Here is a 115343-nt window from a genome sequence, read left to right as displayed (position 1 = left end):
ACGCCAATCCGCTGGTGGAACATGCCGGATTCCTCAACCTCAAGGGCAACCTCTTCGACTCGGCGCTGATGAAGACCAGCGTCATCTCGCCGGACTTCCGCGAGCGCTTCCTCAGTAACCCGGACGACCCCGAGGCCTTCGAGGGCCGGGTGGCGGTGTTCGATGGCTCGGAGGATTACCATGCGCGCATCGATGACCCGAGCCTGGGCATCGACGAGCACACCATCCTGGTGATGCGCGGGGCCGGCCCGGTGGGCCATCCCGGCGGCGCCGAGGTGGTAAACATGCAGCCCCCGGAGGCGCTGATCCGCCGCGGCATCGAATCGCTGCCCTGCCTGGGGGACGGTCGCCAGTCGGGCACCTCGGGGTCGCCGTCGATCCTCAACGCCTCGCCGGAGGCGGCGACCGGGGGTGGCCTGGCCCTGCTGGAGAGCGGCGACCGGCTGCGCATCGACCTGCGCCAGGGAGAGGTGCGGCTGCTGATCGACGAGGCCGAGCTCGCGGCGCGGCGGCAGCGGCTGGAGGCACAGGGGGGGTATCGCTACCCCGAGCACCAGACACCCTGGCAGGAGATCCAGCGCTCGATGGTGGAGCCGCTGGACCGCGGCATGACCCTGGCGCCGGCCACCAAGTACCGCGACGTGGCGCGCCGCAGTCCGCCTCGCGACAATCACTGAACGAGGCGGTGCCGATCGAGCACCGCACCGGGAGCCTTACCCATGCCGCATCCAGTCGTTGTGCCCGCGGGGCCCCGGACGGGCAGCCTGCGCATCGTCCACCTCGGGCTCGGGGCCTTTCACCGCGCCCACCAGGCGGTCTATCTGGAGCGTTACCGCCAACGCAGCGGCGATACCTCCTGGGGGATCTGCAGCGCCAATCTGCGCTCGAGCATCGCCCTGGTGGATGGCCTGCGTGAGGCGGGCCACCGCTATCACGTGGCCCAGTTCACCGACAGCGAGACCGTCACCCTGCGCGAGATCGGGGTGATCGAGGAGGCCCTGTTCACCGGAAAGGACAGGCTCACCGGTCGCGACGGCCAGGGGCGGTGGGGTCGCGACCTCGAGGCCCTGCTGGCGCGGCTGGCCGCCCCCGAGACACGAATCGTCACCCTCACCGTCACCGAGAAGGGCTACTTCCTCAACCCGGCCAGCGGCATGCTGCTCGCCGACGACCCCATGATCGCCGCCGACATCGCCGCCCCCGAGGCGCCGCGCACCGCGCCGGGGATCCTGGTGGCGGCGTTGGCGCGACGACGCGCCCGGGGGATTGCGCCCTTCACGGTGCTCTCCTGTGACAACATGCCGGACAACGGCCGGTGCGCCCGCCATGCCGTGGTCCAGCTCGCCGAGCGCCAGGACGCCACCCTGGCGGGCTGGATCGAGCGCGAGGGGGCCTTCCCCAGCAGCATGGTCGACGGCATCGTGCCGGCCATGACCGAGGCCGATTTCGCCAGGCTCTCGGCGCTGGGGATCGATGACCCCAACGCCGTGGTGGCCGAGGCCTACCTCCAGTGGGTGGTGGAGGATGATTTCCCCCTGGGGCGGCCGGACTGGACGGCCGACGGCGTGGTGATGGTCGCCGACGTCGCCCCCTTCGAAGCCATGAAGCTGCGCCTGCTCAACGCCAGCCACTCGCTGCTGGCCTACCTGGGGGCTCCCGAGGGCATCGAGACCGTCTACGAGGCGGTGAGCCGGGACGATCTGAGGACCCTGCTGCGCCACTACATGCTGGAGGAGGCGGCGCCGACCCTGGTCATGCCCGAGGGCACCGACCTTGAGACCTACGCCGAATCGCTGCTGGCACGCTTCGCCAACGACAGCCTGCGGCACCGCCTGCACCAGATCGCCATGGACGGCAGCCAGAAGCTGCCACAGCGCTGGCTGATCGGTACCTCGGCACGCCGAGAGAAAGGCTGGGGATCGCCTTGTATTGCCCTGGGCCTGGCGGGCTGGATCCGCTATACCGCCGGTCGGGACACCCGCGGCAACACCTACGTGGTGGACGATCCCCTGGCGGCGCGGTTTGCCGACCTGCATGCCCGTCACGGGCAGGCGCCCGAGGCGCTGGTCAGTGCCTTCCTGGCCATGGACGATGTCGTCCCGTCGGCGCTGGCGGCGGATGCCGACTTCGCCGAGGCGGTGCTCGCCGCCTACCGCCGACTAACTGAGCAGGGGCTCGACGCAGCGCTCGCCCACCTGACGTAGGGGCCAGGCGCCGCTCCGCCAGTCTGGCGAGCGTTCCTGTCGGTCAGCGTGCCAGCCAGCCGCCGTCCACCGCCAGCGCATGACCGTTGACGTAGGCGGCGGCGTCGGAGCAGAGGAAGATCGCCGCGCCGGCCAGGTCCTCGGGGGTCCCCCAGCGCCCGGCGGGGATCCGCGCCAGGATCTCGGCGCTGCGGTCGGGGTCCTCGCGCAGCGCCTGGGTATTGTCGGTGGCCATGTACCCGGGGGCGATGGCGTTGACGGTGATGCCGTGGGCCGCCCACTCGTTGGCCAGCAGCCGGGTCAGGCCCAGCAGGCCGCTCTTGCTGGCGGTGTAGGAGGGCACGCGGATCCCGCCCTGGAAGGAGAGCACCGAGGCGACGTTGACGATGCGGCCAGGCGCCCGGCGCGCCACCAGGTGGCGGGCCACCGCCTGGGCCAGGAAGAAGGCCGCCTTGAGGTTGACGTCCATCACCGCGTCCCAGTCCGCCTCGCTGAACTCCAGGGCGGGGGCGCGGCGGATGGTGCCGGCGTTGTTGATCAGGATATCGATCCGCCCGGCCTGGCTCAGCGCCTGGTCGACGATCTTCGACGGGGCGTCGCGGCCCAGTTCCGCCGCAATGCCGGTATAGCGACGCCCCAGGGCCTCGATGCGCCCACGGGTCTCGTCGGCGTCGCGGCGGGTGACGCCGACGATGTCGGCGCCGGCCTCGGCCAGCGCGACGGCCAGCCCCTGGCCGAGCCCCTTGTTGCAGCCGGTGACCATGGCCACCCGGCCGGCCAGCGAGAAGCGGTTCATGACGCCCTCCAGGCGGACTCATTGACCAGGCTGATCGGACGCTCGCCGTTGAGTGCCAGGATGAGGTTGTCCACGGCGCGCTGGGCCATGGCGGTGCGTGTCTCGTGGGTGGCCGAGCCGATGTGGGGCAGGGCCACCACGTTGGTCATGTGGGGCAGCGGCGATTCCGGCGACAGCGGCTCCTGCTCGAAGACATCCAGTCCGGCGGCGCGGATGCGCCCCATCTCCAATGCCTCGATGAGCGCCGCCTCGTGGACCACCTTGCCGCGGGCAATGTTGACGAAGATGGCCGAGGGCTTCATCAGGGCAAACTCGCGCTCGCCGATCAGGTGCTCGGTCTCGACGGTGAGGGGGACGGTGACGCAGACGAAGTCCGACTCGGCGAGCAGCGCGTCCAGCTCGCGGTGCTCGGCGCCCAGCTCCGCTTCCAGCGCCGGCTTGGACGAGGCGTTGGAATAGAGCACGCGCATGCCGAAGCCCAGCGCACCGCGACGGGCGATGGCGGCACCGATGCGGCCGAAGCCGATCATGCCGAGGGTCTTGCCGTGGACGTCGCTGCCGAAGTGCTCGGGGCCCACGCCGGCCTGCCAGTCGCCGCGCTTGACCCACTCGGCCAGCTCCACGGCGCGCCTTGCCGCGGCCATTACCAGCAGGAAACCGGTATCGGCGGTGGTCTCGGTGAGCACATCCGGGGTGTTGCAGAGCAGGATGCCGCGTCGGGTCAGCTCGTCGACCGGGTAGTTGTCGTAGCCCACCGAGATGGTGGCGATGGTCTCGAGCTCGGGTGCCGCGTCCAGCAGCTCGGGGGTGACGGTCAGGCTGGCGCCGATCAGGCCGTGGGCGCCCGGGAGCGCGGCGCGGAAGTCGGGGTCATCGGCGGATGCCAGGTCACTGAAGGTCTGGACCTCGAAATGCTCGGCGAGCTGTGCCAGCTGGGTGTCGTTCAGTCGGCCATAGGCCAGGACGCGCTTCTTCATGGGACAGGCTCCTTGGTTGTCGTGTTCGGGTCATTCGGTTTCCAGGGCGGTGAGGCGCTCTCGGCTCGGCAGCCCCTCCATGTCGCCCACCACCTGTACGGCCAGCGAGCCGATCAGGTTGCCGCGGCGAACGGCCTCCCGGGGGGAGCGGCCATCGAGCAGGGCGCTGATCACGCCCACGGCGAAGGCGTCTCCGGCCCCCACGGTATCCACCACCTCGGCGACCGGCACGCCCGGCAGGGTGAAGCTCTGTTCCTGGCCGCCCAGGCGGCCGCGGTAGTAGCTTCCCTCGCGGCCCAGCTTGATGATCACGGCCTGGGCGCCGCGCTCGAGGTAGAAGTCGGCGATCGCCTCGGGGCTGTCGCGCCCGGTGAGCAGGCGCCCCTCGGCGAGGCCCGGCAGCACCCAGTCGGCCTCGGCGGCCAGTGCGTTGAGGGTGGTGCGCATGTCGGCCTCGCTCGACCACAGGCTGGGCCGCAGGTTGGGGTCGAAGGAGACGCTGGCCCCCTTGGCGCGGGCTTGGTCTACCAGGAGACGGGACACTTCACGGGCGCTGGGGGAGAGCGCGGGAGGGATGCCGGTGGCATGCAGGTGGCGTAAGGCCCGGAAGTCGACGCCGTCGGCATCCCCGGGGGCCAGGCAACTGGCGGCACTGCCGCGGCGGAAGTAGGTGACGCGGGGGTCGGCACCGCCCTCGGCACGCTCCTTGAAGAGCAGGCCGGTGGGGTGGTCGGGGTCCACCCGCAGGTGGCGACAGTCCAGCCCCTCGGCCTCCAGCGTGCGGCGGATGAAGGTGCCGAAGCCGTCGTTGCCCACCCGGCTCAGCCAGCCGACATGGAAGCCCAGCCGGGCCAGGCCGATCGCGACGTTGGTGTCGGCGCCGGCGATGCGGCGCTGGAAGCGCTCCACATCGGCCAGCTCCCCGGGACTTTCGGCGACGAACATCGCCATGGCTTCGCCGAAGGCGAGGATCTCGGGGCTGGGCGTCTGGGGCTGCGTCATGCGGTGCCTCGTGTCAGCGGAAGTGTTGTCGTGTGGTTGCCGCTGGCCTGCCTCAGGCCGGACGGCGGGTGGAGCCTCTGGCGATCAGGGTCGGTGCGTGGCGCCGTGCTGCGGCCTCTGGGGCGTCATCATCGTAGCCAAGGCGCTGCACTTCGCCAATCTGGACGGATGACGCAGAGGGGCGCAATGGAGCTGCGAGACCATGCTTGGGCTTCGGGGCCAGGCTCATGCTTCAATGGTCGGCCGAGTCAAGGATCACGAGCGAGAGCCAGCCGATGGAGTGGAGAGAACCGAGCCGTGCTGTCGCGCCGCCGAATGCCGGCGAGATGGCCGTGGCGTGGATGGCGGCGGCGCCGCTGCTCCTCCCCATGGGGTACTGGCTGGCACCGGTGGCGGTGCTGCTCGCCGCCGGCCTGGCCTGGCGCGATCGTCCTTCCCGCCTGGCCTGGGCCGGTCCGCCGGCCGTCACCATGGCCGTATTGCTGGCCTTTGCCGGGGCGGAGATGGCAGCGGGCCTCTGGCACCATAGTGCCTGGCAGGACGGGGTGACCGCGGCGATGCCGCTGGTGCTGGCGGCGGGGTTGGCCGCCACCCTGGGGCCAGCGGTGCGGCATTTGAGGCCACGGCTGTCATGGTGGTGGAGTGGCCTCGCCCTGGGCGGGATTGGCAACGGGCTCTGGGCGCTATGGCAGGCGGTCATCGACGGGACGAGCCGTGCCAATGGCTATCACGAGGTGAATGCGATCCTGTTCGGCAACCTGGCGCTGTTGACCGGGCTGTTCTGCCTGGCAGGGCTGGGTTGGGCCTGGCAGCAGGCCAATCGTCGACAGTGGCTGCTGGTGATGCTGCTTGGCGCGGCGGGGGGACTCCTGGCCTCGGCGCTATCGGGCACTCGCGGCGGTTGGCTGGCCCTGCCGCTGGCGACGCTGGTCTTCTATCGCGCCTACCTGCGTCGCTGGCCCCGGCGACGGCGATGGCTGGTGGTCGGCGGGGTGGCACTGCTGCTGGCTGGCTTCTACCTGACGCCCCAGAGCGGGGTGCAGTATCGGATCGGTGTGGCGATGGACGAGGCGGTGAACTACCTGGCAGGCGAGCCTCACGGCTCAGTCGGGGCACGGCTGGAGATGTACCGAGGGGCGCTTGTGCTGATTGCCGACAGGCCCTGGATGGGCCATGGCCACGATGGGTATGCCAGTGCCATGAGCGAACTGGTGGCGCAGGGGCGGGTGGCATCGGGCATGGACCGCTACTGGCACGCTCACAATGACCTGCTGGACGCCTGGGTGCGCCGTGGCCTGCCGGCAATGCTCAGCCTGCTGGCGCTCTACCTGTTGCCGATCTGGTATTTCGCGCCCCGCCTCGTTTCCCGGGATCCCGCGATGCGCAGCCTGGCCGTTGCCGGCCTGCTGCTGCCGGTGACCTTCATCGACTTCGGGCTGAGCTATGCCTTCCTTGCCTATCAGATCGGGATTGTCGTGTATGGCGGCTGGCTGGGTGTGCTGGTGGGCTTGTGGGACGGACAGGACAGGGTCACAACGGCGCCATGAGCGCGGCATGCTGCCGAACCACCTCCAGCATGGCCTTAGCCGCTGCGGACGGTGGCCTCTGGTTCCCGAGCGATGTAACACCTTATCGCACTCCCTAACTCAATAGCGGTGTCTGCTCCAGTCGGGCATGCTCGCGAATCTCGTTCAGCATCGCCTTGGCGGCCGCCGAGAGTGGGGTGCGCGTGGGGGTGATGATGCCTAGCTGGCGCGGCACTCTGGGTGATATCAGTGGACGCCAGCCCAGGCCTTCCTTCGAGATCTGCAGGAAGCTCAGCGAGGGCAGGGCGGAGACCCCCAGGCCAGCCGCGACCATGCGCCCGACCGTGCCGATCTGGCTGACCTCGCAGAACAGGTTCATTTCGCGGTCCAGGTCCCCGAGAACCCGCTCGATGGCCTGACGTGTGCTCGACATCCTGTCGAGATCGATGATCGGGTAGGCCAGGAGTTCGTTCCAGCTCACTTCCTGCTGGTTCAGCAGCGGATGCCCGGCAGGGCAGACTGCCACAAAGTGATCCTCGATCAATGGCTCGAAATGCATGGCCTCGCGGTTGCGTGGTTGAACGGAGAGCCCGATGTCGGCGCGTCCCTCGCTGACCAGTTCGTCGATCTGGCTGGCCAGCAGGTCATGCACGCTGATTTCCAGGTTCGGGTACTGCCGTTTGAAGTCGGCCAGCACCGTGGGCAGGAACCCGGCCGCCAGGGTCGGCAGGGCCGCGATCGATACCCGGCCGGCCTGCTTGCTGAAGAGCCGGGCGACATCGTCCAGAGCAGAGTCCCAGTCGCTGACCAGGCGCCGTGCCACCGGAAGGAAGCGCTTGCCTTCCGGGGTCAACTGAATCCCCTTGCGGGAACGATTGAACAGCGTTCCCCCCACCGCGCCTTCCAGCTTCTTGATCGAGAGGCTCAAGGCCGGTTGTGACAGGTGCAGGTTCTCCGAGGCCTCGATAAAGCTCCCGGTGGCGGCGATCTCGATGAAGGCCTTGAGCTGCCTGATGGAAATTGACATAAGAAAAACAAAACCAAGCTTCGATTATTTAAATTTGAAAAATACAGTGCCTGGCGCTCATAGTAAATCGCATACAAGAACAACAGGATCACGCCATGTCACTCGGGCTCAGCCATGACAGCCCCCTTGCCATCGTCGGCTGCGGTACCATCGGCGCGAGCTGGGCGGCCTACTTCCTGTCTCGCGGTCTTCCGGTCGTTGTCTATCACCATGGCGACCAGCCGGAAGGGGACGTGCTGGAACGGATTGCTGCTCACTTCCCCAGTCTTGGCAGCCCAGTTCGCGAGCCACGTATCTGTCACGATCTCGGGGAAGCGGTGGCGGATTCTCCCCTGATTCTCGAGTGTGCTCCCGAAAACGTCACGCTCAAGCGCCAGTTGATCGCGGAGATTCAGGCCTACGCCGGCTCCGGGGCCATCATTGCCAGCAACACCTCGTCCCTGACCCATTCCGACCTCACTCTGGGCGTCGCCAGTCCGGATCGCGTGGTGATTGCGCATCCCTACAATCCCCCCCATCTCGTACCCCTTGTCGAGATCTTTGGCGTCGACGATTCGATATGCGATGCCGTCAAGACCTTCTACGCCAGCCAGGGCAAGTCGCCGGTCGTGCTCAACAAGGAGATGGTGGGCCACCTGGCCAACCGGCTGAGTTCAGCCCTGTGGCGCGAGGCGCTCTATCTGTTGCAGGAGGGGGTAGCCAGCGTCGAGGACATCGATCGGGCCATCACCGACGGGCCGGGACTGCGGTGGGCGATCAATGGCCCCTTCCTGACTTATCACCTCGGTGGCGGCAGCGGGGGCATCCGGCAATACCTGGCCAATCTCGGCGAGAGCCAGGTCTATCGCTGGAACTCCCTGGGCACCCCCAAGGTGGATGACGCCCTGATGGCGCGCATCATCGAGGGTGTCGAGTCCGCCTACGGCGACGACAGCATCGACGAGCACTTTCGGCGACGCGATCGCCAGTTGACGTCGCTACTCAAGATTCGACCCCCCGTCGACTAGACAAGGACAGCACCGTCATGCGGTGAGAAGGACCTGCTGCCCCCGAGGCAGTGCGACTCCCCCTTGCCTGCGGAAGGCCAGGGTTACCACAAGCACAATCAGGAGAGACCCCATGAAGCCGACAGCCACTCGTACTTCGCGACTGCTCAAAGGGTCGGGCCTTGCCGGCCTGACCGCCCTTGCCCTTACCGTAGGTGCCACGGCTCAGGCACAGCCCTCCAACCTCAGCCTGCTGAGCGGATCGCCCGGTGGCACCTGGTATCCGATCACTGCGGGCATTGCGGAAATCTTCGGCAGCGAGGGGACACGCACCAACGCCGAGGTCGGGGCTGGCCTGGCCAACGTCTCGCGCGTGAGTGCCGGCCAGGCCGAACTTGGCGTGACCACCTCCACGGTGCCGCCGGTGGCTCAGGCCGGCCAGGCGCCCTTCAACGAGCCGATCACCAACGTGCGGGCCCTGGCGGCCCTGTTCCCGAGCTACCAGCACGTCGGGGTTACCCGAGACTCCGGTATCGAGTCGGTGGAGGAACTGGTCGGGGTCAGCGTCAACTGCATGGCGCTGGGCAACTCTACCCAGGCCGCATTCGTGGACCGTCTCGAGGCCGCCGGCATCAGCGAAGAGGATCTCGACTGCGCCCGCGGCAGCCACAACTTTGCCTCCGATGCCATCAAGGATGGCAACCTCGAGGGCTTCACCCTGCTCTCAGGCTACCCCAATGGCACCTTCACCGAACTCTTCCACACCGTCGACATGAAGCTGCTGCCGCTCTCCGAGGAGGAGTTTGAACGGATCAGCGACATCAACCCGGGTTATGCCTATTCCTCCATCCCGGCCGGGAGCTATCCGGGCCAGGAGGTCGATATTCCCACCGTGACCTCGGATCTGATCCTGTTCTCCCATGAGGACATGCCGGAGGAGGATGCCTACTGGATCGTCAAGACCATGCTCGACAACCTTGAGCGCATCCAGGGAGTGCATGCGGCCATGGCGCCGTTGAGCGGCGAGTACATGGCGAACATCGCCGGCATCGAGCTACACCCGGGGGCCGTGCGCGCCTATGAGGAAGCCGGCGTCGAGATCAACAACACCTTCTGATCACGTCTCGCCAACAGCCAGGGCAAGCCCATGAGGTCGAGCCAATGACACTTTCCCACGACACGTTCCGGACGGGTTTGAAGCACACGGTCACGGCGCTTGCCGTCGCCATGTCCTTCTACCACATCATGACGGCCTTCTTCGGGACGCCCATCTCCGAAGTGCATTTGCCCGTACACCTCGGGTTTGCCCTGGTGATCATCTTCTGGACCTATCGCAAACCTGCCGCAGGGTCCCTCGGGGCCCTGCTCATCCTGCGAGACCTGGGCCTGACTGCCATGGCGGTCGGCGGTTGTGCTTTTCTCGCCCTGAATTCTGCCGAGCTGCAGCAGCGGATGCTCTATTTCGATCCGCTTACCACGCCGCAGCTGCTGTTCGGTGCCATGCTGGTATTTACCGTGCTTGAGGCGGCCCGCCGGGTGGTCGGCTGGCCCCTGGTGATCCTGGGCGCGACGGCCATCGCCTATGCGCTGTGGGGCAATTACCTGCCGTCCGTGCTGTGGCATCGCGGTTACAGCTTCGAATCGATCATCGAGTCCACCTACCTGACCCAGGATGGCCTCTGGACGACGCCGTTGAGGGTCACGGCCACTTATGTATTCCTGTTCGTGCTTTTCGGTGCCTTCCTGGTCTCATCTGGCGCCGGTACCTTCTTCACCGACCTGGCGCGCAGTCTGACCGGTCGTTTTACCGGCGGTGCGGCCAAGACCGCCGTGGTCTCCAGCGCCCTGATGGGGTCTCTGTCGGGAAGCTCGGCCGGCAACGTCGTGGTCACCGGTTCCTTCACCATCCCGACCATGAAGCGTGCCGGCTTTCCGCCACGTTTCGCCGCAGGGGTGGAGGCTGTCTCCTCGTCGGGCGGGCAGTTCATGCCCCCGGTGATGGGCTCCGCCGCCTTCATCATGGCCGAATTCATCGGCATGCCCTACATCGAGATCGCCCAGGCGGCCATCATCCCGGCGCTGCTTTACTTCATCTCGGTCATCGCCATGGTGCACTTCGAGGCACGGCGCCTCGAGCTCTCTCCCGAGGTCGCGGATGTCCGCGCTTTCGAGGTGCTCAAGCAGCGCGGCTACCTGCTGCTGCCAGTGATCGTGATGCTTGGCGTTCTCTCCAGTGGTTATACGCCCACGCTGGCGGCGCTCTATGCGCTCGGCTCCCTGGTCCTGGCTCAGGTGGTGTTCGAGCGGGAGTCTCGCACGCTGCTGGTCGAGAATTGCCTCAAGGCCATGAATGATGCGCCGCGCATCATCGGCCAGATCACCATCGCCAGCGCCGTGGGGGGCATCATCGTCGGGGTCGTGACCCAGACCGGGCTCGGGTTGCGGATGAGTTCCATCGTGCTGAGCATTTCACAGGGCAGCCTGCCCTTGCTGCTGGTCCTGACCATGCTGTGTGGGGTGATTCTGGGGATGGGCATGCCCACCCCGGCGGCCTACATCATCCTCGCCGTGTTGCTGGCCCCGGGGCTCGTCGAGTTTGGCGTACCCATCCTGGCGGCGCACCTGTTCGTCATGTATTGCGCCGGGGTGTCGGCGATCACGCCACCGGTGGCGCTGGCCTCCTATGCCGCCGCCGCCATTGCCGACTCCGACCCGTGGCGCACCAGCCTGACCGCCCTCAAGCTCGGACTGGCCAGCTTCATCGTGCCCTACATGTTCGTCTTCGCGCCGTCGATCCTGGGGCTCGGTTCTGGCCTGCAGATGACGATCAACTCGCTGGCGGCAGGCGTCGGCGTCATTGCACTGGCCGCCTCGCTGATCGGCTGGCTCTGGATTCGCATGAACCTTTACCTGAGGGGTCTGCTGTTCGCGGCTGCGCTGATGCTGATCATGCCCGGGATGCTGGTTGACCTGGCAGGCGGTGTGCTGATTGTCGTGATCGCGACCTACTGCTTCGTCGCGGGCCGCCAGCAGGGCAGGAGAGAGCCCATTCGCCCCCCCGTGAAACAAGACCTGTAACCACGCTGGAGACACGACATGCAGTCAAGGATCGAGTTGCCCTCGGCACACGACATGGACCCGCAGCAGCACGCTATCTACCAATCGGTGCTCAAGACCCGGGGCAATGCCGATGGCCCCTTCCTGGCCTGGCTACACAGCCCAGGGCTTGCGGGGCCCGCTCAGCAGCTGGGCGCTTTCTGCCGCTATGACACGCAGCTCTCACTGGTCGAGAGTGAGCTCCTGATCCTCTGCGTTGCCGCGCATTTTCACTGTGACGGTGAGCAGCAGATCCATGAGCCCATTGCGATTGAGGCGGGCCTGCCGGAGGCAACGGTGGCAACCCTTCGCGAGGGCGGCTGGGCGCGCCTCGAGACCCCGAGGCTGGAACTGCTTCAGACCCTTGCGCGCCAGTTGCTGGACGAACGCCGCATCGACGACGACACCTTCAATGCCGCCCGGCAGGCGCTTGGCACCCAGGCCCTGGTCGAGGTGGTGGGCATCATCGGCTACTACTCGCTGGTGGCCATGACGCTCAACGCCTTCGAGATGCGTGTGGCGGCGCCGGGACCGGCGTGATGCCGGGGAACAGGGAACTTCCGCTCCCATGGTCCAGCGCCCTGTCACTTATGACACCGTTGACGTCTCCTTGGCCCCTTAATTGCATGATTACATCAGAGCGTCTTCCAACACTCCCTCGATTTCCTGAGTTTCGGCAGAGCGTTGCGTAGCCTCGGGCAAATTATCGGGATGGACAGGCCGTAAGGTAGGGATGGCTCAACCTGAACCCTGATTGCAACACAATAACGGCCGGACATCGCCGCGGGCGTGCCGGCCATGACAAGGGAGCGACTGACAATGCATAAACTCAACCGGATCGCGATTTCCGTGGGCCTGGCCATGGGTCTCGCCTCCGCTTCGGCAGTGGCCGAGGCGGCCGATCGCAGCTGGCGCATGGCCACGCCCTGGAGCGGCGGCCCCTGGCTGGAGCGGGATGCCCAGCTCTACGCCGACCGCGTCAACCAGCTGACTGGTGGCAGCATCGAGATCGAGGTGTTCCCCGGAGGCACCCTGGGCGGCGCGCTGCGGGTGACCAACACCGTCAAGGCCGGCGTGGCCCAGATCAGCCACAACTACATCAACTACGACTACGGCACCGACCCCACCGCCGCGCTGCTGGCCGGCCACTCCAGTGGCTTGACGCCGGAGGAGTTCATGCTGTGGATGTACGAGGGCGGCGGCGTGGAGCTCTACGAGGAGTTCCGTCGGGATGTCTTCGACGTGGTGGCCTTCCCCTGTGCCATCCTCGGCACCGAGATCTTCCTGCACTCCAACAAGAAGGTAGAGACGCTGGAGGACTTTCAGGGCCTGCGGCTGCGCACTTCCGGTGCATGGGCGGAGCTGGCGTCCCGTCTCGGGGCATCCACCGTGGTGATGGCCGGCGGCGATATCTACAGCGCGCTGGAGCGGGGCGTGATCGACGCCGCCGAGTGGGGCAGCCCGGAGATGAATCGCCCGACCGGCTTCCAGGAAGTGGCCCAGTACGTGATCATCCCCGGGGTGCATCAGTCCGGCGGTTTCCTTGAGTGCCAGGTCAACGAGGACACCTGGAACGAGCTCTCCGAGGAGGAGCAGGAGATTCTGCGCCTGGCCGGCAAGCTGACAGTGTTCGAGACCTGGCTGGCCAGCTCGTTCGCCGACCTGGACGCCTATCAGGAACTGGTCGACGGCCCCAACGAGATCGTCCATCTGGACCAGTCGTTCATCGACACCATCTATGAAGAGACCGAGAAGTGGGAAGATGAGTACGCCGCGGACAACGAGTGGTTCGCTCGCGTGCTCGAGTCCCAGCGCGGCTTCAAGGATGCGATGAGCCGCTGGCCGGAATATCGCCTGCCGATGGGCGGCATCGAGCGCTGATCGCAAGCCTCGTGGGCGCGTAGGCGGATCACCCGCCGCCTGCGTCCGCTGTCGCCTTCCCTGGCCCCGACGCCGCCTCATCAGGGCCCGTCGGGGTCTTGCCGTTTCCAGGCAATCGGAACCTGAACCATGAATGTCCTGATCAAGAGTATTGAATCCCTGACCCGTTTTGCCGGGGGGATCGGCGCCGTGCTGATCTTCCCTCTGATCGGTGCCCTGGTCACCGAGGTCTTCAGTCGCTATGTGATCGGCCGTCCCACCCTGTGGGCGTTCGAGATCAGCTACATGGTGATGGGCGCCATCTTCATGCTGGGCATGGCCAATGCGCTGCGCGTGGGCCAGCACGTCAGCGTGGACCTGGTGAGCCTGCAACTCGGCCCGCGGCCCAACGCCCTGGTGCGTGTGGTCGGCTACCTGCTGTTCCTGCCGGTGCTGGTATGGCTGGTGTGGGAGCTGTCGAAGTATGCCCTGGAGGCCTTCCAGGTGCAGGAGCGCTCCGGCCGCTCGGCGTGGAACCCGGTGGTCTGGCCCATCTTCACGGTGTGGTTCGTGGGCTTCGGGCTGCTGGCCCTTCAGGTGGTCGCGGAGCTGATCAAGTCGCTGGCGGTGCTGTTGGGCCGCCAACTGGACGAGGAGGGCGAGGCATGAGCAGCTTCCTGGCCCTGCTGATGTTCCCGGCGCTGATGGCCTTCATCATCGCCGGTTTCCCCATCGCCTTCTCGATGATCGTGGTGGCGACCCTGTTCGGGATGATCCAGTTCGGCGATGTCGCCGCCTATCAGCTGCTCACCAAGATCGAGGACACTGCCTCCAACTCGATCCTCGCTGCGGTGCCGCTGTTCATCTTCATGGGCGCGATGCTCGAGCGCTCGGGGATCGCCGAGCGGCTGTTCGGCGCCATCCATCTCTGGACCCGGCGGCTGCCCGGTGGCCTCGGTGTGGGCGCCATCATCATGGGTACCCTGTTTGCCGCCTCCAGCGGCGTGGTGGGCGCCACCGAGGCCGTGATCGGCATGCTGGCGATCCCGGTGATGCTCAAGCACCACTACAGCAAGAGCCTGATGTCCGGCACCATCTGTGCCAGCGGCTCACTGGGGACCGCGATCCCGCCCTCCATCACCGTGGTGGTGCTGGGGCCGGTGGCCGGGGTGTCGGTGGGTGCGCTGTTCAGCGGCCTGCTGATCCCGGGCTTCCTGATGGCGGTGATGTTCCTCATCTATATCATCGGCGTCTCCTACCTGAAGCCGGAGATGGCCCCCAGGGTGGTGGAGACCGAGGACGAGGTCGACTGGCCGGAGCGGATGCGCATCACCCTGGTGGCGCTGCTGCCGACCATGGCGCTGATCTTCACCGTGCTGGGCACCATCCTGATGGGGCTGGCCACGCCGACCGAGGCGGCGGCCTGCGGGGCGCTGGGCTCGATACTGCTGGCCCTGGCCTACCGCAACCTCAATCGCGAGGTGCTGTGGCATGCGGCGATCAAGACCATGAACATCTCGGCCATGATCCTGCTGATCGTGCTGGGGGGCAGCATGTTTGCCGGTGTCTTTTTCGCCTCCGGGGGCATGGCTACGGTGCAGTCGCTGCTGATGGATACGGGTCTAAGCCCGTGGATGATTCTGGGGCTGATCCTGCTGATCGCCTTCATCGCCGGCTTCGTGCTCGACCTGATCTCGGTGGTGCTGATCATCGTGCCGGTGGCGATGCCGATTGTGCGGATGCTGGGCTTCGACGAGATATGGTTCTGCGTCGCCTTCCTGGTGGTGCTGCAGACCAGCTACCTGACGCCGCCCCTGGCACCGGCGATCTTCTACCTGCGGGCCATCACGCCGCTGGAGGTGACGCTGAAGCACATGTACCGCGGGGTGATTCCCTTCATCGCCTGTCAGCTGGTGGTACTGGCCCTGGTGCTGGCCTTCCCCTGGATCGCCACCTGGCTGCCCGACGTGATGAGCGGCCCTTCCTGGCGCTGAGCCGGGCTCTCCACCCACTCCTGCTCCTCCTGAACGCGCCGCGGCCCTTGCCGCGGCGCCTTGCCTTATATAGTTGAAAGGACCCTGAACGAAAGTCGTCCGGTAGCCAGCGCGGGAGCTCCTTTCGTGGTTCACACGCCATGCTACACTCGCCAAAAAACCAGAACTCGAATGACAACTACGCAGAGGACTTCCGCCATGCTGCCCGCCAATCACGTGCGCCGGCTGCTCGTCTCCCTTGTGTGTCTCCCCCTCTGGCCCGCCGGGGTGGCCCTGGCCAGCCCCGACGTGGTGGTGTTCCAGCAGGGTGAGCAGGAGAGTCGGGTCGAGGTCGCGGCGCTGCGCGAGCGTGCCGACGTGCACTTCACCTTCTTCGATCCCTACCTGGCGGAAGAGGTCGACATCACCGGCCTGGTGTTCCGCGACCTGCTGGTGGAGCAGTTCGGCGAGGTGCCCGCGCGCCTGGCCTTCACCGCCTGGGATGACTACGAGGTGACGCTGGGCGGCTGGGACGACCCCAACTGGATCCTGGTGACCCATCATGACGGGGAGCCCCTGGGCCTGCGCGAACGTGGCCCCGTGCGCCTGGTGGAGCGCGACTATGGCAATCGCGATCCCGCCAACCTGCGCAACTTCAACGACTGGGTCTGGATGATACGCGGGATCGAGGCATCGCGGTGAGATGGCACCGCGTCAGGCGACGCTATATCGGCTGGCTGTCGCTGAGCCTGATGAGCTTCACGGCCCTGATGCTGCTGATCACCTACGAGACGCGCTGGGTTCACCCCGAGATCCACGCCTACTTCAGCCAGTCGGGCAACCTGACCGGCCAGCAGCTGGCGACTCGCTCCAGGCGCTACCTGGAGGAGAGCCTGGGTATCCTGCTCGAGGAGGGCGATAGCGAAGCTGTCGCCCAGCGGGCCCGGTTCCAGATCGAACTGGGCTACAGCCTGTTCGACATCGGCGTCTACCGTAACGAGTATGCCTGTACCGTGCCGAGCCTGCAGCGCCTGGACGGGCTCCATGACACCCTGAGCCGCGGTATCGTGCCGTCGCCGGCTTTGCTCAGCCAGGATCTGCTGGCCCCCATCCGCTGCCTGACCGAGATCGAGATGGATCAGCTCGATCGCCGCGCCCGGGTGACCAATCAGTTCGTGGAGGAAACCCGCCGTCACCAGACCCAGGTACTCATGGGCAGCCTGGCCATCTACCTGCTGGGGCTGGGGTTCTGGGGCATGCACGAGCGCAGGCGCCGCCAGGCGGACCGGGCGACCCGCGAGAGCCTGCGCTGGATGGCCCAGGCGCTTCGCGACCCCCTCACCGGCATCGGCAATCGCACGGCGCTGCACGACGACATCGATGCCCAGGCCGGCCGTTCCCTGGGCCTGATCCTGATCGATATCGACTACTTCAAGCCCTACAACGACGCCCTGGGCCATCCGGACGGTGACCGCCTGCTGCGTGAGCTGGTCGCGCTGATTGCCAAGGCGCTGGGCGGCGAGGCGCGGCTCTATCGCATGGGCGGTGACGAGTTTGCCGTTCTGCTCCCCTGTGACAGCGCCGGCACCCTCGAGCGGTCGTGTGCGTTGGTAGTGGATCAGGTGCGCCGGGCAGCGCTGTCCCATCCTGACCATCCGGCAGGACCCCACGTGACGCTGAGCGTGGGAGGGGTCCAGTTCATTGCCGCGTGTGAGGCCTTCACCGAGGCCTATGCCGCGGCGGACCAGGCGCTCTACTGGGTCAAGGCCCAGGGACGCGATGGCTGGCAGACGGGAAGGGTGATGCCCATGGATCGGGTGGACAGCCCCTGACTGCATGGCCCGCCTGCCCGTCGCTGTGGCGTCGAAGCCAACGAGGCGGATGTTTCCGGCCCGTGTCCTGCAGGCCCGTCCGGTGCTCCTGATGAGGTTCCCGGCCGCTGATCAAGCGGCCGAGAAGATCTCATGTTGCACTGCACAAAAATGGCTGCTACCATGCAGTGCATAGAGCGGGATCTCCCGTTACATGGCACCAAGAACCCTGGAGGTTCTCATCATGACCCAGACATTCGCTTTCGATACCAAGCAGTTCGACACCGCCCAGTTCGAGTCCATGTTCTTCGCTCCGGCCCGCGCCTTTGCCGCGCTGTCCGTCGATTTCACCGAGAAGCTGGTCAGTGCCCAGCTCGACGCCACCAAGGCCTATGCTGACGTCAACCTGGCGCAGCTGCGTCGCCTGGTAGAGGTCAAGGACGTCGAGGGCTTCAAGAGCTACCTGGATGGGCAGCAGGAGGTCGCCAAGGAGCTGACCGAGCGCCTGAAGGGCGATGCCGACAAGGTCGTGGCCCTGCAGCAGGACTTCGTCGAGCAGAGCCAGAAGCTGACCGAGGGTAGCGTCAAGCAGGCCCAGGAGAGCGTCCAGAAGGCCACCGAGACCGCCACCAAGGCCGTCAAGGAAGCCGCTCCCAAGGCAGCAGCCAAGTAAGACTTCCACCCGGCCCTCGGGCCGGGTTCTGGAAGGATCCCAGCAGGCCGCCGATCATCGATCGGCGGCCTGCTGCTGTCTGGGTCACCGCGGGCGGAGTGGGGGTGGCCCTTGCCTGCGGCAGTGACGCCTGACGTTCTTCCCGAAGTGACGGATCAGACCTCGGCACCGGGGAGTCGAGCGACCGGTCGGCTCCAGATGGTCAGGAAGCGTTCGGTGGCTCGAGTCCGCTGCGATTGAGGCTTGCGGGTGCTACGGGGCAGGGGCTGGTCCCAGATGGTGGGGATGCGCTCGTGGGTCATGGTGCTCTCTCCTGAATGGTGCCTATATGGAAAATATTTCCATTGATTCTGGAGCCACTATGTCTTAGACCAAGGTCGCAGTCAAGATCTGGTGGAATATTATTCCATATCCTCTCCCTCGACCGTTGCTGCTATATGAGTCATCTTTGAATGAATCAGACACCATAGCCGGCTGACGAGCAGGGAGAACACGATGGTCGAGGCGCTGACGGTTTCCGAGGTCTACCGGGCCTGCCCGGAGGAGGCGCTGGGTTTCGAGGTCACCAGCGAGCTGGAGTCGCTGGACCTGCTCAGCGGTCACGCCCGAGCCAGGGAGGCGCTGGCGTTCGGGACCTCGATCCGCAGCGATGGCTTCAACCTCTTCGTGCTGGGCCAGCCCGGCCATGGCAAGCACAGCCTGGTGGGGCGCTACCTGGTCGATCGTTCACGCAACGAGTCGCCGCCTCCTGACTGGTGCTACCTCTACAATTTCGAGGACCCCTCGGTGCCGCTCTACCTGCAGCTGCCGCCGGGAACGGGCCGCCAGCTGCGGCGCGACATCGAGGGGCTGGTCGAGGAGCTGCGCGGGGCGATCCCGGCGGTGTTCGAGAGCGACGAGTACCAGAACCGCCTCCAGGAGCTGAAGCAGGCGATGGGGGAGCGCCAGCGCGACGCCATCGAGGCGGTGCGACGCGAGGCGCGCGAGCAGGGCATCCTGCTGCTGTCGACTCCCAACGGCTTCACCTTCGCGCCGGCCGACGATGACAAGATGATGTCGCCGGACGACTACGAGAAGCTGCCCAAGGAGGAGCGCGACCGCATCGAGCACACGGTGGAGATCCTGCAGCGCAAGCTGACCCAGGCGATCCGCCGCATGCCGCGCCTGGCCAAGGAACTGCGCGAGCAGATCAACCAGCTCAACGAGGAGGTGATGCAGTCGGCGATCGGCTCTCCCCTGGGCGAGCTCGAGGAGCGCTATGCGGAGGAGGAGGGGGTAATCGCCCATGTGGCGGCGATCCGCGAGGCGATCCTGCAGCACGTGGACGCCTTCCTCTCCGACGAGCCCGAGATCCCCCCGGAGGCGGTGTTCAGCCGCTTCCACCTCAACCTGCTGGTGGACAACGCCGACACCGAGGGGGCGCCGGTGATCTACCAGGATCTGCCGGGCCACCAGCACCTGGTGGGACGCATCGAGCACCACGTGCACAACGGCACCCTGCTGACCGACTTCTCGCTGATTCGCGCCGGGGCCCTGCACCGCGCCAACGGCGGCTACCTGGTGCTGGACGTGCGCGGGGTGCTGACCCAGCCCGGCGCCTGGGAGACCCTCAAGCGCATCCTGCGCGCCGGCGAGATCCGCACCGAGTCGCTGGAACAGGCCTATGGGCTGATCAGCACCGTGAGCCTGGAGCCCCAGCCGATTCCGCTGGACGTCAAGATCGTGCTGCTCGGCGAGCGGCTGCTCTACTACCTGCTCTGCGAGCACGACCCGGAGTTCCTGGAGCTGTTCAAGGTGATGGTCGACCTCGAAGACGAGCTGCCACGCAACGAGGAGAGCCTGGCACTCTACGCCCGGATGGTCGCCACCCTGGCCCGGGAAGCGGCGCTTCGCCCGCTGGATCGCAGCGGGGTCGCGGCGACCATCGAGCGGGCCAGCCGCCTCGCCGACGACCAGCAGCGCCTCACCGCCCGCCATCGGGACCTCAGCGATCTGCTGCTGGAGGCCGATCACTGGGCCGGCCAGGAGGACACGGCGGTGATCACCCGGGCACACGTGGAGAAGGCGGTACAGCAGCAGCTGTGGCGCGCCGGGCGTATCCGTGAGCGAAGCCATGAGCACATAACCCGGGGCACGGTGATGATCGCCACCGAGGGCAGTGTGGTGGGGCAGGTCAACGGACTCTCCGTGCTTGCGCTGGGCGACTACGCCTTCGGCCAGCCGACCCGCATCACCGCCACGGCCCGTCCAGGCAGCGGCCAGGTGGTGGATATCGAGCGCGAGGCGAAACTGGGCGGTCGCATCCACTCCAAGGCGGTGATGATCCTGTCGCGTTACCTGGCCGGGCGCTACTCCCGCGAACGGCCGATGTCGATCTCGGCGAGCTTGGCCTTCGAGCAGTCCTATGGCGGCATCGAGGGCGACAGCGCCTCGGTGGCCGAGGTCTGCGCGCTGGTGTCGGCCATCGCGCGGGTGGGCCTCGACCAGCGCTTCGCGGTGACCGGCTCGATCAACCAGCACGGGGAAGTGCAGGCGGTGGGCGGGGTCAACGAGAAGGTCGAGGGCTTCTTCGATGTCTGCCGCGTGCGCGGCGAACTCGCCGGGCAGGCGGTGATCCTGCCCGCCGCCAACGTGGAGCACCTGATGCTCAAGGGCGAGGTGCGCGAGGCGATGGCGGCGGGCCACTTCCACCTCTATGGCATCCGCCACGTGGACGAGGCGCTGGCCCTCTTGACCGGCCAGGTACCCGGCGAACCCGACGAGGCCGGGAACTTCCCCGCCGAGAGCCTCAACGGGCGGGTCCAGGCGCGGCTCGAGGCCTTCCGTGACGCCGTGAAGGCCGCTCGTGGCAGCAACGACGAGGAGGTGGGCGAGGGCGATCGGGCCGAGTCCGCGGGGGAGGGAAATGATGACCGATGAGGAACGGGTCACTGATGGGCCGGCCAGCGGCGCTTCTGCGGACCAGGACGAGACCCGGGTGCTGGCGCTGCTGGACGCCTCCCGCCAGAGCCTTGCGGCTCTTTCCGCCGCCGTGGCCCTGGCCGATGACGTGCGTGCCGAACTGGTGGCCCTGTTCGTGGAGGACCTGGATCTGATCCACTGTGCGGCCTTCCCGTTCTCCCGCGAGGTGGGGGCCAGTACCGGCCTTTCGCGCCCCTTGAGCCGGGCAGACCTGGAGGCCAGCCTGGCCCGTCAGGTGCAACGCGTGACCCAGGCGGTGGAGGCCGCGGTGGCCGGGCGGGAGCTGCGCCATCGGCTGCAGGTGAGCCGGGGTCAAGTGGTCAGCGAGGCGCTCGCCCAGGCCGGGCCGGGGGACGTGCTGGTGCTGGGCAAGGCGGGACTCTCGGCCCGCTGGGGCGCACGGCTGGGATCCACCAGTCACCGCCTGATCCTCGAGGCACCCTGCACGGTGATCATCTGGGATGAGCGGCATCCGCCGTCGCCCGGCCCGCTGCGCTACTTCCGTGGCCAGGCGCCGCGCCTGCCCTGGGGCGAGAGCCTGGAGGAGGTCGCCCACGACGCTCCGCTGTTCCGCGGACGTGAGGAACTGGCCCCGATGGGGGCCGAACAGCTCGAGCGATTCCTGGCCCGGTCACGCAGCGGGGCGCTGCTGGTCAGCCGCGAGAGGCTCTCTCGGCTGATCGACCAGGAACCGGATGTGCTGGCGAGGATCCCCATCCCGGTGATCGTGGTGCCGTAGGATTCGCGGGCCATGACTACCCCGTGTGCCCCTTCCGCTGTGGCACAATAGCCGGCCGGCACTGCATTGGAAGGACTCGCCCGATGGCGTATGTACTGGTAATGGGCGGCCTGGCCCTGTCCGTCAGCTTTACCCTGGGTTGGATCCTGGTGCGCAGCGGACGCTGGGCCTGGCAGCGGGTGGCTGGCGGTTCGGGAACTCGCAAGCCCAGGCCCCGGGCGCGCAAGGCGCCCGCGCGGCAGGCCTCCCCCCGCTCGCGTCCGACCGCCGCAGCCCGCAAACCCAAGGCGGCGATGCCGCCCCGTGAGCCCTGGCGGTTGACCCGGGGCCTGGCGTCCCTTGGCGGGACCCGGCCGCTGACCCTGTTGGCACTGCTGCTCTACGGCTTCACGCGCCTGGCCGAGTTCGGGATGACCCAGCGGCCCCAGGCGGCACCGGCCGCCTACCATACCCTGGTGACCGGCCTGGGCTGGGCCTGTGCCGTGCTGCTGGCCCTGGCGGTGCTGCATCTGCTGGCGGTGTGGCGCTGTCGACGTCACTGAGTCCTCGAAGCGTTTTCCCTTCTGCAGCCTTCCTGTTCGTCCTGACTCACGGGACACCATGACCAAGCCCACCCTCGGTGGGCTTGGTCATTTCTCATCCCGGGGATGAGCATTCCTCATCTCTCGCCCTGCCTCCATCCCATTATCTTGCGCCGTTCGAATATGGCGCAGGTGCTCCCGGGCATGTCACCAAAATGAGAATGTGACTGTTCTGTAAGTATGTAAGCTCAATGTGTCAGTCAGCAGAACATGATCACAGTTCTCTGTGACAGCGTCATGAATTCTCGCGAGAGCCATCGGCAATGATCGTCTCGCAAGGATGCACTCGACGCAGGGACATGTCACTGCTGGCTGTCGCCGTTTCAAGACAGAGAAAAAATCAAAGAATCATCGGGGCCTCGGAAATATGCCAAGACATTCCGGGGCGGTAGCGTGTCAAAGGGTCAACGGGGGAGACGCCACATGGACTCTCAGGCGGAAGTAAAAAATCATCAAGCCATGGCGAGTGACGGCGCCGAAAACCCGATAAGTGCGGTGCGAATCAGTATGCTCGTGCTGTTGCTGATGACACTCTCCCTGATGGGGGGATGTGCCTTGGCTCCCGGGGGGCATATCAATGAAAAGAACCTCGATGAATCGCTGGATTCCCGCGTGGATGTGATGGAAATCACGCCGGAACTGGTGAGCCGCTATCGGGTGATGGGTTCGGCCTCTCAACCCTTGCCCGGCACGTTGCGCCAGGACATGCAGAGTTATGAGTATCGCGTGGGACCTGGCGACGTGCTGAGCGTGATCGTCTATGACCATCCGGAGTTGACGATTCCCGCGGGTGGAGAGCGAGGCGCTGCCGAGACGGGTAACCGTGTGCGCCCCGACGGTACCATGTTCTACCCCTATGTGGGGCGAGTCCGAGTAGCCGGCATGAACCTCGAGGAGGTCCGTAGTCTGCTGACCCGACGGCTTTCCGAGGTCATTACCGACCCCCAGGTGGAGGTCGGCATGGCCGCCTTCCGGTCGCAGAAGATCTACGTCAGCGGGGCTGTGGAGAGTCCGGGCACCCTGCCGATCACCATCGTGCCGATGACCGTGCTTGACGCGATCAGCGAAGCGGGAGGCGCCCGCGCCAATGCCGACTGGCACAACGTCTTGCTGACACGTGATGGTCGTGAGGAACGGCTGTCGCTCTACGCCATGTTGCGTCAGGGCGATATGACCCAGAATCGCCTGCTGCGTGATGGTGATCTGCTGCATGTGCCGACTTCCGAGAACCAGAATGTGGTGGTGCTGGGGCAGGTCATCAAGCCCGGGGCCATTGCCCTGGGTAACGAGCGCCTGACCCTGACCGATGCCCTGGCGCGGGCAGGTGGGGTGAACGAAAGCCGTGCCCAGCCCTCCGGCATCTTCGTGGTTCGCGGCAATGCACCGGACAGCGACACCCTTGCCACGGTATATCAGCTGGATATCAGCGATGCGACTCGCCTGATGCTGGGTACGCGCTTCCCTCTCCAGCCCCAGGATGTCGTCTATGTGACGTCGGCACCGCTGGCCCGCTGGAACAACGTGATCTCGCTGTTGATCCCGTCGGTCACGCTGCCGGGTGACGTTGCAAGGTCGGTCGATAATGTCGGGGATCTATAACAAGAGATCATGGCCATGACAGTCTTTCCGAGTCACCACGGGTTGTCGAGTGAACCCCCTCGTGATACCCCGGATATCAGCCTCGTCAAGCTGGTCTCCACCCTGCTGGAACACAAGTGGAAAATCCTCTTCATCGGGGCTCTTTTTCTGCTGGGGGGCTATTTCTACGCCAGTTCCCAGACGAGGATCTATCAGTCGGATACCCTGATACAGATCGAAGGACGGAAGAGCACGCTGGGGCTTCTCGAAACCCTGGCGGTGGGAGAGCAGGCGGGAAATCCCACGACTGCCGAGCTTGAGATTCTGCAGTCCCGCATGGTGATGGGAGAGACCGTGGATCGCCTCGACCTCGCCATCCAGATCGAGCCGCGGCGTATGCCGATGGTCGGGGATTTCCTGGTCAATCACGGCTTTACCCGAGAGCAGGTGGATCGGCTGACGCCGGGCTTGCTGGGGAGTTGGCTGGGGAGGATAGGCGGCTGGGAGCAAGACGAGGGCGGCCCTTTCGTGTGGGCGGGTGAATCCCTGCGGGTGTCACGCTTCGACGTGCCGCCTCATGCCGAGGGCAGAACCCATGTGCTGAGGGTGGCCGATGAAGGCCAATATAGCCTGACCCGAGACGGTGCTACCTTGCTGGCCGGACGGGTGGGGGAGACGGTTCAGGACGAGGCGTCCGGTTACCGTCTCTTCGTCAGTCAGCTGGAAGCCCATGCCGGGGCGGAGTTCGAGATGCGTCGCGTCTCGCACCTGGATGCCATCGCCCAGTTGCAACGTCGCCTGACGATCGAACCCCGCGGGAAGGATTCCGGGGTCTATCAGGTGATGCTGAGCGGTCAGGACCGTGAGCAGATTGTCCGGGTGCTCGACACCATCACCGGCGTGTTCCTGTCCCAGAACGTGCAGCGTCAGTCCGAGGAGGCCGAGAAGCAGCTGGCGTTCCTTGAGGAGCAGATTCCACAGGTGAACGTGGAGCTGACAGGTGCCGAGAATGCCTTGAATGACTATCGCGCCCAGCGCGATTCGGTCGACCTGACCTTCGAGACACAGAATCTGCTGGGTAGCCTGGTCGCCGTGGATAACCAGCTCTCGGAACTGGCGCTTGCCGAGGCGGAACTGGCCGAGCGCTTCCGTCCGACGCACCCGAACTATCAGGCACTGTTGCGCAAACGCTCGCAGCTGCAGGCCGAGAAGCTCCAGCTCGAGGCCAGTGTCAACGACCTGCCGGAGACCCAGCAAGAGGTGCTTCGCCTGACCCGTGACACCCAGGTGAACCAGCAGATCTACGTGCAACTGCTCAACAAGCGGCAGGAGATGCGATTGGTCAAGGCGGGTACGGTCGGTAACGTGCGGATACTCGATACTGCCGTGCTGCAGCGTGGCAGCATCGCACCCCGAGTCGGCTTGCTCACGGCTGGCAGCGCATTGCTGGGGATGCTGCTCGCCATCGTCGGGGTGATGCTCAGGCTGGCCTTCAGCCGTGCCGTCGAGACGCCCGAGCAGCTGGAGGCAATCGGCTTGCCGGTCTATGCGATCGTGCCGGTCTCTTCGGGTCAGAACAAGCTGTCCCACTATCTGAGGCGTCGACGCAAGGATGGGGTCCATGTGTTCCGAGGACTGCTGGCCATCACCGACCCCGAGGAGCCAACGGTGGAGGCCCTGCGTGGCCTGCGCACCAGCCTCTACTTTGCCATGCTTGAATCCAGTGACAACCGCTTGATGATCACCGGGTCGAGCCCCGAGGCCGGCAAGAGCTTCATCGCGGCCAACCTGGCCGTGGTTTGCGCCCAGGCCGGCCAACGGGTGCTGCTGGTCGACGCCGACATGCGCAAGGGACACCTGCACCACGCCTTTCATCAGGCCGGCAAGGGCGGGCTGTCAGAACTGCTAACGTCCCGCCTTGGCATCGACGAGGCCGTCCGCGCCAGCGGTATCGAACACCTGGACTTCATCTCCCGGGGCATTGTGCCCCCCAACCCCTCTGAGCTGCTCATGCAGAAGCCCTTCCATGACCTGCTTGACTGGGCTGCTCAGCACTACGACCTGGTGATACTGGATACACCGCCCGTGATGGCGGTAACCGATGCGGCGATCGTCGGCAAGCATGCCGGCTCCTGCCTGATGGTCGCCCGCTACGGCCTCAATTCTCCCAAGGAGCTCGAAATCACCAAGCGCCGCCTGGAACACGCGGGGGTGAGAGTGAAGGGGGCAGTGCTCAACGCGGTGGCCTATTCCACCAACCGACAGTACGGCTACTACAACGTCTACGCCTACCGGTAGCCTCTGTTGCCCCATCAGGTAATGGCGTTCATTCCAGTCAGGGAGGAAAGGCCACATGCTCGCGTATCTCTGGGCGCTTGGCATCATCCTGTCCCAGTTCTACCTGTTGCCCAGCGGCCTGCCTCAGCCGGCACACCTGCTGTTTGCTCTCAACTTCCTGCTGTTGGGCTACTTCTATTCGTTGACGCTTACCTTCAGGAGTCATGAGGAGAGGCTCACCGCGCTCTTTCTGCTGGCCTTCTGCGCCTATGCGGTTATCGCCAACCTGGTCTGGGTGCTGGTGGAGCAGAATCCCGCCTTCATCAAGGCATCCATCTACTGGGTCTATGGATGCCTGATGTACCTGTTCCTGCTGCCGTCACTGAGGGATGAACGAGTCAGAAGGGCAGTTGTTACCGCCTGTGCTCTCAGCATCGTGGCACTGTTCCTCTTCTGGGCCACGGGATTGGGGCGCTACGAGGTCGGGACTCGTTATCAGGGGTACTTCAACGACCCCAACCAGATGGCGTTCTATGTCATCTGCGTGTTCTCAGCCTTCTTCTATCTGCTGCGAGGCAAGGGCAGCGGGCAACTGCTGTTCGTGATCGGCGTGCTCAGCGTGGTGCTGGTGTTCGTCACCCAGTCCCGCTCGGCATTGCTGGGCATCGGCTTCTCCCTGCTGGCGGCCTATCTTCGCTTCATCGACACCATGGCTGTGGGGTCCGGCAGCAGGGACCGGATACTCGCCACCCTCATCGGGATCATGGCGGTCCCGCTATTCCTCTACCTGTTGTTCAGCCTGGAGACCGCCGATATCGCCATCTCACGGTTCTCCGGTACCGATGTCGGCAGCCAGGCCGAGATCAGGGGCTACACAAGGCTCCTGGAATTTCCCGGTTATCTCTTCCTCGGCGCCGGCCAGGGGCTGGATCTGCGCTTCGGAACCCGACACGAGATTCACTCGACCTGGGTGGCGGTGCTCTTCTACTACGGGATAGCGGGGTTTGCGATCTTCATGGCGTTCATCGCCAGGATATTCCTGCGCCTGGACCTGCCCGGAAAGATCGCCTTCCTGGGCCCCGTGTTCTATGGCCTCTCGACCTACGGCGCCAGGACGCCCATCTTCTGGGTCTTCCTGGCGGCAGCCGCTGTAGCCGTCCGTGAAATCCGTACGGCGCCCTCAATGACCCCTGCCAGGGAGCTCTCACTATGAAAATCGATGGTCATCGACACTGCCGTGTTCTCCGACCTTGTGTCGGGAGGGACGTGATGGAGACGTTGCTGGCCGAGAGCCACCGGGTGGATGCCCCGCGGGTCCTTCACGTGGGGGGGCTCCCGGCCCCTCAAGGGCGTTGCACCTCATGATCGGCAGACGGTGGCTTGGCGCAGCGTTGGGCGTTGTCCTGGCGGCCTTCATGGTAACGGCCGCCCCGAGCGTACCGTTCGTCCTGACGGCCCGGGTGGAGACGACGCCGGTGGAGAGCCCCGGTGATGCCGCCGATGACAGTGCCATCTGGTTCAACAGAGTGTCGCCGGGTGAGAGTCGTGTGCTGGCCACGGACAAGCTGCGCGGCCTCGAGGTGTACGACCTGCATGGTCGGAATGTGCAGTCTCTACCCCTGGGACGGCTCAATAACGTTGATCTGCGCCAGGATGTGCCGATGCGCGGAGGCTACATGGACCTGGCCGTGGCCACGCATCGCGATGAACTGGGGCTGGCAGTATTCGAGATCCAGGACAGTGGCCTGGTGAGGTTTCTGGGCCTGGCCAGGACGGGGCTCGAGGAGATCTACGGGGTCTGCCTCTATCGGTACGGCGAGCAGCTGCATGTCTTCAGCAATGGCAAGGATGGGCGCTATATGCAGCATCGGCTGGAGGTTTCCGACTCGGGCCCTGAAGTCACGTTGCTGCGCGAGTTCCGCCTGGATAGCCAGCCCGAGGGCTGCGTGGTGGATGACCCCTCCGGCCGGCTCTTCATGGGTGAGGAGTCGGTCGGCGTCTGGGTGATGGCGGCATCGCCGGATGCGGCGCTGGATAGGGAACTGGTGATTCGTGCCGAGGCGCCACTGGCGGCCGACATCGAGGGACTCGCCCTGCATGGCAGTGAGTTCCTGCTGGTCTCGAGCCAGGGCAACCACCGGTTCGCGGTGTTGGAGGCCACTCCCCCCTATCGCCTGCGCGGCATCTTCCGGATCGACCATGATTCCGCTGCCGGAATTGGTCACGTGCGTGATACCGACGGTGTCGAGGTCAGCGCACATGACTTCGGTCCCGGATTCCGGCAGGGACTGGTGGTGGTTCAGGACGGTGACAATGCTCCCCGGAACCAGAACTTCAAGTACCTGGCCTGGGCGCAGATCGCCGAGGTCCTTGGCCTCGACGACGCGATCGGACAAGCAAGGAGAAGGTGACATGACCTGGCTAGACGCCTTGATGACGATGCCTCGACATCGCAAGCGCCACATGCTGCAGATCATCGACGCGCTGACCGTGGCGACCAGTCTCAATCTGGCGGTCATGCTGCACCGTGACACCGCCCTGGCTCTTGGGGACGGTCGTCTGTGGGGCCTGACAGTCCTGGTGGTTCTCGCCACCCTGCTGTGCTTTCACTGGTTGGGAGTCTACCGGCTGGTGCTGCGCTACATGAATCACACTGCCGTCCTCGGCCTGGGGGCAGGGGCGCTGACGTCGTCGCTGGTGCTGCTGCTGCTAGACAAGGCGCTGGGGAGCTTGCTCTCCGCATCGGTGGCGGTGATCCATGGGCTGGTGCTGCTGGTGGCGGTGGGTGCTGTGCGCTATGTACTGCGTGAGCTCTATCTGGTCAGTCAGCGTCGTCAGCGGCGCCCGGTGCTGATCTACGGCGCGGGGGCTGCCGGTTGTGAGCTGGTGTCAGCCCTGCGTCATGGGGGCGAGTACGAACCAGTGGCGTTCATCGACGACTGGCGTGGGCTCGAGGGCACCCTGGTCGACGGGCTGCGCGTTCATCGGCCCTCGGACCTTCAAGCTCTGGTGGACGAACATCATGCAGCGATGGTCCTGCTGGCGATCCCCAGCGTAACACGTAGCCGCCGGCGTGAGATCCTTCAGCGCCTCTCCAGCCTCTCCATCCCGGTGCAGACGATTCCCGGCAGTGCGGATGTCATTGCCGGCCATGCCAGTGTCAGCGAGATTCGGGATGTTGCGGTGGAGGATCTGCTTGGGCGGGAGCCGGTCCCCCAGTTTCCGGACCTCATGGATGCCAATATCCGCGGCAAGTCGGTGATGGTGACCGGTGCCGGTGGGTCCATCGGCAGCGAACTGTGTCGACAGATCATCGATCAGCAGCCCGCCCGTCTGTTGCTGGTCGACAACTGCGAGTTCGCGCTCTTCACCATCGAACAGGAGCTCCAGGCACATCCCGGCGTCGGCAAGTCAGGCGTCGAGATCAAGCCACTGCTGGCATCCATCCAGCGGCGCGGTGCCCTTGAATCGATCTTCGAAGGCTTCGAGGTCCATACCGTCTACCACGCCGCTGCCTACAAGCATGTGCCGATGGTGGAGTACAACTTGATCGAGGGGATTCGCAACAATGTGTTCGGCACCCTGAATCTGGCACGGGCAGCCATGAAGGCGGGGGTCGAGACCTTCGTGATGGTGTCCACCGACAAGGCGGTACGCCCGACGAACGCCATGGGGGCCTCCAAGCGCCTGACCGAGCTGATCTGTCAAGCCTTTGCCCATGCGGGGTCCGGGACCCGCTTTTGCATGGTGCGTTTCGGCAACGTGCTGGGCTCCAGCGGGTCCGTGATTCCGACCTTTCGTGAGCAGATCGAGCGCGGAGGGCCAGTGAAGGTGACCCATCCCGAGATCACCCGCTTCTTCATGACGATTCCCGAGGCGGCGCAACTGGTGATCCAGGCAGGCGCCATGGGTCGAGGAGGCGAGGTCTTCGTACTCGACATGGGGGAGCCTGTTCGCATCCAGGATCTGGCAGTCAACATGATCCGGCTCTCCGGCCTGGAGGTGAAGGACAGCGAGCACCCGGATGGAGACATCGAGATCATCCATACCGGGCTGAGGCCGGGCGAGAAGCTTTTCGAGGAGTTGCTGATCGGTGAGGCGGTGTCCGGGACCCGGCACGACCGGATCATGACCTCGCGTGAACCCTTCTGGGAGTGGCCACGGCTCGAAGCCTACCTCCACGAACTCGAGCGGGCGCTGGGAGCATTCGATCACCTGGAAACACGACGCCTGCTGCAATCGGCACCCCTGGCCTACTGTCCCGACGAGGGCATGGCTGATCTGGTGTGGCAGGCCCGAAACAACCACTTGCCGGCGAGGACCGGGACAGCCTCGGTCGGAGTGGAGACGGTGAATCTGTCGAGTCCAGTCGGACTCCCTTCATCCAAGCCTGTGTGACCGAAGTGGAATGGTGAAGCCATGTTGAAGGATCTACGAGAATTCTATGCGCTGCTGAGCAGAGCCCAGCGTCGTCGGCTGCTCCAACTACAGGGTCTCATCATCATCATGTCGCTAGCCGAGATCGCGAGCGTTATCTCGATAGGGCCCTTCATGGCCGTGGTGGGAGACATGCAGCGACTCGAGGGTGAGGGGCGAATGGCGTGGGTGTACCAGGCCAGTGGCCTGCAGAGCCCCGAGGCGTTCCTGACCCTGCTGGGCAGCCTGGTGCTGCTTGTTCTATTGCTGGCGGCGATGTTCTCCATGTACACCACCTGGCGGCTGGCGCTCTACAGCGCCAGTGTCGGCGCGGAACTGTCGAGTCGCCTCTACCGTTACTATCTTCACCAGCCCTGGCTGTTTCACTCCGGACAGAGTTCCAGTCGCTTGATCAGCAAGGCGTCCCAGGAGGTGCAGCGAACCACGAACAAGATCATCGGCCCGAGCCTGCAGCTCAATGCCAAGCTGGTGATGGTCTGCATCATGACCGTGGCGATCTTCCTCTATCAGCCCGGGGTGGCCTTGGCAGGCTTCCTGATCTTCGCCGTGGCCTACCTGCTGCTCTACAAGACGGTTCGTCGTTTTCTGGTGGCCAATGGCCGGCGGGTCTCTCGCGCCCAGGCCAAGCGCATCAAGCTGATGACCGAAGGCTTCGGTGGGATCAAGGACCTGCTGCTGCTGCATCGGCAGGGCACCTTCGTCTCTCGCTTCGAAAGGGCCAGTAATCGGGTTGCCCGCGGTCAGGGGGTCACCCAAGGGCTCAGCGAGGCCCCCCGGTATGCCATCGAACTGGTGGCCTTTACGTCGATCATCCTGCTGGTGCTCTACCTGCTGAACCTCTACGAGGGGAATCTCGGGGCTATCCTGCCCGCGCTGTCGATCTATGCCCTCGCCGGATTCAAGATGTTACCGGCCTTCCAGAAGATCTACTCATCCGTATCGGAGATCCGAGGCAACCTGGCGTCCTACTACAGTATTCGCGATGACCTGATAGCGAGTCGCGAGGTACCGAACCAGGCGGGGAGCGGATCGGAGAGCGAGATGGCGCCCCTGGTCCCTGAGCAAGCCATCGACCTGCAGGACGTGACATTTGCGTATCCGGGAAAGAAAGACAGGGCATTGAACGGTTTGACATTGACCATTCCGGTCAACCGGATGGTGGGTCTGGTTGGAGCGTCCGGAAGCGGCAAGAGCACCGCCGTGGATTTGCTGCTTGGCCTGATCCAGCCGGACCAGGGCAGCGTGCTGATCGATGGAGTGCCCCTCACGGCTGTAAATCTTCGCCGTTGGCAGGCGAGCCTGGGTCTGGTGCCACAGCAGATATTCCTTGCTGACACCAGCATCCTCGAGAATGTGGCCTTCGGTGTTGCGCCGGACCAGATCGACGTAGCCAAGGCCCTGGAGGCCCTGAGGATGGCGCAGCTCGATGAACTGATCGACAAGCTGCCCGAGGGCGTAAATACCTGGGTCGGTGAGCGTGGCGTGCAACTCTCCGGTGGACAGCGGCAACGGATCGGAATAGCCAGAGCCCTGTATCAGGAGGCGAGGGTGCTGGTGCTGGATGAGGCCACCAGTGCACTCGACGGAATCACCGAACGCCGCGTGATGGAGGACATCCAGGCCCTGGCGGGCAACATGACCATCGTACTGATTGCCCACCGCCTGACCACCGTCAAGGGCTGCGACATGATCTACATCCTCGAGTCCGGGCAGGTGGCCGACAGTGGCACCTATGATGACCTGATAGCACGCAACACCACCTTCAAGATGATGGCCAACCTGTGACTCCTGCTCAGCGCGATCGAACCGAGGGCCTCTTGACATGAAAAAGAATGAAGCGCCGGCCCCTGGTAACATTCCCTTCTTTTCCGTGATCATCCCCGTCCACAACAAGGCCGAATATCTGGAGAAGTCGCTGGCCTGCGTGTATGCCCAGACCTTCAGGAGCTTCGAGGTCATTGCGGTAGATGACTGCTCCACCGACGGTTCCCTGGAGCTACTACAGCGCCATGAGGGCGAAGGAAAGCTGAGCCTTTACCAGCGAAACATTCCGGGCCCGGGAGGGTATGCGGCCAGAAATCTCGGTGTCAGCAAGGCGCGTGCCGAGTGGGTTGTCTTCTTCGATGCCGATGACAGCATGCATGACAACCACCTGTCGATCCTTCATGCCGCCATCGCTGAGAATGAAGGTCTAGATTTCTTCTGCAATAACTACGTGATGAAAGTGGGTGATAAGGACGTCGGCAAGAACAAGGGAATTCGGTCAGGCCGATACAATAAACTTGATGGGTTGACGTTCTTTGCCCATAACGATTTTATCCATATGAATTCAGCCTGCACTCGGAAGGGATTTTTTGACAGACTGGGTGGGTTTCCCGAAGGGAGGTACAAGCGTGGGGGGGATGTGTACTTCTGGGTTAAGTTGTTGGCAAGAGTAGATGAATTCTATTATTGCGATGTAATCACCTCCGAATGGCATCTGGATAACAGCCACGTTACCAAAAACCCTGCTAACTTGACAGTGCATCCACTGGCTGACTTTATCGAAGTGGAAAATCCTGAACTTGACAGAGAATGCGATCTGCAGTTGAGGCGAATCATCAATAGAAAGATAATTGCGTGGGCAACCGAAAAAAAACTTCAAGGAAGACGGTGTTACCAGGATTTTCCTCATGTCAGTCTGAAAGGGCTGGGGTATGAAAATGTGATAAGAATGCTTGTGCTGTCCATGCCGTTCGGTGTCTATCAGGCAGTTATTGATATGAAGCGCTCATGGAGAGCATGATGGCGACGTGTGAAGTTTTGTCAAAATGAATGCTAAAGGCTACGACCATTGCCGGTACGCTCAGATATCTGAAGATATTGTTAAGCATTCAGGAAAAGCCTGCCTCTTCAGGTGGTTCATATGAACGTCATTAGAATACTCAAGCGTGTCACTATTGATGTTGTCTGGATGCCCGTCGCATTGTTGACTCTGCTTGTCCCTCGAAATAGGAGGCTGTGGGCATTTGGGAGCTCAAGCGGCAAGAAGTATGCTGACCACTCCCGTATGCTTTTCGAAGGCCTGCATGATAACAGGATTGATGCGGATATTCGTGTTGTGTGGAGCACGAAGTCCGATGAAATATTTCATGAATTGACGAGTCGTGGCTACCCGGTGTTAAAGTCCAATACCTTCCGTGGCTTTATGACAACATTGCGTGCTGGCGTCTGTGTCTATACTCATTACGCTAACGATCATAACCGAATTGCGGCATTCGGTGCCTACAAGATTCAGTTATGGCATGGCATACCGTTGAAGCGTTTCAAGGCAGTATCCGGGCTACTCGAACAAGGCAGAGCCGGCAGGTACTACAGGAATCTTCACAACCGGATGCTTGATTTACAGAAGATCATGTTCCCTTGGGCCAATCCGACGTGGGATTTGCTGGTATTTCAAAGCGAAGTCGACCGCGACCGAACCGGTATGGCGTTCGATGGAACTTACCGCCGCGGCATCGTTGCGGGATCGGTCAGGATTGAAAACTTGAGGAAGCAATTCGCTTCGCCTGATTGCAAACCGGATGAGGGTGATGCCAGAAAAATTCTCTACGCGCCAACGCACAGGGCGCTTGGTCGAGAGTCACTATTCGAAAAGGTACCCGTTCCGGATGGAAATGCTCTACACGCTTCGCTTCGCAGGATGGGTGCAACAATGGAAGTAAGGCTACATCCGTTCCAAGAACGGGAGCCTGTTCCAGAGGCATTGGATTGTGGGCCAGTTCGTCTTGTCGATAATGGACAATGTGATGATATCTACAATGACCTTCATACTTTTGATATCCTGATAACCGACTACTCAAGTATTTTTATCGATGTTCTCCCGCTGGGGATGCCGGTTATATTTCTTGCGCCGGACTATCTGGAATATTCGAAAGATGACCAAGGTTTTTTCAGCGATAAGTATTCCGTTCCGGGGCCTGTTGCTACCACATGGGAAGAGGCTCTGTATTATTGCAATGACATCTTGATAGGAGCTCATGATCATTGGGTGGAATGCCGACGAGATGCCGCTAAATTTTACTTTGATGGCAGTGATGAATCAGAGTCGGCCATGAAAAGAATCGTTGATGTGGCAAAGCGCGATCTAAGCATAAGTTAGATGTTGATGGGTCTTTGCTCGGTTTCATTTTTTCCTGGTAATGCCACCGCCCGTTTGTCCTTATGGAATCGTTGTTCGTAGCCCACTGCGTGCTTGAAATGTCAGCAGCCCATATTGGGGATGTCGAGAAGTACCTTGGTTCGGAGGATTCGAGCTATGTCAAAGAAATCAGGAATTACTGCCATAGTAGTCAAGAAGCTACTTGCCAGCCTTGGGTACAATGTAACGCCACTAAGTTCAACAAAGCCCACTGCCCTGCTTTCCTTCGATGGAAACCCGAGAGCTTTGAGGTACTTGAAAAAGAGTGGGGAGTTCCTGATCACAGGTAAGGTAGAGGATGGGCGATCACTGTTTGTTTTTCCACTTGATGACAAGAACAGGCATCCCTTCATAAGGGCTGTCCAGTCGGCGCTAGATGTTTCGTTGATCGGTGGGGATGAAAGGGAGGCGATCCGGAGAAGGCTCATGAGTTTCTATACCCTTTATCAGCCAGCTTCCGCTGCGGAGGTGCTCGGCGCTGAGGCCGAGGAAATACCCATGCTCGGTGATCAGCCACCTTGGGTCGTGATAAAGCCTTGGGAAGACATGACAGTTAAAGAACGCATAGAGAAGATTATTAAAACAGAGCGGGAAGATAACAGTCAGGTATCAACTGCTGAGATGAGTGTTGAGCATGGATGCAACTTCTGTGGGCCCGTTTCAGGGGAAAAGCTAAGTGTCGAAGCTGAAAGGCTGTACAAGATCATGAGGTCAGTCATCAAGAATGGCTTCATGAGGCATGACTTTAAAGATGGCGATATTCGCGCAGACATCCTTGTACAGACCTCCGGCAACTGGAAGTGGCTCGTCAAGTCAGGGCAGCATCGAGTGGCAGTCTTGAGTGCCCTAGGGTATCGAGATTTCCCCATCAGGGTTGAGAGCATCGTATGCCGAGATGAAGTGGACTTCTGGCCGCAGGTGCTGGCCGGCAACTACTCCAGGGAGATGGCATTGCGCGTGTTTGATAATATATTTAGTGGTGTCGGAGTGCATGAACGATATTGGGCTGGAATTCTTGCTGAGGCCGCTTGACCTTGATCTTCATGTGATTGCTGGCAGAATAAAGGGATGGGTAGAAGATGAAAATCAAGAGAGCTATCAGGCGCCGGATTTCGATTGCTCTGGGTCGCCCCCAGACACAGCGTAGGTTTATTGATTCCGCCCTTGGAGTTAGCGGGTTTCTTGAAGTGCTGAAGGCAGAAGATATCGATTATGCGGTACTTCGCTGGTTCGAGGAATTGCCCTATGTGGCGCCAGGTGAAGATATCGACATTCTGGTGGCAGATGAAGACGTAGAACGATTGACGTTCTACACAAAATTCATCGGCAAGAAAAACGATACCCCTTGTGATATCTATAGTGTCAGTGGGCTGCCAGGCACCAGTTCAAGGAATATGCCTTATTACCCCGTGCCAGTTGCCAGAAAGATTTTGAAAAACGCCATCTGGGTGAATGGGACCGTCAGGGCTCCTTCCTGTAATGACCATTTCCTGTCGATGTGCTATCACGCCGTCTACCACAAGGGTTATGCTTCAGCGATTCCCTCGGAGGATGTTGATCGGAACAGGAACGTTGTTGTTTCCTGCGATCATGATTACATGGGCAAGATTAAGTCTTTGTACGAGTCTTCAAATTTAAAGTTGACTGGTTTTAGCATCACGCTTGAAGCGCTGGACAGACTGTTAGGGGAGGCTGGCTGGAAGCCGGCTTACGACACGCTGCAGAAAATGTCAGTAAAAAACCAGTGGATTCATGATGCACTCTTATCAAATTTGGTTGATATTGAAGAACCCTTGAGGGGGTTAACGATCTTTCTGGTAAGAGAAGAGGGCATGTCTTATCTGGAGACTATCAAGGAAACCCTCTTTGAGGAAGGCTTTGACCATGTACTGGAAGGAAGCATACCCGCCGACAATGTTAGCTTGGTGGCATCGGGAATTCGTGGGGGAAACTGGGGAAGGGGGCCCTGGCCAAAAAGTGGCGGGCTGCCTGGCTATTATTTCGTGGTCTATGATGCCAAGCCAATCACCCCCTCTGCCGCAGCAGAAAAAGAACATCCAGGTCTTGTCAATGAAAGAATATCGATGGCCAAGATCAAGATCAGGGACTTCTACAACCATCAGGTGTGTCCACAGGAGCGGTGCAATATTATACACTCTGCTGACAATGCCGCGCAGGCCCTTGATTACCTCAAGCTCATAGATCCTTCAAATGTGGATTTTGTTCAAGAAGTTGCTAAAAATAAGCATGCTACTTTTGCCACGCACTTCAATGTGATCAAGGATCTCAGCAATCATGCACGACGGGCCAAGGTTGAATTGATTGAATATAATGGGAAAAAGGCCATATGCAAGACCTTCAAGGAGGGGCGGGAAGAGTTCCTCAATAGAGAGGTAAATGCACGTGAAGTAGGAGCAGGCCTGGATGAAGTGTCTGAGATGCTGGAGGTTGGTGATAATTATATTGTCATCGACTTTTATGACAGATCTATCGATGACATATCCTGTGTCAGACCCCTCTTTCACAGTAATGCCTACTTGCCTATGTGGGCAATTGAAAAAATGAAGAATATCATTCTTTACTACCGGGAGCGTGGTTACGAGTGCGTGGATTTCAGTCCAAAAAATATACTTTTTGATTCAAGGATGGGGCTGAAAGTTATTGATTTTGAGTTTCTGCAGAAAGGGGATGCTCCTTCGGACAGCCTGGTGGGAAACTTCGCCTGGTACTCCGCGCCTGATAGTTTTCAAGGCGATCTCCCCAAGTTGAAAGACAACAGTTCTCTGTATCGACGGCGCTGGTTTCGATACACCGGGCTTCCCTTGTTCTTCTGTGTCCACAATTTCCCGAAATCAGTTCTGCACCTTGTCAGGGGGGTTACTTTTGTCTGCTTCTCTGTCAATAACGCCCGGAGAAAGGCTGTTTCACTGCCCCAGAAGCGTCATTACATCATTTGATATTGATTCATGACCCTTCGGAGGCGGCAGGAATAAGTCTCGTTGTATCTTTGGCGAATGATTTATCTAATCCCAATTCTCACTTCCTGTGTCGTTTTTACAGCGGCATGTTGGTCTGGCTGTTCGGGAGAACTCAAGATGACAAGAGTCGTTATCACCTACGGCACCTTTGACATGTTCCATATCGGGCATCTCAACCTACTTCGCCGTATTTCCATGCTAGGGGATCGCCTGATCGTGGCGGTGTCCACGGATGAATTCAATGCAGGAAAAGGGAAGCGTACGCTTATACCATTCGAACAACGAGCAGAAATTGTTCGTAATATTCGCCATGTGGATGAAGTCATACCAGAAGTCTCCTGGGAGCAGAAGGTTGAAGACGTGAAGCGACATGAGGTTTCTGTGTTCGCGATGGGGGATGACTGGGCGGGGAAGTTTGATTTTCTTTCTACCCATTGTGAGGTTGTTTATCTACCGAGGACCGAGGGAGTCTCTACGACCGAACTGAAACGCTCGCTTAGTCGTTTCTGCAGCGTTTCCCGGGAAGATATTCTTCGCGCTTTTGATGTTATAGAGCAGTTGCGCAAGGATTTTGGCTAGGCAGTTGCTCATGCTTCTGATTTAGTCTCACTCATCCATCATCATGCTTTCGATCCGTAATATAACATGAGAATGGCGGCAAGGCATTAACTGATAAAGTCAACCTGTATCGCCAAGTCTCCTGTGGCGGTTTTTCTGTCAATGGGTGTGTAAGTTTCTTGTGCTTATCTGACAGGGTTCTTGCCGGATTATATGGTTGGGTGATGCACTCCTGTTGCTTGCCATTATTCTTACTTGAAATGAGTGAAATATTCATGAAGGCAGTTATTTGTGACTTTGATGGAACACTGTTGAAAAAGCATTCGTTCCCGATGTGGGTTTTTTACATTGTGAGGTGTAGTTTTAAAAAGGGGGATATTCCTGTTTTCTTTAGATTCTCGTCCGCTTTGGCCCTCAGGTGGGCAGGAGTAATTTCTTCCTCCCAGTTCAAGACTTTTCTTATGCGGAAAAGCTACCCGGTAGAGTATGACACCCTGTTTGTCGAAAGCCTCAAGGTTCATGTCAATCCATTGGTAGTTGAGAGAATAAGCGAGATTGATGGATATCATGTGCTTTCATCGGCCTCACCACTTTCCTATTTGGAGCATGTGGCTGAGGCGTTCAATGTCAAATTCGACAAGGTTCTGGGTAGTTATGTTTGTGGCGGTGTGCTCTTTGAGAACTATGCAGAGAACAAGGTGTTGGCGCTTCATGAAGTAATTGATTTTGCAGATGATGTTGTCTTGTTTACCGATCATCATATGGATCTGCCGCTGATGAAGATATCGGATGAGGTGTTTCTGGTGAATCCCAGCAAAAAAACTCTTCGAAAAGCTGACTTTGAAGGTGTGAGGTACAGGGTGATAGAAGGTTGAGCTGCGCGCTGTTCAGTGATGTATTTAATTGATAATGAGTCCGACATTTAAAATTTAGTACGCTTATTTATTTGCGTGATTTTCGATATCTCCATTCTCGGCCCAGGAGAACTGTCTCAAGGGAAAGCTAACCGTGCTCTATTTGCGTGTATCCAAACGTTGGTGACCATCATGGCAGAACCTTTACGGTTGCTTGCTGCTGTCCGTCAGTTTCCCATCAGGGCGCTGGCAAAGATTGGAGTTGGAGTCTATCGAAGCCATGACCTTCGAGGGCTGCCGATCACTGTTCTGGAGTTGCTGGAGCGGTATCGCAAGCGCCCCAGTGTCGTGGAGTGTCCGCTTGCTCATTGTCGATGGTTTGGCCCCACCGGCCTTGCCTATGGCCCCGGGTCACTGCACCCCTATGTCCAGAGCCTCCTGCAGCATCTGCGTGGTGAATGCGACAGCTACCAGGAGACATGTCTTGCGCATTACTGGCGCTCATGGACACCGGTAACCCTGGCCCAATCCCTAGGCATCGATCCCGAGTCGGCTCATCCATTGCTCAACGCCTGCCCTCCACTAAGTGATTTCATGCCATGGGGCGGCAAATTGCACTTCGAGGCCCTGAGGTGTGCTGCAGAGTCCCATGTATCAGGTCCACTGGCACAGAAAAAGATCCCGGTATCCCGCGAGATCTCAGTAAGACAGGTGGGGCCCAAGCCCGACTGGTTCGGGGAGCTCAGGATTCATCATCTAGTTACTCTCCATCAGCAGATTGCCTCGGAAGGGTATCGTCAGCGTGCTTCCGCCTGCCTCCCATATATCCGTCAGCATCTTGTCGTCGATTGCATGGTGCGTGACGACGATGTCAGGTTTCTAGTGGCCAATGGCCAGCATCGCGCCTCCGTGCTGTCTGCGATGGGGCAGGAGTTAGTGCCGGTGTTGCTCAATGTCTCCCACAAGAGAGGGCCATCGGTCATACGCCGAAGCGAGTCCTCGAATTGGCCGCTGGTTCGAATGGGGCTCATCGCGGAGTCGGATGCGCTCGATATCTTCGACAGGGTTTTCGATGGCCGGCAGCCAAATGGTTTTCCGGTGCTGATGCGCGCTGGAAAGGTCTGATCCTGGCCTCAGCGTTCCTTATGGCTGACTTGCCAGCCGGTTCTACGCACCACAAGCCGCTTTATCTCTTCCGGCGGTGTGTCTATCCCCTTTGCCACTTTGTGCGTGCCCGCTCCACTCGCGTGCCCAGGGGGTCACCGGCCGATGTGCAACATGTCTTCGTTATCCTGACGTGATGGGAGTAGCTGTATGTCGATTCTCGTGACAGGCGGTGCCGGTTACATCGGCTCACACATGGTGCTCGCTCTGCTCGAGCATCGCCATGAGGTAGTGGTACTGGACAACCTGAGCAATGGATCGACCGTATCACTCGACCGGATCACCGCGTTGACCGGCAGGGAAGTGGCTTTTATCGAGGGTGATGTACGCGACCGTGGTCTGCTGGATTGGCTGCTCCGCCATCATCAGGTCTCCGATGTGCTGCATTTTGCCGGTCTCAAGGCGGTCGGTGAGAGCATCGAGCAGCCCATGCGCTACTTCGACAATAACGTCGCAGGGGCAGTGACGCTCTGTCTGGCCATGGAGGCCGCTGGTCTCCGGCGTCTTATCTTCAGTTCCTCGGCAACCGTCTATGGTGACACCGACGCCGTTCCCTACCACGAGGAGTTGCCCACCGGCGTGCCGACCAATCCTTATGGGCGTTCCAAGCTGATGGTGGAGGATATGCTCAGGGATCTGTCTGCGGCTGACACTCGATGGTCGATCGCGTTGCTGCGTTACTTCAATCCTGTCGGGGCGCACCCCAGTGGATGTATTGGTGAGGACCCGTTGGGTATTCCCAACAATCTTGTCCCCTTCATTACTCAGGTCGCCGTCGGCCGCCGTGATGCCCTGTCGGTGTTCGGCAATGACTATCCGACCCCTGACGGCACCGGGATCAGGGATTACATCCATGTGATGGATCTGGTCGAGGGGCACCTGGCGGCGATGCAGGCCATTGCCAATCGCCACGGTGTATCGGTATGGAACCTCGGCACCGGGAGAGGATACTCGGTGCTGGACATGATCCAGGCCTTCGAAAAAGCTGTCGGCCGTCCGATTCCCTACCGGGTCGCCCCGCGGCGGGCCGGAGATCTGGCGCAGTGCTGGGCCGATGCCGCAAAGGCCCGTCGCGAGCTGGGCTGGAGTGCCAGGCGAGATCTGGCGGCAATGACGGCGGATGCCTGGCGATGGCAGGCAAACAACCCGAAAGGGTATGCCTGCTGATCCGGCCAGGCTGACCTTGCCGCAAGTCAACTACCGCAACCTCCTGTGTCTGTCTGGCGTTGCCAGCCCATCGTCTCGAGAGTCAAAACGCCATGAATTACCTTGCGCGCCTGTTAAGGCAACTGGGCTGGTTACCGTTGTGTCTGCTTGGCTTTGTCAGCTCCCGTGACGACAGGCTCTGGGTGTTCGGTGCCTGGCTTGGTAGACAGTACGCGGACAATACACGCTATCTCTATCGTCATGTGCGTGACCATGAACCGGACATTCGTGCGGTCTGGCTGAGTCACAGCCCTGAGGTGGTGGCAAAGGTCCGCGACGAAGGGGGCGAGGCCGCCCTGGCCTATTCGCTGGCGGGTATCAGGATCTCGTTGCGAGCGCGACTCTTTCTGGTCACTCATACCTCGGAGGACGTCAACGCCCACGCCTCCGTGGGGGGCGCCCTGATCAACCTGACCCATGGTACTCCCCTGAAGCGGGTCGGGAGGGATGCCAGATCCAGCCGTCTTGGCATTCTGACGCCGCTGTTCGACCGGTATCTGCGTCATCTGCTGCCGGGCAAGCGGGGACCGGAGCGGGTTCTGGTGGCGTCGGGTGTCGGGCGCCAGCGCATGACATCGGCCTACGGTCTTCCGTCCGAGCGTGTCCCGGTAATCGGCTACCCTCGTTGGGCCGCTTTCCATACCGATACCGCTTCGCTCCTGCGTCGCGAGGGTATCGAGCCGCGCCATTACAAGGGGATCGTGCTGTATGCACCAACGCTCAGGCAACAGGGCAGGGGCGGGTTGGATGTGGCACAGGGCGATCGGCTCGAGGCGCTTCTGCCCTGGCTCGAGCAGGAGCAGTTGATCCTTCTTGTGAGAGGGCATGTTGACTTGACGATGACGGGGGTCGAGGCGCTGGCCGGGCGCAACTCGCGGGTAGTGGAGGCTTCATCAGACCGCTTTCCCGACGTCAATGAACTGATGCCCGAGGTCGATGTGCTGATCACCGACTACTCGAGTCTGATGTTCGACTACGCCTGCTTCAAGCGCCCGATCATCCTGATGGCGCCGGACCTGGACGACTATCTCCACCGCGATGTCGGTATCTATGGTGACTATCTCGAGGACGCTCCTGGACCGGTGATCAGTGACTGGTCACAGGTGCCCGCTGCCTGGTTGGAAATTACCGAAGGGCAGCATGATCAGCGACTGGCTCGCTTCACTGCTCGCCATGCCGCCATGAATGACGGCCGGGAGTGTGAGAGGGTCGTTACCTACCTGCGCGATCATTATCAAGATAAAAAAAAGTGAGCCTTTCGGAGTGGGTTTTTCACTCCATGGTTAAAGGGATTGATCATGAAAGTTGTTCTTATTGGAACGAATTCCTCTTCCATTTTCGGTTTCAGAAAACTTCTCCTGCAATCCCTGGTTGAAGTGGGCCATGACGTTAGAATACTCACGGCGGACTTGAGCCCTGAGATCAAGAGGCGTGCAAAAGAGGAGCTCAATGTCGAGGCAGAGGAATACCTGCTTGCCAGAAGGGGGATGAACCCACTGCTGGATTTGAAGAATGCCTGGAAGCTATATCGACGTTTGAAAAATCTCGATCCGGACTTTGTTTTTTGTTACTTCTCCAAGCCTGTTATCTGGGGAGCGTTAGCCGCCAGGTTGGCAGGTGTCAAGCGTCGATACGGCATGCTGGAAGGCCTGGGTTATTACTTTACAGCCCACCCCAGAAGCGATAGTTGGAAAAAGATCCTGATCCGCGGCACTCAAGTTTCCCTGTTCCATCTTTCCCTCCCTCTTCTAAAAGGGCTTGTTGTGCTAAACCCGGACGACAAGAGGGATCTGGTCGAAAGATATCGGATTCGTGTTGACAATGTAATGGTGCTGGGGGGCATTGGGCTTGACCTTCACGAGTACCCCTACTCCATTCCAAAAAAGGATAGGGTTCGTTTTATTTTTGTCGGTCGACTGTTGGAAGAGAAAGGGATCAACGAATATCTTCAGGCGGCTGAAGCTATCAAGAAGCGTCATCCCGAGGCGGAGTTTGTCATTCTTGGGAAGCCGGATCCCGGCAATCCCGGATCGGTGGATCTAGCGTACCTGGATCGCCTGGTGGAAACCGGCGTAATCATCTATCCCGGCGTCGTATCCAATGTTGCTGACTGGCTTGAAGAGAGCAGTGTGTTTGTCTTGCCCTCCTACAGGGAGGGCGTGCCACGCAGTACCCAGGAGGCGATGGCCGTTGGGCGGCCCATCATCACGACGGATGTCCCGGGCTGCCGCGAGACCATTCGCGATGGCGAGAATGGCTTCAAGGTTCCGCCCCATGATGCCACTGCCGTTGCAGAGGCGATGGAGCGTTTCATTGCTCAACCTGACTTGATTTTCAGCATGGGCTGTCGCTCTAGACAACTGGCTGAGGAACAGTTCGATGCTGATGAAATTAATCGAAGACTGATTGACTTCCTGAAACTTTAATCTATTCGGGGCTACTCCAGCCGACTTGGGTGAATCATCTGTTTGATCTGGAATGTTCCGACCCTTGGTTTTAAGTCCGTAATGCCACCTGCCGGCACGAAAAACCTTAGCGATAGTGCAATTCAGGAGTAAGCGAGATGCCTGTGAGGCCGATGGTAACCCCGTATACACCAGTTACCGGCCCTGTGCTCCGATACCTTCCACGGCTTCAGTCGATACCCCTTAAGCCAGACAGAGTGTGCAAGTAATAAGTAATAATTAAATAGTAACAAGTAGCAGGGAAAGAATACCTCTCATCTCCCATAGGGTGTGACATGCAAAATGAAGCCGAACCCACCGTGCTGTTGACCCAGGGCTGGTGCCGAAGCAGTTATTCGGCGCTGCGAGGTCTGGCGCAGAACGGTGTCAGGGTAGTGGTCTCCGATACCTCACGGATCGGCATGTGCCAGGCCTCGAGACTGGCCCACGCGCGGGGGCGCTATGCCTCTCCCTACGCCGACCCCGAGGGGTTCGTCACCGATGTGACCGGCCTCTGCGAGCGTCACGGCATCGGCCTGATCCTGCCGGGGCACGAGGAGGGAGAGCTGCTGGTGGCCGCCCGCGAGGCCGGGCGGCTGCCGCCGGGCGTGGCGCTGCCCATGGTGGATGCGGCCACCCTGGCGCTGGTCAACGACAAGGACCGCATGAGCCGCCTGGCGCGGGAGTGGGGGGTGGCGGTGGCCACCATCGTCGACTATTCGAACCCGGCGGAGGCCGGCCGGGTGAGCGATCCGGCCCGCGAGTACGTGGCGCGGGCGAGGCGCGGCAACAGTTCCAAGGGGGTGCGCTTTTCCAAAGGCGGCGAGGCCCTCGCGCAGACCCTGGCCGAGATGATGGCAGCGTTCGACCTCGACCCCGCCCGACCGCCCATCGTCCAGGAGCGGGTGGAGGGCGATGGCTGGGGTGTCTCCTGCCTCTACTGGCATGGCGAGCGCATTGCCTCCTTCACCCATCGCCGGCTGCAGGAGAAGGTTGCCACCGGGGGGACCAGCACCCTGCGGGTCAGCGCCGCCCACCCGGCCATGGAGGCAGATGCCCATCGCCTGCTGGGCGGGCTCAAGTGGCACGGGCTGGCGATGCTCGAGTTCAAGCACGACCCGGCGACCGGGCGCCATGCCTTCATCGAGGTCAATCCTCGGCTGTGGGGCTCCATCGACCTCTCGCTCAGCGCGGGGGTCAACTTCCCCTGGCTGCTCTACCTGGCCCAGACCCGCGGCCCGGCCGTCGCCCGGGCCCACTTCCGTCCCGCCCGCCAGGGCGTGGTGGCGCGCTGGCTGCTGGGCGACGTGATCCGCCGCCTGGACCTGGCCCGGCGCGGCCGTCTCGGGTCGGCCCTGAGGCTGGCCGATGGCGCGCGTGCCGACAGCTTCGATGACGCCAAGTGGGATGATCCCCTGGTGCTGTTCGGCGAGGGGCTCTACTACCTGGCCAAGGGGCTTCGGACCCACAGCATGAACCCGCTGGAAGCGGGAATGGTACGCTGACATGGCTCTCCTCGATTACCACCTGCATGACCTGCTGTCCCCCTGGCACGGCCTCGGGCCGAGCCCTCCCCAGCGTCTGGTGAAGCGGCTCTTTGACATCGCGCTGGCGCTTGCCCTGCTGGTGCCGCTGCTGCCGGTGATCCTGCTTACGGCCCTGGCCGCTCGCCTGGATACCGGCGCCTCAGGTTTCTTCCTGCAGCAGCGCATCGGGCGGGGAGGTCAACCGTTCCGGGTCGCCAAGATCCGCACCATGCGTCCGGTCCCCGGCACGACGGTGACCACACTGGGAGACCCTCGTATCACCCGGCTCGGCGGCTGGCTGCGCCGCTCCAAGCTCGATGAGCTGCCGCAACTGTTCAACGTCCTGGCCGGACAGATGAGCTTCGTGGGCCCGCGCCCCGATGTGCCGGGCTTTGCCGATGCCCTGGGTGAGGAGGGGCGGGTGATCCTCTCCGTCAGGCCGGGGATTACCGGCCCCGCCACCCTGAAGTACCGCGACGAGGAGTCCCTGCTGGCCGGGGTGGAGGACCCCGAGCGCTTCAACCGCGAGGTCGTCTTCCCCGACAAGGTCAGGCTCAACCGAGACTACGTGCTGCACTGGTCCTTCACCCGGGACCTGGTCTATCTGTGGCGTACCGCGTTTCCCCGCCCCGGTTCCGGGGCGGAGGAGCGCTGAGTCGCCGTGATCGTTGCAGGCGCCCTGGGCGCCGGGAGGAATCGATGGAAGGCTGGCCACGTCATGAACCCGATGAGCTTGAGGCGGTGAACCGCGTGCTGCGCTCGGGGCGTGTCAACTACTGGAACGGCGAGGAGGGGCGCGCCTTCGAGCAGGAGTTTGCCGACTTCCACGGCATGCCCCATGCCATTGCCGTGGCCAACGGCACCCTGGCGCTGGAGCTGGCGCTGCGGGCCCTTCAGGTGGGCGAGGGCGACGAGGTAGTGGTGACGCCGCGCAGCTTCATGGCGTCCGTCTCCTGCGTGGTGGCCTGCGGAGGGCGCCCGGTGTTCGCCGACGTCGACCCGGACTCAGGCAACCTCACCGCCGAGAGCGTCGCGGCGGTGCTGACGCCGCGCACCCGGGCGGTGGTCGCCGTGCACCTGGCGGGGTGGCCCTGCGACCTTGATGCGCTGCGAGCGCTGTGCGACCGCCATGGGCTCTTCCTCATCGAAGACTGTGCCCAGGCCCATGGCGCTCGATGGAACGGCAAACGGGTCGGCAGCGTCGGCGATGCGGCGGCCTTCTCGTTCTGTACCGACAAGATCATCTCCACCGGAGGCGAGGGCGGCATGCTGTTGCTGAAGGAGGCGGCGGCCTGGTCGCGCGCCTGGAGCTACAAGGACCACGGCAAGTCCTGGCAGGCGGTGCATGCCGATCATCCACCGGGCTTTCGATGGCTCCACGGCAGCTTCGGCAGCAACTGGCGCCTGACCGAGATGCAGGCGGCCATCGGGCGTTGCCAGCTGGGCAAGCTGGACGCCTGGTTGGCTCGGCGGCGCGAGAATGCCGGGCTGCTCGCCGATCGGCTCGCGGGGCTTGCGGGGCTCCGGGTGCCGGTGCCGCCACCTCCGGCCGTGCCGGCCTGCTACAAGTTCTACGCGTTCGTTCGGCCGGAGGTGCTTCGGAAGGGCTGGAGCCGCGATACGATCGTCGACCGGATCACTGCGCGTGGGGGGGAGTGCCTGCACGGCGGCTGCAGCGAGATCTATCGGGAGCAGGCCTTCGATGGCACGGACTTCCGTCCCCCCGAGCGGTTGCCGGTGGCCAGGCGTCTGGGCGAGACCAGCCTGATGTTCCTGGTCGATCACACGCGAACGCGGGAACAGGTCGATGCCCTGGCCGAGAGGGTGCGGGAGGTCATGGAAGACGCGGTGCCGGGAAGCAACGAATATCTTGCGATGTCCCATCGACCGGATCCGAGATGGCATCGGCCATGACGCCACGCTGAGGGTGCCAACAGCCGGAATCCATGACGACGCCGCGGACCCCGCGGCGTCGCGCGTTCCGGGGGCAGGCGAACCCCGCTTCCCGCTGCCTGTCCTACCCTGCAGGATGACCAAAGGAGTTCGATGTGCTCGCAAGTATCCAGCGATTCTTCCAACAGGCCCTGGCCGAGCCCGAGGCCCAGCGTGACGACACCCCCACCCTGGAGCTCGCCGCGGCCGCGCTGCTTTGCGAGGTGATGCGTGCCGACTACCGGGTCGATCCCGCCCAGCTCGCGGCCCTGCGCGAGCTGCTCATGACGCACCTCCATCTGGAGGCCGAGGCCGTGGCGTCGCTGATGACCATGGCCCGCGACGAGGTGGAGAGCTCCGTGGACCACTACCAGTTCGTCAGCCTGATCAAGCAGCACTATGACTACGGCAGGCGCGTCGAGCTGGTGAAGATGATGTGGGTGCTGGCACTGGCCGACGGAGAGCACCATCACCTCGAGGAGCATCGCATTCGCCAGCTGGCCGACCTGTTGCACGTGAGCCATGCCGACTTCATCCGAGCCAAGCTGAGTGTCCAGGAACAGGGGGGCTGACGCGGCATAGTTGAGTAAATTGATACGTGTGGGACAGTAAAGTGTGATTTTCCAGACGTGCCTGGCGGGTCCATGCTGAGGGAAACGGGCCGAGTGGGGATCCCGTATCGAGACTGTCAGAGGAGGCGAGGAGATGCTGGAAACGCGGCCGCTGTACCCGGACGAGCCGGCCACCGAGGTCGGGCTGGAGCAGGAGGCGCCGACCTCCGTCGCTCTCAACCGTCACTACTGGATGCCGTTCAGTGCCAACCGTGACTTCCACGCCAACCCGCGCGTGATCACTGGCGCCGACGGGCGCTACTTCATCGATGATCACGGGCGAAGGCTGTTCGACTCCCTGTCGGGGCTCTGGACCTGCGGTGCCGGCCACAATCGGGTCGAGATTCAGCAGGCCGTGTCGCGTCAGCTGGGACAGCTCGACTACGCGCCGGGCTTTCAGGTGTCTCATCCGCTGGCCTTCCAGCTGGCGGAGAAGGTGGCCAGCCTGACGCCGGCGGGGCTCGACCATGTGTTCTTCACCGATTCCGGCTCTGAGTCGGCCGATACCGCCGTGAAGATGGCCAAGGCCTACTGGCGGCTGAAGGGGCGCCCCGAGAAGACCCGCATGATCGGCCGTGCCAAGGGGTATCACGGCGTCAACATCGGCGGCACCAGCTTGGGGGGGATCGGCGGCAACCGCAAGCACTACGGCCAGCTGATGGACGTCACCCACCTGCCCCACACCCTGCAGCCGCACCTGGCCTTCACCCGGGGGCAGGCCGAGACCGGCGCCGAACTGGCCGATGCGCTGCTCGAGCAGATCGCCCTGCATGACGCCTCCAACATCGCCGCGGTGATCGTCGAGCCGATGTCGGGCTCCGCCGGGGTGATCGTGCCGCCAAAGGGCTACCTGGAGCGCCTGCGGGCCATCTGCGACGCCCATGACATCCTGTTGATCTTCGATGAGGTGATCACGGCCTTCGGGCGCAGCGGGGCGCGCACCGGGGCCGAGGCCTTCGGGGTGACGCCGGACCTGATGACCGTGGCCAAGCAGCTGACCAACGGGGCGGTGCCCATGGGGGCGGTGATCGCCTCCGGCGAGATCTTCGATACCTTCATGCATGCCGGCGGCCCGCAGCATGCCATCGAGTTTCCTCACGGCTATACCTACAGCGCCCATCCGGTGGCCTGCGCCGCCGCCCTGGCGGCCCTGGATCTGTTCGAGCAGGAGGACTTCCCGGGGCAGGTGCGGGCCATCGCCCCGGCCTTCGAGGCCCGGCTCCATGCGCTGAAGGGGTGCTCCCACGTGGTGGATATCCGCAACTATGGCCTGGCCGGCGCGATCCAGCTGGCGCCCCGCGACGGGGATCCCACCGTGCGCCCCCGCGATGCCCACCTGGCCCTGTGGGAAGCGGGTTTCTACGTGCGCTATGGCGGCGACACCCTGCAGTTCGGTCCGCCCTTCGGCACCACCGAGGCGGAACTGGAGCGCCTGTTCGATGCCGTGGCCGGCACCCTGGACAGATTGACGTGAGTCCATCGGCAGCCCATCGAGGGCTGCTAGACTATGACCATTGCAGGCCCCGCTCCCGCGGGGCCTGCGCGTTTTCACCTGCAGGGAGTGGCCGAGATGTCGCGCGAGATCATCGTTCTGGGGGCCGGCATGGTCGGCGTGTCGGTGGCCTGGCACCTGGCCAGGCGGGGGCAGCACGTGACCCTGGTCGACCGGCGTGAGCCCGGTCGCGAGACCTCGTTCGGCAATGCCGGCATCATCCAGCGCGAGGCGGTTCGGCCCTACGCCTTTCCCCGCGACCTGGCCACGCTGATGCGGGTACTGCCCAATCGCCAGGTGGACATCCGCTACCGTCCCGGCGGCATGGTCAGCGCCGCGGGTCCACTGCTCAGGTACTGGCAGAACTCCTCGCCGAGTCGCTATGCGCGCATCGTGCCGGAATATGCCTCGCTGATTGCGCTCTCCCTCGACGCCCACGCACCGATGATCGAGGCGGCCGGCGCCGAGTCGCTGATCCGCAAGCAGGGTTGGCTGGAGGCCTATCGCACCGCCGGTGGCCTGGCCGAGCGCTGCCGCGAGGCCGAAGCGAACGCCGAGCGCTTCGGCGTCGAGTACCGCGTGCTGGATCCTGCCGCCCTGGCCGCCATGGAGCCGGACCTCGCCGAGGAGCTGGCCGGCGCCATCCACTGGACCCAGCCGTGGACGGCCGACGATCCCGGCGGTCTGGTGCAAGCCTATGCCCAGGCCTTCCAGGCCGAAGGGGGGCATGTCATGCAGGCGGAGGTCCAGGCGGTGGCACGGGTGGGGGCCGGCTGGCGGGTGACCACCACGGAGGGCGCCCTGGAGGGGGAACAGGTGGTGATGGCCATGGGGCCCTGGTCGGAGAACTGGCTGGGCAAGCTGGGCATCGCGGTGCCGCTGTTCGTCAAGCGCGGCTACCACATGCACTATGCGGTCGTGGGCGAGGCCCGACTGAACCACTGGGTGATGGACGCTGAGGTAGGCTACCTGCTGGCCCCGATGCGGGCGGGGATCCGCCTCACCACCGGCGCCGAGCTGGAGCGCCTCGAAGCGCCTGCCCACCATCGCCAGCTGGCGGCCGCCGAGGCGGTGGCACGCCGGCTGTTCCCGCTGGGGGAACGCCGCGATCCCGAGCCCTGGAAGGGGGCGCGCCCCTGCACGTCGGACATGAAGCCGGTCATCGGGCCGGCGCCCGATCAGCCGGGGCTGTGGCTGGCCTTCGGCCACGGCCACCAGGGCTTCACCCTGGGGCCGGCCACCGGGCGGCTGCTCAGTCAGATGATGGCCGGCGAGACGCTGGAGGTGGACATGACGCCCTTCCGCGCCAACCGCTTTTGAACGTTTGGCCCGCCGTCAGCGGCGGGCCCGGCGACGCTTGAGCTGGTGGAGGGCCAGCTTGGCCAGCAGCGTGATGACGAACATCAGCCACCCGGCGGTCGCCAGGATGTTGAACAGCAGGACCTTCTGCTCGCCGCTGAGCGGAGTGAACAGGACCTCGACGACCACGCCGATCAGGAAGGCCAGCGTCAGCGGCAGGGCCAGGATGTGCATCCACATCTCGGTACGTCGCTTGCGCACATGGTAGCGGCGCAGCAGTACCCGGATCGGGCGATGCACGAAGCTCACCAGCACCAGGGTGCCGAGCAGCAGCAGGGCGGTCATGGTGGGCTCGACGCTGCCGATCCGGGCGGAGACGCTGATCGACCAGAACACCACCAGCCACATCAGCCCCGCCAGGCTGGCTACCAGATCGGCATAGCGGCGCACCTTCGGCATGGTCTCTCCCTCGGTTGGTCTGCCGGCATGATACGGGAATTCAGCGCCGGGTGAAGAGCTTGCGCACCCAGTACCAGCGATTGATCAGCAGGGCGGCGAAGATCAGCCCGCATCCCGCCAGCTGCAGCACGGTCATGGTCTCACCATACCAGGCGGCGGCCAGCAGGGCCGTCCAGACCGCCTCGAGCATCAGGATCACGGCGGCGTGGCTGGGCGTGGTGAGCCCCTGGGCGTGCACCTGCAGGAAGAAGCGCAGGGTGCTGGCCAGCAGGACGCTGGCGGCCAGCCAGCCGAGGGTGATCCCGTCGACGCGCGATGGCCAGGGCTCCACGGCCAGCGACGCCAGGCCCAGGACGAGGCCCACCGTGACCAGCTGCAGCACCGTCAGGGGCAGGGCCGGCAGCCGACGCACCACGCGCGAGTTGGTGTTGATCAGCAGCGAGAAGAGCACCGCCGAGCCGGCGATCAGCCACTGGCCCGGCTCGATGCGAAAGCCGGCGTTGAGCGAGAGCAGGCCGAAGCCGATCAGGGCCACGGGAAGCGCGATCCAGGTGGTGCGCGGCGGCCGGTCACCGAACAGCAGCCTCGCCATCACCGGCACCAGCAGGATGCCGAGGCTGTTGATGAAGGCGCTCTCGCCGAGGTGGTGTGAGTGGTAGAGGCCCAGGATCCACAGCGTCAGCGCCCCGCTGAACAGCACGCCGACGCCGGCCCCGGCCAGGAGGTTGCGCCACGAAAGGCGCCTCAGGGCAGGCCCGGCGAAGGCGGCGAGGACCAGGCCGGCAAGCAGGAAACGGCTGCCGATGAACAGCAGCGGCGGCAGGCCGTTGAGCGCTTCCTTGGAGAAGATCCAGCCCGAGGCCGCCAGCAGCGTCACCAGCAGCAGGAGCAGGTCGGCGCGCAGCGGGGCGCGAACGATGGGGTCGGACATGGGGCACCGGGCGACGGGAGATGGGGACGACAATGTTAGCAGGCAAAGGGCCTGCCGTCTGCGCCGTCCGGCAGCCTTGGCCGGGGGCTTCCGGTATACTGGGCAGACGCCCGAGAACGTTCCAGCCGAGACAGGACCCGCCGTGACCTCACTGACCCTGACCCGCCCCGATGACTGGCACCTCCACCTGCGCGACGACGAGGCCCTGGCCGCCGTGGTCGGCGCCTCGGCCCGCCAGATGGGGCGCGCCATCATCATGCCCAACCTGCGGCCGCCGGTGACCACCACCGAGCAGGCGCTGGCCTACCGCCAGCGTATCCTGGCGGCGCTGCCCGAGGGCAGCGCCTTCGAGCCGCTGATGACCCTCTACCTCACCGACAACACCCCCGCCGAGGAGATCGAGCGCGCCCACGCCAGCGGCCTGGTCCACGCCGTGAAGCTCTATCCGGCCGGGGCCACCACCAACTCCGACTCCGGGGTGACCGATCTTTCGCTTTGTGACGGCGCGATCGGCGCCATGGCGCGGCTGGGTATCCCGCTGCTGGTGCATGGCGAGGTGACCAGTGCCGACATCGATATCTTCGACCGCGAGGCGGTGTTCATCGAGCGGGTCATGAAGCCGCTGCTGGAGCGGCATCCGGACCTCAAGGTGGTGTTCGAGCACATCACCACCGCCGATGCCGCCGAGTTCGTGGCCGCCGCGCCCGCCAACGTGGCGGCGACCATCACCGTTCACCACCTGCTGTTCAACCGCAACCATATGCTGGTGGGCGGCATCCGTCCCCACTACTACTGCCTGCCGATCCTCAAGCGCGAGCGGCACCGCCAGGCGCTGCTGGCCGCGGCCACCTCCGGCAGCCCGAAGTTCTTCCTCGGCACCGACAGCGCGCCCCACGCCCAGGGTGACAAGGAGAGCGCCTGCGGCTGCGCCGGAGCCTACACCGCACCGGCCGCCATCGAGCTCTATGCCACGGCGTTCGAACAGGCGGGCGCCCTGGATCGCCTGGAAGGCTTCGCCAGCCACTTCGGGGCCGACTTCTATGGCCTGCCGCGCAACGCCGACAGCGTCACCCTGGTCCGCGAGCCCTGGCAGCTGCCCAAGTCGCTGCCCTATGCCGGTGGCCAGCGCATCGTGCCGCTGATGTCCGGCGAGACCCTGGAGTGGAAGCTGGTCGAGGGCTAGGCGCTGCTGCCCTGTCAGGGCACCACTTCTTATACCGTTACCTTCACCCGGGCTGCCAGAACGAGAGACGCCATGAGTGTGTTGCCAAGTCTTTCCCACCGGCAGCAGGGGCTGCTGCTGACCGGAGGCGGGGCGCTGATCATGGCCCCGGACGCGCTGCTGATCAAGCTGGCCGACCTGCCCGATGCCGAGATCCTGATGTGGCGAGGCTACCTCTCGGCGCTGGGCTTTCTGCTGATCGCCCTGGCACGCCACGGGCGCGGGCTGCTGGCGGCCTATCGGCGCTGCGGGGGAACCGGTATCGCGGTGGCGCTGCTGTTCAGCCTGACCACCTGCGGCTTCGTGCTGGGCAACCAGTACACCCGCGCGGGTAATGTGCTGCTGATCCTGGCCAGTGCGCCGCTGATTGCCGCCGGGCTCTCCCGGCTGATTCTCAAGGAGCGCCTGCCCAGGCGAACCTGGCTGGCGATCTGGGTCTGCATGGCCGGTATCGCCATGATCGTGGTGGATGACGTGGGGGCCGGCTCCTGGGTGGGTAACGGATTCGCGCTGCTGGCGGCCACGACCCTGGCGCTGAACTTCACCCTGTGCCGGCGGCGTCCGGGCATCGACATGAGCCCGATGCTGACCTTCAACGGGGTGATCGTCGGCAGCGGGGCGCTGCTGGTGCTGGTGGCGGGTGGCGGAGGCGTGGCCATGCCTCCCGCCAGCACCCTGGCCATCGTGCTGCTGCTCTGCCTGGTCATCGTGCCCAGCGGCGTGACGCTGCTGCAGCGGGGACCGCTCTACCTGCCCGCCGCCGAGGTCGGTCTGCTGCTGCTGCTGGAGGTGGTGGTGGGGACCTTCCTGGCCTGGTGGATCATCGCCGAGCAGCCGGCGCCCCTGGCCCTGGTGGGCGGCGTGCTGGTGCTGGGGACGCTGGTCACCAAGGGGCTCTACGAGCGCCGCCTGGAGCTGCGTCGCCCGTCGCGGGGGCTGGAAGGCTCCTGACGCCTGTCAATCAGTGCCGTTGACCTGGCGCTCCAGGAAGGCGATGCCGGCCTCGATGGCGCTGCCCCGGGTCAGGAAGCTGAGGAAGTGGCCGCGCCCATGCTGCAGGTAGAGTTCGTTCTCCACGCCCCGGGCCTCGAGCTCGGCGCGAAAGTCGGTGGCATGGTCGAGCGGGACCAGGCGGTCCCAGGTGCCGTGGAACAGGAAGAAGGGCGGGGCGCCGGGGCGGACCTGCCGGGCCGGGGAGGCGAGGGCATACTGCTCGGGCACCTCGGCGCGGGTGCCGCCGAGGAACTCCACCACCAGGCGACCGTCGGGGAACTTGAACAGATCGCTGGGGAGGCCACCTGCCAGCACGGCGGCGAGGCGCGCATGGTCGCCGCCATGGGGCGCGGCCAGCTCGCCAGCGCTGCCGGACAGGGCCAGCAGGCTGACCAGGTGGGCGCCCGAGGAGAAGCCCACGCCGACGATGCGGTCGGTGTCGACCCGCCATGCCTCGGCGTTGTCATGCAGCCAGGCCATGGCCCGCTGAAGGTCGTGCAGTTGGGCGGGGAAGCGGTATTCCGGGGCGAAGCGGTGCTCGATGTTGAGGGTCACGAAGCCGCGGCTGGCCAGCTGTTCGGCGATGCCGCCCATGTCCTCCGGCCCGCGATTCTGCCATCCTCCGCCGTGGACGATCAGGGCGGCCGGCCGCAGCCCGTTGCCCCGAGTTTCCGGCAGGTTGACCTCGGCCTCGAGCGTCTCGGGCCAGTCGTTTGGGGTGTAGGCCTGGCGCGGCAGCGATCGGAAGGGCAGCGCCGGGGGCTGCTGCTCCGCGCCGATCGATCCGCTGTCGGCAGGCGCTGCCAGGTGAGTGGTGCCGCAACCCCCTGCCAGCAGGGCAATGCCCATCGCCAGGGCCAGCGCCACGCCCTTCATCCGCGGCGCACCGCCTGCCCTGGCGATGCGCTCAGGCGCGTTCGGTGAGCGTGTCGGCCGGTGCATCGGCGTTCAGCCTCGCCAGCCTGGCCACCATCGCCTCGACCATGTGGGCCGAATGGGTGGCGGCCTGGGTCAGGAACTGCTCGAAGGAGAGGTGGTTGTCGCCGCCGCCGGCGATGTCGGAAAGGGCGCGGATGACCACGAAGGGGCAGCCGTAGAGGTGGCAGGTCTGGGCGATGGCGGCGGCCTCCATCTCGGCGGCGAGCATGGTCGGGAAGCGCGTGCGGGTCTTCGACACCAGGTCGGGGCAGGCCATGAAGACGTCACCGGTGGCGATCAGCCCCTCCACCACGCGAACCTCGCCGAGGGACTCGACGCACTCGCGGGCGATCGTCACCAGGCGCGGGTCGGGCCGATAGGCCGCCGGCATGTCGGGCACCTGGCCGTGCTCGTAGCCGAAGACCACCGCATCCACGTCGTGGTGGCGCACCTCGCTGGAGACCACGATGTCGCCGATCTCCAGCCCCTCACCGAACCCGCCGGCCGACCCCGTGTTGATCACCGCCTCGGGACGGTACATGTCGAGCAGCAGGGTCGTGCCCACGGCGGCGTTCACCTTGCCGATGCCTGACTGCAGGATCACCACCTCGATGCCATGCAGCAGGCCGCTGTGGAAGGTGGAGCCCACGTGGGTGCGGGTCCTGCGCTCGTCCAGCAGGGAAGCCAGGTGCTCGACCTCCTGGGTCATGGCGCCGATGATGCCGATGCGCTTCATGCGAAGATTTCCGTCCATTCGTTGCGTTTGGCGAGGAAGCCGCGGGCAACCGCCTTGGCGCCCCTGGCGTGGTCCAGGTTGAAGCTCTCGACATTCATCGTCCTATCGCTCATGCATGACCTCGCGAATCGGTGAAGGTGGGGAAGGGCGCGCATTCTAGCGAAAACACCCGGAGACAGCCATTGCGCTGCCCCGCGCAGGACTCGCCTGACCACCCCTGACGCACTCTCGGACCCTCGGAGGGTCACCCGGTTCCCGTTATCGCTCCCCCGCATCGTGCAGGTCAGCGGCCTGCAGCGTGTTCTCGAGCAGGGTCGCCACGGTCATCGGGCCGACGCCGCCGGGGACCGGGGTGATCCAGCCGGCCCGCTCGGCGGCGGTCGCGAAGTCCACGTCACCGACCAGGCGACCATCATCCTGACGGTTGATCCCCACGTCGATGACGATGGCCCCCTCCTTGACCCACTCGCCCTTGACCAGTCCGGGCTTGCCGACCGCCACGACCAGCAGCTCGGCGCGGCGGACGTGCTCCTCGAGGTTGCGGGTAAAACGATGGCAGACGGTGGTGGTGCAGCCGGCCAGCATCAGCTCGAGCGCCATGGGGCGGCCGACGATGTTCGAGGCGCCGACCACGGTAGCGTCCAGGCCGCGCACCGCCAGGCCACTCTGCTCCAGCAGGGTCATCACGCCCTTGGGCGTGCAGGGGCGCAGCAGCGGCAGGCGCTGCGCCAGGCGGCCGAGGTTGTAGGGATGAAAGCCATCGACGTCCTTGTCCGGGCGGATCCGCTCGAGGATCGGGCGTGCATCGAGGTGGGCCGGGAGCGGCAACTGCACCAGGATGCCGTCGACGCGCGGATCGGCGTTGAGCTGATCGACCAGGGACTCCAGCTCGGCCTGGGTGGCATCGGCAGGCAGCGTGTGACGAAAGGACTCGATGCAGGCCTCGACGCAGGCGTTGTGCTTGTTGCGCACATAGACGGCAGAAGCGGGATCCTCGCCCACCAGCACCACGGCAAGTCCCGGTGCTCGGCCCCCGTTGTCGCGGCGCGCCTGCACCTGGCGGGCAACCTGCTGGCGGACTCGGGCGGCTATGGACTTGCCATCGATCAGTTGGGCGGTCATCGAGCTTCCTCTGACGGTAGGGTGGATGGCGCGGGCACGGGACGCGTCCGCGTGGCGACACTGCGGTGGGCAATTTTCGCATGCCGGGGCGCCGAAACAAAGCGCTCGGCGGGCGCCGTGGCGGCCTTCACGCTTGACCCGGGAGGAAAGTCACGTAGAATACGCAGCGCTCGACGAGGCCCCTGCGGTGGCGTCAGGGCCGCCTGATGACCGGCGGAGTGTAGCGCAGCCTGGTAGCGCGCCTGCTTTGGGAGCAGGATGTCGGGGGTTCGAATCCCTCCACTCCGACCACAACCTGTTGATTGAAGTGCGAAAAATTCGATCTAAGGGTTGCGGTCCGGCGACCTGGGACGTAGAATGCGCCCATAGCTCAACCGGATAGAGCAACGGCCTTCTAAGCCGTAGGTTGCAGGTTCGAGTCCTGCTGGGCGCGCCATCTCGCCAGAGGGGCGCCGGTCGGTAGAGCGAGTATCGAAATGGTGGATGTAGCTCAGTGGTAGAGCCCCGGATTGTGGCTCCGGTGGTCGTGGGTTCGATCCCCATCATCCACCCCATTTCGATATCCGTCAGTTGTTCAAGGCAGTGGTGGATGTAGCTCAGTGGTAGAGCCCCGGATTGTGGCTCCGGTGGTCGTGGGTTCGATCCCCATCATCCACCCCACTCCCTTGTGCCCGACACTCTTTCCTTGTCTTTCTTCTCATTTCGTCTCGTCCAGGCTGCCTTATCCGGCGAGTCGCCCTTTCCCGTGCCCGCCGTCCGCGATGCGGCCCCGGGCGGCGTCGCTCCGTCGGCATTCTTCCGGGGCAGGGCTTGTAATGTGGCGCGCCGCCCCCATCTGATGGGCATGGCGCTTGCCAGTGCCGGGCGGGATTCATAAAATCACCCCCTTGATCTTTTCCACGCATTCAACAGAACGCCCCAGTCGGTAGAGGACAATTCATGCAAGTTTCCGTCGATACGACCTCCCAGATCGAACGCCGCATCACCGTCCAGGTGCCGGCCGCCGAGGTCGACGAGGCCGTCGCCGCCCGTCTCAAGGATGCCGCCAAGAACGTTCGCATGGACGGCTTCCGCAAGGGCAGGGTGCCGATGTCGGTGATCCGTCAGCGTTATGGCCGCGACGTGCGCAATGAGGTCGTGGGCGAAGTGATGCGCGAGCGCTACGTGCGCGCCATCTCCGAGAACGAGCTGAACCCGGCCGGCTTCCCCCAGATCGAGGCGACCGTCAACGAGTCCGGCAAGGACCTCGAGTTCGTCGCGACCCTGGAGATCTACCCCGAGATCGAGCTCGCCTCCATCGAGGGCACCGAGGTCGAGCGCCCGGTGGTCGAGGTTTCCGAGTCCGATGTCGACGAGATGATCGAGACCCTGCGCAAGCAGAACGCCGACTGGGAAGAAGTCGAGCGTGCCGCCGATGATGGCGACCAGCTGACCATCGACTTCCAGGGCTTCCTGGGCGACGAGCCCTTCGAGGGCGGCAGTGCCGAAGGCCACAACCTGGTGATCGGCTCCGGCAGCTTCATCCCCGGCTTCGAGGAGCAGCTGGTTGGTGCCAAGGCCGGTGAGGAGAAGGAGATCAAGGTCACCTTCCCCGAGGACTACCAGGCCGAGCACCTGGCGGGCCAGGAAGCGACCTTCAAGGTGACCGTGCACAAGGTCAGCGGCCAGGCCCTGCCCGAGGTGGATGCCGATTTCGTGACAAAGTTTGGCGTCGAGGATGGCGATCTGGAGAAGTTCCGCGCCGAGGTCACCCGTAACATGACTCGCGAGGCGAGCCAGGCCGTCGACAACCGCGTCAAGCAGCAGGTGCTGACGGCGCTGCAGAAGGCCAACGAGATTCCCGTGCCCCAGGCGCTGATCCAGCAGGAAACCGACGGCCTGAAGCGCCAGGCGGCCCAGCAGTTCGGCCTGGGCGAGGACTTCGATGTCTCCCAGCTGCCCAACGAGCTGTTCGCCGAGCAGGCCAAGAGCCGTGTCCAGGTCGGCCTGCTGCTGGCCGAGGTGATCAAGTCGAATGAGCTCGATGCCACCGACGACGAGATCCGGGCCAAGGTCGAGGAGCTGGCCGAGCAGTATCAGGAGCCCTCCCAGGTGGTCGAGTACTACATGGGCAACGAGCAGATGAAGACCCAGGTCAAGTCCGCGATCCTCGAGGAGAAGGCCGTCGACAAGCTGCTCGAGCAGGCCAGCGTCAAGGACGTGACCATGACCTACCAGGAGGTCCTGGCGGCTGCCCAGCAGCAGGCCGAGGCCGACGAGGAAGAGAACGCCGAGGAAGAGAGCAAGGCCTGATCGGCCCCTCCCTTCGCCGAGGGCGCGCCGTGAGCCGTGCCCTTGGCGCCCCACGCTTCCATTCATCGGATGCAAGGACATCACACAGATGAGCAACGAGTTCGATATTCAGAACGCCGGCGGCCTGGTGCCGATGGTGGTCGAGCAGAGCGCCCGCGGCGAACGCGCCTACGACATCTATTCCCGCCTGCTCAAGGAGCGTGTGATCTTCCTGGTGGGGCCGGTGGAAGACTATATGGCCAATCTGGTGGTGGCGCAGCTGCTGTTCCTGGAGTCCGAGAACCCCGACAAGGATGTACACCTGTACATCAACTCGCCGGGGGGCTCGGTCACCGCCGGCATGTCGATCTACGACACCATGCAGTTCATCAAGCCCGACGTCTCCACCGTGTGCATCGGCCAGGCGGCGAGCATGGGAGCCCTGCTGCTGGCCGGCGGGGCGGCGGGCAAGCGCTTCTGCCTGCCCAATTCGCGGATGATGATCCACCAGCCGCTGGGGGGTTACCAGGGGCAGGCCTCGGACATCGAGATCCACACCCGCGAGATCCTCGGCATCCGTGACAAGCTCAACCAGATCCTGGCTCACCACACCGGCCAGGACATCGAGACCATCGCCCGGGATACCGACCGCGACAACTTCATGAACGGCAGCCAGGCCGCCGAGTATGGCCTGATCGATGCCGTGCTGGATAAGCGGCCGACATCCTGATAGCGTGATTCCTATCACGCCCTGACACCGTTCCCGGCGGCCCCGCGCCGCCGTTGTGAGCTCGGCGGTGGGTCACCCGGTCTGGCCGGGTGGCGCCATCGCCAACTTGAGAAGAGGTATGCGAATGGCCGACGGCAAAGGCAAGGACGAAGGCGGCAAGCTGCTCTACTGCTCGTTCTGTGGCAAGAACCAGAACGAGGTGCGCAAGCTGATTGCCGGCCCGTCCGTCTATATCTGCGATGAGTGTGTCGACCTCTGCAACGACATCATTCGCGAGGAGGTGCTCGATGCCGATGCCGAGAGCGACGAGGAGCGCCTGCCCGTTCCCCGCGAGATTCGTCACACCCTCGACGACTATGTGATCGGCCAGGACCGCGCCAAGATGGTGCTGTCGGTGGCGGTCTACAACCACTACAAGCGCCTGCGGTCCGAGGTGAAGAACGACGATGTCGAGCTCGGCAAGTCGAACATCCTCTTGATCGGACCGACCGGCAGCGGCAAGACCCTGCTGGCCGAGACCCTGGCGCGCCTGTTGAACGTTCCGTTCACCATCGCCGACGCGACCACCCTCACCGAGGCGGGCTACGTGGGCGAGGATGTCGAGAACATCATCCAGAAGCTGCTGCAGAAGTGCGACTACGACGTGGAGAAGGCCCAGCGCGGCATCGTCTACATCGACGAGATCGACAAGATCTCGCGCAAGTCGGACAACCCCTCGATCACCCGCGACGTGTCGGGCGAGGGCGTGCAGCAGGCGCTGCTGAAGCTGATCGAGGGCACCACTGCCTCGGTGCCGCCCCAGGGCGGCCGCAAGCACCCGCAGCAGGAGTTCCTGCAGGTCGACACCGGCAACATCCTGTTCATCGTCGGCGGTGCCTTCGCCGGCCTGGACAAGGTGATCCGTGACCGTGCCGAGAAGGGTGGCATCGGCTTCAGTGCCGAGGTGAAGAGCAAGGACGAGTCGCGCGGCGTGGGCGAGCTGCTGGCCGACGTGGAGCCCGAGGACCTGGTGAAGTTCGGCCTGATTCCCGAGTTCGTCGGGCGCCTGCCGGTCATTGCCACCCTGACCGAGCTCACCGAGGATGCGCTGATCCAGATCCTCACCGAGCCCAAGAACTCCCTGATCAAGCAGTATGCCAAGCTGTTCGAGATGGAGGGCGTCGAGCTCGAGTTTCGCGAGGATGCCCTGCGGGCCGTTGCCGGCAAGGCCATGGCCCGCAAGACCGGCGCCCGCGGGCTGCGCTCGATCCTGGAATCGGTGCTGCTCGATACCATGTACGAGATTCCCTCCCTGGAGGGGGTGAGCAAGGTGGTGATCGATGCCTCGGTGATCGCCGGCGAGAGCGAGCCGCTGCTGATCTACTCTCAGCAGCAGGAAGCGGCCCGGGTCGACGGCACCGACGGCTGAGCCAGAGCCCCGGGGCAGAGGCCCCGACGCGGGAGCGACTCCCTTGACCATGTGCCGTCCCGGATGGAGTGGCGCATGGCGGTGGAACCGCTCCCGCTTTTTTTTGGGCCCGGCCCGCCTTCGCGCTCCAGGCGCCTTGCAAAGACGCCTTGCTGCCCCCATTCCAACGATATCCATCCGTTTTTGTTGAGGAACGTCTGCGATGCAGCAGAACGCCGAACAGACCCTGAGTCTGCCCCTTTTGCCGCTGCGGGATGTGGTCGTCTACCCGCAGATGGTCATTCCGCTGTTCGTCGGCCGGGAGAAGTCGATCCAGGCCCTCGAGGCGGCCATGAGCGCCGACAAGCGGGTGCTGCTGGTCGCCCAGCGCGAGGCCAGCAAGGATGATCCGGACAGCGAGGACCTGTTTGCCATCGGCACCGTGGCCGAGATCATGCAGCTGCTGAAACTTCCCGACGGGACCGTCAAGGTGCTGATCGAGGGGGTCTCCCGCGCCGACGTGGGCGAGATTCACCAGGACGCGGAATACAGCCGCGCCGATGCCGTGCTGCGCGAGAGTGAGCCTCTCAGCGAGCGCGAGCAGGAGGCCCTGGTCCGCGTGCTGCTCAACCAGTTCGAGCAGTACGTCAAGATGTCCAAGAAGGTCCCCAACGAGGTGCTCAACTCGCTGTCGGGCATCGAGGACCCCAGCCGGCTGGTGGACACCATCTGCGCCCACCTGTCGCTGAAGATCGACGACAAGCAGCAGCTGCTGGAGATGGACCGGGTGCGCGATCGTATCGAGCACCTGATGGCGCTGATCGAGTCGGAGATCGACCTGCTCCAGGTGGAGAAGCGCATCCGCTCGCGGGTCAAGGACCAGATGGAGAAGTCCCAGCGCGAGTACTATCTCAACGAGCAGATGAAGGCCATCCAGAAGGAGATGGGCGAGCTCGAGAACGTGCCCAACGAGGCCGAGAAGTACGAGCAGGCCATCGAGGAGTCCGGGATGCCCAAGGAGGCTCGCGACAAGGCCACCCAGGAGCTCGGCAAGCTGAAGATGATGTCGCCGAACTCCGCCGAGGCCACGGTGGTGCGCTCCTACCTGGACTGGCTGGTGTCGGTGCCGTGGAAGAAGCGGACTCGGGTACGGCATGACCTGGTGCATGCCCAGAAGGTCCTCGACGAGGATCACTATGGCCTCGACGAGGTCAAGGCGCGCATCCTCGAGTACCTGGCCGTGCACAAGCGGGTCAAGAAGCTCAAGGGGCCGGTGCTCTGCCTGGTGGGGCCACCCGGTGTCGGCAAGACCTCGCTGGGACAGTCCATCGCCCGGGCGACCAACCGCAAGTACGTGCGCCTGGCACTGGGCGGCGTGCGCGACGAGTCGGAGATCCGCGGCCACCGTCGCACCTATATCGGCTCGCTGCCGGGCAAGATGATCCAGCGCATGGCCAAGGCCGGCGTCAAGAACCCGCTGTTCCTGCTCGACGAGGTCGACAAGATCGGCATGGACCACCGTGGCGATCCGGCCTCGGCGCTGCTCGAGGTGCTGGACCCAGAGCAGAACGATACCTTCAGCGACCACTACCTGGAGCTGGACTACGATCTCTCCGAGACGCTGTTCATCTGCACCGCCAACTCGATGAACATTCCCGGCCCGCTGCTCGACCGGATGGAAGTGATCCGGCTCCCCGGCTATACCGAAGACGAGAAGCTGGCCATTGCCCGGCGCTACCTGGTACCCAAGCAGCTCAAGGCCAACGGCTTCAAGGAGGAGGAGCTCGAGTTCTCCGACGAGGCGCTGCTTGAGCTGATCCGCTACTACAGCCGCGAGGCGGGGGTGCGGGAGCTGGAGCGCCAGATCGCCAAGGTATGCCGCAAGGTGCTGCGCGAGCGCCTCGAGAAGGAGGGCAAGGAGGGCGCCCAGGCGCCCCAGCTGCTGGCCGCGGCCGACATCGAGGCCTATGCCGGCGTGCGTCGCTACAGCTATGGGCTGGCCGACCAGCAGGACCAGGTGGGTCGTGTCACCGGTCTCGCCTGGACGTCGGTGGGGGGCGAGCTGCTCAACATCGAGTCGGTGGTGACCCCGGGCAAGGGGCGCATCAACAAGACCGGCTCGCTGGGCGATGTCATGAAGGAGTCAGTGAGTGCGGCCCATACCGTGGTGCGCGCCCGCGCCCTGTCGCTAGGCATCGATCCCGAGCGCTTCGAGAAGGAGGACCTGCACATCCACGTCCCGGAGGGCGCGACGCCCAAGGACGGCCCCAGCGCGGGCATCGCCATGGTGACCGCGATGGTCTCGGCCTATACTGGCCGCCCGGTGCGTTGCGACGTGGCCATGACCGGCGAGGTCAACCTGCGCGGAGAGGTGATGCCGATCGGCGGGCTGAAGGAGAAATTGCTGGCCGCACGGCGCGGTGGTATAAAGACCGTGCTGGTGCCCGAGGAAAATCGCCGTGACCTCAAGGAGGTACCGGACAACATCAAGGATGCCCTCGACATCAGGCCGGTACGCTGGATCGATGAGGTGCTGGATGTGGCGCTGGCGAAGAGAGCGGAAGAGCCCAGCGAGGAATCCCGCCCGGACGATACCACCTCCTCACCGTCGATGATCAGCACGCACTAACGATAATTTCTCCACCATGTCGGTGCCAGAAGCCCGTCATGGTGGGGGCTGGCGCCGCAGGTTGCTTGACAGTCCTTTCATCGCATTGCTATAAATTGCGCCATGCTGTGATCGCGTCTGCCGGTTGAAAAGCTGCGCCGATTAGAGCCAAATTCCGAAATAGTCAAGGGGTGAAGTGTGAACAAATCCGAGCTGATCGAAGCCATCGCTGCGTCTGCCGACATTCCCAAGGCAGCCGCTGCCCGTGCCCTGGACGCCATGGTCGACACCGTCACCGATAGCCTGAAGAAGGGCGAGAGCGTGTCGCTGGTGGGCTTCGGTACCTTCGCCGTCAAGGAGCGCGCTGCGCGCACCGGCCGCAACCCGCAGACCGGCCAGCCGATCGAGATCAGCGCTGCCAAGGTGCCGAGCTTCAAGGCCGGCAAGGCGCTCAAGGACTCCGTCAATTGAAGTGACGCGACCCGTTCGCCGATCCGACGCTTGATCTTCCTACAGGCGCATCGCCCCCGGCGGTGCGCCTGTCTTCGTTTGTCGTGCGCCATGGAGGCGGCCACTGCCATCCGCCGGTGGTCGCCAGCAGGCGCGTGACGCGTATAATGTGGCGCGTTCCCGAAATCACAGTCGCCACTTTCATCTGCCGAGGCCTGCATGCTGCAAAGTATTCGAGACCGCTCCCGGAGCTGGGGCGCCAAGATCATCGTCGGGGCCGTGGTCGTCACCATGGCGCTGTTCGGCGTCGAGTCCCTGGTGGGACTGTTCGGCGGCGGTGGTGATGACATTGCCAAGGTGAATGGCGAGCCCATCACCCGCCAGCAGCTGGAGCTCGAGGTCCAGCGCGCGATCCGCAGCGGCCAGGTGCCGCCCGAGCAGGAGCGCGCCCTGCGTGCCCAGATGCTCGACCAGCTGATCACCGACCGGCTGCTCACCCAGTATGCGGAGGAGGGCGGCCTGCATCTCTCCGAGGAGCAGCTCGACCAGATCATCGTCTCGCTGCCGGAGTTCCAGGATCAGGATGGCCGCTTCGACAGCGAGCTCTTTCGCAACCGCCTGGCCAGTGCCGGCTACACGCCGGTGGCCTTCCGCGAGGAGCTGCGCGTCGACATGAAGCGCCAGCAGCTGCAGCAGGGCCTGGCCTTCAGCGACTTCACCCTGCCCAGCGAGCAGGAGACCCTGGCGGCCCTGCAGCGCCAGGCCCGAAGCTTCCGCCACCATACGCTCGGCGCGGATGACCTCGAGGCGGAGGTCCAGGCGTCCGAGGAGGCGCTGCAGCGCTATTACGAGGCCAACGCCGACAGCTACCGTCGCCCCGAGCAGGTCCGCCTCGAGTACGTGATCATCGATCGCCAGGCCATGGCCGAGCAGGTCGAGATCGACGAGTCGGCCCTGCACGACGCCTGGCAGGAGCGGACTCGCGACGCCGATCGTCGCATCTCCCACATCATGCTGACCTTCAACGGCGAGCGCAGCCGTGATGAGGCCGTGGCCGAGCTGGAGGCCGTGCGTGGGCGTCTCGATGACGGCGAGTCCTTCGCCGAGCTGGCGGCCGAGGTGTCGGATGACGCCGTCTCGGCGGAACAGGGCGGTGACCTGGGCGTGATCAGCCCGGGCTTCTTCGGCGATGCCTTCGACGATGCCGCCTTCTCCCTGGACGAGGGGCAGGTCTCCGATATCGTCGAGACGGACAACGGCCTTCACCTGCTCCAGGTCACCAGTCTGCAGCGGGAGCCCTTCGAGGCCATGCGCGACGAGCTGCGCCGCGAACTGGCCGTGTCGCGGGTGAGCGGCGAGTTCAACGAGCGTGTTCAGCGACTGATCGACGAGAGTTTCGCCGCCGACGACCTGCAGAGCGTGGCCGATGACATCGGCCTGGAGCTGCAGACCAGCGACTGGGTCTCCCGAGACGGGGCCGACGGGGTGCTCTCGGAGCCGGGCGTGATGTCGCAAGCCTTCAGTGCCGACGTGCTGGAGGAGGGCTTCAACAGCGAGGTGATCGAGCTCGACAACGATCGGCGCATGGTGCTGCGTGTCGCCGACCATCGTGACGCCACGACCCTGCCTCTCGAGGAGGTGCGGGAGCGCGTCGAGGCCAGCGTCGAGGCCTCCCTGCGCCGGGATGCCCTGGTGGCGCTGGCGGCCGAGCGCGTCGAGGCGCTGCGTGCCGGCGAGTCGCTCGACATCGATTGGCAGCAGGCCGAGGGCGTGGCTCGCCAGCAATCCCGGGGACTCTCCAACGCCCTGGTGGAGGCGGCCTTCCGCCTGCCGGCACCCGAGGGGGAGGCGCCGGTCTATGGCCACGCAGTCGACGGTGACGAGGTGGTGCTGATCGCCCTGGAGCGCGTCGAGGAGGGCGAGGTCGACGCCCAGGTGGAGCAGTTCGTCGCCAGCATGGCCGAGCGACTGCGTGCCCAGGCCGCCATCCGGGGGCTGCTGGACGACCTGCGCGAGAAGGCCGATATCCAGCGGTGATAGCGCCTAGCGCCCGGCGCCCAGCTGCTCGGTGACGGGCGGCAGGTGTCGAGGATGAAAACGGGAAACCCCGTCGGTTCAAATCGGCGGGGTTTCTTTATTGACGCCAGTCATGGCCATGACATCATCCTGCGGCGCTCGGCCTTGGCCCTTATGTTATGGTGTAACATTCCCGGCTTTCGAGAGGACTCCCCATGCCCGCCCCCCTGGCCAATATCCCCGTCCACCTGATCACCGGCTTTCTCGGCAGCGGGAAAAGTACCCTGATCCATCGCCTGATCGAACAGAAGCCGGAGGGTGAGCGCTGGGTGGTGGTGATCAACGAGTTCGGCCAGGTGGGGATCGATCAGGCGATGTTTGCCGAACGCGAGGATCTGGTGGTCAAGGGGCTGCCGGGCGGCTGTCTCTGCTGTCAGCTGGCCTTCGTGATGCAGGCGACCCTGGTCAACCTGCTGCATCGCCATCGTCCGGACCGGCTGATCATCGAACCCTCGGGGCTGGGGCATCCCGCCGGACTCCTCGAGGTGCTGCGCGGCGAGGCCTTTGCCGGGGTGCTGTCGCTCCAGGAGATCGTTGCGGTGCTCGACCCGAGGCGGTTGGACGACCCGCGCGTATGCGAGCACGAGACCTTCCGCGACCAGCTGACCCTGGCCGATGGCGTGGCGCTGACCATGACCGACCTGGCAACGCCCGCGCAGCGGGCGGCGGCGCGGGCGTGGCTCGGTGAGCTATGGCCTGCCAAGCGCTGGGTGGCCGAGGCGCCCCATGGGGCGCTGCCGCTGGCGCGGCTGATGGTATCTGGCGAGCTCCCCCCGGGCGGGGTCGCGGGCGACAGCGATGCTCACCGGCAGCTGCGCCAGGCGGCGGCCGGCAGCGTGGTGCTGGACGACTTCGCCGTGGTGGCGCCACAGCCGGGCCGCCCAGCCCGGGAGCAGGGGGAGGCGCTCGGCCATGCCACCCTGGGGTGGCGCTGGCATCCGAGCGATACCTTCGATCTGGATCGGCTGGCCCTGGTGCTGGGCGAGCTGCCCGCCGGGCTGCGGGTCAAGGGCGTGCTGCATACCGACGCCGGCTGGAAGCTCTATAACCGCGCCGCAGGCGCCGTCAGCCTGACCGACAGCGCCTGGCGACGCGACTCGCGGCTGGAGCTGATCGGCGAGGCAGGGCGCCTCCCGGATGCCGACGCCCTGGAGGCGTCGCTGGAGGCCTGCCGGGCGACGCCATCCTCAACCGCCTAGCGGAAACTCCTGCAGTCGAGGCTCGCCATGGTCGTCGATGACGATCTCCCAGCCTCGCCCCGGCTGCCAGTCGCCCAGCACATAGCGCCTGGCGGGGACGTCACCGACGGTCAGTTCATGCACCGCGGGGCGATGGGTGTGGCCGTGAATGAGGGTCGTCACGCCGTGCTTGGCCATCACCTTCACCACTTCGTCCGGGGTCACGTCCATGATGTCCTCGGCCTTGTTGGAGTTGGCCTCCCCGGACTGCTCGCGCAGCTGCCTGGCCAGGGCGATGCGCTGGTCGATCGGCATCGACAGCACCTGCTCCTGCCAGAGCGGGTGGCGGGCCTGGGCGCGGAAGGCCTGGTAGGCCTCGTCGCGGGTGCAGAGGCTGTCGCCATGCATCAGCAGGACGGGCCTGCCGCCGAGTTCGACGAGGCTGGGATCGGGTAGCAGGGTGGCACCGGCCTGCTCGGCGAAGCGCTCTCCCAGCAGGAAGTCGCGGTTGCCGTGCATCAGGTAGAGGGCGGTGCCATCGTCTGCCAGGCGCTTCAGCGCCCGGGCGATCCGCACGGCCAGGTCGGCGTTGCCGGTGGGGTCGTGGCCCGCCAGGTCGAGCAGGTCATCGCCGATCCACGCCTCGAAGAAGTCGCCGAGGATATAGAGGGCGTCGCTGCCGCAGGCACGCTCCTCGAGCCAGCGCAGGAACCCTTCGGTGATCTCGGGGGCGCCGGGGTGCAGGTGTAGGTCGGAAATCAGCAGGGTCGTCATGGTCGGCTCTTGTGGTCTGGCGGGCATCTACGGAAGGAAAGGCAACACGCCCGCGCGAGGCGGGCGTGGGGCGGGTAGCCGCGGGACTCAGGCCTCCTTGACGTAGGCCTTCTGGATCACCACGTCCTCGGCCGGCACGTCGGCATGCATGCCGCGCCGGGTGGTGGCCACGGCCTTGATCTTCTCGACCACCTCCATGCCCTCGGCCACGCGTCCGAACACGCAGTAGCCCCAGCCCTGGATGGACTTGCCACTGTGGTTCAGGAAGTCGTTGTCCGACACGTTGATGAAGAACTGTGCCGTGGCGGAGTGCGGGTCCTGGGTGCGGGCCATGGCCAGGGTGCCGGTGGCGTTGGTCAGGCCGTTATCGGCCTCGTTCTCGATCGGGTCGCCAGTGGGCTTCTGGTTGAACTCCAGATCGAAGCCGCCGCCCTGCACCATGAAGCCGTCGATCACGCGGTGAAAGAGGGTGTTGTCGTAGAAGCCGTCGCGCACGTACTGCTCGAAGTTGGCGGCGGTCTTCGGGGCCTTCTCGTGGTCGAGCTCGACGGTGATGTCACCGAAGTTGGTCTGCAGAACGATCATCGATAAGTTCCTGTGCGGTAAAGGGGCCTTGCCTTGGCGTTGCCCATGGACGTGGCGCTATAATACCGGTTTTGCCTCGAGGCGCGAAGTGAGCGCCCGCACCTTACACCCAGAGGTCGATTCTTCCACTATGTCCACCGACACCACCAGCGCGCCGAATTTCATTCGCAACCAGATTCGCGACGAACGCGAGGCCGGTCGCACCGGCAAGATCGTGACTCGCTTCCCGCCGGAGCCCAACGGCTTCCTGCACATCGGGCATGCCAAGTCGATCTGTCTGAACTTCGGGCTGGCCGAGCAGTTCGGTGGCGACTGTCACCTGCGCTTTGACGACACCAACCCGGCCAAGGAAGAGCAGGCCTACATCGACGCCATCAAGGAAGACGTCAGCTGGCTGGGGTTCGAGTGGGCCGGTCCGGTGCGCTTCGCCTCCGACTACTTCGACCAGCTCTACGCCTGGGCCCAGCACCTGATCCGCGAGGACAAGGCCTACGTGGATGACCTCTCGCCCGACGAGATCCGCGAATATCGTGGCACCCTGACCGAGCCGGGCCGTCCGAGCCCCTATCGCGAGCGCAGCGTGGAGGAAAACCTCGACCTGCTGGAGCGCATGCGCACCGGCGAGTTCGCCGAGGGCGAGAAGGTGCTGCGGGCCAAGATCGACATGGCCTCGCCCAACATCAACCTGCGCGACCCGATCCTCTACCGGATCCGCCACGCCCACCATCACCAGACCGGCGACAGGTGGAAGATCTACCCCTCCTACGATTTCACCCACGGGCAGTCCGATGCCATCGAGGGGATCACCCACTCCATCTGTACCCTGGAGTTCGAGGACCATCGGCCGCTCTACGAGTGGTTCCTCGACAACCTGCCGGTGCCGGCCAGGCCGCGCCAGATCGAGTTCGCGCGGCTGAACATGAACTACACCCTGACCTCCAAGCGCAAGCTCAAGCTGCTGGTGGACCAGGGCATCGTCGATGGCTGGGACGACCCGCGCCTGCCGACCATTTCCGGCATGCGCCGCCGCGGCTATACCCCGGCGTCGATCCGCAAGTTCTGCGAGATGATCGGCGTGACCCGTGCCGACGGCGGCCTGGTGGACATCGCCATGCTCTACCATGCCATCCGCGCGGACCTCGAGGACAACGCACCGCGGGCCATGGCCGTGCTCAAGCCCCTCAAGGTGGTACTGACCAACGTGCCGGAAGGCCATGAGGAGACCTACGAAGTGCCTGGCCACCCGGCGCGGGACGACCTGGGCGTGCGCCAGGTGCCGTTCTCCCGGGAGATCGTCATCGACCGCGACGACTTCATGGAGGAGCCGCCCAAGAAGTTCTTCCGTCTGGCGCCGGGCAAGGAGGTGCGCCTGCGCAACAGCTACGTGATCCGCTGCGACGAGGTGATCAAGGACGACGCCGGCGAGATCACCGAACTGCACTGCTCGGTGGACTTCGACACCCTAGGCAGGAACCCGGAGGGACGCAAGGTCAAGGGCGTGATCCACTGGGTCAGCGCCGCCCACGGCGTGCCCATGGAGGTGCGGCTCTATGACAACCTCTTCCTCGAGGAGCAGCCGGACCGGGACAAGGACGCCGACTTCCTGGAGCATCTGAATCCGGAGTCGCTGGTGGTCTGCCAGGCGATCGGCGAGCCGAGCCTGGCCCAGGCCGCCCCGGAGAGCCGCTTCCAGTTCGAGCGGGTGGGGTACTTCTGCGCCGACCGTCACGCCAGCCGCGAGGGGCACCTGGTGTTCAACCGCACCGTGGGCCTCAAGGACAGCTGGGCCAAGGCCCTGAAAAAAGACGCGCAGAAGAAGGGGTGACCGTGAGCAACGCGCTGCAGATCTACAACACGCTGACCCGCCGCAAGGAAGCCTTCACGCCCATCGAGCCGGGCCGGGTGCGCATGTACGTGTGCGGCATGACGGTCTACGACTACTGCCACCTGGGCCACGCCCGGGTGATGGTGGCCTTCGACGTCATCACCCGCTATCTGCGCTACCGGGGCTATGACGTCACCTATGTGCGCAACGTCACCGACATCGACGACAAGATCCTGCGCCGCGCCGACGAGAATGGCGAGACCATCTCGTCGCTGACCGAGCGCATGATCGCGGCGATGCACGAGGACGAGGCGCGCCTCTCTGTGCTGCCGCCGGACCAGGAACCGCGGGCGACCCGCCATATCGACGACATCATCGCGATGATCGAGACGCTGATCACCAAGGGCTACGCCTACGCGGCGGACAACGGCGACGTCTACTACCGAGTGCGCAAGTTCGAGGGCTACGGCAAGCTCAACAACCGCGACCTCGACGAGATGCGCTCGGGAGCGCGGGTCGAGGTGGACGAGCACAAGGAGGATCCGCTCGACTTCGTGCTCTGGAAGGCGGCCAAGCCCGGTGAGGCGAGCTGGCCATCGCCCTGGGGCGAGGGGCGCCCCGGCTGGCATATCGAGTGCTCGGCGATGTCCAGGTGCTGCCTGGGCGACACCTTCGACATCCACGGTGGCGGGCCGGACCTGACCTTCCCCCATCACGAGAACGAGATCGCCCAGTCCGAGGCGGCCAACGGCAAGCCTTTCGTCAACACCTGGATGCACGCCGGGGCGGTGCGGGTGAACCACGAGAAGATGTCCAAGTCGCTGGGCAACTTCTTCACCATCCGCGAGGTGCTCGAGCACCACGATCCGGAGGTGGTGCGCTACCTGCTGGTGGCCAGCCACTACCGCAGCGCGATCAACTATGCGCCGGAGTCCCTGGCCGACGCCCGCAAGTCCTTGGAGCGCTTCTACAACTCTCTTGAAGGGCTTTCGCTCGAAGGGCCGGTCCTGAAGGACGTTGCGGTGAAGGCCGACGAGGTAGATGGCCGTTTCGAGGCGCGCTTTGTCGCCGCCATGGACGACGACTTCAACACCCCCGAGGCGCTCTCGGTACTCTTCGACCTGGCCCGCGAACTCAATCGGGCCAAGAAGGAGTCCCCGGAGCAGGCGCCGACCCTGGCGGCGGAGCTCAGGCGCCTGGGGGCCGTCCTGGGGCTGCTGCAGCAGGATCCGGCGACCTTCCTCAAGGCGGGTGCCTCTGAGCTGCCGCTCTCCGAGGAGGAGATCCAGGAAAGGATCGACGCGCGCGCCGCGGCCAAGAAGGCGAAGGACTTCGCCGCCGCCGACGCCATCCGCGATGAGCTCGCCGCCCTGGGGATCATCCTCAAGGACTCCCGGGAAGGCACCACCTGGGTCTTCGAGAGGCCCGAAGGCTGAGCGGCAAGCGAGAAGCGTGGCGCTCAGAGAAGTTGGATGCTCTGCCCTGCGAGGGAGCAGGGCGTCCTGCGCTTCGGTCCTTCTTGGTTGTGTGCCATGCTGCTCAATAATTTCCGTGTCCTTGCCAATCTGTGCGCTATACTGCGCAAATAATGTGTTGAATGGCCATTATTGAGCAGTATCGTTCACAGGTGGAGCCATGAGGCTGACGCTACAAATCCACTTCGGCCGGGTCTGGCAAGATGCCGCCGAGATCTCCTTGCCAGACCCGGAGCGAGGCGTGCATGGCCCGTCTCGCCTGCGTTATGCAACCGACTATGCCGTCGAGTGGATGTTCCACGACGACCGGCATGCAGCCAGCCTGGTGCTGCCTGTGGAGCTGATGCTGACACACGAGTCCCCGCGCTGGTTCGGTTTTCTGGAGGACATCATGCCGGCGGGAGCCAGCCGCCGCTTCTGGGTGGACTTTCTCGGTATCCATCACCTTTCGACCGGGCGCCAGGACGCGGAGCTTCTGGCCCGCGGGACTATCGCGCCGGTCGGTAACCTGCGCATCAAGGAGGCGGTGCCCGACAACAGCCTCAGGGATAGCCTTGGAGAGCGACGCTTTCCAGTAAGAAACGTGGTGGAGCGAGATGTCGACTTTCTGGAGTATGCCCAGCAGATGGGAGCAGCCAGCGGGGGGGCGACCGGGGCCGGTGGCGAGGCCCCCAAGTTGCTGCTCAGGCTCGCCGAAGATGAGCAGGTCTGGATCGATACCTGGCAGGAAGAGGTTCACCGCCCGGATCTGCCGATGCTGGTCAAGTTTCCCCGCGGCCGGCGTACCGACGATGACTGCGATATTCTTCGTGCCGAATATCACTACTACCAGGAACTGGCGTTTCTGGGAATCGATACCATCGAGACAGGGGCCATGAGACTGATGGAGGGAGAGCGCTATCCCTCGCTTTGGCTGCCTCGCTTCGATATGCACCATCACGACGGCGTCTGGATTCGCTACGGCCTGGAGTCCGTCTATTCACTGATGGGGGCGGCGCCCGGCACCTTCCTTCGCCACGGTGAGACGCTTCGCCGGTTAGTGGGCCTGCTGCAGGCGCAGTATCGTGTCCGTGAGCTCGGCGAACCCTTTGAAGCGTCGGCTTTCGTCATCGAATGGGTGCGGCGCGATCTGCTCAACATCGCGTTTGGCAACTCCGACAACCACGGTCGCAATACGGCGCTGCTGAAGCGCCCCGAGGGAATCTGGCTCTCACCGGTCTACGATTTCGCCCCGATGCGAGCCGATCCCGAGGGAGTGACACGAACCACCCAGTGGGGCCCGCCGCTCGAGGCTGGGGGCGAATACGACTGGTACGCCATTGCGGAATCCCTGTCGGACCTCGTGGACCCCGATCAGTTGATGGAGGCGCTGCGGCGGCTGGCCGTCGACCTCAATGGGCTGGATGAACGCCTGGCCGGGCGAGGCGTTCCCACTCGCATTCTGGATATGCCGTCCGTAGGCTTGCGCACGCTTGGCACCCGACTCAAGCGCTGGGGGCTGCTATGAAACCTCGCAATGTCGATGACCGAGAAGGGGCGCTGGTGACGCTGCTGAGGCGTTTCTATGCGGGTGAGCTTACCGATGGCCAGCTCCTGAGGGCCCTGCGTCGTGATGTGCTGGGGCTCTCCCAGACCCGCTACGCGGCGCTGGTCGGCATCAGCCGGCGTACCCTGTCGGATCTGGAGGGTGACAAGGGCAATGTCACCCTGGAGATGAAGAACCGCGTCTTCCGGCCCCTGGGGCTGGAGGTGAGTCTGCTGCCGCGCAAGCGTTCCCTGCTGGCGCAGGCCCTGGACTCCACTGAGTAAACGAAAGCTGGATTGGACTCATCCCTCCTTTCTCGATGGCCGCATCGCCTTCTTCCGCGATGACTCGGCGGTGCTGGCCGAGGCCGCCGGCGCTGTCCGTCGAGCATCATTGATTCGGAACGGGCGGCAGCGGGATCTGCCGCGGCCAGTCGTCGGCGACCAGGAACAGCCGCTGCCAGCCCATCGCCTCCTGCCACACTGCCAGCTGGATGGGAGACGCGGTGGCCTGGAAGTGCTGGGCCAGCTGGGACTCGAGCTCGCCCAGTGGCAGCAGGTGCTCCCGGCGAGGCAGGGCGAGCCAGTGGGGCTTGTGCAGCCAGGCCCCCCGGGTGCCTGGCGGCAGGCCGTCGCGGTAGTCCCGCCATGCCCCCCAGAACAGCCAGGTGCCTCGCAGGTGTGCCGGGTTCGCTTCCCGGGGCGGGGGCAGCGGCCGGTGCCAGGGCGTGAAGAGCACTCCCGGCATGGCCAGCTGCCGCCGGATCGCCAGGGGACGATCAATCCCCATGGCCTGCGGGGCCAGCAGCACCTGGATGACCTCGCGGGCCTCGGGGGTCTCGGTCAGGCGCAGCTGGCGCTGGTGGAGGTGCTCGCGCTTGCCGGCCAGGCTGTCCGCCCCGCCGGGGCCGATCCAGCGCGCCTGGGAGGTATCGTCGCCGGGCCCTTCGGTCAGGCCGAGGTAGAACTTGATTGCCACCTCCAGGTGGATGGGCTCGGGCGCGCCGACCCGCCGGTAGAGCAGGTCGAGCTCGCCGAGGGTCTGCTTGCCGCGGAGGATGCGCAGGTTGTGGGCCAGCAGCTCGGTGCCGGGGGCGGCCGCCAGCAGGAACTGCCAGAGCCGCTCGTGGTAGAGCCCCATGCGGCCCGTCAGGGTGTCGCCCACGCACGCCTCCAGCGCCTCGGGGGTGGCTTCCAGGTCATCCAGCCAGGCGGCCAGGCGGGCGTCGTCGTCAAGCCCCAGCGCCTCGCGGCTGGGGCGTCCCGGCCAGGGCATGGTGAGCAGGTCGGGCACCAGCAGCAGCCACGCCAGGTCGCGGACCAGCGGATGGTGGCAGCGGTCGAGCAGGGGTGGCGGGGCGTGAGGCATGGGTCGGGCGTCCTGTGCGTTGGCGGCGGGGTCTGCAACGACACCGTCGAATCCTTATACTCAGGGTACATTCCTGACCCTCTGGGTGGTATTCCGCCATGCGTATCCCCTTTGCTCGCCTGACCCTGGTCGCTGCCGTCTCCGTGCTGGGCCTCTCCTCCGTCCAGGCCGATGACCCGGTGGTGGTCTCCTCGAAGATCGACACCGAGGGCTCGGTGCTCGGCCAGCTGATCCTCCAGCGGCTCGAGGCCGGCGGCATCGAGGTGCAGGACCGGCTGCAGCTGGGCGGCACCAGCATCGTGCGCGAGGCCCTGCTGACCGGCGAGATCGATCTCTATCCGGAGTACACCGGCAACGGCGCCTTCTTCTTCGACATGACCGACAGCGACGTCTGGCACGATGCCGAGGCGGCCTTCGAGACGGTTCGGGAGAGGGACGCCGAGAACGACCTGGCATGGCTGACGCCGGCCTCGGCCAACAATACCTGGGCGATGAGCGTGCGCGGTGACCTGGCCCGCGAGCACGGCCTGGCGAGCCTCGAGGACCTGGCGAGCTACCTGGAGGCAGGCGGCGAGTTCAAATTCGCGGCCAGCGCCGAGTTCGTGGAGTCCGAGCAGGCGCTGCCGGCGTTCCAGGAGGCCTACGGCTTCACGCTCGGCGATGACCAGCTGCTGGTGCTCTCCGGCGGCAACACCGCCTCCACGATGCGCGCCGCGGCCCAGCAGACCAGCGGCGTCAACGCCGCCATGACCTACGGTACCGACGGCGGCCTCAATGCGCTGGACCTGGTCGTCCTGGAGGACACCCTGGGGGTGCAGCCGGTCTACCAGCCGGCGCCGGTGGTGCGCGCCGAGGTGCTCGAGGCCTATCCCGAGATCGAGTCGCTGCTGACGCCGCTGTTCCAGGCCCTGGATCTGGAGACCCTGCAGCGTCTCAATGGCGACGTGGCCGTCAACGGGCTTGACCCTCGCCAGGTCGCGGCGGACTTCCTCGACGGCCTGGACGACTGAGCCCGCCGTGCGCAGGGAAGCGCCACTCCCCAACCGCGTGCTGACCGCGCTGATGCTGGCCGCCGCCGTGGCCTGGCTGGCGCTGCCGTCGGTGAGCGTCGCCCCCAACCGCATCGTCCCCGGTACCCCGTTCCATGCCTACGAGATCGTCGGCTGGGCCGGCGCCCTGGCGGGCTGCCTGCCGTGGCTAGCCATGGTGGCCCTGGCCTGGCGACCCACGCCCACCCGGTACCGCGTCGCGCTGGGGCTCGCCGTGCTGCTGCTGGCGGCCCTGCCGGCCTGGCTGGCGGGGGCGGCCGCCCTGATGATCGACCCGACCACGCCGCAGGCGCGTCTGGGGGTCGGTGCCGCGGTGTGGCTGCTGCTGTTCCTGCTCGGCCTGGTGCTGATCGAGCTGCGCGGGCGCCTGGCCTTGCCGCGGCTTGCCGTCTGGCTGCTGCTGGCGCCGGTGGCGCTGGTCTGGTGGCTGGCCTCGTCCCACGGTCTCGAGTCGCTGGCGCTGGTACAGGAGTACCGGGGGCGCAGTGACCAGTTCACCGCGGCGGTGATCCAGCACCTGCGGCTGGTGGCCGGCGCCGTCGGCGCCAGCCTGGTGCTGGGCGCGGGCCTGGCCCTGGCCATGCGCCGCCATGCCGGCCTCGAACGGGTCGGTTTCGGAGTGCTCAACTTCCTCCAGACCATTCCCAGCCTGGCGCTGTTCGGCCTGCTGCTGGCCCCGCTCGCCTGGCTCGCCGCCAACGTGGCCTGGCTGAATGCCATGGGGGTGAGGGGGATCGGCTGGGCACCGGCTTTCCTGGCCCTGCTCGGCTACAGCCTGCTGCCCATGGTCCGCAACACCTTCGTGGCGCTGGAGGGGGTGTCGCCGCAGGTGCTGGAGTCGGCGCGGGGCATGGGCATGAGCCGCACCCAGGTGTTCCTGCAGGTGCGCCTGCCGCTGGCGCTGCCGGTAATGATCGAGGGCGTGCGCATCACCACGGTCCAGGCGATCGGCCTGACCGCGGTGGCGGCACTGATCGGTGCCGGGGGGCTCGGCACCTTCATCTTCCAGGGGCTCGGCCAGGCCGCCATGGACCTGGTGCTGCTGGGGGCCTTGCCGATCCTGGCCATGGCGCTGGTCGCCGATGGCCTGCTTGGCGCCCTGGCCCGGCGGCTGGACCCCCGGCAGTTGCCATCAGCGGGTCAGGAGGCCACGTCATGATCGAACTCATCGAGGTCACCAAGCGGTTCGGCAGCGAGACCGCCGTGGATCGACTCTCGCTGCGGGTGGAGAAAGGCGAGCTCTGCGCCCTGGTGGGGACCTCCGGCTGCGGCAAGTCCACCACCCTGCGCATGATCAACCGCTTGATCGAGCACAGCGAGGGCGAGATCCACCTGGAGGGGCGCCAGGTCCGGGAATTCGACGAACAGACGCTGCGGCGCCGCATCGGCTACGTGATCCAGAGCACCGGACTGTTTCCCCACTGGACGGTGGCGCGCAACATCGGCCTGGTGCCGCGGCTGCTCAGGTGGCCGGCGCCCCGCATCCGGGAGCGGGTCGAGGAGCTCATGGCACTGCTGGGCCTGCCGGTGGATAGCTTCGCCGACAAGTACCCGCACCAGCTCTCCGGCGGCCAGGCCCAGCGGGTCGGGGTCGCCCGGGCGCTGGCCGCCGACCCGGACATCCTGCTGATGGACGAGCCGTTCGGCGCGCTGGACCCGATCACCCGCGAGTCGCTCCAGGCCGAGCTGCGTGACCTGCAGTCACGGCTGCACAAGACCATCGTGTTCGTCACCCACGATATGGATGAGGCCCTCGGCCTGGCCGACCGGCTGGTGGTGATGAAGGCCGGGCGCATCGTCCAGCAGGGCTCGCCCCTGGAGCTCCTGCGCGACCCGGCCGACGACTTCGTGGCGTCGATGCTGGGCGGGGACGATCGCGGCCTCAAGGAGGCCGCCCTGACCCGCGTCAGCGAGCGCATGCTGCCGCTGTCTCCCCGGCTGATCGCCCGTGCTCGGGTGCCTCGGGACGCGACCCTGCACCAGGCGCTGGCGGTGATGTTCCGCGAGCATGCCGATCGCCTGACGGTGGTGGATGAGGACGACATGCCGGTGGGCGAGCTCTCGCTGCGCCGCCTGGTGGGAGCCCGCCGCGATGAGTGAGTCGACGTTTGCCCGCTGCCCCGCGGCATGGACCCTGTGGCGAGCACCGCTTATCTGGTGTGGCCTGCTGCTGGCGCTGGCCTTCGGCATGGCGGCACTGGAACCGCTGTTCCGGGCGGTCGAGCCGGGCAGCCGCCAGGTGATCTACCCCCATGCCGAGTTCCTGACCCTGCTGGGGCGTCACCTGCTGGTGGTGGGCGTGGCCGCGCTGCTGGCGGTGGTCATTGGCGTGGGGGCCGCGGTGCTGGTCACCCGGCCGGCGGGTCGCGACTTCCTGCCGCTGTTGGCCCAGGCCGCTTCCATGGGGCAGACCTTCCCGCCGGTGGCCGTGCTGGCGCTGGCGGTGCCGGTGCTGGGGTTCGGCACCTGGCCGATCATCGTGGCACTGCTGCTCTATGGCCTGCTGCCCATCGTCCGCAACACCCTGGCCGGCCTGCAGGGCATCGACCCGTCGGTGCTGGAGGCGGCGCGCGGCATGGGCATGGGCGGCGTCCCGCAACTGCTGCAGGTCGAGCTCCCCCTGGCGGCGCCAGTGATCCTGGCGGGGATCCGCACCTCGGTGACGATCAACATCGCCACCGCCGCCCTGGGGGCCACGGTGGGGGCCAGCAACCTCGGCGCGCCGATCATCTCGGGGATCGTCAACGGCAATACCGCCTATGTCCTCCAGGGCGCCGCGCTGATCGGCCTGCTGGCGCTCACCGTCGACAGCGCCTTCGAGCGCTGCCAGCGGCTGCTCGGCCGTCACGGCCGTTGACGCTTTCTGCAGCAAGATTCACTGCCATCTGCTGCCTTGGTAGCAAGGTGGGTGCGCCTGGCTGCATTTTACGTTAACGTCACCTTGGGTTGCGTTGACCCGCCAGGGGCAATCCTTCTGGCAAAGGGCGATACAAGCGACAACACTGCCCTCAAAAGGGGTAGAGGATCCTGAGATGACAACGACACAAGATATCCATGCGCCGGACTTCCTGGCCGGCGACGAGTTCTCGATACCTACCTTCCGCCTGCTTCGTCAGGACGGCACCCTCTTCGAGGGGGCCGAGGCGCCGACGCTCGAGCGCGATCAGGCGCTGAAGATCTACCGCACGATGATCGCCACCCGGGTGCTCGACGAGCGGATGATGGCCGCCCAGCGGCAAGGCCGGCTCTCCTTCTACATGCAGTGTACGGGGGAAGAGGCCGCGGTGATCGGGGCGGCGGCCGCGCTCGACGATGCCGACATGATCATGTCCCAGTACCGCGAGCAGGGCGCGCTGGTCTACCGCGGGTTCAGCTACGACGAGTTCATGAACCAGCTGTTCGGCAACGAGCTCGACTATGGCAAGGGGCGGCAGATGCCGATCCACTACGGGTCGCGCAAGCTCCACTACATGACCATCTCCTCCCCGCTGGCCACCCAGATTCCCCAGGCGGCCGGCTACGCCTACGGCCAGAAGATGGCCGGTGACGGCCACTGCACCCTGTGTTTCTTCGGCGAGGGCGCCGCCTCCGAGGGCGACTTCCACGCCGCGCTCAACATGGCGGCGGTGCACGAGGTGCCGGTGATCTTCTTCTGCCGCAACAACGGCTATGCGATCTCCACCCCCTCCATCGAGCAGTTTGCCGCCGACGGGGTGGCGCCGCGGGCCTTCGGCTACCGGATGCACGTGATCCGGGTGGATGGCAACGACATCCTGGCGGTGCTGTCGGCCACCCGCGAGGCGCGCCGGATCGCCGTGGAGCAGAACCAGCCGGTGCTGATCGAGGCGATGACCTATCGCCTCGCCGCCCACTCCTCCTCTGACGACCCCTCCGGCTATCGCTCGAAGAAGGAGGAGGAGGCCTGGCGCGAGAAGGACCCCATCCTGCGCATGCAGCACTGGCTGGTGGCGCAGGGCTGGTGGAACGACGACGAGGAGAAATCGCTACAGGAGTCGTTGCGCCGCGAGGTGCTCGAGACCATGAAGCGTGCCGAGAAGCGGCCCCCACCCCCGCTCGACAGCCTGGTGACGGATGTCTATGCCGATGTGACCCCGGCCCTGCAGCGTCAGCTGGACCGGCTGAAGACCCATATCCGCAAGCACCCGGATGCCTATCCGAAGGGGGCGCGTTCGCTGGACCCGGACGTGAGCGCTCAGGACGATGCCGCCAACGAGGGAGGGGCCTGACATGCCGACCATGAATATGCTGCAGGCGATCAACAACGCCCTGGACATCGCCATGGCGGAGGACGACAAGGTGCTCTGCTTCGGGGAGGACGTGGGTGTCTTCGGTGGCGTCTTCCGGGCCACCAGCCACCTGCAGGAGAAGTACGGCAGGGCGCGCTGCTTCAACACGCCGCTGGTCGAGCAGGGCATCATCGGCTTCGCCAACGGCCTGGCAGCCCAGGGGTCGGTGCCGGTGGCGGAGATCCAGTTCGCCGACTATATCTTTCCGGCCTTCGACCAGATCGTCAACGAGACGGCCAAGTTCCGTTTCCGCTCCGGCGACCTGTTCAACGTCGGCGGCCTGACCATCCGGGCCCCCTATGGCGGCGGGATTGCCGGCGGGCTTTACCACTCCCAGTCGCCGGAGGCCTACTTCGCGCATACCCCGGGCCTCAAGATCGTGGTGCCGCGTAACCCCTACCAGGCCAAGGGCCTGCTGCTCTCGGCGATCCGCGACCCCGACCCGGTGCTGTTCTTCGAGCCCAAGCGCCTTTACCGTGCCTCTACCGGGGAGGTGCCCGAGGAGGACTACCAGCTGCCCATCGGCGAGGCGGAGGTGATCCGCGAGGGGACCGATATCACCGTGCTCGGCTGGGGCGCGCAGATGGAGGTGATCGAGCGGGCCGTGGAGCTGGCCGAGAAGGAGGGCATCTCCTGCGAGGTGGTCGACCTGCGCTCGATCCTGCCCTGGGACGAGGACACCGTGGCCGAATCGGTGCTCAAGACCGGCCGCCTGGTGATCACCCACGAGGCGCCGCTGACCGGCGGCTTCGCCGGCGAGATTGCCGCCACCATCCAGGAACGCTGCTTCCTCTACCTGGAATCGCCCATCGCTCGGGTGACCGGCCTGGATACGCCTTTCCCGCTGACGCTGGAGAAGGAGTACCTGCCGGACCACCTCAAGATCTTCGAAGCGATCAAGGCCAGCGTGGCCTTCTGATGCCAGACAGCGCGTCGGAAGCGAGCCAGGACAGACAGGAGTAAGCAAGATGAGCGATTTCATGCTGCCCGATATCGGTGAAGGTATCGTGGAGTGCGAGGTGGTGGAGTGGCGCGTGGCCGAGGGCGACGTGATCGAGGAGGACCAGCCGGTGGTCGAGGTGATGACCGACAAGGCGCTGGTCGAGATCACCGCGCCCGAGGCGGGCCGGGTGACCCGGCTCTACGTGGAGAAGGGCGAGATCGCCAAGGTGCATGCCCCGCTGTTTGCCTACGAGGCCGAGGGGGAGGAGACCGCGAGCCCGGCAGCCGAGCCGCCCGCATCCTCGGCGCAACCGTCGGCGCCGCCCGAGCCGTCCGCCAGGCCCACCGGCGGAGGCGCCGCCGAGGGCAGGCCGGACAAGGACTTCATTCTCCCGGATATCGGCGAGGGTATCGTCGAGTGCGAGGTGGTGGAGTGGCGCGTGGCCGAGGGCGAGGTGATCGAGGAGGACCAGCCGGTGGTCGATGTCATGACCGACAAGGCACTGGTCGAGATCACCGCCCCCGAGGCCGGGGTGGTGAGCCGGCTGCACGTGGCCCAGGGCGAGATTGCCCGGGTGCATGCGCCGCTCTATGCCTATCGACCGGAAGGCGAGGCCGAGGCCGCCGAGGAGGCGCCTCGCCCGCGGCAGGAGGCCAGTGCGTCACCCGCCGAGGCCCGGCGAGCGGCGCCCACGACGGCCCCGCAACCCGTCAGTGATGGCGGGGAGCCGGGGCGTGGCCCCTACGGCCGCATTCCCGCGGCACCGGCGGTCCGCCGGCTGCTGCGCGAGCACGGCCTGGCGCTGGACGAGGTGGCCGGCTCCGGCAGGCAGGGGCGGGTGCTCAAGGAGGACGTGCTGCGTCACCTTGAGCACGGGGGTGAGACGGCCCGGTCGGCTGCGACGACCGAAACCGTGTCGCCGACGCCGGCGCCCCAGCCGGCCGAGCAGGAGGTCCGCGTGGAGCCGCTGCGTGGCGTGCGGGCGGTCATGGCGAAGCGCATGGTCGAGTCGGCCACCACCATTCCGCACTTCCAGTATGGCGAGGAGATCGACGTCACCGAGCTGCTGGCGCTGCGCGAGCGCCTGAAGCCGCTGGCGGCGGCCGAGGAGACCCGGCTTACCCTGATGCCCTTCTTCATGAAGGCCATGGCGCTGGCGGTGCGCGAGGCGCCGATCCTCAACGCGCGGCTCAACGACGAGGCCAGCGAGATCCACTACCTCGCCTCGGTCAACGTGGGCATGGCGGTGGATAGTCGTGCCGGGCTGCTCGTGCCCAACGTCAAGGGCGTGGAGCGGCTGAGCCTGCTCGGCGTGGCGGCCGAGGTCCAGCGACTCACCGACGCCGCCCGTGCCGGCAAGGTGAGCCAGGAAGACCTCAAGGGCGGCACCATCAGCATCTCCAACATCGGTGCCATGGGCGGTACCTATGCCGCACCGATCATCAATGCCCCGGAGGTGGCGATCGTGGCCATCGGCAAGACCCAGTGGCTGCCGCGCTTCGATGCCGAGGACCGGGTAGTCAAGCGGGCGATCATGACCGTCACCTGGGCCGGCGACCACCGGATCATCGACGGCGGCACCATTGCCCGCTTCTGCAACGCCTGGAAGGGCTACCTCGAGGCGCCGGAGACCATGCTGCTCCATCTGGCGTAACACCATGACCCAGGCGCCCCTGCAGCAGTTCTACATTCCGGAGGAGCAGTCGGTCTATCTGCTCAGCCACGACGATGCCCGCAAGCTCAAGGCGTGGGTGTCGCTGTGCCAGGACCAGCTGGAGCAGCTGGGCTACCGGGAGATCGAGCTGATCGGCAAGGGCGCCTACGGCTTCGTGTTCGCCGGACTGACCGCCCTGGGTGACCAGTACGTCTTCAAGTTCACCCGGGTCAACCTGCCCCAGCACCTCCAGGACCGCCTCGAGGAGGAGGCCTTCATGCTGGAGCAGGTCGATCATCCGCGGGTGCCCAGGCTGATCGCCTACCAGCGGGTGCGCCACCAGTCGATCCTGGTCATGCAGCGGGCCCCGGGGCTCAACCTCGAGGAGGTATCGCTGCGCGAGGGTCGCCTGTCACCGCGCCTGGTGATGCACATCGCCGACCAGCTGGCCGACATCCTGCGCGCGCTGCGCCGGGAGTCCGGCCCGGCGGGGCGGCCCATCGTGCACGGCGACATCAAGCCCTCCAACCTGGTCTTCGACGGAGAGACCGAGAACATCGCGCTGATCGACTGGGGCTCCTCGGTGTTCGCCCAGCTCGATGCCAACCAGCAGTTCGTGGCGGCCAACGTCATGGAGCTGATGTCAGACAACCTGCAGCAGACCAACGCCCGCCTGGGCGATGTCTACTTCATCGGCGAGGAGCAGCTCAATGGCGCGCTCTCCTCGCCGCGCTTCGACGAGCAGGGTGCCGCCGGCACCCTCTATGCGCTGGCCTCGGCGCAGTCCTGCCGCTTCGGCCATCGGGCGATTCCCGCGACCTCCCTGGGCCTGCCGGTGGAGTTCGCGCGCATGCTCGACGGCATGCTGGACCCTGACCCGCGGCTGCGCCTGAAGGCCGGCGACCACTTCATCCGCGAGATGCCGCGGCTGGCCCGGCTGGTGATGATCGACCTGCCCGAGCCACCGGCCCATGCGCTGGTGCCGGTGTGGGTGCGGCCGGCCGAGCGGGAGATCGATACCGTGGTCTACAGCTCCCGCAAGGCCTTCCTGCGCGAGGAGGGCGCCGCCGAGACCCTCAACGACGTCAACGACGTGCAGCTCGACCGCTACTACAAGAACTTCATGCAGGGTATGGGCGAGACCGAGAAGGCCTTCCTGGCCTCGGTCAGCCGCCTCGGCCGGTACCCGGTGGTGGGCGGCCTGGCGGTGCGCTGGGAGGCCGACGGGGTCTACATCGATACCTCGCTGAACCTGCACGATGCCGAGCGGCGGCCGGCCTTCATTGCCGCGGTCAACAACATGGTGCACCTGGCCCGGGCCATCTACCGCCAGGGCATCTTCAAGAGCTGCCTGTTCAACGCCCGCGACACCCTGCATCTCGAGCGTGACAGCCAGGAGCAGCCGTTCATGATCGAGCCGGGCATGCGCCTGGCCTACGAGGTCAGTGCGGTTCCGGAACTGGAGGATCGCAGCCGCCTTCACAGCTACTTCGAGGATGGCCCCGACCCGGAGGAGTTCCTGGTGCTGCCGGAGGCGATCATCACCTCGCTGGAGGCGCTCAACGAGATCCACCATACCGGCATGATCATCTTCGAGGCGCTGCCCGAGCACCTCAAGATCCACTCCTACTATCGGCTGCTCGATCCCTCGCGGGAGGCGGAGTTCCGACGCCGGCTGGAGGATATCCTCGATGCGGTCGGGCTGATCGAGGGGCTCGGGGTCTCCGGGTTCATGAAGATGCCCTACAAGGACACCCGCTTCTTTCCCCACGTTGAGCGCCAGCCGGAGCGCTTCTATCCGCGGGACCCGCGCGCGGCGCTTGCCGTGGCGGACGCGAGTGCCAGGGGGCGGGCCGATTAGCGGTTCATGGCCTGCGGCAGGTAGAGCGCAATCTCCGGGAAGAGGTGCATCAGGGCGATGGCCACCAGCATCAGCAGGAAGAAGGGCAGGGTGGCCCGGGTGATGGTCAGGATGTCCTTGCCGGTGAGGCCCTGGATCACGAACAGGTTGAAGCCCACCGGCGGGGTAATCTGTGACATCTCCACCACGATCACCAGATAGATCCCGAACCAGATCAGGTCGAATCCCGCGGCGCTGATCACCGGCATGATGATGGCCGTGACCAGGAGGATCAACGAGATCCCGTCGAGGAAGCAGCCCATCACCAGCAGCAGCAGGGTCAGCGCCACCAGCAGCATCGTCGGCGAGAGGCCCATCTCGCCGATGGCCCGGGCGAGCTGCATGGGCACCTGGGTGAACCCCATCGCCGAGGTGAGGAACGACGCCCCGGCGATGATGAAGGCGATCATGCAGGCGGTGCGGATGGCCGCGAACAGCGATTCCTGGAAGACGGCCTTGCCGAAGTGCCCGTTCAAGCGGGCAATCAGCATCGACAGCACGACACCCACCGCGGCCGCCTCGGTGGGCGAGGCCAGCCCGCCGTAGATGCTGAAGATGATCCCGCCGATCAGCGCCAGGATGGGCAGCAGCGACCAGGTCTGGCGCAGCTTCTGCGCCAGCGGCAGCGACGACTCGTCCTGGCCGGTCAGTCCGCTGCGCTTGCCCTTGAGGAGCGCCCAGGCGATCAGGTAGACCATGAACAGCGAAAGGATCAGCAGCCCGGGCCCGACGCCGGCCATGAACAGGCGGGAGATCGACTGCTCGGTGACCACGCCGTAGACGATCAGGACGATCGAGGGCGGAATCAGCAGGCCCAGGGTGGAGGCGCTGGCCAGGGTGCCGATGGCCATCTGCGGATCGTAGCCTCGCCGCTCCAGCTCCGGCAGCGTCATCTTGCCGACCGTCGCACAGGTCGCCGCCGACGAGCCGCAGACCGCGGCGAACATGCCGCTGCCGATGATGTTGGTGTGCAGCAGGCGTCCCGGCAGGCGGTTCAGCCAGGGGGACAGGCCGCGGAACATGTTGTCGGCCAGCCCCGAGCGGAACAGGATCTCGCCCATCCAGATGAACATCGGCAGCGCGGTCAGGTCCCAGCCATAGCTCGCGCCCCAGAAGTCCGAGGCGAGGATGGGGCCGGGCGATAAGGTGCTGAAGACCGCCAGGGCGACCCAGGCGGTCCCGATCAGGGCGAAGGCGATCCAGACGCCGCTGCCGAGCAGGATCGCCAGGGTGAGGATGCTGGCCAGGCTGAGGATCAGCACGGTGATGTCTCCCGTTGGGCAGGTGTCATGGCAGGTCGCTGTCGTCGCCGTCGGTGAGTTCGCGGTAGCGCTCGGGCTCCCTGGCCGCGATGCGCAGCGTCATCACCAGGGCCTCGGCCAGCGCCAGGCAGAGCAGCCCCACGCCGGTTGCCAGCACGGTCTGTGGAATCCATAGCGGGATCGACAGAAACCCGGAGGAGACGTCCCGGAACTGCAGGCTCTCGCGGGCAAGCTCGATGAGCCCATGTCCCAGCAGCAGGCTCAGGGCGAGTGCCACGATCAGGCAGGCTACCTCGAACCAGACCCGGATCCGGGAGGGCAGCCGCGAGATCAGCAGGGTGACGCGGATGTGGGCATGGTGCACGAAGGTGTAGGCAAGCCCCAGGAAGGTGGCACCGACCAGCAGGTAGGCGGCGATCTCCGACACGCCGGTGATACTCAGGCCGAGGCGTGGCATGCCGACCAGATGCAGCAGGGCATCGACGACCCGGAAGGTCACCTGCAGCGCCACCAGGGCGCAGATCGTGACCATGCAGGTCGCCGCTCCCCAGGCGCCCATGCGGTAGAGCAGCGCAAACTTGAAGGTCATGGCGGTGATTCCCGATGGCTGGCCGGCGCGGCGGCGTGGCACCGCGCCGGCCGGTGGGTCACTCCTCGAGGCCGGCGCGGTAGGTCTCGAGGAGCTCCAGGGCCGGCTCGCTGGCACGGGCCTGCCAGTCCTCGAACAGCTGGTCACCGGCGGCCTGCAGGGCGGCGGCGACCTCGTCGTTGGGGGTGGAGACGGTGACTCCGTTGTCCTGCAGGGCCTGCAGGCTGGTCTCGTTGTTGTCGCGGCTCATCTGCCAGCCGCGTGTCTCGGCGCGCTCGGCCGCTTCCAGCAGGGCCTCCTGGGTGGCCTCGTCGAGCCGGTCGAAGGCGCGCTTGTTGATGAAGACGATATTCTTGGGCAGCCACAGGTTGGCGTCGGTGTAGTGGGAGATGTAGTCCCAGGCGGTCATGGCATTGCCGGTGGCGCTGGAGGTGATCATGGCATCCACCCGTCCGGTGCTGAAGGCGGTGGGGATGTCTGACTCCTCGGTCTCGGTGGGGTTGCCGCCGAGGTTCTGCACGAAGCGCTGGGTGTTGATGTTGGGCGCTCGCACCCGCAGGCCCTCGAACTGCTCGGGATCCTCAAGGGCATCGCGGGTATAGATGCCCTGGGCGGGCCACGCCACGGCGTAGAGCGGCACCAGTCCCTCCTCGGCGAACAGCTCGGTGATCATCGGGCGTGTGGCTTCCCACAGGGCCATGGCCTCCTCGTAGCTGCCCGCCACCCCCGGCAGGGTGTCGATCTCGAAGATCGGGTCCTCGTTGGAGAGGATCGACAGGAAGACCTCGCCCGCCTCGATGGTGCCGCGCCGGACGGAAGGCTTGATCTCGCCGTGGGCGACCAGCGATCCCCCGCTGTGCACGTTGATGCGCAGGGCGCCGTCGGTGGCCTCCGCCACGTCCTCGGCAAACTGCTTGACGTTCTGGGTGTGGAAGCTGGCATCGCCGTAGGGGGTCGCCATGTTCCATTCTGCCGCCAGGGCAGTGCCGGAGACGGCGAGGCAGGAGAGAGTAACCAGCAGCGGCTTGAAGGGGCGTGGGGTCATCATCAGGACCTCCTGTGGAATGCGCGTTGAGTCATGCAGGACACTCCGAAGCCTAGCAGCTCAGCTGCCCGCAGTTGGCGAGGCGTTTGGACAATGTCTAAACGGTAGCCCGGGCGTGGAGGTGAAATGGGCCCTGCCTTCTGCCGGGCCAGCCGGGACACTTCGGGCCGCGAAGCTGTGATAGGTTTATCCCATGATCAAGGGCGGTGAACCGAAGATGGACACTATCGTTCGGAATGACCGCCCCCTCGTCGTCACTGCGGGTGCCCCATGAACATCAGGACGCTGGAAACCTTTGTGTGGATTGCCCGGCTGGGCAGCTTCCGGGCGGCTGCCCGGCGGCTCTATGCCTCACAGCCCTCGGTATCGGCGAGGATCTCCAGTCTCGAGGATGAGCTGCGCACCGAGCTGTTCGATCGGACCGGACGCAAGGCGGTCCTGACCGCCAAGGGGCGACAGCTGCTGGTCTATGCGGAGAAGATCCTGCAGCTCCACTCCGAACTGCTGGAGACGGTGGCAAGCCCCGATGCCATCCACGGCACGATCCGGCTGGGAGTCTCCGAGACCATCGCCTACACCTGGCTCCCTCGGCTGATCGAGAAGATCAGCGAGGCCTATCCGGCGGTCAACCTGGAACTCGACGTCGATATCTCTCTCAACCTTGCCGACAAGCTGGTGAGTCGAGAGATCGATATCGCCTTCCTGATCGGCGAGGTCAGCCAGCCCGACATCATCAATCGGCGCTTCTGCCGCTATCCCCTGGTCTGGGTCGCCAGCCCCGGCGTCGAGCTACCCGCGGAGCCCATCGGCCTTGCCGATCTGGCAAGAATCCCCATCATCACCTATCCGCGTCGCAGCGAGCCCTATGCCAATATCCGCTCGCTGATCAATCCCATGAATCACCCCACCCAGATTCATTCGAGTTCCTCGCTTTCCACCATCATTCGCATGACCGTCGATGGGCTCGGGGTGAGTGCACTGCCTCGGGAGATCCTGCACCGGGAGCTGGCGTCCGGGGCCCTTCGCGAGTTTCGTGTCGAGGCCTCGCTGCCCGACCTGGTCTTCAACGTGGCCTACAGTGCGGCACCCGGGGCCACGGTGCTTCGCGCGGTGGCGGAACTGTCGCTGAGTACGGTGAGTGACGACTCTCGGGAGAGTGAAAGGATCGTTTGATCAGCTTATTCGATCAAAGGTGATCCTGAATATCGATTTGATGCAATCAGATGTTCTGCCCTACCTTGAAGGGGTCGCATGGAGAGGCAGAACAATGTCCCACAACACTTTCCCCCATGCCGATCACGACCCGAGAGCCGTACGCCTCGCCGCTCGTGATGGCACCCTGGTCGGGCCCACCGCGGGTCTCGCCAAGGGCTTCGTCCAGGTCAACCTGGTGATCCTTCCCGAAGCCCAGGCCAACGGCTTCCTGCGTTTCTGCCAGTCCAACCCCAAGCCCTGTCCGCTGCTGGCGGTCAGTGAGCCAGGCGAGCGAGGCTGTGCCGCGCTGGCCGATGATCTCGATATCGCGCGGGATGTGCCCGCCTACTGCCTCTATCGTGACGGGCGGCTCGACCAGACGGTCCATGATGTCTCCGACGTCTGGCGTGATGACCTGGTGACCTTCGCGCTCGGTTGTTCCTTCACCTTTGAGCATGCCCTGATCCAGGACGGCCTGCCGGTGCGCCATATCGATGAGGGGCGCAACGTGCCGATGTACCGGACCTCCGTGCCGCTGGTGCCGGCCGGTGGCTTCGCTGGCCACCTGGTCGTCTCGATGCGCCCCTATCGGGCCAGCGATGCCATCCGCGCCATCCAGATCACCACCCGTTTCCCCCAGACCCACGGTGCCCCGGTCCACCTTGGCGATCCTGCCCTGATCGGCATCACCGATCTCCACTCGCCGGATTACGGTGATGCAGTGTCGATGGGCGATGACGAACTCCCGGTGTTCTGGGCCTGCGGCGTGACCCCGCAGCAGGTCCTGATGGACGCCGGCATAGCGTTTGCCATCACCCACAGTCCGGGCCACATGCTGATCACCGATATCCCCGACAGCCGCGTGGCCCTGTTGTAGCCCCTTCTGGAAAAACAGAGGAACTTCTGATGATTACAAGAAAACGTCTCGTCGCCTCGGTCGCTGCCGGCATGCTGGTCGGCGCGTCCCAGGTCCCGGCACAGGACCTCGATGACACCAGCTTTGCCTATGTCGGCAGCTGGAGCAGCCTGTCGCTCTACCAGAACTTCGAACGGCCGTTCTGGGAGCGTCATCTGCCGGAGGCCTCCGGCGGCCGGATCTCGACCGATGTCACGACCTTCGACCAGATGGGCCTCGGCGGCGGGGAGGTGTATCGCCTGATGGGACGGGATGTCATCGAGGTCACCTCCACGGTGGCCGACTATGCCGTCCAGGATGCACCGGAACTGGAAGGCCTGGACATGCCGATGATCGCACCGGACGTCGAGACGGCGCGGAAGGTGGCCGACGCCTACCGGCCGGTACTGGCCGACGCCTTCGCCAAGCGCTACCAGGATGCCCAGCTGCTGGCGGTGGTGCCCTATCCGTCGCAGATGGTCTTCTGCAATGCCGAGATCGACGGGCTCTCCGACCTGGCCGGCAAGAAGGTCCGGGCGAGCGGGCGTGCCACCGCCGAGTTCCTCGAGGCGCTGGGAGCCGAGGGCATCACGCTCAACTTCAGCGAGGTGCCGGGTGCCCTGCAGCGCGGCGTCATCGACTGCGCCGTGACCGGGTCGCTGTCCGGCTACAGCTCCGGCTGGTACGAGGTGTCCACCCACCTCTATCCGCTCCCCGTGGGCGGCTGGGATCATGTGGTGACCGCCATGAACGGCAAGAAGTGGGCCTCGCTCTCGCCGGAGACCCAGGAGTGGTTGATGGCCGAGATCCGGGAGAACTACGAGGAGCCGGTCTGGGAGTCCGCAGTGGAGGAGACCCGTGAGGGGATTGCCTGCCTGACGGGGGAAGGCGAGTGCACCCGCGGTGACCCCGGCGACATGGTGCTGGTGGAGGCCACCGACCAGGACTTCGTGGAGGCGAGCCGCCACCTGGAAGAGACCATCCTGCCCAACTGGGCGAATCGTGTGGACCAGGAGTGGGTGGATCGCTGGAACGAGACCATCGGTAGTGTCACCGGGCTGACCGCTGCCAAGTAAGCCTCCGACCAACCCCTGGCGACCGGGCTGCACGGCAGCCCGGCCTCGCCCTGGAGAGTCACATGTTGCAAACGGTAAATACCGCTCTCGACCGGGTGCTGAACGGTGTGCAGGTGGGGTCGCTATGGATGGCCCGAGCCGGCGGCGTGCTGATCCTTATGACGGTGGTGCTGGTGACCACCGAGGTGTTCTCGCGCCAGCTGATGGGACGCTCCGCCGTCCACGCCACCGAGCTGACCGGCTATGTCATGGCGATCAGCACCAGCTGGGCGTTTGCCTACACCCTGCTGCGCAAGGCGCATATCCGCATCGATGCCCTGTATCTCAACTTTCCCATGCGCATTCGAGGTGGCCTGGACCTGCTGGCGCTGTTGGCGATGGCGCTGTTCTGCGTGCTCGTGGTGGGGGCCGCCTTCGAGGTCGCCAAGGATTCGTTCATGGGGGGTGCCCGCGCCAACACGCCGCTGGGGACCCCGGTGTGGATCCCGCAGTTCCTGTGGGTGATGGGACTCGCCTGGTTCAGCCTTGCCGTCGGCCTGATGACACTTCGCGTGCTGCTCGGGCTGCTGGCGGGCGATGTCGAGGGCGTACAGCGGCTCGCCGGCAGCCCGACACTCGACGAGCAGATCAGCGATGAAAACCACGAGGCGACCTCATGATCCTGATAACGTTGCTGGTCCTGCTTGTCCTGCTGGTGTTGAGCATCCCGGTGGCCGCCACCCTGATCATGCTCGGCCTGTTCCTCGACGAGTTCTTTTCTCCCTTCCCGCTGTCCCGGGCCATGGGCGATGTCATCTGGTCGGCGTCGGACAGCTTCCTGCTGATCGCGATTCCGCTGTTCATTCTGCTGGGCGAGATCCTGGTGCGTACCGGGATCGCGAAGGGGACCTATCGGGCCCTGGAAAGCTGGCTCTCCTGGCTGCCGGGTGGCCTGCTGCATGCCAACATCGGCACGGCGACGCTGTTCTCGGCGACCTCGGGGTCCAGCGTGGCGACCGCGGCGACCATCGGTACCGTGGCGCTTCCCCAGGGCAAGGAGATGAAGTACGACCCCAGGCTGTTCACCGGGTCGATCGCCGCCGGCGGGACCCTGGGCATCATGATTCCCCCCTCCATCAACCTGATCGTCTACGGCTTCCTGACCGAGACGTCGATCCCCAAGCTGTTCGCCGCCGGCCTGGTGCCAGGGCTCCTGCTGGCGCTGCTGTTCATGGCCGGGACCGCGCTGCTCTGCATGTGGCGACCGAGCCTCGGAGGGCCCAGCAGCTCCCATGCCTGGTCGGAACGCATTTCGGGCCTGCGGCATCTCCTGCCGGTGCTGATCCTGTTCGGCGTCGTGGTCGGGTCGATCTACGCCGGGTGGGCGACCCCGACCGAAGCGGCCTCGCTCGGGGTGATCGGCGCGCTGCTCATCGCGCTGTTCATGGGCAAGCTCTCGCTGCGCATCATCGTCGAGGCACTGGACGGCACCATGCGGACCACGGGTATGATCATGCTGATCATCATCGCCTCCTACTTTCTCAATTTCGTGCTGGCCTCCACCGGGGTCACCCGTGAACTGACCGCCTTCCTGGAGGCCGCGGGCCTCGGGCCCTATGCCACGCTGATGCTGGTGATCGCGCTCTACATCGTGCTCGGGTTCTTCATCGAGACGCTGTCGCTGATGGTGATCACGATTCCGATCGTGGCGCCCATCGTCATCGGCATGGGGTTCGACCCGGTGTGGTTCGGCATCCTGCTGATCCTGCTCATCGAGATGGCGCTGATCACACCGCCGGTCGGGCTCAACCTCTACGTGGTCCAGGGGGTGCGCCAGGGGGGCTCGTTCAATGATGTGATGGTGGGCGCCATGCCCTATGTCGGCTTCATGTTCCTCATGGCCATCCTGTTGATCCTTTTCCCGTCGCTGGCCATGTTCCTGCCGAACATGCTGGGCTGAGGGAAACGCGATCCATCCATTCCGGGGGTGTCTCGGCGAGGCATGACGCGCCGAGCCACCCCGGATCACCATGTCACACTCAATGACAGGAACCCGCGTATGACGACATTTGAACTGGTGGACAGCGGCGAGGCCGTGGACGTCGAGGTGCAGGAACTGATCATCGCCGGCTGGGCCGGTCGCGAGCAGGCGGGGATCGACGAGCATATCGAGGAGCTCAAGGCGATCGGCGTCACCCCGCCCTCGACCACGCCGCTCTTCTATCGCGTCGCCGCCGACCAGCTGACCTCCGCCGACACCATCCAGGTGCTGGGCAAGGCCAGCAGCGGGGAGGTGGAGGTCGTCCTGATTGGCTCCCCGGCGGGGACCCTGGTAGGCATCGGCTCCGACCACACCGATCGCGAGGCAGAGGCCTGGTCGGTGGCGCACTCCAAGCAGGTCTGTGCCAAGCCGGTGGGTCGACAGGTCTGGCGGCTCGAGGACGTCATCGACCACTGGGATGAGCTGACGATGGCCTCCTGGGCCACCATCGAGGGGGACGAGGTGCTCTATCAGCAAGGGGGGGTGACCGGGCTGCTGCCCCCGGGTGAACTGCTGCAGCGCTTCGGGCTCGAGGAGACGCGACTGGCGCCCGGCCAGGTCATGCTGTGCGGCACCCTGCCGGTGATCGGCGGTGTGCGGTCCGCCGAGGCCTTTCGCGTGGTGCTCGAGGACCCGGTGCGTCACCGTGCGCTCGATCATCGCTATCGAGTGGACGTGCTGCCGGTGGTGGCGTGATCCCCCGATGCTGAGCGTGCTGCTGGCCAAGCTGCTCGCCACGGCGGCGGTGGTGGTCGGGGTCTCCCTGGCGGTGGGCAAGCTGGGGCCGCGTCTGGGCGGCATCATCGCCGGCACGCCCATCGTCCTCGGACCCGGCTACTTCTTCATGCTCCAGGAGCACTCGCCGGCCTTCATCCAGGCCGCCGCCCTCTCGACCCTGCACGCCCTGGTGGCCACGCTGCTGTTCAGCATGAGCTTCGTGGTCACCGCTGGGCGCCTGAGCGCCCTGGCCAGCCTGGCTATCGCCACCCTCTGCTGGGTCCCCGCGGCGCTGCTGTTCTCGCGGGTACACGGGGGCGTCGGAGTGGCGGTGCTGATGTACCTCGCCATGCTGCTGCTGGCCGAGGGGGTCAGGCGGGCGCTGCGCCTGGCACAGCCGGTCATCGTGGCTCGCTCCGGTTGGTTCGACCTGCTGCTGCGGGGGCTGCTGGCCGGGGTGCTGGTGAGCGTGGCAACCACCCTGGCGGTGAGGTCCGGGCCGTTGCTCTCCGGCATGCTGGTGGGGTTTCCGGTGGGTCTGTTCACCATCGGCTGGACCCTGCATGAGCGTTACGGGGCCGACGTGGCACGGGCCACGGTGAGCATGGCCCAGAAGGGCATGCTGAGCCTGGTGGCCTTCGGGGTAGTGACCGCGACCCTGGTGGGGCATGCGCCGCCGATGGTGGTGTTCCTGCTGTCGTTGCTCGCTTCCATGGCCGTCAGCGCCATGCTCTTCCTGATCAGCCAATGGCAGTTCCGGCGCGCCTGGGCGCGCAGGCGCGACGCCATCGGGCCCTGATGGACACATCATCGAGAAAACAATGACAAAGGAGCCTTGCCAATGGCCAAAGACGACGTGAATCCGTCTGATCCCGCCGCCATCACCGACTCACGCTCCGGCGGGGAGGACGAGCGCCGGATCCTGCGCCGTGACCCCGACCCGCACCTGTTTCGGCCTGTCCAGTTCCGCTCGGTCAGGGCGCGCAACCGGATCATGCTCTCCCCCATGTGCCAGTACTCGGGACGCGAGGGGCTGTCCAACGACTGGCACTTCATGCACCTGGGCGCCCGAGCGGCCGGAGGGGCCGGCTGGGTCTTCACCGAGGCCGTGCATGTCGAGCCCAGGGGCAGGATCACCCCGTATTGCCTCGGCCTCTGGAATGACGAGCAGCGCGACCGGCTGGCGCGGATAGCCGCCTTCGTCGCGTCCCAGGACGCCGTCCCGGGCATCCAGCTGGGCCATGCCGGACGCAAGGCCTCGGTGGGGCGTCCCTGGGAGGGCTCTCACCCCCTGTTGCCCGGCGAGGGCGGGTGGACGGACCTGGTCTCGGCCTCTGCGCTTCCCTATGCCAGGGGCTGGGCGACGCCCGAGGCCATGTCGGTTGACCAGATCCAGGCGTCCCTCGCCAGCCTGAAGGCCAGCGTGCGCCGCGCCCGGGAGGCGGGCTTCAAGGCCCTGGAACTGCACGGCGCCCATGGCTATCTGATCCACCAGTTCCTGTCGCCGCTGAGCAATCGGCGCGATGATGGCTATGGCGGCAGCTTCGACCATCGCATCCGCTTCCTGCTCGAATCGATCGACGCGACCCGTGAGGAGTGGCCGGAGGAGTTGCCTCTGTTCCTGCGCCTGTCGTGTACCGACTGGGTCGAGGGGGGCTGGGACCTGGAGCAGACCGTGCGACTCGCTGCACTGCTGCGAGAGCGGGGGCAGGTCGATCTGATCGACTGCTCATCGGGGGGCAACGATCCGCGCCAGGCCATCCCCATCCATCCCGGCTACCAGATACCCCTGTCCCAGGCGGTTCGAGATCGGGCCGGGATCGCCACCGGTGCCGTGGGCCTGATCCATAGCCCCGATCTCGCCGAATCGGTGGTGGCCAACGGCCAGGCCGACCTGGTGATCCTCGGTCGTGCCCTGCTGGCCGATCCGGTCTGGCCGCTGAGGGCCGCCGCCGCGCTGAAGGCGCGCAACGTGGCATGGCCGAAGCAGTACGAACGGTCCAACATCTTCTAGGGCCCCGGCATCCATTCGCCTGGCCCCAACCTGCTCGCAAGGAGATCATCCATGACAGCTATCCTGCTCAACGCCGACATGGGGGAGAGCTTTGGCCCCTGGGTGATGGGGATGGATCACGAGGTGATGCCCCACGTCGACCTGGCCAACGTTGCCTGCGGCTTCCACGCCTCGGACCCCGACGTGATCCGCATGACGGTGCGCCTGGCCCGCAAGCACGGGGTCAGGGTCGGGGCCCATCCGGCCTATCCCGACATGGTGGGCTTCGGGCGCCGCTCGCTGGCCTGCTCCTCCGAGGAGATCGAGAACCTGGTGCTCTACCAGCTGGGGGCGCTGGCGGGGCTGTGCCGGGCGGAGGGGCTCGCGGTCAGCTACGTGAAGCCCCATGGCGCGCTCTACAACGACATGGCCCGCGACCCGGAGATCCTCTCGGCGGTGATGCGGGCGATCCTGGCCTACGATCCTGCGCTGCCGCTGATGACCATGGCCACCCGGGATACCTCGGCGGTGAGCGAGCTGGCGGCCGAGCACGGCGTCACCCTGTGGTTCGAGGCCTTCGCCGACCGCGCCTACGACGGCGAGGGGCGGCTGGTGTCGCGTCGCGAGGTGGGGGCGGTCCACCACGATCCCGAGGTCATCGTCGACCAGGCGACGCGCATCGCCCGGGGGCTTCCCCTGACCGCCAGCGACGGCAGCGAGCTGGTGCTGTCCGCCGATACCCTCTGCGTGCATGGCGACAACCCCGAGTCCATCGCCGCGGTGAAGGCGATCCGCCAGGCCCTGCGCGACCTCGAGTCGGCCTCATGAGCCGGGGCGCTGCCATGAGCCTGCCACGCATCGAATCCGCCGGTCTCGACGCCTGGCTGGTGAGGCTCTTCGACCGCATCGACGAGGCCAACCTGCCCTGGCTCACCGCCCTGACCCGGCGCTGCGAGGCGGCGTTCGGCGAGGCGCTGGTGGACCTGGTGCCGTCCTACACCACGCTGCTGGTGGTCTTCGATCCGCTTCGCCTGGCCCCGCAAGCGGCGCGACACCGGCTGGCGCAGCTGCTCCAGGACCTGGCGCCGGACGAGAACGCGGCGGCGGGGGAGATCCACGAGCTGCCGACTTGGTACGACGCCAGCGTCGGCCCGGACCTGGCCCGGGTGGCGGAGCACACCGGGCTCTCCGTCGAGGCGGTGATCGACTGCCACGCCGGCACCGACTACCGCGTCTTCGCCCTGGGCTTTGCCCCCGGCTTCGCCTTCATGGGGCTGCTCGACGCGCGGCTGGAGGTGCCGCGGCTCGAGACGCCTCGCCAGCGGGTGCCGGTGAACAGCGTTGCCATCGCCGGGCGCCAGACGGCGGCCTATCCGGCGGTCACCCCCGGGGGCTGGAACCTGCTCGGGCGGACCTCGGCGCGGCTGTTCGATCGTGATCGCGACGGCTTCAGCCTGCTGCGCGTCGGGGACCGCGTGCGGTTCGTCCCGGTGGACCGGAGGACCTTCGAGTCGCAGGGGGGCGATGCCACCCCCATGGAGGCGGGTCGATGACTGTGGTCGGTAATAAATATACCGTTATCGGCTTCCGCGTGACTCGTGCCGGGCCCCTGGCGCTGCTGCAGGATGCCGGCCGCTTCGGCGTACGGCGCCTGGGCGTGACCCAGGGCGGGCCGGCGGACCTGCACGGCTGGGCCTGGGCCAACCGCCTCGCGGGCAATGCCTGGGGCACCCCGGCCCTGGAGGTCACCTTCGGTGGCCTGCGCCTGGTCGCCGAGCGCGACCTGACCGTGGCGGTGGCCGGGGCCGACCTCGGCGCGACCCTGGAGGGCGAGCCGCTGGCGCTGTGGCGCCCGGTGCGGATTCGCGAGGGCCAGACCCTCGCCTTCGCCACGCCGGTGAACGGGCTGAGGGCCTACCTGGCGGTCGCCGGGGGCTTTCGGGCCGAGCCAGTGCTGGGCAGCGTCAGCTGCGTGGTACGCGAGGGACTTGGCGGGTTCGACACCCGGGGCGGCAAGCTGGCCGAGGGCGACCGCCTCGCCGTCGGGGAGGGGAGTGGAGCGTCGGTGGCCGAACGCGGCATGCCGGAAACGGCGGAGATCGACTATCGGCAACCGGCCCGGCTGGCGCTGCTGCCGGGTGCCCAGGTGGGGGAGTTCACCGGACAGAGCCTCTACCGGGCATTCAATGCGGCCTGGCGGGTGGACGACCGTGCCGACCGCATGGGCGTTCGGCTGACCGGCCCCAGGCTGCTGTGTCGCCTCGCCTCGATGATCTCCGAGGGCATCGGCCTGGGGGCGGTGCAGGTGCCGCCGGACGGGCAGCCCATCGCGCTGCTCAATGATCGCCAGACCATCGGGGGCTACCCCCGGCTCGGCGCGCTGACACCGCTGGCCGCCTCGCGGCTCGCCCAGTGCCTGCCCAGCCAGGAGGTCCACCTGGTGGCCGCCTCCCGGGAGCACGCCCTGGCCGAGCATCGCCACTTCCTGGCGAGCGTCGGCCAGGGCTGACCCCGGACCGCTCATTCAGGAAGGGAGATCAGGCCCCCAGGCCGCTCTCGCGCAGCAGCTGGTCGATGGTGCGTTCGACGCGAGGCGGGTGGGCCCCTTCCAGCAGCAGCTGGGCCTCCAGCCCGGTCAGCCCCTCGGCCAGGCAGCGCTCGATCAGCTCCGCCTTGCCCAGGCCGGTCTGCCGGCACAGCCCCTCGAGGCGTTCCTCGAGGTCGCGGGGTAGTCTCAGTAGATGGGGCATGTCGTCGTCTCCATGGGGGCCGTCGGCAGGTGACCTGTCTCCAGAAGGTAAGGCGTCGGTCGTCGCCTGTCACTCATGGTGTCGCCGGGTCATGACAGCGGCATGACGATGGCTTGACCCTTCCGGGGCAGGCAGTAGACTGCCTGAGCCTTCTGCCCCGGGACGACCCGGCCGGCATTTCGACCCGCGGGACGACCCGCCCGGTGTGGATGTTCCCATGACCCTTGCCTGGACCTACCTCGTGATCGCCGGCCTGCTGGAGGTCGCCTGGGCGCTGGGCCTCAAGGCCTCCCAGGGCTTTACCCGCCCGCTGCCGAGCGTGCTTACCGTGCTGGCCATGGTGGCCAGCTTCTATCTCCTGGCCCAGGCGATGCGGGTGCTGGCGGTGGGGACGGCCTATGCGATCTGGGTGGGCATCGGGGCCGTGGGGACCGTGCTCCTGGGGATGCTGATCTACGGCGACAGCGCCTCGCCGCTTCGCCTGGTCAGCCTGGTACTGATCCTGGCGGGGCTGGTGGGGCTCAAGCTGGCGGGCTGATCAGGCCAGCCCCCGACGCTTCATCACCTCGGTGATGATCGGCACCGGGGTCATCAGGTGCTCGCGCATCATCTCGGTGGCCTCATCGCTCTTCCTGGCCAGGATCACCTCGACCAGCGCCGCGTGCTCCTGGCGCTTGCGCGCCAGGGCCTCCTCCGAGAAGACCGTCTCCTGCAGCCAGAGGTGGCGATAGCGCTCCACCTGGTCGAACAGGCTCTCGCGCATCTGGAGCAGGTGGGGCGAGCGGCAACCGCTGGCGATCGCCGTGTGGAAGGCCTTGTGGCGGGTGTCCCACACCTCCAGCAGCTCGTCGGGCGAGTTGACCTCCATCACCTTGGCGAGGGTATGGGCGCGGGCCAGGATCTCGGCTTCCCAGCTGTCGTCGCCGCGCTCGATGGCCAGCTTGAGCACCAGCCCCTCGATCTGGGCGCGGGCGTCGTAGAGGTCGGCGAGTTCGGCCAGCGACATCGGGGCCACCCGATAGCCGCGCTGGCTGATGGCCACCACCAGGCGCTCGGCCACCAGCTGGGACAGCGCCTCGCGAAGCGGGCCGACGCCCAGGTCGTAGCGCTCCTTGAGGCGGCTCATCAGCAGCTTCTCGCCGGGCTGGAAGGCGCCACGAATGATGTCGCGCTTGAGCCAGTGGTAGGCACTGATGCCGAGGTTCTGCTTGGGGGTGGTGTCCATGAGGTGATCATTCCCTGTGATTGACTGCCATGATAGTCGAACATCGCCACTCGTGATAATGGGGCTGTCCAGGGCGGGAATGTTGGCAATCGTCCTGAGTGGTGGATATTCTGGCGAGATTTCCCTTCCCGACTCAATCCCGGTTACGGACCAGCGAGGTGTGCCGTGTACGACTTCATCATCATCGGCGGGGGCATCCTGGGCATGTCCACCGCCATGCAGCTGGCCGAGCGCTATCCCGACCGACGGATGCTGCTGCTGGAGAAGGAGGAGGGGCCGGCTCGCCACCAGACCGGACACAACAGCGGGGTGATCCACGCCGGTGTCTACTACACCCCGGGCAGCCTGAAGGCGCGCTTCTGCCTCGAGGGCAACCGGGCGACCAAGGCCTTCTGCGAGCGGCATGCCATTCCCTACGACGAGTGCGGCAAGCTGCTGGTGGCGACCAGCGAGCTGGAGATGGAGCGCATGCGCGCGCTATGGGAGCGCACCGCCGCCAACGGGCTCGAGCGTGAGTGGCTCGAGGCCGATGCCCTGCGCGAGCGCGAGCCCGCCATCCGGGGACTGGGCGCGATCTTCGTGCCCTCCACCGGTATCGTCGACTATGCCCGGGTGACCGAGGCCATGGCGGCGGAGTTCGAGCGTCGCGGCGGCCAGCTGGCCTACGGCCACCGGGTCACCGGCCTCGAGGAGCGCCACGCTGAGGTGGTGGTGTCCACCTCGGCGGGGGAGTTCAGCTGCCGCTACCTGATCTCCTGCTCGGGCCTGATGGCCGACCGGGTGGTGAGGATGCTCGGCCGCGACCCAGGCTTCACCATCTGCCCCTTCCGCGGGGAGTACTACCGCCTGCCGGCGCAGCACAACCATATCGTCAACCACCTGATCTACCCGATACCCGACCCCGCCATGCCGTTCCTGGGCGTCCACCTCACGCGGATGATCGACGGCAGCGTGACGGTCGGGCCCAATGCGGTGCTGGCCTTCAAGCGCGAGGGCTATCGCAAGACCGACCTCTCGCTGCCCGACATGGCGCGGATGTTCACCAACCCCGGCATCCTCAGGGTGCTCGGGGCCAACCTGCGGCCGGGGCTCCGGGAGCTGCGCAATTCGCTGTTCAAGTCCGGCTACCTCGAGGAGGTTCGCAAGTACTGCCCGAGCCTGACCCTTGCGGACCTGGGGGAGTACCCGGCCGGCGTGCGGGCCCAGGCGGTATCGCGGGATGGGCGCCTCATCGACGACTTCCTGTTCGTCAACACCCGTCGCACCGTGAATGTCTGCAACGCCCCGTCGCCGGCCGCCACCTCGGCCCTGCCGATCGGCGCCCACATCGTCGACCGGGTCCAGGAGCAGGTAGAGGCCTGAAGGCGCCTCAGCGGGCGTCGATGACCTCGTGACTCCACTCGACCAGCGCCTGGGCCAAACGGTCGGCGGCGCGGCCGAAGGCCTCGACCACGGCCTCGACCGGCACTCCCTCGCTGGGTTCTCTCACCTCGAAGCGCCGGCTGGCCAGCAGGCGCCGCTGCGCCTCGTCCTCCAGCCGGGCATCCAGGCGGATCACCACCTCGGGGCGGCCCTCCACGTACTCGCTGTGGAAGGCCCGCAGGTCGCTGGCCAGGGCGACGTCCGTCTCGAGACGTCCGCTCTCGTCGAGCACGGCGGTCAGGTAGCCCGCCTGCAGGAAGGCCTCGATCACCCGGTCACGCAGCAGCGTCGGTGTCGGGTCGCTCCAGCGCGCGCCCTCATAGACGCTCATCCGGTTAGGGGTGGGCATCACCAGGATGCGCGATCCCGAGAGGAGGGCGTTGGCCTCGGGCGCCTCGACCCGCAGCGTCGCGTCGATCGCGGCGTGGCTCGAGGGCTCGGCCGGGGTGACCGGCAGCACATGGATCTGCAGGGGCGCGCGCTCCGGCAGGATCGAACATGCCGGCAGGGCAAGGAGCAGGGCAGCGATCAGGGCCGTGCGGATCATGGCGAAAACTCCTCGATCGGTTCACGGCCCAGCAGGAAGTCGGAGGGGCTCTCCTCGAGCCGCCGCGTGATGCGGCTGAGGTTGCCCAGGGTGCTGCGAAGCTCGCGCATGGCGGGGCCGAGGTCGCCGAAGCCCTGCATGCCGCGATCCAGCGCCCCCTGGTTCTGCTCGAGGAGCCGCTCGAGGCGCCGGGTGGCGCCTTCCAGGGTGGTCATCGCCTGGCCGGCGCTGTCCACGGCCTCGCGCCCCTGCTGGTCGACCAGGCTGCCGGCGCTCTCGCCCAGGCGGGTAAGGGCCTGCAGCAGGTCGCTGGCCTCGCGGCTCAGCCGCTCGACGAACCCGACGATCTCGCCGAGTTCCCCGCTGCGATCCGCCAGTTCGCCGCTGAGCCGGTCCAGGTTGGCCAGGATACTGTCGATGCGCCGGGTGTTCTCCTCGGAGAGCAGCCGGTTGGCGTTGACCAGCAGCTGGTTGAGTCCGCCCACCAGGGTCTCGCCGTCGGCCAGCAGCGAGCTGAACGGTGAGGGCTCGGCCATGATCAGCGGCGGGTGCTGCCGATCGCCTCGCAGGCGGGGGCTCTCGGGGCTGCCGCCCTGGAGCTGGATGCTCATGCTGCCGGTGATGTTGGCCAGGGCCAGGCTGGCGCGGGTGTCCTCGCGGATGGGGATGCTGTCGTCGATGCGGATCCTCGCCCTGACCAGGCGCGGGTCATCGGGGTCGAGGTGCAGGTCGGCGACGTCGCCGACCCGTATGCCGCTGAAGAGCACGGCATTGCCGGTGTCCAGGCCGCTCACCGGGCGGTCGAAGCCGACCTCGTAGAAGGTGTACTGGCGGTCGGCGTCGGCGCGGCCGAGCCATAGCGCGAAGAGCAGGGCGGCGGCGACGGCGATCACGGTGAACAGGCCGATCACCAGGTGGTGGGCTCGGGTTTCCATCAGTCAGCCTCCGAAGGGTGAGCGGCACGGTGCGCCGCCCGGCCGCGCGGGCCGTGGAAGTAGTCGCGGATCCAGGCGTCGTCGCTGGCCTCGACGACTGAGAGGCGGTCGGCCACCAGCACGCGCCGCTGGGACAGCACGGCCACCCGATCACAGGCCGTGTAGAGCGTATCGAGGTCGTGGGTGACCAGGAAGACGCTGAGGCCCATGGCATCGCGCAGCGTCATGATCAGCCGGTCGAAGTCGGCGGCGCCGATCGGGTCCAGTCCGGCGGTGGGCTCATCCAGGAACAGCACCTCGGGGTCCAGTGCCAGGGCCCGGGCCAGGGCGGCCCGCTTGATCATGCCCCCGGAGAGCTCCGCGGGCATCTTCAGCGCGGCATCGGGCGGCAGGCCCGCCAGGGCCAGCTTCAGGCGCCCCAGGGCCTCGGCATCGGCGCGTGGCAGCCTGGCATGCTCGATCAGCGGCAGGGCGACGTTCTCCTGCAGGTTGAGCGAGGAGAAGAGCGCCCCGCGCTGGAAAAGCACGCCGAAGCGGCGCTCCAGCCGCGAGCGCTGGCGGCTCGGCAGCTGCTGCAGGTCCTCGCCGAATACCTCCACGCGGCCGCCGTCGGGTCGCTTCAGCCCCACGATGCTGCGCAGCAGGACCGACTTGCCGGTGCCCGAGCCCCCCACCACGCCGAGGATCTCGCCGCGGCGGATATCCAGGTCCAGGTCCTGGTGGACCACGTGGCTGCCGAAGCGGTTGACCAGCCCGCGCACCCGGATCACGGCTTCCTCGGCGCGGCTCACCAGCCCATCTCCATGAAGAACAGCGCAGCCACGGCGTCGAGCAGGATCACCATGAAGATCGACTGCACCACGCTGGAGGTGGTGTGCTCGCCCACCGAGCGGGCGCTGCCGCTGACCTTGAAGCCCTCCAGGCAGCCGATCACCGCGATCAGGAAGGCGAACAGCGGCGCCTTGCCGATGCCCACCAGGAAGTGGTTGAGGGGGATGTCGCGCTGCAGGATGGCGATGAACTGCACCATCGGGATATCGAGCATCAGCTGGCAGACCATGGCGCCGCCCAGGATGCCGCTGAGCATGCCGACGAAGGTGAGGATCGGCAGGGTCACCATCATGGCCAGCAGGCGCGGCAGTACCAGCAGCTCGATCGGGTCGAGTCCCAGGGCGCGGATGGCATCGACCTCCTCATTGGCCTTCATGGAGCCGATCTGGGCGGTGAAGGCGCTGGCGGTGCGGCCCGCGAGCAGGATGGCGGCCAGCAGCACCCCGAACTCGCGCAGGAAGGCGAAGGCCACCAGGTTGACGGTGTAGATGGTCGCGCCGAAGTCGCGCAGCACGGTGGCACCCAGGAAGGCCACCACGGCGCCCACCAGGAAGGTGAGCAGGGCGACGATGGGCACGGCGTTGAGGCCGGTCTGGTGGATATGGGAAACCAGCGAGGTGATCCGCCACCGCCAGGGGCGCAGCAGCGAGACCGTGAGGGCGGCCAGGGTCAGGCCCATGAAGCCCAGCAGCTGTCGCTGCTGCTGCCACAGGGCATGGATGCGTTCCCCGAGCGCCACCAGCATGTCCGCCAGGGGCGCGGAGCGGCGGCGTTCGGGCGTCAGCGGCGTCTCCAGGGCGCCGGCCACGGTCTCGAGCAGGGCCTGGCGCTCGGCGGGCAGGTCGGGCGCCCAGTCACGGATCCGCTTCACTCGCTCGGCGCCGAGCAGTTCGACCAGCAGGCTGGCCCCGGCGGTGTCCAGGCCTGCTAGGTCGGAGAGGTCCAGCGTCTCGTCGGCGCTTTCGGTGACACCGCGATTGGCGCGCACCGCTGCCTTGAGTGCGGCATGGTGCTCGAGAGTCCAGTTTCCGCTGATCTGCAGCCGACCGGCCTGGACGCGGAGTCGGCCTGGCGGGATGTCGGTCGAGACCATGGCGGCGTGTCCTTCTCGAACGATGGGCTTCCCTTCCGTTTATCCGGATCGGCTTGGTTCCAGAACGCCAACAATGTCGTTGGCTATGCCCCTGAGTTTAGGCCCCAGGCTCTTAACCAGCTTGTCGTGAGTCAAGCGAAGGCTGGAGCCACCGCAGTTGAGTGCCATGACTTCAGCTCCGCCTTCCAATACCAGAGGTAGCGCGACGGCACTGACCTCAGGTTGCCAATCGCCTTCGGACAGGCAGAAACCAAACTCTCGGTACTCGGCCAGGCTCTTTTCAAGGCCGGCTTCGACCCTGGCCCAGTCACCTTGGTGGATGTCTCTGAGCTCTTCCATGATTTGCTGGCGTCGCTCGGTGGAAATGCCACAGAGCCAGGCCCGCCCGATCGCCGATGTCGCCATCGGCAGGCGCGCTCCCACTTCCAGTCGCATGATCAGAGGGCCGCCACCATGGCAGGTTTCCAGGTACATCATTGACGTACGGTCGGCGGTGCCCAGGCTGACGCTGCAGTCGGTGGCATCGGCGAGACGCTGCAGATGTGGTCGAGCGATGTCACGAATACCCATATTGGCTAGGTAGCGGTACCCCAGGGCAAGCACTCCAGCGCCGAGACGATACTTCTCGATGTCGGGGTTGCGCTGCAGATAGCCGAGCTGGGTCAGGGTATAGGTGAGCCGCGAGACCGTCGGTCGCGGGATGCCGGTGCGGTTCGAGAGGTCGGCGTTACCCAGGTACTCCTCGCCGGCACCGAAGGCGCGCAGCAGCTCAAGGCCACGGGCCAGTGCCGTCACGAAGTTGCGGTCCTTGCCGGCTTGTTCATGCTCGTCTTCATGGGGAATTGTCTGTGTCATCGTCAATCATCCAGATTCAAGCTAGGCATTCCGAAATCCAGTATCGCATACCAGACGCCCCCTGCCTGTACGTCAGCCGCTACGAAATCGTCCAGCGGGTCGCGATTCGGCGCCTCGCAAAGACACCGCCGCCCGAGGGGCGGCGGCGACTGGCCGGGGCATGGGGCCAACAGGCCCCTCAGGCGCTCAGCCATCCAGGCGCTCGATCACGCAGGCGATTCCCTGACCCACGCCGATGCACATGGTGACCAGGGCGTAACGGCCACCCGAGGCCTCCAGCTGGCGCAGGGCGGTCAGTGCCAGACGTGCCCCGGAGGCGCCCAGGGGGTGGCCGATGGCAATGGCGCCGCCGTTGATGTTCAGGCGACTGTCGTCGACGGAAAGCCCGAGTTGCTTGACGCACCCCAACACCTGCACCGCGAATGCCTCGTTGATCTCGATCACGTCCATCTGATCCAGGCTCAGCCCGGCCCGTTCCAAGGCCTTCCGGGAGGCAGGCACCGGCCCCAGGCCCATGATGCGAGGGGGCACGCCGGCCACGGCACCGGCCAGGATGCGTGCTCGTGGCCTGACGCTGGCCGCCTCGCCGGCTCGCCGGTTGCCGACGATCAGGGCGGCGGCGCCGTCGTTGAGACCCGAGGCATTGCCGGCGGTGACCACGCCGCCCTCGAACAGCGGCGACAGCCGGCCGAGCTTGTCGGCATCGGTGCCGGGTCGCGGGTGCTCATCCCGGTCGACCAGCAGCGGGGGCAGCTTGCGACCCTGGGATACCTCGATACCGAGGATCTCCCCGTCATAGAAGCCGCTGGCCTGGGCGTCGCCGTAGCGTGCCTGGGAGCGCGCCGCGAAGGCGTCGCCTTCGGCGCGCCCCAGTCCCAGGTCGTGGGCCACGTTGTCGGCGGTCTCCGGCATGCTGTGGCTGCCATAGGCCTGGGCGATCCAGGGGTTGGGGAAGCGCGAGCCGATCACGGTGTCGTAGAGCGGCTGGTTGCGGGCGAAGGGCGAATCCGCCTTGCCCAGCACATAGGGAGCACGGGACATGGACTCCACGCCGCCGGCCAGGAACAGCTGCCCCTCGCCGCTGCGGATCGCCCGGGCGGCATCCATCACCGCGGCCAGGCCGCTGCCGCAAAGGCGGTTGACGGTCTGGCCGGCCACCTCGACGGGCAGTCCGGCCAGCAGGGCGCCGTGGCGGGCCACGTTGCGCGAATCCTCGCCGGCCTGGTTGGTGCAGCCGGCCAGCACCTCCTCGTAGTCTTCGGGGGCGAAACCGTTGCGCTCGACCAGGGCCCTCAGGGTCCTGCCCAACAGGTCATCGGGGCGCACACCGGAGAGGCTGCCGCCGTGGCGGCCGAATGGCGTACGGACTCCGTCATAGATGAAGGCATCGTCCATGGGAAAGCTCCTGTCAGGTCGGTTGGGTTGTGGTCAGCGGCAGGCCGAGGGCGGCGCGTCGGCGCAGCCAGGGGCTGGGGCGGTAGCGGGGGTCGCGGGTGGCGGCGAAGAGGTTGTCGAGGATGGTGAGGATGCGCCGGCCGCCGTAGTAGTCGCCCATGGCCAGCGGGCCACGAGGATAGCCGAGCCCCAGTTCCACGGCGCGGTCGAGGGTGGTGGGCTCGGCCACGGCCTGCTGGGCGATCTCGGCGCCGACGTTGACGATGCAGGCGACGACACGCTGCAGCACGAAGCCGTTGCTGTCATGGATAGGACTGACCGGCGTGCCATCGTCGGCGAGCAGGGCCCAGGCGGCATCCCGGTAGCGGATCTCGGTGGCCGGGGTGGTCATCAGGCTGCGGCGCCGGTCGAGGCCGGCCAGCATGTCGACGGCCACGCAGCGGTGGGCCTCGAGTCCCTGGCGCAGGGCGGTCGTGGTGGCGTCCTCGCCCAGCGGGGTGAGCAGGCAGAGCGACTCGTCACCGGGCCGCTTGCTCCGGTCCAGCGGCCAGCCGGCGGCGGAGACGAGTGCCGAGAGTGCCTGGGCGGCCCCGGAGTCTTCGGGACTGACCCACACGGGCAGGGGATTGGCCTCCGGCGGAGCCGGTTCTGCTGCCACCACTGGCTGGCCATCCTCGTAGCGATAGAAGCCCTCGCCGCTCTTGCGTCCGAGCAGGCCCGCGGTGAGGCGCTGACGGGTGATCGGTGATGGGCGGAAGCGCGGCTCCTCGTAGTACTGGTGATAGATGGATTCCATCACTGCGTGGGAGACATCGAGACCGGTCAGGTCAAGCAGGCTGAAGGGCCCCATGCGAAACCCGCCCTGATCGACAAGCAGGCGATCGATGGTGGTGTGATCGGCCACCCCCTCGCCGAGCAGGCGCAGCGCCTCGGTCCCATAGGCGCGACCGGCGTGATTGACCAGGAAGCCTGGCGTATCGGTGGCGCGGGCGGTGAAGTGGCCCATGGCCTGTCCCAGCGCCTCGACGCGCTCGGCGACATCGGCCGTGGTCCGCAGGCCCGGTATGACCTCCACGATCTTCATCAGCGGCACGGGGTTGAAGAAGTGGAAGCCGATCACCCGTTGCGGCAGCCGGCAGGCGGAGGCGATGGCCGTCACCGACAGCGACGAGGTATTGGTGGCGAGAACGGCCTGGTCATCCAGAATCCCTTCCAGGCGCATGAAGAGTTCCTGCTTGGCCTCGAGGTTCTCGGCGATGGCTTCCACCACGATATCGCAGCCCGCCAGGTCTGTCAGATCGGCGGCCTCGTGCAGTCGGGCCCGGTAGCACGCCAGGTCATCCTCGCTCAGGCGGCCCTTCGTCACCCCGCGTGTCCAGACACCGGTGATGAAGTGTCTCGCCTCTTCCACCGCGCCCGTGCGGGCATCAAGGAGGCTTACCTCGAGGCCGGCCTGGGCGGCCAGCTGGGCGATGCCACGGCCCATGGCGCCGGTACCGACGAGGCCCAGGCGATGGAAGGGGAGGGACGGCGTGACTTCCGGGTGGGAGGGGGGGGACATGGTGGGTTTTTCCTCACGATTGGGTATCGGGACAGGGATTTACACAATCTCGCTTAGCAAAATCGCATTCCGTTTATTGACTCCCATCCTAGGCTATGCAAGAGTGCCTGACAATAGATGCGAACGACAATTCCACAATGCAGAATCGGTGCTCTTGACGTTGCCGACATCCTGAGACCCGCCTGCCACTCGACCTGTGAGGACACGCCATGATTCGCGATCCGGAACTCCTGAATCAGCTTCTCGATACCATTTCTCGTTTCGTGCGCGAACGACTGATTCCCAACGAGGCGCGCCTGGCCGAGGAAGATGCCGTTCCCCCCGAGTTGCTCGCGGAGATGAAGGAGATGGGGCTGTTCGGCCTGTCGATTCCCGAAGAGTACGGCGGTCTTGGCCTGACCATGGAAGAAGAGGCGCTGGTAGCCATGGAGATCGGCAAGACGTCTCCGGCGTTCCGCTCGGTCTTCGGCACCAACAACGGCATCGGCGCCCAGGGCATCCTGATCGACGGTACCCCGGAGCAGAAAGCACGCTATGTGCCGCCACTGGCCACCGGCGAGATCCTGAGTTCGTTCTGCCTCACCGAGCCCGACGTTGGTTCCGACGCTGCCAGCCTGCGCACCACGGCCGTCCGCGACGCCGATCACTACATCCTCAATGGCACAAAACGCTACATCACGAATGGCCCCGAGGCGGATCTGTTCACCGTGATGGCACGAACGAATCCTGACAACAAGGGTGCCGGTGGCATTTCGGCCTTTATTGTCGAGGGCGACACTCCCGGACTTGAGCGCGGGCCTGCCGACAACAAGATGGGGCAGAAGGGCGCCCATACCTGCGACATCATCTTCAACGACTGCCGGGTGCCGGCCGAGAACATCATTGGTGGGCGAGAGGGGCAGGGCTTCAAGACAGCGATGAAGGTGCTCGACCGCGGACGCCTGCATATCTCCGCCGTCTGTGTAGGTGTCGCCGATCGGCTGGTCGAGGAGTCGCTCCGCTATGCCATGGAGCGCCAGCAGTTCGGGACGCCGCTCTCCAGCCATCAGCTGATCCAAGCGATGCTCGCCGACAGCAAGACCGAGGCCTATGCCGGACGCACCATGGTCCTCGACGCCGCACGTCGCAAGGATGCGGGCGAGGATGTCTCGACCCTGGCCTCGTGCGCCAAGCTGTTCTGTGCCGAGATGGTCGGCCGTGTTGCCGATCGTGCGGTCCAGATCCACGGCGGGGCGGGTTACATGGCGGAGTACGCCGTCGAGCGTTTCTATCGCGATGTGCGGCTGTTCCGCATCTATGAGGGCACCACCCAGATCCAGCAGCTGGTGATCGCCCGTAATATGGTACGGGAGGCATCCTGATGGCTCTTTCCGTGACACATCGGGCTCCCGACGAGCGCATCTTCGGACGCCTGGCCAGCGAGCTGGTGGCGGAGCTCCCAGAACGCCTGAGCACCCGGGTGCTCGATAATGCCCGGCGGATTCCCGCCCGGGCGGCACTGGTCGACGGTGAGGTCCGCTGGAGCTATGCCGACCTGGGGCGCGAGATTCTCGAGGCCCGGCAGTGGCTGGCCTCGCTGGGGATCCGTCCGGGCGACCGCCTGATGACAGTCGGAGAGAACAGTCGTGCCCTGGTGGTACTGTTGCTGGCGGCCAGCGAACTCGACGCCTGGGTGGCGATCGTCAACTCGCGCCTGCCGACCCGGGAAATCGACCTGATCCGTGATAATTGTCTGCCGCGGCGCATCTTCTATACCAGCGAGGCATCCCCCGATGCGGAAGAGCACGGTCGTCGTCACGGTGCCGAGTCCCTGGTGCATCCCAGCCTGGGCGCGCTGCGGGTAGGGACGCTAGCCGACAGCGAGCCGGAACCGGTCGCGGCCAGTGGCGCCGAGCAGGTCGCGGCGATGATCTACACCTCCGGGACCACCGGCACGCCCAAGGGTGTCATGCTCACCCACCGCGGCATCCTCTATATCGCCTCGATCTCGGGTGGCATGCGCCATCTCAGCGAAGGGCAGCGCGTCTACGGGGTGTTGCCGATGTCCCATGTCTTCGGTCTCTCCTCGGTGTGCATGGGATCGCTCTACAACGGTGCCTGCCTCTATACGGTGCCGCGCTTCGATGCGGCGATGCTGCTGGACGCCCTGCAGCGGGAGCGCATCACTGTCCTGCAGGGGGTTCCGGCCATGTACGCGCGAACCCTGGAGTTTGTGCGCCGGCAGGGGCAGACCCTGAATGTACCCGCGCTGATCTATATCTCTGCAGGCGGTTCGCCACTGGATGCCGACATCAAGGGGAGAGTGGAGGCCGCATTCGGCTTGACCCTCCACAACGGCTACGGGCTGACCGAGGCCAGTCCGACCATCAGCCAGACCCGCATCGATGATCGCCATGTCAGCAATACCGTGGGGCGTGTGCTGCCGCTGCTGGAGTATCGCCTGGAGCCCTTGGGCGCGAGCGGCGATGCCGCCGATGACCGTGACGAGGTGGGCGAACTCTGGATACGCGGGCCCAACGTGATGAAGGGCTACTTCCGCCAGCCCGACGCGACGCATGCCTGCCTCACCGCCGATGGCTGGCTCAACACCGGCGACATCGCACGCGTCGACGAGAACAACCAGCTTTATATCGTCGGGCGAAGCAAGGAGCTCATCATCCGCTCCGGGTTCAACATCTACCCACCCGATGTGGAGGCGGTGATCAACGAACACCCCGACGTGACACTGTCGGCCGTGGTGGGGCGTCAGGTATCAGGCAACGAAGAAGTGGTGGCCTTTGTGCAGTGCGAGCCGGGGGCGTCCCTCGAGGAAGCGGCACTTCGGGCGTTCATTGCCGAGCGGCTGGCGCCCTACAAACGACCCTCGCAGATCGTGCTGGTGGAGAGCCTCCCCGCGACGGCCAGCGGCAAGATCCTCAAGGGGCGTCTTCGCGACATGGCACAGGGGAAGGATCCTTCATGAGCGAGTCCTTGCCATTGTCCTGGCGGATGGTGGGTTTTCAGGACCTCCTGGGAATTCGCGTCGTCGACTGGGAGCCCGATCAGGTCACGCTCGAACTGAGGGTCGAGCCACATCACCTCAACCGCAGCGGGATCGTCCACGGCGGCGTCCTCAGCACCTTGCTGGATGTGGCCTTGAGCTTTTCGGGCCTGCACTGCAAGGCACCGGATCAGCTGCGCAAGGCGATGACGCTGTCGCTCTCCACCACCTTCGTCTCACCGGCCAAGGGAGAGGCGCTGCGCGCTATCGGTCGGCTGGAGGGGGGAGGGCGCAGTACCTTCATGGCCAGCGGTAAGGTATTCGACAGCGACGGCAATCTCGTGGCGATGGGGGAAGGGGCCTTCCGTCGGCGTCGAGGAAGCGAGGCCGAGGAGGGAGCGAGCAAGTGAGCCGGGATCGCCTCAGGGCTTCCCTGCTGCTGGTCGTGACCCTGGCGACCCTGGTCGACCTGGTGTTCGCTAGCGCCCAGGCCCAGTGGCTGGCCATGGCCGCCCTAGGGGGGTATCTGGTCACCCTGCGTGGGCTCTCGACCATGGCCCTCACCCTGTTGGGTGCTGCGGTCCTGCTGAGTCTGGTCGCGCTGTGGCATCACACCGCACCACTGGTGCTGCTGCGCGAGGCGGCGGGACGCTTTGCCTTCTTCGCGACCTTTCTGGTGGCCCTGGGCCTGCTTCGGCTACCCGCCTACCGGTCGAGGCTGGTGAAGCGCTGCGGGCATGCCATGCTGCTTCAGCCGCCCAGTCGGCGCTATCCGATCCTGTCACTGGGCTCGTCGCTGTTCGGCATCATTCTCAATATCGGCGTGCTCAATCTCGTGGCCGCTATGATAGAGAAGAGCAATACCCTGGCGGCAGCGCAGGGGCGTCTTTGGGTCCAGCAGGCACGCCAGCGGCGCATGATGCTGGCGCTGCTGCGCGGCTTTGCCCTGGCGCCACTGGTGTCGCCCATGGGCATCGGCATGGCGGTGGTGCTCTCCAGCATGGAGGGCCTGCGCTGGGTCGAGCTGGCGCCCTACGCCCTGGGAGCGGCGCTGGTGCTGTTCCTGATCGGCTGGGGCGTCGATCGGGTGACCGGCCCGCGAATGCAGTCTACCAGGGAGCATGCGGTTCCCTCGCTGAGGCCCTTGGGGCATTTCTCCCTGTTACTGTTCGCGCTGGTGGCATTGATCTTCTCTCTCGCCTGGGGGTTCGGTCTGCCTTTGCCCACCGCCGTGTTGTTGGGGGCGCCCCTGGGAGCTTTCCTGTGGCTCTGCTGGCAGTTCCGCCGCCGGGGTATGGCAGGGGTGCCGACTGCCGCGGTTGCCCTGCATCGCGGGTTGCCCAGGCTGGTGTCGCCGGCGTCCAACGAAATCGTGGTGCTGGGGGCGGCAGGCTATCTGGGCTACCTCTGTGTGGGGCTGGTGGATGGATCGGCCCTGGCCGGGAGTCTCGGCTTCCTCTCATCGCTGGGGGCCGGCACGGCGGTGATCGCCATGCTGCTGGTGGCCGTGCTGGCCCAGGTTGGCATCAACCCCATTGTCAGCGTCACCTTGCTGGTCGGCATCCTGCCGACGTTGGGCATCGATGGACTGTCGCCGCCCATTCTTGCGGTCTCACTGCTGGTGGGATGGACGCTGGCGCTCATGTCATCCCCGATGACCGTCTCGATGCTGATTCTGTCCAGGTTCACTGGCGTTTCGTCGCTGCGGATCGGCTATCGCTGGAACGGACTTTTTCTCTGTCTCGCCATGCCGCTATTGGCGGCGTGGTTTCTGGTAGCACGCTTCTAAGCGTGGCAATTGCCGCTTGACTGTGGCGTGGCAGTTCAGCACCATGAAATAAATGAAATGAAATTCCGCAAGGCAAAACTGTTCGTCATAGGCCCAGTGATTTGTCATGACAGGCCGTAACGGCAAGTAGAGGAAACTCCGACATGTCCCAGAACCCCGCCTTCCACTGGCAAGACCCGCTGCTCCTCGACCAGCAGCTCACCGACGAGGAGCGCATGGTGCAGCAGAGCGCTGCCCAGTTCGCCGCCGACAAGCTCGCCCCCCGCGTGCTGGAGGCCTTCCGCCACGAGCAGACCGACCCGGCCATCTTCCGCGAGATGGGCGAGACCGGCCTGCTCGGCGCCACCATCCCCGAGGAGTATGGCGGTAGCGGCCTCAACTACGTCTGCTACGGGCTGATCGCCCGGGAGGTCGAGCGCGTCGACTCCGGCTACCGCTCCATGATGAGCGTGCAGTCCTCTCTGGTGATGGTGCCGATCAACGCGTTCGGCAACGAGGCCACCAGGCAGAAGTACCTGCCGAAGCTGGCCAGCGGTGAGTGGATCGGCTGCTTCGGCCTCACCGAGCCCAACCACGGCTCCGACCCCGGTGGCATGGTGACCCGCGCCCGCAAGGTCGAGGGCGGCTATCGCCTCACCGGCAGCAAGATGTGGATCACCAACAGCCCCATCGCCGACGTCTTCGTGGTGTGGGCCAAGGACGACGAGGGCGATATCCGCGGCTTCGTGCTGGAGAAGGGCTGGGAGGGGCTCTCCGCCCCGGCGATCCACGGCAAGGTGGGCCTGCGCGCCTCGATCACCGGCGAGATCGTCATGGATGATGTCTTCGTGCCGGAGGAGAACCTGTTCCCCGAGGTGCGCGGCCTCAAGGGGCCCTTCACCTGTCTCAACTCGGCGCGCTACGGCATCAGTTGGGGGGCACTCGGCGCCGCCGAGGACTGCTGGCACACCGCGCGCCAGTACACCCTGGACCGTCAGCAGTTCGGTCGGCCGCTGGCCGCCAACCAGCTGATCCAGAAGAAGCTGGCCGACATGCAGACCGATATCTGCCTGGCCCTGCAGGGCTGCCTGCGCCTGGGGCGTATGAAGGACGAGGGCACCGCCGCGGTGGAGATCACCTCGATCATGAAGCGCAACAGCTGCGGCAAGGCGCTGGATATCGCCCGCCTGGCCCGCGACATGCTGGGCGGCAACGGCATCAGCGACGAGTTCGGGGTGGCGCGCCACCTGGTCAACCTCGAGGTGGTGAACACCTACGAGGGCACCCACGACGTCCACGCCCTGATTCTCGGCCGCGCCCAGACCGGCATCCAGGCCTTCTGCTGAGCCCCGGCTCGGCGGATCCAACAACAACTCACGGGAGATACGCCATGAAAGTCCTCGTCGCGGTCAAGCGCGTGCTGGATTACAACGTCAAGATCCGGGTCAAGCCGGATCACTCCGACGTCGACCTCACCAACGTCAAGATGGCCCTGAACCCCTTCTGCGAGATCGCCGTGGAAGAGGCGGTGCGCCTGAAGGAAAAGGGCATCGCCACCGAGGTGGTCGTCGTGACCATCGGCCCCAAGGCCGCCCAGGAGCAGCTGCGCACCGCGCTGGCGCTGGGCGCCGACCGCGCCATTCACGTCGAGACCGATGAGCGCGTCGAGTCGCTGGGCGCCGCCAAGGCGCTGGCCAGGCTGGTGGAAGAGGAGCAGCCGGGTCTTACGATCCTCGGCAAGCAGGCCATCGACACCGACAACAACCAGACCGGCCAGATGCTCGCCGCCCTCACCGGCCTGCCCCAGGGCACCTTCGCCTCCGAGGTGGTGATCGAGAACGACAAGGCCCGGGTGACCCGCGAGGTCGACGGCGGCCTGCAGACCGTCGAGCTGACCCTGCCCGCCATCGTCACCACCGACCTGCGCCTGAACGAGCCGCGCTACGCCAAGCTGCC

Annotated in this window: 102 protein-coding genes and 4 tRNA genes (1 of these 106 running past the window's edge); 82 read left to right on the top strand and 24 right to left on the bottom strand. The window is 65.3% G+C overall.

Annotated elements, in window-relative coordinates; translation table 11 throughout:
* Together BDK63_RS09265 and BDK63_RS09260 are read left to right on the top strand one after the other, a co-directional pair.
* A protein-coding gene (locus BDK63_RS09265; RefSeq protein ID WP_183331163.1) for an IlvD/Edd family dehydratase crosses the window boundary here: on the top strand, positions 1-677 show its end. Its footprint begins 1129 nt before the window's first position; only the last 677 of its 1806 coding nucleotides appear in the window; the start codon falls outside the window, past its left edge; it ends in the stop codon at positions 675-677.
* A 42-nt stretch (positions 678-719) separates the two neighbouring features.
* On the top strand, positions 720-2204 hold the full coding sequence (locus BDK63_RS09260; RefSeq protein WP_183331161.1) for a mannitol dehydrogenase family protein: 1485 nt from the start codon (positions 720-722) through the stop codon (positions 2202-2204).
* A 43-nt stretch (positions 2205-2247) separates the two neighbouring features.
* On the opposite strand, the gene kduD is transcribed toward BDK63_RS09260, so the two are convergent.
* The 3 genes from kduD to BDK63_RS09245 are packed head-to-tail and all read right to left on the bottom strand — an operon-like array spanning position 2248 to position 4979.
* Positions 2248-3000, bottom strand: a complete 753-nt coding sequence (gene kduD, locus BDK63_RS09255; protein WP_183331159.1) for a 2-dehydro-3-deoxy-D-gluconate 5-dehydrogenase KduD — start codon at positions 2998-3000, stop codon at positions 2248-2250.
* The gene (locus BDK63_RS09250) at positions 2997-3977 is read right to left on the bottom strand and encodes a 2-hydroxyacid dehydrogenase (RefSeq protein WP_183331157.1); all 981 of its coding nucleotides are present in this window, start codon (positions 3975-3977) and stop codon (positions 2997-2999) included. The genes kduD and BDK63_RS09250 overlap by 4 nt, the downstream gene beginning before the upstream one ends.
* A 30-nt stretch (positions 3978-4007) precedes the next feature.
* Positions 4008-4979 carry a sugar kinase gene (locus BDK63_RS09245; RefSeq protein ID WP_183331155.1) on the bottom strand — a complete coding sequence of 324 codons (972 nt, stop codon included), beginning with the start codon at positions 4977-4979 and terminating at the stop codon, positions 4008-4010.
* A gap of 341 nt (positions 4980-5320) precedes the next feature.
* Between BDK63_RS09245 and BDK63_RS09240 the strand changes: the two genes are divergently transcribed.
* Entirely contained in the window at positions 5321-6526 is a 1206-nt protein-coding gene (locus tag BDK63_RS09240) for an O-antigen ligase family protein (RefSeq protein WP_246386000.1), read from the top strand.
* Between the two features lie 94 nt (positions 6527-6620).
* Here BDK63_RS09240 and BDK63_RS09235 read toward each other — a convergent pair whose 3' ends face one another.
* Positions 6621-7532 (bottom strand): LysR substrate-binding domain-containing protein, encoded by a 912-nt coding sequence (locus tag BDK63_RS09235; RefSeq protein WP_183331150.1) that lies wholly within the window; start codon positions 7530-7532, stop codon positions 6621-6623.
* Positions 7533-7627: 95 nt separating this feature from the next.
* Here BDK63_RS09235 and BDK63_RS09230 point away from each other — a divergent pair, with 95 nt between their 5' ends.
* The 35 genes from BDK63_RS09230 (at position 7628) to BDK63_RS09060 (ending at position 50769) form a co-directional block, all read left to right on the top strand.
* Positions 7628-8539: a 3-hydroxyacyl-CoA dehydrogenase NAD-binding domain-containing protein gene (locus BDK63_RS09230; protein ID WP_183331148.1), complete on the top strand. Its 912-nt coding sequence runs from the start codon at positions 7628-7630 to the stop codon at positions 8537-8539.
* A 112-nt stretch (positions 8540-8651) separates the two neighbouring features.
* Entirely contained in the window at positions 8652-9635 is a 984-nt protein-coding gene (locus tag BDK63_RS09225) for a TAXI family TRAP transporter solute-binding subunit (RefSeq protein WP_183331146.1), read from the top strand.
* Positions 9636-9679: 44 nt separating this feature from the next.
* The gene (locus BDK63_RS09220) at positions 9680-11596 is read left to right on the top strand and encodes a TRAP transporter permease (protein ID WP_183331145.1); all 1917 of its coding nucleotides are present in this window, start codon (positions 9680-9682) and stop codon (positions 11594-11596) included.
* 18 nt (positions 11597-11614) lie between these two features.
* The gene (locus BDK63_RS09215; protein ID WP_183331143.1) at positions 11615-12154 is read left to right on the top strand and encodes a carboxymuconolactone decarboxylase family protein; all 540 of its coding nucleotides are present in this window, start codon (positions 11615-11617) and stop codon (positions 12152-12154) included.
* Between the two features lie 279 nt (positions 12155-12433).
* Positions 12434-13495 carry a type 2 periplasmic-binding domain-containing protein gene (locus BDK63_RS09210; RefSeq protein WP_183331141.1) on the top strand — a complete coding sequence of 354 codons (1062 nt, stop codon included), beginning with the start codon at positions 12434-12436 and terminating at the stop codon, positions 13493-13495.
* 129 nt (positions 13496-13624) lie between these two features.
* Positions 13625-14143 carry a TRAP transporter small permease subunit gene (locus BDK63_RS09205; protein ID WP_183331139.1) on the top strand — a complete coding sequence of 173 codons (519 nt, stop codon included), beginning with the start codon at positions 13625-13627 and terminating at the stop codon, positions 14141-14143.
* Positions 14140-15468: a TRAP transporter large permease gene (locus BDK63_RS09200; protein WP_183331137.1), complete on the top strand. Its 1329-nt coding sequence runs from the start codon at positions 14140-14142 to the stop codon at positions 15466-15468. Before BDK63_RS09205 ends, BDK63_RS09200 begins: the two co-directional genes overlap by 4 nt.
* Positions 15469-15666: 198 nt before the next feature.
* Positions 15667-16149 (top strand): hypothetical protein, encoded by a 483-nt coding sequence (locus BDK63_RS18530; RefSeq protein WP_246385985.1) that lies wholly within the window; start codon positions 15667-15669, stop codon positions 16147-16149.
* Positions 16146-17279 (top strand): GGDEF domain-containing protein, encoded by a 1134-nt coding sequence (locus BDK63_RS09190; RefSeq protein WP_343065301.1) that lies wholly within the window; start codon positions 16146-16148, stop codon positions 17277-17279. Before BDK63_RS18530 ends, BDK63_RS09190 begins: the two co-directional genes overlap by 4 nt.
* Before the next feature lie 223 nt (positions 17280-17502).
* A complete protein-coding gene (locus tag BDK63_RS09185; RefSeq protein WP_183331135.1) occupies positions 17503-17931 on the top strand; it encodes a phasin family protein in 429 nt (142 codons plus the stop codon).
* 495 nt (positions 17932-18426) lie between these two features.
* Positions 18427-20850 (top strand): Lon protease family protein, encoded by a 2424-nt coding sequence (locus tag BDK63_RS09180; protein ID WP_183331133.1) that lies wholly within the window; start codon positions 18427-18429, stop codon positions 20848-20850.
* On the top strand, positions 20840-21631 hold the full coding sequence (locus BDK63_RS09175; RefSeq protein WP_183331130.1) for a universal stress protein: 792 nt from the start codon (positions 20840-20842) through the stop codon (positions 21629-21631). Before BDK63_RS09180 ends, BDK63_RS09175 begins: the two co-directional genes overlap by 11 nt.
* 83 nt (positions 21632-21714) lie before the next feature.
* Positions 21715-22173: a hypothetical protein gene (locus BDK63_RS09170; RefSeq protein ID WP_183331128.1), complete on the top strand. Its 459-nt coding sequence runs from the start codon at positions 21715-21717 to the stop codon at positions 22171-22173.
* Between the two features lie 546 nt (positions 22174-22719).
* On the top strand, positions 22720-23811 hold the full coding sequence (locus BDK63_RS09165; protein ID WP_484494475.1) for a polysaccharide export protein: 1092 nt from the start codon (positions 22720-22722) through the stop codon (positions 23809-23811).
* A 15-nt stretch (positions 23812-23826) separates the two neighbouring features.
* Positions 23827-26088, top strand: coding sequence for a polysaccharide biosynthesis tyrosine autokinase (locus BDK63_RS09160; protein ID WP_183331126.1), 2262 nt, complete (start codon positions 23827-23829; stop codon positions 26086-26088).
* 55 nt (positions 26089-26143) lie between these two features.
* Positions 26144-27280 (top strand): hypothetical protein, encoded by a 1137-nt coding sequence (locus BDK63_RS09155; RefSeq protein ID WP_183331124.1) that lies wholly within the window; start codon positions 26144-26146, stop codon positions 27278-27280.
* 202 nt (positions 27281-27482) lie between these two features.
* Positions 27483-28478 (top strand): phytase, encoded by a 996-nt coding sequence (locus BDK63_RS09150; protein ID WP_183331122.1) that lies wholly within the window; start codon positions 27483-27485, stop codon positions 28476-28478.
* A gap of 1 nt (position 28479) precedes the next feature.
* A complete protein-coding gene (locus BDK63_RS09145) occupies positions 28480-30465 on the top strand; it encodes a polysaccharide biosynthesis protein (RefSeq protein WP_183331120.1) in 1986 nt (661 codons plus the stop codon).
* A 21-nt stretch (positions 30466-30486) separates the two neighbouring features.
* Positions 30487-32289 carry an ABC transporter ATP-binding protein gene (locus BDK63_RS09140; RefSeq protein WP_183331117.1) on the top strand — a complete coding sequence of 601 codons (1803 nt, stop codon included), beginning with the start codon at positions 30487-30489 and terminating at the stop codon, positions 32287-32289.
* Between the two features lie 37 nt (positions 32290-32326).
* The gene (locus tag BDK63_RS09135; RefSeq protein ID WP_183331115.1) at positions 32327-33289 is read left to right on the top strand and encodes a glycosyltransferase family 2 protein; all 963 of its coding nucleotides are present in this window, start codon (positions 32327-32329) and stop codon (positions 33287-33289) included.
* 120 nt (positions 33290-33409) lie between these two features.
* A complete protein-coding gene (locus tag BDK63_RS09130; RefSeq protein WP_183331113.1) occupies positions 33410-34645 on the top strand; it encodes a CDP-glycerol glycerophosphotransferase family protein in 1236 nt (411 codons plus the stop codon).
* 156 nt (positions 34646-34801) lie between these two features.
* Positions 34802-35716, top strand: coding sequence for a hypothetical protein (locus tag BDK63_RS09125; RefSeq protein ID WP_183331111.1), 915 nt, complete (start codon positions 34802-34804; stop codon positions 35714-35716).
* Positions 35717-35763: 47 nt separating this feature from the next.
* Positions 35764-37641, top strand: a complete 1878-nt coding sequence (locus BDK63_RS09120) for a hypothetical protein (RefSeq protein ID WP_183331109.1) — start codon at positions 35764-35766, stop codon at positions 37639-37641.
* Between the two features lie 138 nt (positions 37642-37779).
* Positions 37780-38241 carry a glycerol-3-phosphate cytidylyltransferase gene (tagD, locus tag BDK63_RS09115; RefSeq protein ID WP_183331107.1) on the top strand — a complete coding sequence of 154 codons (462 nt, stop codon included), beginning with the start codon at positions 37780-37782 and terminating at the stop codon, positions 38239-38241.
* Positions 38242-38495: 254 nt separating this feature from the next.
* Positions 38496-39095, top strand: a complete 600-nt coding sequence (locus tag BDK63_RS09110; RefSeq protein ID WP_183331105.1) for a haloacid dehalogenase-like hydrolase — start codon at positions 38496-38498, stop codon at positions 39093-39095.
* Between the two features lie 171 nt (positions 39096-39266).
* Complete coding sequence (locus BDK63_RS09105; protein WP_183331103.1) at positions 39267-40199, top strand: hypothetical protein; 933 nt, start codon at positions 39267-39269, stop codon at positions 40197-40199.
* Between the two features lie 189 nt (positions 40200-40388).
* A complete protein-coding gene (galE, locus tag BDK63_RS09100) occupies positions 40389-41405 on the top strand; it encodes a UDP-glucose 4-epimerase GalE (protein WP_183331101.1) in 1017 nt (338 codons plus the stop codon).
* A gap of 92 nt (positions 41406-41497) precedes the next feature.
* A complete protein-coding gene (locus BDK63_RS09095) occupies positions 41498-42697 on the top strand; it encodes a CDP-glycerol glycerophosphotransferase family protein (RefSeq protein WP_183331099.1) in 1200 nt (399 codons plus the stop codon).
* Between the two features lie 45 nt (positions 42698-42742).
* Entirely contained in the window at positions 42743-43870 is a 1128-nt protein-coding gene (locus BDK63_RS09090) for a glycosyltransferase family 4 protein (protein ID WP_183331097.1), read from the top strand.
* A gap of 314 nt (positions 43871-44184) precedes the next feature.
* A complete protein-coding gene (locus BDK63_RS09085; RefSeq protein WP_183331095.1) occupies positions 44185-45393 on the top strand; it encodes a carboxylate--amine ligase in 1209 nt (402 codons plus the stop codon).
* 1 nt (position 45394) lies between these two features.
* Positions 45395-46069 (top strand): sugar transferase, encoded by a 675-nt coding sequence (locus BDK63_RS09080; protein ID WP_183331093.1) that lies wholly within the window; start codon positions 45395-45397, stop codon positions 46067-46069.
* Positions 46070-46113: 44 nt separating this feature from the next.
* On the top strand, positions 46114-47328 hold the full coding sequence (locus BDK63_RS09075) for a DegT/DnrJ/EryC1/StrS family aminotransferase (protein ID WP_183331091.1): 1215 nt from the start codon (positions 46114-46116) through the stop codon (positions 47326-47328).
* A gap of 134 nt (positions 47329-47462) precedes the next feature.
* Positions 47463-47918 carry a TerB family tellurite resistance protein gene (locus tag BDK63_RS09070; protein ID WP_183331089.1) on the top strand — a complete coding sequence of 152 codons (456 nt, stop codon included), beginning with the start codon at positions 47463-47465 and terminating at the stop codon, positions 47916-47918.
* Positions 47919-48150: 232 nt separating this feature from the next.
* Positions 48151-49431, top strand: a complete 1281-nt coding sequence (gene aptA / locus BDK63_RS09065) for an omega-aminotransferase AptA (RefSeq protein WP_246385997.1) — start codon at positions 48151-48153, stop codon at positions 49429-49431.
* A 96-nt stretch (positions 49432-49527) separates the two neighbouring features.
* The gene (locus BDK63_RS09060; protein ID WP_183331084.1) at positions 49528-50769 is read left to right on the top strand and encodes an NAD(P)/FAD-dependent oxidoreductase; all 1242 of its coding nucleotides are present in this window, start codon (positions 49528-49530) and stop codon (positions 50767-50769) included.
* 15 nt (positions 50770-50784) lie between these two features.
* On the opposite strand, the gene BDK63_RS09055 is transcribed toward BDK63_RS09060, so the two are convergent.
* Together BDK63_RS09055 and BDK63_RS09050 are read right to left on the bottom strand one after the other, a co-directional pair.
* Positions 50785-51207: a hypothetical protein gene (locus tag BDK63_RS09055; protein ID WP_183331082.1), complete on the bottom strand. Its 423-nt coding sequence runs from the start codon at positions 51205-51207 to the stop codon at positions 50785-50787.
* A 40-nt stretch (positions 51208-51247) separates the two neighbouring features.
* The gene (locus BDK63_RS09050; RefSeq protein WP_183331080.1) at positions 51248-52138 is read right to left on the bottom strand and encodes a DMT family transporter; all 891 of its coding nucleotides are present in this window, start codon (positions 52136-52138) and stop codon (positions 51248-51250) included.
* 142 nt (positions 52139-52280) lie between these two features.
* Between BDK63_RS09050 and pyrC the strand changes: the two genes are divergently transcribed.
* Positions 52281-53321: a dihydroorotase gene (pyrC, locus tag BDK63_RS09045; protein WP_183331078.1), complete on the top strand. Its 1041-nt coding sequence runs from the start codon at positions 52281-52283 to the stop codon at positions 53319-53321.
* 72 nt (positions 53322-53393) lie between these two features.
* Positions 53394-54311 carry a DMT family transporter gene (locus BDK63_RS09040; RefSeq protein WP_183331076.1) on the top strand — a complete coding sequence of 306 codons (918 nt, stop codon included), beginning with the start codon at positions 53394-53396 and terminating at the stop codon, positions 54309-54311.
* Positions 54312-54317: 6 nt separating this feature from the next.
* On the opposite strand, the gene BDK63_RS09035 is transcribed toward BDK63_RS09040, so the two are convergent.
* The 3 genes from BDK63_RS09035 to folD all read right to left on the bottom strand — a co-directional run bounded on the left by BDK63_RS09035 (position 54318) and on the right by folD (position 57129).
* The gene (locus tag BDK63_RS09035; RefSeq protein ID WP_183331075.1) at positions 54318-55229 is read right to left on the bottom strand and encodes an alpha/beta hydrolase; all 912 of its coding nucleotides are present in this window, start codon (positions 55227-55229) and stop codon (positions 54318-54320) included.
* A gap of 31 nt (positions 55230-55260) precedes the next feature.
* Positions 55261-56007, bottom strand: a complete 747-nt coding sequence (gene mtnN / locus BDK63_RS09030) for a 5'-methylthioadenosine/S-adenosylhomocysteine nucleosidase (protein ID WP_183331073.1) — start codon at positions 56005-56007, stop codon at positions 55261-55263.
* 258 nt (positions 56008-56265) lie between these two features.
* Positions 56266-57129 (bottom strand): bifunctional methylenetetrahydrofolate dehydrogenase/methenyltetrahydrofolate cyclohydrolase FolD, encoded by an 864-nt coding sequence (gene folD, locus BDK63_RS09025; protein ID WP_183331071.1) that lies wholly within the window; start codon positions 57127-57129, stop codon positions 56266-56268.
* A 214-nt stretch (positions 57130-57343) separates the two neighbouring features.
* On the opposite strand from folD, the gene BDK63_RS09020 reads away from it, so the two are divergent.
* The 11 genes from BDK63_RS09020 (at position 57344) to BDK63_RS08970 (ending at position 67850) form a co-directional block, all read left to right on the top strand.
* Positions 57344-57420 (top strand) — tRNA-Pro (locus BDK63_RS09020).
* Positions 57421-57488: 68 nt separating this feature from the next.
* A tRNA-Arg gene (locus BDK63_RS09015) sits at positions 57489-57565 on the top strand.
* A 43-nt stretch (positions 57566-57608) separates the two neighbouring features.
* A tRNA-His gene (locus BDK63_RS09010) sits at positions 57609-57683 on the top strand.
* Between the two features lie 31 nt (positions 57684-57714).
* Positions 57715-57789: transfer RNA gene (locus BDK63_RS09005), tRNA-His, on the top strand.
* Between the two features lie 279 nt (positions 57790-58068).
* Entirely contained in the window at positions 58069-59421 is a 1353-nt protein-coding gene (tig, locus tag BDK63_RS09000; protein ID WP_183331069.1) for a trigger factor, read from the top strand.
* Positions 59422-59509: 88 nt separating this feature from the next.
* Positions 59510-60130 (top strand): ATP-dependent Clp endopeptidase proteolytic subunit ClpP, encoded by a 621-nt coding sequence (gene clpP, locus BDK63_RS08995; RefSeq protein ID WP_183331067.1) that lies wholly within the window; start codon positions 59510-59512, stop codon positions 60128-60130.
* Between the two features lie 124 nt (positions 60131-60254).
* Complete coding sequence (gene clpX / locus BDK63_RS08990; RefSeq protein WP_183331064.1) at positions 60255-61538, top strand: ATP-dependent Clp protease ATP-binding subunit ClpX; 1284 nt, start codon at positions 60255-60257, stop codon at positions 61536-61538.
* 202 nt (positions 61539-61740) lie between these two features.
* On the top strand, positions 61741-64146 hold the full coding sequence (gene lon / locus BDK63_RS08985; protein WP_183331062.1) for an endopeptidase La: 2406 nt from the start codon (positions 61741-61743) through the stop codon (positions 64144-64146).
* A 177-nt stretch (positions 64147-64323) separates the two neighbouring features.
* The gene (locus tag BDK63_RS08980; protein ID WP_183331060.1) at positions 64324-64596 is read left to right on the top strand and encodes an HU family DNA-binding protein; all 273 of its coding nucleotides are present in this window, start codon (positions 64324-64326) and stop codon (positions 64594-64596) included.
* Between the two features lie 198 nt (positions 64597-64794).
* Complete coding sequence (locus BDK63_RS08975; protein ID WP_183331058.1) at positions 64795-66612, top strand: SurA N-terminal domain-containing protein; 1818 nt, start codon at positions 64795-64797, stop codon at positions 66610-66612.
* A 194-nt stretch (positions 66613-66806) separates the two neighbouring features.
* Positions 66807-67850 (top strand): CobW family GTP-binding protein, encoded by a 1044-nt coding sequence (locus tag BDK63_RS08970; protein ID WP_183331056.1) that lies wholly within the window; start codon positions 66807-66809, stop codon positions 67848-67850.
* Here the strand turns inward: BDK63_RS08970 and BDK63_RS08965 are convergent.
* Together BDK63_RS08965 and BDK63_RS08960 are read right to left on the bottom strand one after the other, a co-directional pair.
* Positions 67839-68603, bottom strand: coding sequence for a UDP-2,3-diacylglucosamine diphosphatase (locus tag BDK63_RS08965; RefSeq protein WP_183331054.1), 765 nt, complete (start codon positions 68601-68603; stop codon positions 67839-67841). The two genes, BDK63_RS08970 and BDK63_RS08965, sit on opposite strands and share 12 nt — an antisense overlap.
* A gap of 87 nt (positions 68604-68690) precedes the next feature.
* On the bottom strand, positions 68691-69188 hold the full coding sequence (locus BDK63_RS08960; protein WP_183331052.1) for a peptidylprolyl isomerase: 498 nt from the start codon (positions 69186-69188) through the stop codon (positions 68691-68693).
* A 130-nt stretch (positions 69189-69318) separates the two neighbouring features.
* On the opposite strand from BDK63_RS08960, the gene BDK63_RS08955 reads away from it, so the two are divergent.
* From BDK63_RS08955 to BDK63_RS08940, 4 genes are all read left to right on the top strand, one after another.
* The gene (locus BDK63_RS08955; protein WP_183331050.1) at positions 69319-71013 is read left to right on the top strand and encodes a glutamine--tRNA ligase/YqeY domain fusion protein; all 1695 of its coding nucleotides are present in this window, start codon (positions 69319-69321) and stop codon (positions 71011-71013) included.
* Positions 71014-71027: 14 nt separating this feature from the next.
* Positions 71028-72449: a cysteine--tRNA ligase gene (gene cysS / locus BDK63_RS08950; RefSeq protein ID WP_183331223.1), complete on the top strand. Its 1422-nt coding sequence runs from the start codon at positions 71028-71030 to the stop codon at positions 72447-72449.
* Between the two features lie 199 nt (positions 72450-72648).
* The gene (locus BDK63_RS08945; RefSeq protein WP_183331048.1) at positions 72649-73995 is read left to right on the top strand and encodes a type II toxin-antitoxin system HipA family toxin; all 1347 of its coding nucleotides are present in this window, start codon (positions 72649-72651) and stop codon (positions 73993-73995) included.
* Entirely contained in the window at positions 73992-74297 is a 306-nt protein-coding gene (locus tag BDK63_RS08940) for a helix-turn-helix domain-containing protein (protein ID WP_183331046.1), read from the top strand. Before BDK63_RS08945 ends, BDK63_RS08940 begins: the two co-directional genes overlap by 4 nt.
* A 106-nt stretch (positions 74298-74403) precedes the next feature.
* Here BDK63_RS08940 and BDK63_RS08935 read toward each other — a convergent pair whose 3' ends face one another.
* Positions 74404-75381: a DUF1853 family protein gene (locus BDK63_RS08935; RefSeq protein WP_183331044.1), complete on the bottom strand. Its 978-nt coding sequence runs from the start codon at positions 75379-75381 to the stop codon at positions 74404-74406.
* Between the two features lie 98 nt (positions 75382-75479).
* On the opposite strand from BDK63_RS08935, the gene osmF reads away from it, so the two are divergent.
* The 8 genes from osmF (at position 75480) to BDK63_RS08895 (ending at position 85195) form a co-directional block, all read left to right on the top strand.
* The gene (gene osmF / locus BDK63_RS08930) at positions 75480-76391 is read left to right on the top strand and encodes a glycine betaine ABC transporter substrate-binding protein OsmF (RefSeq protein WP_183331042.1); all 912 of its coding nucleotides are present in this window, start codon (positions 75480-75482) and stop codon (positions 76389-76391) included.
* A 7-nt stretch (positions 76392-76398) separates the two neighbouring features.
* Positions 76399-77589: an ABC transporter permease gene (locus BDK63_RS08925; RefSeq protein ID WP_425485949.1), complete on the top strand. Its 1191-nt coding sequence runs from the start codon at positions 76399-76401 to the stop codon at positions 77587-77589.
* A complete protein-coding gene (locus BDK63_RS08920) occupies positions 77586-78530 on the top strand; it encodes an ABC transporter ATP-binding protein (protein ID WP_183331040.1) in 945 nt (314 codons plus the stop codon). Before BDK63_RS08925 ends, BDK63_RS08920 begins: the two co-directional genes overlap by 4 nt.
* Positions 78523-79287 carry an ABC transporter permease gene (locus tag BDK63_RS08915; RefSeq protein WP_183331038.1) on the top strand — a complete coding sequence of 255 codons (765 nt, stop codon included), beginning with the start codon at positions 78523-78525 and terminating at the stop codon, positions 79285-79287. The genes BDK63_RS08920 and BDK63_RS08915 overlap by 8 nt, the downstream gene beginning before the upstream one ends.
* 175 nt (positions 79288-79462) lie before the next feature.
* Entirely contained in the window at positions 79463-80677 is a 1215-nt protein-coding gene (locus tag BDK63_RS08910; protein ID WP_183331036.1) for a thiamine pyrophosphate-dependent dehydrogenase E1 component subunit alpha, read from the top strand.
* Position 80678: 1 nt separating this feature from the next.
* Positions 80679-81656 (top strand): alpha-ketoacid dehydrogenase subunit beta, encoded by a 978-nt coding sequence (locus BDK63_RS08905; RefSeq protein ID WP_183331034.1) that lies wholly within the window; start codon positions 80679-80681, stop codon positions 81654-81656.
* Between the two features lie 49 nt (positions 81657-81705).
* On the top strand, positions 81706-83334 hold the full coding sequence (locus BDK63_RS08900) for a dihydrolipoyllysine-residue acetyltransferase (protein WP_183331032.1): 1629 nt from the start codon (positions 81706-81708) through the stop codon (positions 83332-83334).
* Between the two features lie 4 nt (positions 83335-83338).
* Complete coding sequence (locus BDK63_RS08895) at positions 83339-85195, top strand: protein kinase domain-containing protein (protein WP_183331030.1); 1857 nt, start codon at positions 83339-83341, stop codon at positions 85193-85195.
* Here BDK63_RS08895 and BDK63_RS08890 read toward each other — a convergent pair.
* Genes BDK63_RS08890 through BDK63_RS08880 form a run of 3 tightly spaced genes read right to left on the bottom strand, consistent with a single transcriptional unit; the run spans position 85192 to position 88130 of the window.
* Entirely contained in the window at positions 85192-86496 is a 1305-nt protein-coding gene (locus BDK63_RS08890) for a TRAP transporter large permease subunit (protein ID WP_183331029.1), read from the bottom strand. The two genes, BDK63_RS08895 and BDK63_RS08890, sit on opposite strands and share 4 nt — an antisense overlap.
* A gap of 25 nt (positions 86497-86521) precedes the next feature.
* Entirely contained in the window at positions 86522-87085 is a 564-nt protein-coding gene (locus BDK63_RS08885) for a TRAP transporter small permease (protein WP_183331028.1), read from the bottom strand.
* A gap of 58 nt (positions 87086-87143) precedes the next feature.
* A complete protein-coding gene (locus BDK63_RS08880; protein ID WP_183331218.1) occupies positions 87144-88130 on the bottom strand; it encodes a TRAP transporter substrate-binding protein in 987 nt (328 codons plus the stop codon).
* Between the two features lie 270 nt (positions 88131-88400).
* On the opposite strand from BDK63_RS08880, the gene BDK63_RS08875 reads away from it, so the two are divergent.
* From BDK63_RS08875 to BDK63_RS08825, 11 genes are all read left to right on the top strand, one after another.
* Complete coding sequence (locus tag BDK63_RS08875) at positions 88401-89303, top strand: LysR family transcriptional regulator (protein ID WP_183331027.1); 903 nt, start codon at positions 88401-88403, stop codon at positions 89301-89303.
* Between the two features lie 94 nt (positions 89304-89397).
* The gene (locus BDK63_RS08870) at positions 89398-90201 is read left to right on the top strand and encodes a putative hydro-lyase (protein ID WP_183331026.1); all 804 of its coding nucleotides are present in this window, start codon (positions 89398-89400) and stop codon (positions 90199-90201) included.
* Between the two features lie 29 nt (positions 90202-90230).
* Positions 90231-91295: a TRAP transporter substrate-binding protein gene (locus BDK63_RS08865; RefSeq protein ID WP_183331025.1), complete on the top strand. Its 1065-nt coding sequence runs from the start codon at positions 90231-90233 to the stop codon at positions 91293-91295.
* Between the two features lie 62 nt (positions 91296-91357).
* Positions 91358-91954, top strand: a complete 597-nt coding sequence (locus tag BDK63_RS08860; protein ID WP_183331024.1) for a TRAP transporter small permease subunit — start codon at positions 91358-91360, stop codon at positions 91952-91954.
* Positions 91951-93234 carry a TRAP transporter large permease gene (locus tag BDK63_RS08855; RefSeq protein ID WP_183331022.1) on the top strand — a complete coding sequence of 428 codons (1284 nt, stop codon included), beginning with the start codon at positions 91951-91953 and terminating at the stop codon, positions 93232-93234. Before BDK63_RS08860 ends, BDK63_RS08855 begins: the two co-directional genes overlap by 4 nt.
* A 99-nt stretch (positions 93235-93333) precedes the next feature.
* The gene (locus tag BDK63_RS08850) at positions 93334-94011 is read left to right on the top strand and encodes a DUF2848 domain-containing protein (protein WP_183331020.1); all 678 of its coding nucleotides are present in this window, start codon (positions 93334-93336) and stop codon (positions 94009-94011) included.
* Positions 94012-94018: 7 nt separating this feature from the next.
* Positions 94019-94831 (top strand): hypothetical protein, encoded by an 813-nt coding sequence (locus tag BDK63_RS08845; RefSeq protein WP_183331018.1) that lies wholly within the window; start codon positions 94019-94021, stop codon positions 94829-94831.
* A 42-nt stretch (positions 94832-94873) separates the two neighbouring features.
* Positions 94874-96046: an NADH:flavin oxidoreductase/NADH oxidase gene (locus BDK63_RS08840; RefSeq protein WP_183331015.1), complete on the top strand. Its 1173-nt coding sequence runs from the start codon at positions 94874-94876 to the stop codon at positions 96044-96046.
* Positions 96047-96097: 51 nt separating this feature from the next.
* Positions 96098-96853, top strand: coding sequence for a 5-oxoprolinase subunit PxpA (locus tag BDK63_RS08835; RefSeq protein ID WP_183331013.1), 756 nt, complete (start codon positions 96098-96100; stop codon positions 96851-96853).
* 14 nt (positions 96854-96867) lie between these two features.
* Positions 96868-97578 (top strand): 5-oxoprolinase subunit PxpB, encoded by a 711-nt coding sequence (gene pxpB, locus BDK63_RS08830; protein ID WP_183331012.1) that lies wholly within the window; start codon positions 96868-96870, stop codon positions 97576-97578.
* Positions 97575-98534 carry a 5-oxoprolinase subunit C family protein gene (locus BDK63_RS08825; RefSeq protein ID WP_183331009.1) on the top strand — a complete coding sequence of 320 codons (960 nt, stop codon included), beginning with the start codon at positions 97575-97577 and terminating at the stop codon, positions 98532-98534. The genes pxpB and BDK63_RS08825 overlap by 4 nt, the downstream gene beginning before the upstream one ends.
* Before the next feature lie 28 nt (positions 98535-98562).
* Here the strand turns inward: BDK63_RS08825 and BDK63_RS08820 are convergent, their stop codons facing one another.
* Complete coding sequence (locus BDK63_RS08820; RefSeq protein WP_183331007.1) at positions 98563-98775, bottom strand: ribbon-helix-helix protein, CopG family; 213 nt, start codon at positions 98773-98775, stop codon at positions 98563-98565.
* Positions 98776-98992: 217 nt separating this feature from the next.
* Here BDK63_RS08820 and sugE point away from each other — a divergent pair, with 217 nt between their 5' ends.
* Positions 98993-99313 carry a quaternary ammonium compound efflux SMR transporter SugE gene (gene sugE, locus BDK63_RS08815; protein WP_183331005.1) on the top strand — a complete coding sequence of 107 codons (321 nt, stop codon included), beginning with the start codon at positions 98993-98995 and terminating at the stop codon, positions 99311-99313.
* Here sugE and csiR read toward each other — a convergent pair whose 3' ends face one another.
* Positions 99314-100000, bottom strand: coding sequence for a DNA-binding transcriptional regulator CsiR (csiR, locus tag BDK63_RS08810; protein WP_183331004.1), 687 nt, complete (start codon positions 99998-100000; stop codon positions 99314-99316).
* Between the two features lie 165 nt (positions 100001-100165).
* Between csiR and lhgO the strand changes: the two genes are divergently transcribed.
* Entirely contained in the window at positions 100166-101362 is a 1197-nt protein-coding gene (lhgO, locus tag BDK63_RS08805; RefSeq protein ID WP_183331003.1) for an L-2-hydroxyglutarate oxidase, read from the top strand.
* A gap of 7 nt (positions 101363-101369) precedes the next feature.
* Here the strand turns inward: lhgO and BDK63_RS08800 are convergent, their stop codons facing one another.
* From BDK63_RS08800 to BDK63_RS08770, 7 genes are all read right to left on the bottom strand, one after another.
* The gene (locus BDK63_RS08800) at positions 101370-101969 is read right to left on the bottom strand and encodes an ABC-type transport auxiliary lipoprotein family protein (protein ID WP_183331002.1); all 600 of its coding nucleotides are present in this window, start codon (positions 101967-101969) and stop codon (positions 101370-101372) included.
* Positions 101966-102904: an MlaD family protein gene (locus tag BDK63_RS08795; RefSeq protein WP_183331001.1), complete on the bottom strand. Its 939-nt coding sequence runs from the start codon at positions 102902-102904 to the stop codon at positions 101966-101968. Before BDK63_RS08795 ends, BDK63_RS08800 begins: the two co-directional genes overlap by 4 nt.
* Entirely contained in the window at positions 102904-103695 is a 792-nt protein-coding gene (locus BDK63_RS08790; protein WP_183331000.1) for an ATP-binding cassette domain-containing protein, read from the bottom strand. Before BDK63_RS08790 ends, BDK63_RS08795 begins: the two co-directional genes overlap by 1 nt.
* Positions 103692-104828, bottom strand: coding sequence for an ABC transporter permease (locus BDK63_RS08785; RefSeq protein ID WP_183330999.1), 1137 nt, complete (start codon positions 104826-104828; stop codon positions 103692-103694). The genes BDK63_RS08790 and BDK63_RS08785 overlap by 4 nt, the downstream gene beginning before the upstream one ends.
* 39 nt (positions 104829-104867) lie before the next feature.
* Entirely contained in the window at positions 104868-105683 is an 816-nt protein-coding gene (locus BDK63_RS08780; protein ID WP_183330998.1) for an IclR family transcriptional regulator, read from the bottom strand.
* A gap of 186 nt (positions 105684-105869) precedes the next feature.
* Positions 105870-107078 carry a 3-oxoadipyl-CoA thiolase gene (locus BDK63_RS08775; protein ID WP_183330997.1) on the bottom strand — a complete coding sequence of 403 codons (1209 nt, stop codon included), beginning with the start codon at positions 107076-107078 and terminating at the stop codon, positions 105870-105872.
* A 13-nt stretch (positions 107079-107091) separates the two neighbouring features.
* Positions 107092-108639 carry a 3-hydroxyacyl-CoA dehydrogenase gene (locus BDK63_RS08770; RefSeq protein ID WP_183330996.1) on the bottom strand — a complete coding sequence of 516 codons (1548 nt, stop codon included), beginning with the start codon at positions 108637-108639 and terminating at the stop codon, positions 107092-107094.
* Between the two features lie 209 nt (positions 108640-108848).
* Between BDK63_RS08770 and BDK63_RS08765 the strand changes: the two genes are divergently transcribed.
* The 6 genes from BDK63_RS08765 to BDK63_RS08740 form a co-directional block, all read left to right on the top strand.
* Positions 108849-110000 (top strand): acyl-CoA dehydrogenase family protein, encoded by a 1152-nt coding sequence (locus BDK63_RS08765; RefSeq protein ID WP_183330995.1) that lies wholly within the window; start codon positions 108849-108851, stop codon positions 109998-110000.
* Positions 110000-111601 carry a class I adenylate-forming enzyme family protein gene (locus tag BDK63_RS08760; RefSeq protein WP_183330994.1) on the top strand — a complete coding sequence of 534 codons (1602 nt, stop codon included), beginning with the start codon at positions 110000-110002 and terminating at the stop codon, positions 111599-111601. The genes BDK63_RS08765 and BDK63_RS08760 overlap by 1 nt, the downstream gene beginning before the upstream one ends.
* Positions 111598-112029: a PaaI family thioesterase gene (locus BDK63_RS08755; RefSeq protein WP_183330993.1), complete on the top strand. Its 432-nt coding sequence runs from the start codon at positions 111598-111600 to the stop codon at positions 112027-112029. The genes BDK63_RS08760 and BDK63_RS08755 overlap by 4 nt, the downstream gene beginning before the upstream one ends.
* Positions 112026-113408, top strand: a complete 1383-nt coding sequence (locus BDK63_RS08750; protein WP_183330992.1) for a hypothetical protein — start codon at positions 112026-112028, stop codon at positions 113406-113408. The genes BDK63_RS08755 and BDK63_RS08750 overlap by 4 nt, the downstream gene beginning before the upstream one ends.
* 143 nt (positions 113409-113551) lie before the next feature.
* Complete coding sequence (locus BDK63_RS08745) at positions 113552-114733, top strand: acyl-CoA dehydrogenase (protein ID WP_183330991.1); 1182 nt, start codon at positions 113552-113554, stop codon at positions 114731-114733.
* Positions 114734-114777: 44 nt separating this feature from the next.
* On the top strand, positions 114778-115343 hold a 566-nt coding region (locus tag BDK63_RS08740), incomplete at its 3' end, for an electron transfer flavoprotein subunit beta/FixA family protein (protein ID WP_183330990.1).

The sequence above is a fragment of the Halomonas campaniensis genome (assembly GCF_014193375.1).
In the GTDB taxonomy this organism is placed as follows: Bacteria; Pseudomonadota; Gammaproteobacteria; order Pseudomonadales; family Halomonadaceae; genus Halomonas; species Halomonas campaniensis.
This window is presented reverse-complemented; position numbering and strand designations above follow the sequence as displayed.

Bases quoted from the DNA above. Each gene is read 5' to 3' on its own strand.
- BDK63_RS09260 (WP_183331161.1), top strand. From the start codon at position 720: ATGCCGCATCCAGTCGTTGTGCCCGCGGGGCCCCGGACGGGCAGCCTG.
- kduD (WP_183331159.1), bottom strand. From the start codon at position 3,000: ATGAACCGCTTCTCGCTGGCCGGCCGGGTGGCCATGGTCACCGGCTGC.
- BDK63_RS09250 (WP_183331157.1), bottom strand. From the start codon at position 3,977: ATGAAGAAGCGCGTCCTGGCCTATGGCCGACTGAACGACACCCAGCTG.
- BDK63_RS09245 (WP_183331155.1), bottom strand. From the start codon at position 4,979: ATGACGCAGCCCCAGACGCCCAGCCCCGAGATCCTCGCCTTCGGCGAA.
- BDK63_RS09240 (WP_246386000.1), top strand. From the start codon at position 5,321: ATGGCGGCGGCGCCGCTGCTCCTCCCCATGGGGTACTGGCTGGCACCG.
- BDK63_RS09235 (WP_183331150.1), bottom strand. From the start codon at position 7,532: ATGTCAATTTCCATCAGGCAGCTCAAGGCCTTCATCGAGATCGCCGCC.
- BDK63_RS09230 (WP_183331148.1), top strand. From the start codon at position 7,628: ATGTCACTCGGGCTCAGCCATGACAGCCCCCTTGCCATCGTCGGCTGC.
- BDK63_RS09225 (WP_183331146.1), top strand. From the start codon at position 8,652: ATGAAGCCGACAGCCACTCGTACTTCGCGACTGCTCAAAGGGTCGGGC.
- BDK63_RS09220 (WP_183331145.1), top strand. From the start codon at position 9,680: ATGACACTTTCCCACGACACGTTCCGGACGGGTTTGAAGCACACGGTC.
- BDK63_RS09215 (WP_183331143.1), top strand. From the start codon at position 11,615: ATGCAGTCAAGGATCGAGTTGCCCTCGGCACACGACATGGACCCGCAG.
- BDK63_RS09210 (WP_183331141.1), top strand. From the start codon at position 12,434: ATGCATAAACTCAACCGGATCGCGATTTCCGTGGGCCTGGCCATGGGT.
- BDK63_RS09205 (WP_183331139.1), top strand. From the start codon at position 13,625: ATGAATGTCCTGATCAAGAGTATTGAATCCCTGACCCGTTTTGCCGGG.
- BDK63_RS09200 (WP_183331137.1), top strand. From the start codon at position 14,140: ATGAGCAGCTTCCTGGCCCTGCTGATGTTCCCGGCGCTGATGGCCTTC.
- BDK63_RS18530 (WP_246385985.1), top strand. From the start codon at position 15,667: ATGCTGCCCGCCAATCACGTGCGCCGGCTGCTCGTCTCCCTTGTGTGT.
- BDK63_RS09185 (WP_183331135.1), top strand. From the start codon at position 17,503: ATGACCCAGACATTCGCTTTCGATACCAAGCAGTTCGACACCGCCCAG.
- BDK63_RS09180 (WP_183331133.1), top strand. From the start codon at position 18,427: ATGGTCGAGGCGCTGACGGTTTCCGAGGTCTACCGGGCCTGCCCGGAG.
- BDK63_RS09175 (WP_183331130.1), top strand. From the start codon at position 20,840: ATGACCGATGAGGAACGGGTCACTGATGGGCCGGCCAGCGGCGCTTCT.
- BDK63_RS09170 (WP_183331128.1), top strand. From the start codon at position 21,715: ATGGCGTATGTACTGGTAATGGGCGGCCTGGCCCTGTCCGTCAGCTTT.
- BDK63_RS09165 (WP_484494475.1), top strand. From the start codon at position 22,720: ATGCTCGTGCTGTTGCTGATGACACTCTCCCTGATGGGGGGATGTGCC.
- BDK63_RS09160 (WP_183331126.1), top strand. From the start codon at position 23,827: ATGACAGTCTTTCCGAGTCACCACGGGTTGTCGAGTGAACCCCCTCGT.
- BDK63_RS09155 (WP_183331124.1), top strand. From the start codon at position 26,144: ATGCTCGCGTATCTCTGGGCGCTTGGCATCATCCTGTCCCAGTTCTAC.
- BDK63_RS09150 (WP_183331122.1), top strand. From the start codon at position 27,483: ATGGTAACGGCCGCCCCGAGCGTACCGTTCGTCCTGACGGCCCGGGTG.
- BDK63_RS09145 (WP_183331120.1), top strand. From the start codon at position 28,480: ATGACCTGGCTAGACGCCTTGATGACGATGCCTCGACATCGCAAGCGC.
- BDK63_RS09140 (WP_183331117.1), top strand. From the start codon at position 30,487: ATGTTGAAGGATCTACGAGAATTCTATGCGCTGCTGAGCAGAGCCCAG.
- BDK63_RS09135 (WP_183331115.1), top strand. From the start codon at position 32,327: ATGAAAAAGAATGAAGCGCCGGCCCCTGGTAACATTCCCTTCTTTTCC.
- BDK63_RS09130 (WP_183331113.1), top strand. From the start codon at position 33,410: ATGAACGTCATTAGAATACTCAAGCGTGTCACTATTGATGTTGTCTGG.
- BDK63_RS09125 (WP_183331111.1), top strand. From the start codon at position 34,802: ATGTCAAAGAAATCAGGAATTACTGCCATAGTAGTCAAGAAGCTACTT.
- BDK63_RS09120 (WP_183331109.1), top strand. From the start codon at position 35,764: ATGAAAATCAAGAGAGCTATCAGGCGCCGGATTTCGATTGCTCTGGGT.
- tagD (WP_183331107.1), top strand. From the start codon at position 37,780: ATGACAAGAGTCGTTATCACCTACGGCACCTTTGACATGTTCCATATC.
- BDK63_RS09110 (WP_183331105.1), top strand. From the start codon at position 38,496: ATGAAGGCAGTTATTTGTGACTTTGATGGAACACTGTTGAAAAAGCAT.
- BDK63_RS09105 (WP_183331103.1), top strand. From the start codon at position 39,267: ATGGCAGAACCTTTACGGTTGCTTGCTGCTGTCCGTCAGTTTCCCATC.
- galE (WP_183331101.1), top strand. From the start codon at position 40,389: ATGTCGATTCTCGTGACAGGCGGTGCCGGTTACATCGGCTCACACATG.
- BDK63_RS09095 (WP_183331099.1), top strand. From the start codon at position 41,498: ATGAATTACCTTGCGCGCCTGTTAAGGCAACTGGGCTGGTTACCGTTG.
- BDK63_RS09090 (WP_183331097.1), top strand. From the start codon at position 42,743: ATGAAAGTTGTTCTTATTGGAACGAATTCCTCTTCCATTTTCGGTTTC.
- BDK63_RS09085 (WP_183331095.1), top strand. From the start codon at position 44,185: ATGCAAAATGAAGCCGAACCCACCGTGCTGTTGACCCAGGGCTGGTGC.
- BDK63_RS09080 (WP_183331093.1), top strand. From the start codon at position 45,395: ATGGCTCTCCTCGATTACCACCTGCATGACCTGCTGTCCCCCTGGCAC.
- BDK63_RS09075 (WP_183331091.1), top strand. From the start codon at position 46,114: ATGGAAGGCTGGCCACGTCATGAACCCGATGAGCTTGAGGCGGTGAAC.
- aptA (WP_246385997.1), top strand. From the start codon at position 48,151: ATGCCGTTCAGTGCCAACCGTGACTTCCACGCCAACCCGCGCGTGATC.
- BDK63_RS09060 (WP_183331084.1), top strand. From the start codon at position 49,528: ATGTCGCGCGAGATCATCGTTCTGGGGGCCGGCATGGTCGGCGTGTCG.
- BDK63_RS09055 (WP_183331082.1), bottom strand. From the start codon at position 51,207: ATGCCGAAGGTGCGCCGCTATGCCGATCTGGTAGCCAGCCTGGCGGGG.
- BDK63_RS09050 (WP_183331080.1), bottom strand. From the start codon at position 52,138: ATGTCCGACCCCATCGTTCGCGCCCCGCTGCGCGCCGACCTGCTCCTG.
- BDK63_RS09040 (WP_183331076.1), top strand. From the start codon at position 53,394: ATGAGTGTGTTGCCAAGTCTTTCCCACCGGCAGCAGGGGCTGCTGCTG.
- BDK63_RS09035 (WP_183331075.1), bottom strand. From the start codon at position 55,229: ATGAAGGGCGTGGCGCTGGCCCTGGCGATGGGCATTGCCCTGCTGGCA.
- mtnN (WP_183331073.1), bottom strand. From the start codon at position 56,007: ATGAAGCGCATCGGCATCATCGGCGCCATGACCCAGGAGGTCGAGCAC.
- folD (WP_183331071.1), bottom strand. From the start codon at position 57,129: ATGACCGCCCAACTGATCGATGGCAAGTCCATAGCCGCCCGAGTCCGC.
- tig (WP_183331069.1), top strand. From the start codon at position 58,069: ATGCAAGTTTCCGTCGATACGACCTCCCAGATCGAACGCCGCATCACC.
- clpP (WP_183331067.1), top strand. From the start codon at position 59,510: ATGAGCAACGAGTTCGATATTCAGAACGCCGGCGGCCTGGTGCCGATG.
- clpX (WP_183331064.1), top strand. From the start codon at position 60,255: ATGGCCGACGGCAAAGGCAAGGACGAAGGCGGCAAGCTGCTCTACTGC.
- lon (WP_183331062.1), top strand. From the start codon at position 61,741: ATGCAGCAGAACGCCGAACAGACCCTGAGTCTGCCCCTTTTGCCGCTG.
- BDK63_RS08975 (WP_183331058.1), top strand. From the start codon at position 64,795: ATGCTGCAAAGTATTCGAGACCGCTCCCGGAGCTGGGGCGCCAAGATC.
- BDK63_RS08970 (WP_183331056.1), top strand. From the start codon at position 66,807: ATGCCCGCCCCCCTGGCCAATATCCCCGTCCACCTGATCACCGGCTTT.
- BDK63_RS08965 (WP_183331054.1), bottom strand. From the start codon at position 68,603: ATGACGACCCTGCTGATTTCCGACCTACACCTGCACCCCGGCGCCCCC.
- BDK63_RS08960 (WP_183331052.1), bottom strand. From the start codon at position 69,188: ATGATCGTTCTGCAGACCAACTTCGGTGACATCACCGTCGAGCTCGAC.
- BDK63_RS08955 (WP_183331050.1), top strand. From the start codon at position 69,319: ATGTCCACCGACACCACCAGCGCGCCGAATTTCATTCGCAACCAGATT.
- BDK63_RS08945 (WP_183331048.1), top strand. From the start codon at position 72,649: ATGAGGCTGACGCTACAAATCCACTTCGGCCGGGTCTGGCAAGATGCC.
- BDK63_RS08940 (WP_183331046.1), top strand. From the start codon at position 73,992: ATGAAACCTCGCAATGTCGATGACCGAGAAGGGGCGCTGGTGACGCTG.
- BDK63_RS08935 (WP_183331044.1), bottom strand. From the start codon at position 75,381: ATGCCTCACGCCCCGCCACCCCTGCTCGACCGCTGCCACCATCCGCTG.
- osmF (WP_183331042.1), top strand. From the start codon at position 75,480: ATGCGTATCCCCTTTGCTCGCCTGACCCTGGTCGCTGCCGTCTCCGTG.
- BDK63_RS08920 (WP_183331040.1), top strand. From the start codon at position 77,586: ATGATCGAACTCATCGAGGTCACCAAGCGGTTCGGCAGCGAGACCGCC.
- BDK63_RS08915 (WP_183331038.1), top strand. From the start codon at position 78,523: ATGAGTGAGTCGACGTTTGCCCGCTGCCCCGCGGCATGGACCCTGTGG.
- BDK63_RS08910 (WP_183331036.1), top strand. From the start codon at position 79,463: ATGACAACGACACAAGATATCCATGCGCCGGACTTCCTGGCCGGCGAC.
- BDK63_RS08905 (WP_183331034.1), top strand. From the start codon at position 80,679: ATGCCGACCATGAATATGCTGCAGGCGATCAACAACGCCCTGGACATC.
- BDK63_RS08900 (WP_183331032.1), top strand. From the start codon at position 81,706: ATGAGCGATTTCATGCTGCCCGATATCGGTGAAGGTATCGTGGAGTGC.
- BDK63_RS08895 (WP_183331030.1), top strand. From the start codon at position 83,339: ATGACCCAGGCGCCCCTGCAGCAGTTCTACATTCCGGAGGAGCAGTCG.
- BDK63_RS08885 (WP_183331028.1), bottom strand. From the start codon at position 87,085: ATGACCTTCAAGTTTGCGCTGCTCTACCGCATGGGCGCCTGGGGAGCG.
- BDK63_RS08880 (WP_183331218.1), bottom strand. From the start codon at position 88,130: ATGACCCCACGCCCCTTCAAGCCGCTGCTGGTTACTCTCTCCTGCCTC.
- BDK63_RS08875 (WP_183331027.1), top strand. From the start codon at position 88,401: ATGAACATCAGGACGCTGGAAACCTTTGTGTGGATTGCCCGGCTGGGC.
- BDK63_RS08870 (WP_183331026.1), top strand. From the start codon at position 89,398: ATGTCCCACAACACTTTCCCCCATGCCGATCACGACCCGAGAGCCGTA.
- BDK63_RS08865 (WP_183331025.1), top strand. From the start codon at position 90,231: ATGATTACAAGAAAACGTCTCGTCGCCTCGGTCGCTGCCGGCATGCTG.
- BDK63_RS08860 (WP_183331024.1), top strand. From the start codon at position 91,358: ATGTTGCAAACGGTAAATACCGCTCTCGACCGGGTGCTGAACGGTGTG.
- BDK63_RS08855 (WP_183331022.1), top strand. From the start codon at position 91,951: ATGATCCTGATAACGTTGCTGGTCCTGCTTGTCCTGCTGGTGTTGAGC.
- BDK63_RS08850 (WP_183331020.1), top strand. From the start codon at position 93,334: ATGACGACATTTGAACTGGTGGACAGCGGCGAGGCCGTGGACGTCGAG.
- BDK63_RS08845 (WP_183331018.1), top strand. From the start codon at position 94,019: ATGCTGAGCGTGCTGCTGGCCAAGCTGCTCGCCACGGCGGCGGTGGTG.
- BDK63_RS08840 (WP_183331015.1), top strand. From the start codon at position 94,874: ATGGCCAAAGACGACGTGAATCCGTCTGATCCCGCCGCCATCACCGAC.
- BDK63_RS08835 (WP_183331013.1), top strand. From the start codon at position 96,098: ATGACAGCTATCCTGCTCAACGCCGACATGGGGGAGAGCTTTGGCCCC.
- pxpB (WP_183331012.1), top strand. From the start codon at position 96,868: ATGAGCCTGCCACGCATCGAATCCGCCGGTCTCGACGCCTGGCTGGTG.
- BDK63_RS08825 (WP_183331009.1), top strand. From the start codon at position 97,575: ATGACTGTGGTCGGTAATAAATATACCGTTATCGGCTTCCGCGTGACT.
- BDK63_RS08820 (WP_183331007.1), bottom strand. From the start codon at position 98,775: ATGCCCCATCTACTGAGACTACCCCGCGACCTCGAGGAACGCCTCGAG.
- sugE (WP_183331005.1), top strand. From the start codon at position 98,993: ATGACCCTTGCCTGGACCTACCTCGTGATCGCCGGCCTGCTGGAGGTC.
- csiR (WP_183331004.1), bottom strand. From the start codon at position 100,000: ATGGACACCACCCCCAAGCAGAACCTCGGCATCAGTGCCTACCACTGG.
- BDK63_RS08800 (WP_183331002.1), bottom strand. From the start codon at position 101,969: ATGATCCGCACGGCCCTGATCGCTGCCCTGCTCCTTGCCCTGCCGGCA.
- BDK63_RS08795 (WP_183331001.1), bottom strand. From the start codon at position 102,904: ATGGAAACCCGAGCCCACCACCTGGTGATCGGCCTGTTCACCGTGATC.
- BDK63_RS08785 (WP_183330999.1), bottom strand. From the start codon at position 104,828: ATGGTCTCGACCGACATCCCGCCAGGCCGACTCCGCGTCCAGGCCGGT.
- BDK63_RS08780 (WP_183330998.1), bottom strand. From the start codon at position 105,683: ATGACACAGACAATTCCCCATGAAGACGAGCATGAACAAGCCGGCAAG.
- BDK63_RS08775 (WP_183330997.1), bottom strand. From the start codon at position 107,078: ATGGACGATGCCTTCATCTATGACGGAGTCCGTACGCCATTCGGCCGC.
- BDK63_RS08770 (WP_183330996.1), bottom strand. From the start codon at position 108,639: ATGTCCCCCCCCTCCCACCCGGAAGTCACGCCGTCCCTCCCCTTCCAT.
- BDK63_RS08765 (WP_183330995.1), top strand. From the start codon at position 108,849: ATGATTCGCGATCCGGAACTCCTGAATCAGCTTCTCGATACCATTTCT.
- BDK63_RS08760 (WP_183330994.1), top strand. From the start codon at position 110,000: ATGGCTCTTTCCGTGACACATCGGGCTCCCGACGAGCGCATCTTCGGA.
- BDK63_RS08755 (WP_183330993.1), top strand. From the start codon at position 111,598: ATGAGCGAGTCCTTGCCATTGTCCTGGCGGATGGTGGGTTTTCAGGAC.
- BDK63_RS08745 (WP_183330991.1), top strand. From the start codon at position 113,552: ATGTCCCAGAACCCCGCCTTCCACTGGCAAGACCCGCTGCTCCTCGAC.